Annotated in this window: 108 protein-coding genes (2 of these 108 cut by a window edge); 38 read left to right on the top strand and 70 right to left on the bottom strand. The window is 65.5% G+C overall.

Features of this window, described 5'->3' with window-relative positions:
* From AC5RVN_RS14665 to AC5RVN_RS14655, 3 genes are all read right to left on the bottom strand, one after another.
* On the bottom strand, positions 1-100 hold the beginning of the coding sequence (locus AC5RVN_RS14665) for a hypothetical protein (RefSeq protein ID WP_494138406.1). It extends 179 nt beyond the left edge of the window; the window shows 100 of its 279 coding nt (coding positions 1-100); it begins with the start codon at positions 98-100; its stop codon lies beyond the left edge, outside the window.
* Between the two features lie 9 nt (positions 101-109).
* Entirely contained in the window at positions 110-1,369 is a 1,260-nt protein-coding gene (locus AC5RVN_RS14660; RefSeq protein WP_494138442.1) for a glucarate dehydratase family protein, read from the bottom strand.
* 164 nt (positions 1,370-1,533) lie between these two features.
* Positions 1,534-2,346 carry an IclR family transcriptional regulator gene (locus AC5RVN_RS14655; RefSeq protein WP_494138405.1) on the bottom strand — a complete coding sequence of 271 codons (813 nt, stop codon included), beginning with the start codon at positions 2,344-2,346 and terminating at the stop codon, positions 1,534-1,536.
* Between the two features lie 217 nt (positions 2,347-2,563).
* Here AC5RVN_RS14655 and AC5RVN_RS14650 point away from each other — a divergent pair, with 217 nt between their 5' ends.
* From AC5RVN_RS14650 to AC5RVN_RS14605, 10 genes are all read left to right on the top strand, one after another.
* Entirely contained in the window at positions 2,564-3,565 is a 1,002-nt protein-coding gene (locus AC5RVN_RS14650; protein WP_494138404.1) for a tripartite tricarboxylate transporter substrate binding protein, read from the top strand.
* Positions 3,562-4,065, top strand: a complete 504-nt coding sequence (locus AC5RVN_RS14645; RefSeq protein WP_494138403.1) for a tripartite tricarboxylate transporter TctB family protein — start codon at positions 3,562-3,564, stop codon at positions 4,063-4,065. The genes AC5RVN_RS14650 and AC5RVN_RS14645 overlap by 4 nt, the downstream gene beginning before the upstream one ends.
* A gap of 15 nt (positions 4,066-4,080) precedes the next feature.
* The gene (locus AC5RVN_RS14640; protein ID WP_494138402.1) at positions 4,081-5,616 is read left to right on the top strand and encodes a tripartite tricarboxylate transporter permease; all 1,536 of its coding nucleotides are present in this window, start codon (positions 4,081-4,083) and stop codon (positions 5,614-5,616) included.
* A gap of 36 nt (positions 5,617-5,652) precedes the next feature.
* Positions 5,653-6,039: a universal stress protein gene (locus AC5RVN_RS14635; protein ID WP_494138401.1), complete on the top strand. Its 387-nt coding sequence runs from the start codon at positions 5,653-5,655 to the stop codon at positions 6,037-6,039.
* Between the two features lie 105 nt (positions 6,040-6,144).
* Entirely contained in the window at positions 6,145-7,047 is a 903-nt protein-coding gene (locus AC5RVN_RS14630) for a LysR family transcriptional regulator (protein ID WP_494138441.1), read from the top strand.
* Positions 7,048-7,178: 131 nt separating this feature from the next.
* Positions 7,179-8,093, top strand: a complete 915-nt coding sequence (kdgD, locus tag AC5RVN_RS14625) for a 5-dehydro-4-deoxyglucarate dehydratase (protein ID WP_494040444.1) — start codon at positions 7,179-7,181, stop codon at positions 8,091-8,093.
* 28 nt (positions 8,094-8,121) lie between these two features.
* Positions 8,122-9,738: an aldehyde dehydrogenase (NADP(+)) gene (locus AC5RVN_RS14620; RefSeq protein WP_494138400.1), complete on the top strand. Its 1,617-nt coding sequence runs from the start codon at positions 8,122-8,124 to the stop codon at positions 9,736-9,738.
* Positions 9,735-11,063, top strand: a complete 1,329-nt coding sequence (locus tag AC5RVN_RS14615; protein WP_494138399.1) for an enolase C-terminal domain-like protein — start codon at positions 9,735-9,737, stop codon at positions 11,061-11,063. The genes AC5RVN_RS14620 and AC5RVN_RS14615 overlap by 4 nt, the downstream gene beginning before the upstream one ends.
* Positions 11,064-11,336: 273 nt before the next feature.
* On the top strand, positions 11,337-12,044 hold the full coding sequence (locus tag AC5RVN_RS14610; RefSeq protein ID WP_494138398.1) for an MFS transporter: 708 nt from the start codon (positions 11,337-11,339) through the stop codon (positions 12,042-12,044).
* Positions 11,936-12,658 carry an MFS transporter gene (locus AC5RVN_RS14605; protein WP_494138397.1) on the top strand — a complete coding sequence of 241 codons (723 nt, stop codon included), beginning with the start codon at positions 11,936-11,938 and terminating at the stop codon, positions 12,656-12,658. The genes AC5RVN_RS14610 and AC5RVN_RS14605 overlap by 109 nt, the downstream gene beginning before the upstream one ends.
* A gap of 78 nt (positions 12,659-12,736) precedes the next feature.
* Here AC5RVN_RS14605 and AC5RVN_RS14600 read toward each other — a convergent pair whose 3' ends face one another.
* The 3 genes from AC5RVN_RS14600 to AC5RVN_RS14590 all read right to left on the bottom strand — a co-directional run bounded on the left by AC5RVN_RS14600 (position 12,737) and on the right by AC5RVN_RS14590 (position 16,882).
* Positions 12,737-13,981 carry a beta-ketoacyl-[acyl-carrier-protein] synthase family protein gene (locus AC5RVN_RS14600; RefSeq protein ID WP_494138396.1) on the bottom strand — a complete coding sequence of 415 codons (1,245 nt, stop codon included), beginning with the start codon at positions 13,979-13,981 and terminating at the stop codon, positions 12,737-12,739.
* A gap of 5 nt (positions 13,982-13,986) precedes the next feature.
* A complete protein-coding gene (locus AC5RVN_RS14595) occupies positions 13,987-15,600 on the bottom strand; it encodes a peptide chain release factor 3 (protein ID WP_494138395.1) in 1,614 nt (537 codons plus the stop codon).
* A 190-nt stretch (positions 15,601-15,790) separates the two neighbouring features.
* Entirely contained in the window at positions 15,791-16,882 is a 1,092-nt protein-coding gene (locus tag AC5RVN_RS14590; RefSeq protein ID WP_494138394.1) for an SDR family oxidoreductase, read from the bottom strand.
* Between the two features lie 393 nt (positions 16,883-17,275).
* Here AC5RVN_RS14590 and disA point away from each other — a divergent pair, with 393 nt between their 5' ends.
* Entirely contained in the window at positions 17,276-18,352 is a 1,077-nt protein-coding gene (gene disA, locus AC5RVN_RS14585; RefSeq protein WP_494040437.1) for a DNA integrity scanning diadenylate cyclase DisA, read from the top strand.
* Between the two features lie 33 nt (positions 18,353-18,385).
* Here the strand turns inward: disA and AC5RVN_RS14580 are convergent, their stop codons facing one another.
* The gene (locus AC5RVN_RS14580) at positions 18,386-19,081 is read right to left on the bottom strand and encodes a hypothetical protein (RefSeq protein WP_494040436.1); all 696 of its coding nucleotides are present in this window, start codon (positions 19,079-19,081) and stop codon (positions 18,386-18,388) included.
* 140 nt (positions 19,082-19,221) lie between these two features.
* Between AC5RVN_RS14580 and AC5RVN_RS14575 the strand changes: the two genes are divergently transcribed.
* Positions 19,222-20,178: an HhH-GPD family protein gene (locus AC5RVN_RS14575; RefSeq protein ID WP_494105748.1), complete on the top strand. Its 957-nt coding sequence runs from the start codon at positions 19,222-19,224 to the stop codon at positions 20,176-20,178.
* Between the two features lie 69 nt (positions 20,179-20,247).
* Entirely contained in the window at positions 20,248-20,739 is a 492-nt protein-coding gene (locus tag AC5RVN_RS14570; RefSeq protein WP_494040434.1) for a hypothetical protein, read from the top strand.
* Positions 20,740-20,742: 3 nt separating this feature from the next.
* On the opposite strand, the gene AC5RVN_RS14565 is transcribed toward AC5RVN_RS14570, so the two are convergent.
* From AC5RVN_RS14565 to AC5RVN_RS14495, 15 genes are all read right to left on the bottom strand, one after another.
* A complete protein-coding gene (locus tag AC5RVN_RS14565; RefSeq protein WP_494105747.1) occupies positions 20,743-20,919 on the bottom strand; it encodes a hypothetical protein in 177 nt (58 codons plus the stop codon).
* A gap of 81 nt (positions 20,920-21,000) precedes the next feature.
* Positions 21,001-21,693, bottom strand: coding sequence for a dihydroxyacetone kinase phosphoryl donor subunit DhaM (gene dhaM, locus AC5RVN_RS14560; protein ID WP_494105746.1), 693 nt, complete (start codon positions 21,691-21,693; stop codon positions 21,001-21,003).
* The gene (gene dhaL, locus AC5RVN_RS14555) at positions 21,690-22,322 is read right to left on the bottom strand and encodes a dihydroxyacetone kinase subunit DhaL (RefSeq protein WP_494105783.1); all 633 of its coding nucleotides are present in this window, start codon (positions 22,320-22,322) and stop codon (positions 21,690-21,692) included. The genes dhaM and dhaL overlap by 4 nt, the downstream gene beginning before the upstream one ends.
* Before the next feature lie 2 nt (positions 22,323-22,324).
* The gene (gene dhaK / locus AC5RVN_RS14550) at positions 22,325-23,326 is read right to left on the bottom strand and encodes a dihydroxyacetone kinase subunit DhaK (RefSeq protein ID WP_494105745.1); all 1,002 of its coding nucleotides are present in this window, start codon (positions 23,324-23,326) and stop codon (positions 22,325-22,327) included.
* A 225-nt stretch (positions 23,327-23,551) separates the two neighbouring features.
* Positions 23,552-24,061 (bottom strand): amino-acid N-acetyltransferase, encoded by a 510-nt coding sequence (locus AC5RVN_RS14545; protein ID WP_494105744.1) that lies wholly within the window; start codon positions 24,059-24,061, stop codon positions 23,552-23,554.
* Between the two features lie 191 nt (positions 24,062-24,252).
* Positions 24,253-26,376, bottom strand: a complete 2,124-nt coding sequence (locus tag AC5RVN_RS14540) for a S9 family peptidase (protein ID WP_494138393.1) — start codon at positions 26,374-26,376, stop codon at positions 24,253-24,255.
* 430 nt (positions 26,377-26,806) lie between these two features.
* Positions 26,807-29,299, bottom strand: coding sequence for an ATP-dependent Clp protease ATP-binding subunit (locus tag AC5RVN_RS14535; protein ID WP_494040428.1), 2,493 nt, complete (start codon positions 29,297-29,299; stop codon positions 26,807-26,809).
* Positions 29,300-29,695: 396 nt separating this feature from the next.
* Positions 29,696-30,034, bottom strand: coding sequence for a histone-like nucleoid-structuring protein Lsr2 (locus AC5RVN_RS14530; protein ID WP_494040427.1), 339 nt, complete (start codon positions 30,032-30,034; stop codon positions 29,696-29,698).
* A 131-nt stretch (positions 30,035-30,165) separates the two neighbouring features.
* Positions 30,166-30,345 (bottom strand): hypothetical protein, encoded by a 180-nt coding sequence (locus AC5RVN_RS14525; RefSeq protein ID WP_494040426.1) that lies wholly within the window; start codon positions 30,343-30,345, stop codon positions 30,166-30,168.
* A gap of 2 nt (positions 30,346-30,347) precedes the next feature.
* Entirely contained in the window at positions 30,348-31,886 is a 1,539-nt protein-coding gene (gene lysS, locus AC5RVN_RS14520) for a lysine--tRNA ligase (RefSeq protein ID WP_494138392.1), read from the bottom strand.
* 85 nt (positions 31,887-31,971) lie between these two features.
* Positions 31,972-33,840: an allophanate hydrolase gene (gene atzF / locus AC5RVN_RS14515; protein WP_494138391.1), complete on the bottom strand. Its 1,869-nt coding sequence runs from the start codon at positions 33,838-33,840 to the stop codon at positions 31,972-31,974.
* A complete protein-coding gene (gene uca / locus AC5RVN_RS14510; RefSeq protein ID WP_494138390.1) occupies positions 33,837-37,607 on the bottom strand; it encodes an urea carboxylase in 3,771 nt (1,256 codons plus the stop codon). Before uca ends, atzF begins: the two co-directional genes overlap by 4 nt.
* Positions 37,604-38,281 (bottom strand): urea amidolyase associated protein UAAP2, encoded by a 678-nt coding sequence (locus tag AC5RVN_RS14505; RefSeq protein ID WP_494138389.1) that lies wholly within the window; start codon positions 38,279-38,281, stop codon positions 37,604-37,606. Before AC5RVN_RS14505 ends, uca begins: the two co-directional genes overlap by 4 nt.
* Complete coding sequence (locus AC5RVN_RS14500; protein ID WP_494138388.1) at positions 38,278-39,162, bottom strand: urea amidolyase associated protein UAAP1; 885 nt, start codon at positions 39,160-39,162, stop codon at positions 38,278-38,280. Before AC5RVN_RS14500 ends, AC5RVN_RS14505 begins: the two co-directional genes overlap by 4 nt.
* Positions 39,163-39,223: 61 nt before the next feature.
* On the bottom strand, positions 39,224-40,726 hold the full coding sequence (locus AC5RVN_RS14495) for an amino acid permease (RefSeq protein WP_494138387.1): 1,503 nt from the start codon (positions 40,724-40,726) through the stop codon (positions 39,224-39,226).
* Between the two features lie 274 nt (positions 40,727-41,000).
* Here AC5RVN_RS14495 and AC5RVN_RS14490 point away from each other — a divergent pair, with 274 nt between their 5' ends.
* The gene (locus tag AC5RVN_RS14490; RefSeq protein ID WP_494138386.1) at positions 41,001-41,672 is read left to right on the top strand and encodes a TetR/AcrR family transcriptional regulator; all 672 of its coding nucleotides are present in this window, start codon (positions 41,001-41,003) and stop codon (positions 41,670-41,672) included.
* A 70-nt stretch (positions 41,673-41,742) separates the two neighbouring features.
* On the top strand, positions 41,743-42,579 hold the full coding sequence (locus tag AC5RVN_RS14485; RefSeq protein ID WP_494138385.1) for an alpha/beta fold hydrolase: 837 nt from the start codon (positions 41,743-41,745) through the stop codon (positions 42,577-42,579).
* 66 nt (positions 42,580-42,645) lie between these two features.
* Here the strand turns inward: AC5RVN_RS14485 and AC5RVN_RS14480 are convergent, their stop codons facing one another.
* Positions 42,646-44,124 carry a DHA2 family efflux MFS transporter permease subunit gene (locus AC5RVN_RS14480; protein ID WP_494138384.1) on the bottom strand — a complete coding sequence of 493 codons (1,479 nt, stop codon included), beginning with the start codon at positions 44,122-44,124 and terminating at the stop codon, positions 42,646-42,648.
* A gap of 166 nt (positions 44,125-44,290) precedes the next feature.
* A complete protein-coding gene (locus AC5RVN_RS14475; RefSeq protein WP_494138383.1) occupies positions 44,291-44,857 on the bottom strand; it encodes a type 1 glutamine amidotransferase domain-containing protein in 567 nt (188 codons plus the stop codon).
* Positions 44,858-45,088: 231 nt separating this feature from the next.
* Here AC5RVN_RS14475 and AC5RVN_RS14470 point away from each other — a divergent pair, with 231 nt between their 5' ends.
* On the top strand, positions 45,089-46,687 hold the full coding sequence (locus AC5RVN_RS14470; RefSeq protein WP_494138382.1) for an HNH endonuclease signature motif containing protein: 1,599 nt from the start codon (positions 45,089-45,091) through the stop codon (positions 46,685-46,687).
* A gap of 91 nt (positions 46,688-46,778) precedes the next feature.
* Here AC5RVN_RS14470 and AC5RVN_RS14465 read toward each other — a convergent pair whose 3' ends face one another.
* Positions 46,779-47,450, bottom strand: coding sequence for a TetR/AcrR family transcriptional regulator (locus tag AC5RVN_RS14465; protein WP_494040414.1), 672 nt, complete (start codon positions 47,448-47,450; stop codon positions 46,779-46,781).
* 131 nt (positions 47,451-47,581) lie between these two features.
* Here AC5RVN_RS14465 and AC5RVN_RS14460 point away from each other — a divergent pair, with 131 nt between their 5' ends.
* Positions 47,582-47,845, top strand: coding sequence for a hypothetical protein (locus AC5RVN_RS14460; protein WP_494040413.1), 264 nt, complete (start codon positions 47,582-47,584; stop codon positions 47,843-47,845).
* Between the two features lie 30 nt (positions 47,846-47,875).
* Here AC5RVN_RS14460 and panC read toward each other — a convergent pair whose 3' ends face one another.
* The 15 genes from panC to dacB all read right to left on the bottom strand — a co-directional run bounded on the left by panC (position 47,876) and on the right by dacB (position 62,569).
* The gene (gene panC, locus AC5RVN_RS14455; protein WP_494138381.1) at positions 47,876-48,793 is read right to left on the bottom strand and encodes a pantoate--beta-alanine ligase; all 918 of its coding nucleotides are present in this window, start codon (positions 48,791-48,793) and stop codon (positions 47,876-47,878) included.
* Between the two features lie 2 nt (positions 48,794-48,795).
* Positions 48,796-49,689, bottom strand: a complete 894-nt coding sequence (locus AC5RVN_RS14450) for a Rossmann-like and DUF2520 domain-containing protein (RefSeq protein ID WP_494040411.1) — start codon at positions 49,687-49,689, stop codon at positions 48,796-48,798.
* Positions 49,682-51,223 (bottom strand): PH domain-containing protein, encoded by a 1,542-nt coding sequence (locus AC5RVN_RS14445; protein ID WP_494138380.1) that lies wholly within the window; start codon positions 51,221-51,223, stop codon positions 49,682-49,684. Before AC5RVN_RS14445 ends, AC5RVN_RS14450 begins: the two co-directional genes overlap by 8 nt.
* On the bottom strand, positions 51,220-51,732 hold the full coding sequence (locus tag AC5RVN_RS14440) for a PH domain-containing protein (protein WP_494040409.1): 513 nt from the start codon (positions 51,730-51,732) through the stop codon (positions 51,220-51,222). The genes AC5RVN_RS14445 and AC5RVN_RS14440 overlap by 4 nt, the downstream gene beginning before the upstream one ends.
* Entirely contained in the window at positions 51,713-52,264 is a 552-nt protein-coding gene (locus AC5RVN_RS14435; RefSeq protein WP_494040408.1) for a DUF3180 domain-containing protein, read from the bottom strand. Before AC5RVN_RS14435 ends, AC5RVN_RS14440 begins: the two co-directional genes overlap by 20 nt.
* Positions 52,261-52,806 carry a 2-amino-4-hydroxy-6-hydroxymethyldihydropteridine diphosphokinase gene (gene folK, locus AC5RVN_RS14430; protein ID WP_494138379.1) on the bottom strand — a complete coding sequence of 182 codons (546 nt, stop codon included), beginning with the start codon at positions 52,804-52,806 and terminating at the stop codon, positions 52,261-52,263. The genes AC5RVN_RS14435 and folK overlap by 4 nt, the downstream gene beginning before the upstream one ends.
* Positions 52,803-53,195 (bottom strand): dihydroneopterin aldolase, encoded by a 393-nt coding sequence (gene folB / locus AC5RVN_RS14425; protein ID WP_494105728.1) that lies wholly within the window; start codon positions 53,193-53,195, stop codon positions 52,803-52,805. Before folB ends, folK begins: the two co-directional genes overlap by 4 nt.
* An 8-nt stretch (positions 53,196-53,203) precedes the next feature.
* Complete coding sequence (folP, locus tag AC5RVN_RS14420) at positions 53,204-54,124, bottom strand: dihydropteroate synthase (protein ID WP_494138378.1); 921 nt, start codon at positions 54,122-54,124, stop codon at positions 53,204-53,206.
* A gap of 8 nt (positions 54,125-54,132) precedes the next feature.
* Entirely contained in the window at positions 54,133-54,777 is a 645-nt protein-coding gene (gene folE, locus AC5RVN_RS14415; RefSeq protein ID WP_494040404.1) for a GTP cyclohydrolase I FolE, read from the bottom strand.
* Positions 54,778-54,786: 9 nt separating this feature from the next.
* Entirely contained in the window at positions 54,787-56,850 is a 2,064-nt protein-coding gene (ftsH, locus tag AC5RVN_RS14410) for an ATP-dependent zinc metalloprotease FtsH (RefSeq protein ID WP_494105726.1), read from the bottom strand.
* Between the two features lie 176 nt (positions 56,851-57,026).
* A complete protein-coding gene (locus AC5RVN_RS14405) occupies positions 57,027-58,067 on the bottom strand; it encodes a LacI family DNA-binding transcriptional regulator (protein ID WP_494040402.1) in 1,041 nt (346 codons plus the stop codon).
* A 15-nt stretch (positions 58,068-58,082) separates the two neighbouring features.
* On the bottom strand, positions 58,083-58,634 hold the full coding sequence (hpt, locus tag AC5RVN_RS14400; RefSeq protein WP_041651844.1) for a hypoxanthine phosphoribosyltransferase: 552 nt from the start codon (positions 58,632-58,634) through the stop codon (positions 58,083-58,085).
* A 30-nt stretch (positions 58,635-58,664) separates the two neighbouring features.
* Positions 58,665-59,723: a tRNA lysidine(34) synthetase TilS gene (tilS, locus tag AC5RVN_RS14395; protein WP_494138377.1), complete on the bottom strand. Its 1,059-nt coding sequence runs from the start codon at positions 59,721-59,723 to the stop codon at positions 58,665-58,667.
* Positions 59,724-59,806: 83 nt separating this feature from the next.
* Positions 59,807-60,940, bottom strand: a complete 1,134-nt coding sequence (locus AC5RVN_RS14390; RefSeq protein WP_494040400.1) for a zinc-dependent metalloprotease — start codon at positions 60,938-60,940, stop codon at positions 59,807-59,809.
* 108 nt (positions 60,941-61,048) lie between these two features.
* Positions 61,049-62,569: a D-alanyl-D-alanine carboxypeptidase/D-alanyl-D-alanine endopeptidase gene (gene dacB / locus AC5RVN_RS14385; RefSeq protein WP_494138376.1), complete on the bottom strand. Its 1,521-nt coding sequence runs from the start codon at positions 62,567-62,569 to the stop codon at positions 61,049-61,051.
* Between the two features lie 154 nt (positions 62,570-62,723).
* Here dacB and AC5RVN_RS14380 point away from each other — a divergent pair, with 154 nt between their 5' ends.
* On the top strand, positions 62,724-63,212 hold the full coding sequence (locus AC5RVN_RS14380) for an inorganic diphosphatase (protein WP_104044131.1): 489 nt from the start codon (positions 62,724-62,726) through the stop codon (positions 63,210-63,212).
* A gap of 232 nt (positions 63,213-63,444) precedes the next feature.
* Positions 63,445-64,839 carry a carboxylesterase family protein gene (locus AC5RVN_RS14375; RefSeq protein WP_494138375.1) on the top strand — a complete coding sequence of 465 codons (1,395 nt, stop codon included), beginning with the start codon at positions 63,445-63,447 and terminating at the stop codon, positions 64,837-64,839.
* A 43-nt stretch (positions 64,840-64,882) separates the two neighbouring features.
* Here the strand turns inward: AC5RVN_RS14375 and AC5RVN_RS14370 are convergent, their stop codons facing one another.
* On the bottom strand, positions 64,883-67,264 hold the full coding sequence (locus tag AC5RVN_RS14370) for a phosphoketolase family protein (RefSeq protein WP_494138374.1): 2,382 nt from the start codon (positions 67,262-67,264) through the stop codon (positions 64,883-64,885).
* A 120-nt stretch (positions 67,265-67,384) separates the two neighbouring features.
* On the opposite strand from AC5RVN_RS14370, the gene AC5RVN_RS14365 reads away from it, so the two are divergent.
* Positions 67,385-67,984 (top strand): hypothetical protein, encoded by a 600-nt coding sequence (locus AC5RVN_RS14365; RefSeq protein ID WP_494138373.1) that lies wholly within the window; start codon positions 67,385-67,387, stop codon positions 67,982-67,984.
* Positions 67,985-68,097: 113 nt separating this feature from the next.
* Here the strand turns inward: AC5RVN_RS14365 and AC5RVN_RS14360 are convergent, their stop codons facing one another.
* The 3 genes from AC5RVN_RS14360 to serS form a co-directional block, all read right to left on the bottom strand.
* Positions 68,098-68,682, bottom strand: coding sequence for a histidine phosphatase family protein (locus AC5RVN_RS14360; protein ID WP_494138372.1), 585 nt, complete (start codon positions 68,680-68,682; stop codon positions 68,098-68,100).
* Positions 68,683-68,758: 76 nt separating this feature from the next.
* Entirely contained in the window at positions 68,759-69,619 is an 861-nt protein-coding gene (locus AC5RVN_RS14355) for an HAD family hydrolase (RefSeq protein WP_494040394.1), read from the bottom strand.
* A gap of 150 nt (positions 69,620-69,769) precedes the next feature.
* Positions 69,770-71,050, bottom strand: a complete 1,281-nt coding sequence (serS, locus tag AC5RVN_RS14350) for a serine--tRNA ligase (protein ID WP_494138440.1) — start codon at positions 71,048-71,050, stop codon at positions 69,770-69,772.
* A 91-nt stretch (positions 71,051-71,141) separates the two neighbouring features.
* On the opposite strand from serS, the gene AC5RVN_RS14345 reads away from it, so the two are divergent.
* Positions 71,142-72,206 (top strand): diacylglycerol/lipid kinase family protein, encoded by a 1,065-nt coding sequence (locus AC5RVN_RS14345; protein WP_494138371.1) that lies wholly within the window; start codon positions 71,142-71,144, stop codon positions 72,204-72,206.
* Between the two features lie 10 nt (positions 72,207-72,216).
* Here AC5RVN_RS14345 and AC5RVN_RS14340 read toward each other — a convergent pair whose 3' ends face one another.
* The 3 genes from AC5RVN_RS14340 to AC5RVN_RS14330 form a co-directional block, all read right to left on the bottom strand.
* On the bottom strand, positions 72,217-72,423 hold the full coding sequence (locus AC5RVN_RS14340; RefSeq protein WP_494040392.1) for a hypothetical protein: 207 nt from the start codon (positions 72,421-72,423) through the stop codon (positions 72,217-72,219).
* A 95-nt stretch (positions 72,424-72,518) separates the two neighbouring features.
* A complete protein-coding gene (pheA, locus tag AC5RVN_RS14335; protein ID WP_494138370.1) occupies positions 72,519-73,496 on the bottom strand; it encodes a prephenate dehydratase in 978 nt (325 codons plus the stop codon).
* Between the two features lie 68 nt (positions 73,497-73,564).
* A complete protein-coding gene (locus AC5RVN_RS14330) occupies positions 73,565-73,891 on the bottom strand; it encodes a rhodanese-like domain-containing protein (RefSeq protein WP_387548349.1) in 327 nt (108 codons plus the stop codon).
* A 113-nt stretch (positions 73,892-74,004) separates the two neighbouring features.
* Between AC5RVN_RS14330 and AC5RVN_RS14325 the strand changes: the two genes are divergently transcribed.
* From AC5RVN_RS14325 to AC5RVN_RS14305, 5 genes are all read left to right on the top strand, one after another.
* On the top strand, positions 74,005-74,739 hold the full coding sequence (locus AC5RVN_RS14325) for a Type 1 glutamine amidotransferase-like domain-containing protein (RefSeq protein ID WP_494138369.1): 735 nt from the start codon (positions 74,005-74,007) through the stop codon (positions 74,737-74,739).
* Positions 74,732-76,153, top strand: a complete 1,422-nt coding sequence (locus tag AC5RVN_RS14320) for an amidase (protein ID WP_494138368.1) — start codon at positions 74,732-74,734, stop codon at positions 76,151-76,153. Before AC5RVN_RS14325 ends, AC5RVN_RS14320 begins: the two co-directional genes overlap by 8 nt.
* 132 nt (positions 76,154-76,285) lie before the next feature.
* Positions 76,286-76,513 carry a hypothetical protein gene (locus AC5RVN_RS14315; RefSeq protein WP_494040388.1) on the top strand — a complete coding sequence of 76 codons (228 nt, stop codon included), beginning with the start codon at positions 76,286-76,288 and terminating at the stop codon, positions 76,511-76,513.
* Positions 76,514-77,017: 504 nt separating this feature from the next.
* Entirely contained in the window at positions 77,018-77,470 is a 453-nt protein-coding gene (locus AC5RVN_RS14310; protein ID WP_494040387.1) for a LapA family protein, read from the top strand.
* Between the two features lie 111 nt (positions 77,471-77,581).
* Positions 77,582-78,253, top strand: a complete 672-nt coding sequence (locus tag AC5RVN_RS14305) for a hypothetical protein (RefSeq protein ID WP_494138367.1) — start codon at positions 77,582-77,584, stop codon at positions 78,251-78,253.
* Between the two features lie 58 nt (positions 78,254-78,311).
* On the opposite strand, the gene AC5RVN_RS14300 is transcribed toward AC5RVN_RS14305, so the two are convergent.
* On the bottom strand, positions 78,312-79,193 hold the full coding sequence (locus AC5RVN_RS14300; protein WP_494105716.1) for a nuclease-related domain-containing protein: 882 nt from the start codon (positions 79,191-79,193) through the stop codon (positions 78,312-78,314).
* Between the two features lie 225 nt (positions 79,194-79,418).
* Here AC5RVN_RS14300 and pgm point away from each other — a divergent pair, with 225 nt between their 5' ends.
* Complete coding sequence (gene pgm / locus AC5RVN_RS14295; protein ID WP_494138366.1) at positions 79,419-81,095, top strand: phosphoglucomutase (alpha-D-glucose-1,6-bisphosphate-dependent); 1,677 nt, start codon at positions 79,419-79,421, stop codon at positions 81,093-81,095.
* Here pgm and AC5RVN_RS14290 read toward each other — a convergent pair.
* Together AC5RVN_RS14290 and AC5RVN_RS14285 are read right to left on the bottom strand one after the other, a co-directional pair.
* Positions 81,092-81,595, bottom strand: coding sequence for a 2'-5' RNA ligase family protein (locus AC5RVN_RS14290; RefSeq protein ID WP_494040383.1), 504 nt, complete (start codon positions 81,593-81,595; stop codon positions 81,092-81,094). The two genes, pgm and AC5RVN_RS14290, sit on opposite strands and share 4 nt — an antisense overlap.
* A 138-nt stretch (positions 81,596-81,733) precedes the next feature.
* The gene (locus AC5RVN_RS14285; RefSeq protein ID WP_494040382.1) at positions 81,734-82,339 is read right to left on the bottom strand and encodes a malonic semialdehyde reductase; all 606 of its coding nucleotides are present in this window, start codon (positions 82,337-82,339) and stop codon (positions 81,734-81,736) included.
* 199 nt (positions 82,340-82,538) lie between these two features.
* On the opposite strand from AC5RVN_RS14285, the gene AC5RVN_RS14280 reads away from it, so the two are divergent.
* On the top strand, positions 82,539-83,891 hold the full coding sequence (locus tag AC5RVN_RS14280) for a uracil-xanthine permease family protein (protein WP_494040381.1): 1,353 nt from the start codon (positions 82,539-82,541) through the stop codon (positions 83,889-83,891).
* Between the two features lie 10 nt (positions 83,892-83,901).
* Here AC5RVN_RS14280 and AC5RVN_RS14275 read toward each other — a convergent pair whose 3' ends face one another.
* The 5 genes from AC5RVN_RS14275 to AC5RVN_RS14255 form a co-directional block, all read right to left on the bottom strand.
* A complete protein-coding gene (locus AC5RVN_RS14275) occupies positions 83,902-84,807 on the bottom strand; it encodes an SGNH/GDSL hydrolase family protein (protein ID WP_494040380.1) in 906 nt (301 codons plus the stop codon).
* Complete coding sequence (locus AC5RVN_RS14270) at positions 84,804-85,670, bottom strand: GAF and ANTAR domain-containing protein (RefSeq protein ID WP_494040379.1); 867 nt, start codon at positions 85,668-85,670, stop codon at positions 84,804-84,806. The genes AC5RVN_RS14275 and AC5RVN_RS14270 overlap by 4 nt, the downstream gene beginning before the upstream one ends.
* Positions 85,671-85,795: 125 nt before the next feature.
* Complete coding sequence (locus AC5RVN_RS14265; protein ID WP_494040378.1) at positions 85,796-86,668, bottom strand: glycosyltransferase family 2 protein; 873 nt, start codon at positions 86,666-86,668, stop codon at positions 85,796-85,798.
* Positions 86,669-86,844: 176 nt separating this feature from the next.
* On the bottom strand, positions 86,845-87,204 hold the full coding sequence (locus tag AC5RVN_RS14260) for a hypothetical protein (protein WP_494040377.1): 360 nt from the start codon (positions 87,202-87,204) through the stop codon (positions 86,845-86,847).
* Between the two features lie 46 nt (positions 87,205-87,250).
* Positions 87,251-88,150, bottom strand: a complete 900-nt coding sequence (locus tag AC5RVN_RS14255; protein ID WP_494040376.1) for an SDR family oxidoreductase — start codon at positions 88,148-88,150, stop codon at positions 87,251-87,253.
* Positions 88,151-88,358: 208 nt separating this feature from the next.
* On the opposite strand from AC5RVN_RS14255, the gene AC5RVN_RS14250 reads away from it, so the two are divergent.
* Positions 88,359-88,856 (top strand): DUF6328 family protein, encoded by a 498-nt coding sequence (locus tag AC5RVN_RS14250; protein WP_494040375.1) that lies wholly within the window; start codon positions 88,359-88,361, stop codon positions 88,854-88,856.
* Between the two features lie 141 nt (positions 88,857-88,997).
* Positions 88,998-89,309, top strand: coding sequence for a LuxR family transcriptional regulator (locus AC5RVN_RS14245; protein ID WP_494040374.1), 312 nt, complete (start codon positions 88,998-89,000; stop codon positions 89,307-89,309).
* Positions 89,310-89,339: 30 nt separating this feature from the next.
* Here AC5RVN_RS14245 and AC5RVN_RS14240 read toward each other — a convergent pair whose 3' ends face one another.
* From AC5RVN_RS14240 to AC5RVN_RS14220, 5 genes are all read right to left on the bottom strand, one after another.
* Positions 89,340-90,464, bottom strand: a complete 1,125-nt coding sequence (locus tag AC5RVN_RS14240; protein WP_494040373.1) for a glycerate kinase — start codon at positions 90,462-90,464, stop codon at positions 89,340-89,342.
* Positions 90,465-90,545: 81 nt separating this feature from the next.
* Positions 90,546-91,355, bottom strand: coding sequence for an SDR family oxidoreductase (locus AC5RVN_RS14235; RefSeq protein WP_494138365.1), 810 nt, complete (start codon positions 91,353-91,355; stop codon positions 90,546-90,548).
* Positions 91,356-91,373: 18 nt separating this feature from the next.
* Positions 91,374-91,793 carry a hypothetical protein gene (locus AC5RVN_RS14230; protein WP_494040371.1) on the bottom strand — a complete coding sequence of 140 codons (420 nt, stop codon included), beginning with the start codon at positions 91,791-91,793 and terminating at the stop codon, positions 91,374-91,376.
* Positions 91,794-91,886: 93 nt separating this feature from the next.
* Entirely contained in the window at positions 91,887-92,336 is a 450-nt protein-coding gene (locus tag AC5RVN_RS14225; protein WP_494040370.1) for a hypothetical protein, read from the bottom strand.
* Between the two features lie 130 nt (positions 92,337-92,466).
* On the bottom strand, positions 92,467-93,237 hold the full coding sequence (locus tag AC5RVN_RS14220; RefSeq protein ID WP_494105705.1) for a class I SAM-dependent methyltransferase: 771 nt from the start codon (positions 93,235-93,237) through the stop codon (positions 92,467-92,469).
* A 218-nt stretch (positions 93,238-93,455) separates the two neighbouring features.
* Here AC5RVN_RS14220 and AC5RVN_RS14215 point away from each other — a divergent pair, with 218 nt between their 5' ends.
* From AC5RVN_RS14215 to AC5RVN_RS14205, 3 genes are all read left to right on the top strand, one after another.
* A complete protein-coding gene (locus AC5RVN_RS14215; protein WP_494040369.1) occupies positions 93,456-95,105 on the top strand; it encodes a sensor histidine kinase in 1,650 nt (549 codons plus the stop codon).
* Positions 95,106-95,123: 18 nt separating this feature from the next.
* Positions 95,124-96,668, top strand: a complete 1,545-nt coding sequence (locus AC5RVN_RS14210) for a putative bifunctional diguanylate cyclase/phosphodiesterase (RefSeq protein WP_494105704.1) — start codon at positions 95,124-95,126, stop codon at positions 96,666-96,668.
* A 196-nt stretch (positions 96,669-96,864) separates the two neighbouring features.
* Positions 96,865-97,929: an EAL domain-containing protein gene (locus AC5RVN_RS14205; RefSeq protein WP_494105703.1), complete on the top strand. Its 1,065-nt coding sequence runs from the start codon at positions 96,865-96,867 to the stop codon at positions 97,927-97,929.
* A gap of 100 nt (positions 97,930-98,029) precedes the next feature.
* On the opposite strand, the gene AC5RVN_RS14200 is transcribed toward AC5RVN_RS14205, so the two are convergent.
* A complete protein-coding gene (locus tag AC5RVN_RS14200) occupies positions 98,030-98,272 on the bottom strand; it encodes a DUF6480 family protein (RefSeq protein WP_494138364.1) in 243 nt (80 codons plus the stop codon).
* 136 nt (positions 98,273-98,408) lie between these two features.
* On the opposite strand from AC5RVN_RS14200, the gene AC5RVN_RS14195 reads away from it, so the two are divergent.
* A complete protein-coding gene (locus AC5RVN_RS14195; protein WP_494105701.1) occupies positions 98,409-98,873 on the top strand; it encodes a hypothetical protein in 465 nt (154 codons plus the stop codon).
* Here AC5RVN_RS14195 and AC5RVN_RS14190 read toward each other — a convergent pair.
* The 5 genes from AC5RVN_RS14190 to AC5RVN_RS14170 form a co-directional block, all read right to left on the bottom strand.
* Positions 98,870-99,625, bottom strand: a complete 756-nt coding sequence (locus AC5RVN_RS14190; RefSeq protein WP_494138439.1) for a glycerophosphodiester phosphodiesterase family protein — start codon at positions 99,623-99,625, stop codon at positions 98,870-98,872. The two genes, AC5RVN_RS14195 and AC5RVN_RS14190, sit on opposite strands and share 4 nt — an antisense overlap.
* A gap of 109 nt (positions 99,626-99,734) precedes the next feature.
* A complete protein-coding gene (locus AC5RVN_RS14185) occupies positions 99,735-99,983 on the bottom strand; it encodes a hypothetical protein (RefSeq protein ID WP_494040364.1) in 249 nt (82 codons plus the stop codon).
* Positions 99,984-100,077: 94 nt separating this feature from the next.
* Positions 100,078-100,896, bottom strand: coding sequence for an HAD family hydrolase (locus AC5RVN_RS14180; protein ID WP_494040363.1), 819 nt, complete (start codon positions 100,894-100,896; stop codon positions 100,078-100,080).
* 9 nt (positions 100,897-100,905) lie between these two features.
* Positions 100,906-101,715 (bottom strand): IclR family transcriptional regulator, encoded by an 810-nt coding sequence (locus AC5RVN_RS14175; RefSeq protein WP_494040362.1) that lies wholly within the window; start codon positions 101,713-101,715, stop codon positions 100,906-100,908.
* Positions 101,716-101,789: 74 nt separating this feature from the next.
* The gene (locus AC5RVN_RS14170; RefSeq protein WP_494138363.1) at positions 101,790-103,043 is read right to left on the bottom strand and encodes an aminopeptidase P family protein; all 1,254 of its coding nucleotides are present in this window, start codon (positions 103,041-103,043) and stop codon (positions 101,790-101,792) included.
* Positions 103,044-103,525: 482 nt separating this feature from the next.
* Here AC5RVN_RS14170 and AC5RVN_RS14165 point away from each other — a divergent pair, with 482 nt between their 5' ends.
* The 3 genes from AC5RVN_RS14165 to AC5RVN_RS14155 are packed head-to-tail and all read left to right on the top strand — an operon-like array spanning position 103,526 to position 107,623.
* Entirely contained in the window at positions 103,526-104,626 is a 1,101-nt protein-coding gene (locus AC5RVN_RS14165; RefSeq protein WP_494138362.1) for an S-(hydroxymethyl)mycothiol dehydrogenase, read from the top strand.
* Positions 104,626-105,246, top strand: coding sequence for an MBL fold metallo-hydrolase (locus AC5RVN_RS14160; protein WP_494138361.1), 621 nt, complete (start codon positions 104,626-104,628; stop codon positions 105,244-105,246). The genes AC5RVN_RS14165 and AC5RVN_RS14160 overlap by 1 nt, the downstream gene beginning before the upstream one ends.
* 25 nt (positions 105,247-105,271) lie before the next feature.
* On the top strand, positions 105,272-107,623 hold the full coding sequence (locus AC5RVN_RS14155; RefSeq protein ID WP_494138360.1) for an FdhF/YdeP family oxidoreductase: 2,352 nt from the start codon (positions 105,272-105,274) through the stop codon (positions 107,621-107,623).
* A gap of 82 nt (positions 107,624-107,705) precedes the next feature.
* On the opposite strand, the gene AC5RVN_RS14150 is transcribed toward AC5RVN_RS14155, so the two are convergent.
* Together AC5RVN_RS14150 and AC5RVN_RS14145 are read right to left on the bottom strand one after the other, a co-directional pair.
* Complete coding sequence (locus AC5RVN_RS14150) at positions 107,706-107,924, bottom strand: hypothetical protein (protein ID WP_494138359.1); 219 nt, start codon at positions 107,922-107,924, stop codon at positions 107,706-107,708.
* A 194-nt stretch (positions 107,925-108,118) separates the two neighbouring features.
* Positions 108,119-108,493, bottom strand: a complete 375-nt coding sequence (locus tag AC5RVN_RS14145; RefSeq protein ID WP_494138358.1) for a GNAT family N-acetyltransferase — start codon at positions 108,491-108,493, stop codon at positions 108,119-108,121.
* A gap of 50 nt (positions 108,494-108,543) precedes the next feature.
* Here AC5RVN_RS14145 and AC5RVN_RS14140 point away from each other — a divergent pair, with 50 nt between their 5' ends.
* Positions 108,544-109,395 (top strand): class I SAM-dependent methyltransferase, encoded by an 852-nt coding sequence (locus tag AC5RVN_RS14140; RefSeq protein WP_494138357.1) that lies wholly within the window; start codon positions 108,544-108,546, stop codon positions 109,393-109,395.
* A 99-nt stretch (positions 109,396-109,494) separates the two neighbouring features.
* Here the strand turns inward: AC5RVN_RS14140 and AC5RVN_RS14135 are convergent, their stop codons facing one another.
* Both AC5RVN_RS14135 and purU read right to left on the bottom strand, forming a co-directional pair.
* Positions 109,495-112,002 carry a GcvT family protein gene (locus tag AC5RVN_RS14135; protein WP_494138356.1) on the bottom strand — a complete coding sequence of 836 codons (2,508 nt, stop codon included), beginning with the start codon at positions 112,000-112,002 and terminating at the stop codon, positions 109,495-109,497.
* Between the two features lie 39 nt (positions 112,003-112,041).
* Positions 112,042-112,145, bottom strand: partial view of a formyltetrahydrofolate deformylase gene (purU, locus tag AC5RVN_RS14130; RefSeq protein ID WP_494040353.1) — the 3' portion only. The gene runs 850 nt beyond the window's last position; the window shows 104 of its 954 coding nt (coding positions 851-954); its start codon lies off the right edge, out of view — the gene reads right to left on this strand; its stop codon occupies positions 112,042-112,044.

Raw genomic sequence — 112,145 nt, 5'->3', positions numbered from 1 at the left:
TACGCACCTCGACCTGGTCGTTCCTGCACAGTTTGGACCAGTCCGGGACCGGCGCGGGTGCCGGCAGTGAGATGAAGCGGAGCGAGTTGCGTTTGTACATGGCCTGCTGCTACCAGCGTGGGCTTTTGAGGACGTACTCAGGATTGATGCGCTGCATGTAGCCCGTATCGTCGCGTCCGGTAAGGCCGCATTCAAGGTATTGCCGGTGGAGCTTTTCGAGCCCGTCCTGGTCCAGCTCGATACCGAGGCCAGGGGCGGTCGGGACGGGGACCGCCCCGTCCACGAAGCGCAAGGCCCCCGGCCTGATGACGTCCTCGTCTTCGTCCTTCCAGGGCCAATGGGTGTCGCAGGCGTAGTCCAGGTTCGGCGTGGTCGCCGCCAGATGCACCATGGCGGCCAGGCTGATTCCCAGGTGGGAGTTCGAGTGCATTGAGAGGCCGAGCCCGAAGGTTTCCGTAATGCCTGCAAGGGACTGTGACCGGCGAAGCCCGCCCCAGAAGTGGTGGTCCGAAAGTATGACGTCCACGGCGCCGGCAGTTACGGATGCGGGAATATCGGAAAAGCTTACGACGCACATGTTGGTTGCCAGCGGCATCGGGACGCTGCGGCGCACTTCGGCCATGCCTTCTATACCGGGGGTCGGGTCCTCGAGGTACTCGAGGACCCCATCAAGGGCCTTGCCCACTTCGATGGACGTGGGCACCGACCAGGCAGCGTTGGGATCGAGACGGAGCGGCAAGTCGGGGAATTCGTCGCGTAAGGCCTGGATGGCCGCAACTTCCTGCTCAGGGTGGAACACGCCGCCCTTGAGCTTAAGGGCGGTGAAGCCGTATTCGCGCACCATGCGTGATGCCTGCTTCACCACTCCTTCCGGGTCCACGGCTGCGCCCCAGGAGTCGTCGTCCTGACCGGGGTGGCCCGCCCACTTGTAGAAGAGGTATCCGCTGAAAGGAATTGCTTCCCTGACGGCACCGCCAAGCAGGTCACTGACGGGCCGGCTGAGGATTTTCCCTTGGACGTCCAAGGCTGCGACGTCGAAGGGAGACAGCACGCGGTCTGCCGTCCTTGAGCCTGTCACCATTCCGCTCATACCGTGTCCGCCCTGGATGGTGTCCGCGGCGAGAGCTCGGGCAATTCTGCTTCCGAGCATGTTGATGTTGAAGACATCGGCGCCGATGATGGCGTCAGCTGCGAGGCGGAGCCGTGCGAGGTGGCCTGCGTCGCCGTAGGTTTCCCCCAGCCCTGTTATGCCGGCATCGGTGTGGAGCTGGATGATGGCGCGGAGCGCGTAAGGCTCGTGTACGCCTACGGCGTTGAGAAGCGGAGGGTCCTTGAATGCGACGGGCGTGATGGTGACACCCGTGACCATGACCTGGGCGAGGTTGTCTTGGGGAAGTTCGGTGTGTGGCACGGAATCACTTTCTACGGGGACAGCGGTGGTCGGGGACCTGAAGTGATCTTAGGCACTACTGCTGATACGCGTCCAAGTCCGTTTTGGACATGAAAAATACTTTCAAGGTATTGGAGTGCTGATTAGGCGAGGAGCCCGCCCAGGCCGCGGACGATCTGCAGGGTGATGTCCGCGGTAGCGCGGAGAGCGGCAACTATCTCTTTCTCATAGGCGGGATTGAGCCGTTCAACAGGCACCGAACAGCTGAGCGCATCAGCGACGTCGTTCCTGATGGGCAATGGGATCCCGAAGCAGCGCAGTCCCGGCGTGTTTTCCTCGTCGTCGATGGAGTATCCCCGCTTCCGGGTAGCTTCAAGGTCCTTGTGCAGGTCCTCCCGGGAGGTGATGGTCGCAGGTGTCAGGGCAGCCAGGGTGGGAGGCAGGTGCTGCTCGAGTTCCTCGTCGCTGAACTGCGCCAGGACGGCTTTGCCCAGGGAGGTCGAGTAGGCGGGCAGGCGGCGTCCCACCCGGTTCTGGACCCGGGCGTAGGAAGAGGACTGGTGCGTGGCCAGGTACACCATGTCCGTGTGGTCAAGGCGCCCGTAATGGACAGTCTCATTCAATTGCCGGCTGACCTGCTCCACGTGCGGCTGGACCACCCGCAGCAACGGATCCGTGTCCAGGTACGTCGTACCTGCCAACAGGGCACGGATGCCAATGCTGTACAGCGAACGCGTGGAATCACTGCGCACCCAGCCGAGGTCCGTCAAAGTACGAAGAAGTGCATAGGTACTGCTGCGGGGCGCCTCCAATGCGTCGCAGAGCTCCCGGACCGTAACAGGTTCATTGCCCCTTGCCGCCAGCAGTTCAAGAACCTCAACGGTGCGGGCGGCGGACTTCACTCCACGCACGCCACTACTGGTCATATCGGCTATTGCCGGTTGTTGCTGGTTCATGCAGATCTTCCTTGATCCGGCCCACGGCCTTGACAGAGACGTTCTTTCTAGTCAATTATGAGTTCCATCACGATCTTCTGTCTACATATATAGACAGGCGCTACGAAAATCGCTTCGCGGTTAGCGGGCAACCCCCTCCCGCAGGTAGCAACCCTTCCACACAACTGAACCGAAACGGCCTTCTTCCCGTCGGCCCCCAACAGAGGAAAGCTCAACGATGAACTCCCTGAAGCCCACGCTTACTGCCATCACCGGCCTTGGCATCCTGTCCCTCGTTCTCACCGGCTGCGGTGGGGTCCAGACCGGAACCGGAGGAGCCGGGGCGGGCGGTGAAAACTTCCCCACCAAATCCGTCAATCTCACGGCTCCCTCCAGTGCAGGCGGCAGCACCGACCTGATCTCCCGGGCATTGGCGTCCTCTTTGGAGGAACCCCTCGGCAAGTCCGTCGTGGTGGAGAACAAGCCCGGCGCCAACACCGCAGTCGGCACCAAAGAGGTTCTGAACTCCAAGGCAGACGGCTACAGCACCGTGCTGGCAGCCGAGTCCCTGTTCGCCATCACCCCGCTTTTTGTTGAAGATCCGGACGCCTTGACCATGGACAAGATGACCGTCGTCGCCCCCGTGTCCGAGGAAGAGTACGTTCTGGTGGTCAACAAAGACGCCGGCGTCAGCTCGCTGGCCGACCTCCTGGCAAAGGACAACATCAAATACGCCACCTCCGGTGCGGGAACCGGCGGCCAGTTCGGGCAGGCTGCGCTGTTCGCGCTGGCCGGCAAAAAGGCCACCGACGTCCCGTTCGACGGCGGTTCCGCTGCCGTCACGGCCGTCCTGGGCAATCACGCCGACGCCGTCGCCACCCAGCTCGCTGAGGTCAAGCCACAGATTGACGCCGGGAAGCTCGTCCCCCTGGCAGTCTTCTCCCCGGAACGCAGTGAGTACTTCCCCGATGTCCCCACCGCGAAAGAGTCAGGGTACGACATCTCAGTCGTGCAGCGCCGCTGGCTTGCCGTCCCCAAGGAAACACCCCAGGACGTTGTGAGCAAGCTGACCGAGTCTGTGGAAACCGCCAAGGACTCTGACAAGTTCCAGGAATTCCTGAAGACAAGCCTCATCGGTGAGTGGGACGGCCAGCCTGCCGACGTCAACACCACTGTAGAAGCTGATACCAAGACCTTCACTGACCTGGCCAAGGAGTTTGGCATCGGAGCCACTAAATGAGCACTTCCGCTGCTCACCGCGGGGAATCAGCAAGTGACTTTGAGGTAGAAGAGCAGGCTGAGCGCGGCGGAGTCATGACCGCCGCGCTCGGCGCGCTCGTCCCGCTTGCCCTTGGGGTATTTGGCCTGATTGTCGCCTTCGGCCTTGGCATCGGCTCCCTCAGCGCCCCCGGGGCCGGGCTTTGGCCACTGGTCATATCCCTGGTCATGATCACGGCCGCCGGAACCGCCCTGGTCCGCGCCAAGCATGACGAGGACGTCGAAGCGTTCGACGGCGGCATCCTCACCGTCGCTTTAAGCGTTGGCAGCCTGCTGGCATACGCCGCGTTGCTTCCGTTGGTCGGATTCGAAATTCCTACCGTCCTGCTTCTTTTCTTCTGGATCAAGATCCTGGGGAAGGAGGGCTGGCGCCCCGCAGTCACGGTGTCCATCGTTGCCACCGTTGTGGTCTACGTGCTCTTCATCCTTCTCCTGGCCGTTCCCATCCCCCACCTTTTCTAGGAAACGTCTCCCCACATGGATATCATCAACGACGCCATCGGCGGCTTCGACGTGGTGCTGCAGCCGGGCAACCTGCTGTTTTGCCTGGTCGGCGTCACCCTTGGCATGCTTATCGGTGTACTGCCCGGGCTGGGGCCGGCAGCAACCATCGCCATCCTGCTCCCGCTGACCTACACCATGGAACCGGCCAGTGCCATCATCCTGCTCGCGGGCATCTTCTACGGTGCCCAGTACGGCGGGACCATCACCTCGGTCCTCCTGCGCCTGCCCGGCGAAGCCTCAAGCGTTGTGACAGCCCTCGACGGCTACCAAATGGCCCGGCAGGGACGTGCCGGCGCTGCATTGGGAATCGCAGCAGTAGGGTCCTTCATCGGCGGCACCATAGCGATTGTCGGACTCACCTTCCTGGCCCCCCTGGTGGCCAGCTTCGCGCTGGACTTCGGTCCGGCCGAGTACAGCCTGCTCGCCATGCTCGGTATTTTGCTGGTCTCCTCCCTGGGCAACGGTTCAGCCCGGAAAGCAGCCGTCTCCGCCACCATCGGCCTCCTTCTGGCTACTGTGGGCCGGGACCCGGTCACGGGCGTCAGCCGGTTCACTTTCGGCTCGGACAACCTGGCAGACGGCATCGACTTCGTCATCATTGCCATGGGTCTGTTCGGCGTCGGCGAAATTCTGTACAACATGGCCACGCCCCCATCGGCATCATCGGTAACTCCCAAGTTCAAGCGGGCCCTGCCCACGGGCAGCGACCTGAAGCTGTCCTCAGGTGCCATCGCCCGTGGTTCCGTCTCCGGCTTCGCGCTGGGCATCCTGCCGGGCGGCGGAGCCACCATCGCCTCGCTGGTCGCCTACGCCACCGAAAAGAAGTTCTCCCGGAACCCAGAGCGCTTCGGGCGCGGGGCCATCCAGGGTGTTGCAGGGCCCGAGACTGCGAACAACGCGGCAGCAACCAGCTCCTTCATCCCGCTCCTGACCCTCGGCATTCCCGCCAACGGAACTATGGCCATCATGTTCGGCGCGCTCCTGTTGCAGGGCATCACGCCGGGACCGAGCCTGATCAACGATCACCCGGATATCTTCTGGGGCGTCATCGATTCCATGTACATCGGCAACGTCTTCCTGCTCCTGCTGTCGATCCCGCTGATTGGCATCTTCGTCAAGCTGTTGTCGGTAAAAGCAACCATCCTCAACCCGTTGACCGTCCTCATCACCATGATTGGCGTGTACACCGTGCGGAACAGCGTCTTTGACATGTTCCTGGTTATCATCTTCGGCGTTGTGGGCTACCTGATGAAGAAGCTGGGATTTCCCCCGGGCCCGCTCGTCCTCGCCTTCGTACTTGGAGGGCTGCTGGAAACGTCCTTCCGCCAGGCCATCCGGCTCTCCGAAGGCAGCCTCGGAATCTTCGTTTCAAGCCCCATTTCAATCACCTTGGCCGTTACTATCCTTATTGCCCTCGCTGCTGCCCCCGTAATGACCTGGATTTTGCGTCGCCAGCAAGCCAAAACTGAGGCCGTCCTGCACACGCATGGCCGAGGATTCGAAGACTGACCTGCCCGGAAAACCACAACTCGAACGGAAGTTGCTATGTCCATCGTTTTAGGATTTGTCCCCAATGAACGCGGTGAAGCTGCCTTTGCCAAGGCGTTGTCCCTGGCCTCACAGCTCAATGAGAAACTCGTCATCATCAACAGCAGCAGCCGCCATTCACACACCGACCCGAAGCTTGCCTCGGATCCGGACCTCGACGCACTTGTGGCCCGCGCGGCCCGTGCCGGTGTCGCCGCGCGGATCGAAAGGGATGCCCATGAAGACGGCCCGGATGCTCTCATCGAGGCTTCAACGGCTGAGGACACCGAAATGATCGTCATCGGTATCCGCAAGCGCTCCCAGGTCGGCAAGCTGCTTCTGGGAAGCGATGCCCAACGCATTCTCCTTGAAGCCAGTTGCCCGGTTCTTGCAGTGAAGGCCTGACCCGCCCAGCTCTGGAAAAGCGTCGAAAGGGCAGGCAATCAGGCAACCGGCGGTAGCATGCCTTTCACTTGGATTACTTACGCCAAAGAGACTGCGAAGGGCTACATGTTTACCTTTGATCAGCTGGCCGGCTTCATCGCCGTCGCTGAAGAACTGCACTTTGGCCGCGCCGCCGAACGCCTGGAAATGACCCAGCCCCCGTTGAGCCGGCTGATCCAGAAACTGGAAAAGATTGTGGGGACCAGTCTTTTCGAACGAACCAACAGAAACGTGCAACTGACTCCCGCAGGCATGGCCTTCCTGGACGAAGCCAGGCGCCTCATGGCCCTGGCGGAACGGGCGCCTACCGCTGCCCGAAGAATAGCTTCCGGCCGCTCCGGCTACCTGCGCATCGGCTTCACCGCCGCAAGCGCACTGAACGTTCTGGGGCCACTGCTGGGGGAGACCAGCCGCCTCCTGCCCGATGTCGACGTCGAACTCCTGGAGCTGGTCTCGGGCAAGCAAATCAGCGGCCTGCTGACCGGAGAGCTGGATATGGGCCTGGCCCGTCCGCCGTTCGATGAAGAAACTTTTGACTCCCGGCTGCTCTTCAGCGAGTCCATGCTGCTCGCTGTACCCTCGGGCCACCGGCTCACAGGCCTGGGCCGGGACCTCAGTCATGAGGACTTCAAAAATGAGCCGCTTATCATGCACTCACCAACAGAAGCGCGGTACTTCTACGACCTCGTGGTCCGGATGTTTCCGATCAGGCACGGGAACGTCGTCCATGTCGTCAGCCAGATTGTCACCATGGTCTCCCTCGTTGCTGCCAAGCGGGGCGTGGCGCTTGTTCCCGCGTCCGCCGCGCAATTGAACATCGAGGGCGTCAGGTACCTGCCACTCTCAAGCCAGGGTAATAACCCGGTGGAACTGCACGCCATCTGGATTAAGAGCGCGGAAAACCCGGCGCTGCGAAGGCTTCTGAAGGAGTTGGACTTCTTCGCTGAAAGCTCGAACCTCAGCAAATAACACCAAACACCAATAATGCTTTGCGGGCATCATTGGATACCAGAAAACTCTTGGACAGGCATCACACAGCCTGCCTACTCTAGACACAACACCATCACGCCCACAGCGGCATTACCCAGAGGACACAAACCGTGGCAAAGTACTCACCCCAGGAACTGGCGGACACTCTCAAGGAAGGCCTGCTGTCCTTCCCCGTGACCTCGTTCGATGCAGAGCTGCAGTTCGATGAAGAGAACTACCGCAAGCACCTGGCCTGGCAGGCAAGCTTCCCCGTTGCGGGCCTCTTCGCCGCCGGCGGCACCGGAGAGGGCTTCTCCCTGTCGGCAGCCGAGTCCGAGCGCGTCGTCCGCACCGCTGTGGAGGAAGTGGGCGGCCAGGTTCCCGTCCTCGCCTCTGCCGGCGGATCCACGGTCCAGGCCATTGAGAACGCCAAGGCTGCCGAGGCAGCGGGCGCCGAAGGCATCCTCCTGTTGCCCCCGTACCTCACAGAAGCCGACCAGGGAGGGCTTATCGAGCACGTCAGCGCTGTCTGCAGCGCCACTTCCCTCGGCGTGATCATCTACAACCGCGCCAACGCCATCTACAAGGACACCACGGTGGCCGCGCTTGCCGACCGGCACGAGAACCTCATCGGCTTCAAGGACGGCGTGGGTGACCTCGAGCACGATGCCCGCGTCTACGCCAAGCTCGGCGAGCGGCTCTTCTACCTCGGCGGCCTCCCCACTGCCGAGACCTTCGCCCTGCCGCTGCTGCAGCTGGGCATGAGCACCTACTCCAGCGCCATGTACAACTTCGTGCCGCAGTTCGCCCTGGATTTCTATCAGGACGTGCGGAACAACGACCGCGTAGCCGTCAACAAGAAGCTCAATGACTTCGTCATCCCGTACCTGGACATCCGCGACCGAGTCAAGGGCTACTCTGTCTCCATCGTCAAGGGCGGCCTTGACGCTGTCGGCCGCTCCGCCGGCCCAGTTCGCCCGCCGCTGCAGAACCTCGCCGAACAGGACCTCGCAGACCTCAAAGCCCTCATCGCCACCGTCTCCTGATCCACCACCTCTCATAGGAGGAACCATCGTGACCCTCACCGGACACTCCCTGATCGCCGGACAAACCGTTATCGGCGAAGGAAAAACAGCCTACGGCTACAACCCCGCCACCAACGGGCAGCTCGACCCCGCCTACTCGCTCCTGACCGAGGACCAGCTCAAGGCAGCCACCGCAGCGGCCGCAGCAGCGTACCCGTCCTTCTCGACCCTCGACCCGGAAACCCACGCCGGGTTCCTCGAGGCCATCGCGGACAACATCGAGGACATCGGCGAGGAACTGATCATCCGTGCAAGCCAGGAAACCGGCCTCCCGGCTGCCCGGCTCCAGGGCGAACGGGCGCGCACCACCGGCCAGCTGCGGCTCTTCGCAACAGTTGTCCGTACGGGTGACTTCCGCGGCGTTCGCATCGACCCCGCCATCCCGGACCGCACCCCGCTGCCCCGGGCAGACATCCGGCAGCGCCAGATCCCCCTCGGACCGGTGGCAGTGTTCGGTGCCAGCAACTTCCCGTTCGCCTTCTCCACCGCCGGTGGCGACACCGCGTCAGCCCTGGCTGCCGGTTGCCCGGTGGTTTTCAAGGCCCACAACGCCCACCCGGGCACCGGTGAACTCGTCGGCCAGGCCGTCGACAAGGCCGTCAAGGACTTTGGCCTGCACCCGGGAGTGTTTTCCCTGATCTACGGACCGGGCGCCAGCATCGGCCAGGCCCTCGTCGCCGACCCCGCCATCAAGGCCGTCGGCTTCACCGGCTCCCAGGCCGCGGGCATAGCACTCATGAAAACCGCCGCTGCCCGCCGCGAGCCCATTCCCGTCTATGCGGAAATGTCCTCGCTGAACCCGGTCTTCGTCTTCGAAGGTGCCCTGAACGGCTCCGCGGAACAGATTGAGGCCTTGGCCCAGCAGTACGTCACCGCCGTCACCGGCAGTTCCGGTCAGCTCTGCACCTCGCCGGGCCTGCTGTTCGCCCCCAAAGGTGAGGCAGGGGACAAACTCGCAGCCGCCGTCGCCCGTGCCGTGGCCGCCTGCGCCGGCCAGACAATGCTCACCGAAGGCATCGCCGGCTCCTGGAACGCAGGAACCGAAGCACTCGGCAACGCCGCAGGTGTGGACCTCATTGGCAAGGGCCTGGAGGGTGCAACGAAAAACGCGCCCGCTCCTGCCATCTTCGGCACGCAGGTCAAGGACTTCGTGACCAACCACGTCCTTCACGAGGAAATCTTCGGTGCTGCCAGCCTGGTCATCCGCTACGCCAGCTCGGAGGACCTGATCGAGGCCATCAGCGGACTCGAAGGCCAGCTGACAGCATCGCTGCATCTCACCGAAGAGGACTACCCGACGGCGGCACCCCTGATCCCGGCGTTGGAGCAGAAAGTAGGCCGCATCATCATCAACGGCTGGCCCACCGGCGTCGAGGTAGGCCACGCCATGGTTCACGGCGGCCCCTTCCCCGCCACCTCCGACAGCCGCACCACCTCCGTTGGAACCCTCGCCATCAACCGCTTCCTGCGCCCCGTCGCATACCAGAACATTCCCCAGGAACTCCTCCCTGCCCCGCTGCAGGACGAGAACCCCTGGAAGGTCAACCGCCTCATCGACGGCACCGTAGTCCTGGCAGCTGAAGAGAAAGCCGAGGTCGGCGCATGAGCAACCAGCCCATCATCACCGGCGTAGAGGTGGTCCCCGTTGCGGGCCACGACAGCATGCTGATGAACCTCAGCGGCGCTCACGGCCCGTTCTTCACCCGCAACATCGTCATCATCACCGACTCGGACGGACGTACCGGCCTCGGTGAAGTTCCCGGCGGCGAAAAGATCCGCACCACCATCGAAGAAGCCGGTGCCCTGATCAACGGCAAACCGGTGGCCCGCTATCGCTCACTCCTGCGGGAGGTCGCGGCCGAATTCGCAGACCGCGACGCCGGCGGGCGCGGCCTGCAGACCTTCGACCTGCGCACCACGGTCCATGCCGTTACCGCCGTCGAGTCAGCCCTGCTGGACCTGCACGGCCAGTTCCTCGGCGTCCCCGTGGCCGAACTGCTCGGTGATGGCCAGCAGCGCACGTCCGTGCCCATGTTGGGCTACCTTTTCTTCGTGGGCGATCACAAGCGGACGGACCTCCCCTACCTGGTGGAGGACGCCCCCGCTGACCGCTGGGAGGAGCTCCGGCGCCAGGAAGCCATGACTCCGGAGGCCGTCGTCGCGCTGGCGGAAGCTGCGCAGGAACGCTACGGCTTCAGCGATTTCAAGCTCAAGGGCGGCGTGCTGTCCGGCGATGAGGAGGTGGACGTGGTCACGGCCCTCGCCAAGCGTTTCCCGGACGCACGGGTCACGTTGGACCCGAACGGCGGCTGGCTCCTGGAGGAGGCCATCCGGCTGGGCAAGCGGATGCAGCGTGTGGTGGCATACGCCGAGGACCCCTGCGGCGCCGAAGGGCGTTTCTCCGGCCGCGAAGTGATGGCGGAATTCCGCCGCGCCACCGGGCTGAAGACGGCCACCAACATGATCGCCACGGACTGGCGCGAGATGTCCCACGCCATCCGCAGCAACGCCGTGGACATCCCGCTTGCCGATCCACACTTCTGGACCATGCACGGTTCAGTCCGGGTGGCCCAGATGTGCCACGAGTTCGGCCTCACCTGGGGCTCGCACTCAAACAACCACTTCGACATCTCGCTGGCCATGTTCACGCACACCGGCGCCGCGGCTCCGGGCGAGATCACGGCACTGGACACCCACTGGATCTGGCAGGACGGACAGGGGCTGACCAAAAACCCGCTGCAGATCAAGGACGGCGCCATCGAGGTCCCGGCAGCCCCGGGCCTGGGAATAGAGCTGGACCGCGAAGCCCTGGACAAGGCCCACAAGCTGTACCTGGAGCATGGCCTCGACGCCCGCGACGACAGCATTGGCATGCAGTACTACATCGACGGCTGGTCCTTCGACCCTAAGCGGCCCTGCCTGGTCCGGTAGCAGGGCGCAGCCTCAAGGCCTGACCGCGGCCCCTTCCGTCCTGCAACCGCAGGCTGGAAGGGGCCGCAGCCGTCTGCTGCCCCAGGGGCCAGCACCATGCCCAGAGGGCATGAAGCCAGGCGTAAAGCGTGTTGGACCTGCATCACAGCAACGACCTAAAGTAGGAGGGTCGCTGTGGCTGGCCCCACACTCTCCCCGCCCCGCAGCAGGCCCGGGATCTCTACCCCAAAGGAAATACAGTCAATGACGTCTGTTGACAGTGCTGTCTCGGATGTGGCCACAGCCACAAAGAAGTTCTTCAAACGCGTGCTGCCCATCATGCTGGTCATGCTGGTGTGCAACCAACTGAACCGGTCAAACATCGGCTACGCACAGGACCACCTCCAGGCTGACGTGGGCATCGGCGCCGCTGCGTACGGATTCGGAGCCGGGCTTTTCTTTATCGCCTACGCCATCTTCGAACTTCCCAGCAACGTGATGATGGAAAAGTACGGCGCCAAGGTGTGGCTGGCCCGGATCATGGTCAGCTGGGGCATCGTCTCCTTCCTGATGGCGTTCGTGCAGAACGAGACGATGTTCCATGTCCTGCGTTTCCTGCTGGGCGCAGCCGAAGCCGGGTTCTTCCCCGCCGTCATCTTCTACTTCGCCCGCTGGGTCCCCGCCAGCCAGCGGGGCAAAGCCACCGCAATCTTCATCGCCGGTTCCTCCATCGCTGCCGCGATCTCAGGCCCCATCGCCGGGATGCTGCTCAGCCTCCACGGCGCCCTTGGCCTGCGCGGCTGGCAGTGGCTCTTCGGCTTCGAGGGCGCCCTGTCCGTGGTTGTGGGCTTTACCGTGTTCTTCCTCCTGGACGCCAGAATCGCGGACGCCAAGTGGCTCAACAAGCTGAGAAGACCGCCCTGTCCCGCGCCATCGCCGATGAGGACGCCCAGCACACCGCAGCAGACGGTGGAAAGATCAACCGCTGGAAGATGCTCCTGAACCCGCAGATCCTGCTGCTGTGCGGCATCTACTTCTCCATCCAGCTGTCCATCTACGCCAACACGTTCTGGCTTCCCAGCATCATCAAGCAGATCCCGGGCACCACCGACCTCACCGTGGGCTTCCTGTCCTCCATCCCGTGGGTCTGCGCAGTGTTCGCCATGTACTTTGCCGCCAAGCTGCAGGACAAAGCCAAGTCCAAGCGCCCGCTGCTGGTGGTTGCACTCCTGGTAGCCGCCACAGGTACGTTCGCCGCCGCGGTCGCCTCACCGGTCATGGCCCTGGTCTTCCTGGCCATCGCCGCCATGGGCTTCAAGAGCGCCTCCCCGCTGTTCTGGACCATCCCGCAGTCCGGGCTGCATCCGATGGTCCTGGCTCCGGCCATCGCCATTATCAACTCCTTGGGAAACCTGGGCGGGTTCGTTGCCCCGTTCGGCTTCGGCATCATCAAGGAGCAGACCGGAAGCGTCATCCCCGGCCTGTTTGCGCTGGCAGCGGCCTCCACAGTCGCCGCAGGCCTGGTGTACTTCCTGAAGGAACGCCGCAGCGGAAACGGTGAAGCACTGGAGGCACAGGCAGTCCCAGTGGAGGCACCCGTTCCGAGCCGGGCATAACGCCTTCAAGGACGGGCAGGAATCCTGCCGGCCAACGGATGAAGCCCGGAGCCAGGGAACTGGCTCCGGGCTTTTGCGTTATTTTCCCGTGATTACCAAGGCAACACTGTGCCCGCCAAACCCAAAGGCGTTCACCAAGCCCGCCGGGGCGTTGCCTGGCTGGAGCTGGCGGACGTCTTCGGTGACGACGTTGAGCTCTACCTCGGGGTCCAGTTCCTGGACGTTCAAGGTTCCCGGAAGCATCCCGGTCCGCAGTGCCTCAACCACCACAACGGCCGCGAGCGCACCGGCACCGCCCAGCAGATGGCCGGTATGGCCCTTGGTGGAAGTGACAGGGATATCCGGACCGAAGATTGCGTTGATGGCCTGGCCTTCCAAACGGTCCCCCACCGGCGTGGACGTGGCGTGGGCATGCACAAACCCGATGTCTTCGGCAGCAAGGCCCGCGGAATCAAGCGCCTTCTGCATAACCCGCCGCTGCATGGCAGGATCAGCCGCCACAATGTCATTTGCGTCCGATGTCACAGCGCCGCCTGCCACAGCACCCAACACGGCTGCGCCGCGGGCGCGGGCGTGCTCTTCGCTCTCCAGCACCACCACACCGGCGCCCTCCGCGAGGACAAAGCCGTCCCGGCCGCCATCGAACGGGCGCGAGGCCTGCTGCGGGTCCCCGGAACGGGTGGACAAGGCGCGGATCTGGGAAAAGCCGGTGATCACCAGGTCATTAACCGAAGCGTCAACGCCGCCGGCAATCACGACGTCGGCAGCACCGGAGCGGATCATCTCGGCTGCCTGGACAATCGCCTCCGCCCCGGAGGCGCAGGCGCTGACCGGCGTCCGTGCGCCGCCGCGGGCACCGAGTTCGATCGAGACCCAAGCCGCCGGGCCGTTCACCATAAGGCGGGTGAGCGTGTGCGGTGAAACCTTGCGCGGGCCGGATTCGGCAAGGGTGCGGTCCTGCTCCAGGGTGGACCCGAGCCCGCCGTACGCCGAGCCGATCACCACCGCGAAACGCTCAGGATCCACGTCCGGCGCGCCGGCCTGCTTCCAGGCTTCCCGGGCAGCGATAAGCGCGAGCTGCCCGCAGCGGTCCATGCGCTTCATTTCGCGCGTGCTGAGGTGGCCGGAAAGGTCGGTGGTCACCTGTCCCGCAATTTTCACGGGCAGCTGTTCAGCCCAGGCTTCCCCGAGCGGTCCAATGCCCGACTTGCCGGCCACCATCCCGGACCAGGTTTCGGCCACCGAGGAGCCGAGCGGGTTGATGGTCCCGGCGCCGGTGATCAATGCGCGGGGTTGGACTGCGCTGGGTTGCACTGCGTTCACGGTTCCTACTTTGCGGGGTTGTGGGTGCCGATGGGCACGAGGGTCAGGTCCGGGTGGTTTTTTTCGATCCTGCGAAGGGCCCAGACGTCGTTGAACAGGGCGAGGTACTCGCCGTCGGACCGCAGGAGCACCTCGGCGCCCGGTACGTTGGCGAGCGCGGGCATGGCGTCCGCCGTCGTGATCCTGGCCAAAGAGTAGGGCAGGCGTTCCAGCCGCATGGGGGCACTGAAGTCGTGCGCCATCCGGTCCTCCACCACTTCGAACTGCATGGGTCCGACGGCGGCAAGCACCGGCGCCTGGTCCCCCCGGACGTCGGAGCGGAGCAGCTGGATAACGCCCTCGTGCTCGAGCTGTTCGATGCCGCGGCGGAACTGCTTGAACTTGCTGGGGTCCTTGGACCGGGCCACCTGGAAATGCTCGGGGGCGAACAACGGGATGGCCGGGTATTCCACGGCGTCCTCAAGGTAGAGGCTGTCCCCCACGCGCAGCGAGGAGGCGTTGACCAGGCCCACGACGTCGCCAGGGTAGGCCTCGTCGATCACTTCGCGCTCCCGGCCGAAGACCTGCTGGGCGTATTTGGTGGCGAACGATTTTCCGGTGCGGGTCTGGGTGACCACCATGCCGCGCTCGAAGACGCCGGAGCAGACGCGGATGAAGGCCACGTGGTCGCGGTGGGCTTTGTTCATGCCGGCCTGGACCTTGAAGACGAAGCCGGAGAACGGGGAGGCCACCGGACGCGGCGTGCCGTACACGTCTGGCCGCGGTGCTGCCGGCGGGGCGAAGTCCACCAGCGCGTCCAGCAGTTCCTTGACGCCGAAGTTGAGCGCGGCGGAGCTGAACAGGATGGGGGTGGCCTTGCCGGCGTGGAAGCTTTCGACGTCGAACTCCAGGTTCGATTCGATGACCAGGCCGGCTTCGTCCACAGCGTCGGACCAGTTGCTGCCCTGGCTTTCCGCCGCCTCCTGCGGGGTGAAGTACTCGGTGATGGCGATCTGTGCGCCGGCGTTGTTGCGCTGGAAACGGGCGAAGCGGTCATTGCGGAGATCCCAAACGCCGCGGAAGTCGCCGGATATGCCTACTGCCCAGGTCAGCGGCATGGGCTGCAGCCCGGTTCGCTCGGTGATCTCATCCATCAAAGCAAGAGCGTCCAGGCCGGGGCGGTCCCACTTGTTGATGACGGTGATGATGGGCAGGTTCCGCTGTTTGCAGACCTCGAACAGCTTCATGGTCTGGGTTTCCAGGCCCTTCGCGGCGTCCACGAGCATCACGGCGCAGTCGACGGCGGCGAGCACCCGGTAGGTGTCCTCCGAGAAGTCGGCGTGGCCGGGGGTGTCCAGGAGGTTGATGACGGTGTCCCGGTAGGAGAACTGGAGCGCCGCGGAGCTGATGGAAATACCGCGGTCCTTTTCCATCTGCATCCAGTCCGAGACTGTTTCCTTGCGGTTTGCCTTGCCGCTGGACGCGCCGGCGGTGCCGATCACCTTGGCATGCAGGGCCAGTGCCTCGGTGAGCGTGGACTTGCCCGCGTCAGGGTGGGAAATGACAGCAAAGGTCCGACGCCGGCCCGCCTCTTGGTGAATCTCCGAGATCCGGGCGGGGGTGAGGACATCTTGGGACACGGTGCTACTTTCGGTGCGGTTTTGGGCAAACCCCGTTCACTGCCTCATCAGGCGCGGCTGGGGGCCGGGGAAACGGACTGGCGAACAGCCAAGTTCAAGTTTATCGCAGGGCTGCAAACCGGCGGGGGCGGCGTTCGTACCTTCCATCGCCGCACCCGCCAGTCACCCGGCTCCCGGCCGGCCCACCCGATCAGGGAATGAGGTTCTCAGCCCGGTAGCGGTCAAACAGGGCAGTGAATGCCTCCAGCGTCCGCCGGTACCCGGTGAACCCGGCATCCCGGCTTTTGCCCATGTCCGTGACTACTTCAATATTGCGTCCCAGGTCGCTGTCCGTGTGCCACCAGGACGCGACGCGGTCCAGGTCCGGCTCGATCAGGTTATGGCGCCCGGCAAGTTCCCTCCACTGGTCCCCGCGCCCTGCCATGGTTTGTTCGAGGGGGCGTGGTTCCCGTTCGAACCCTTCCCAGGCCACGCCGAAGTAGGCCGCGAGCTTCGGCCACATCCAGCGCCAGCGGAAGACATCCCCGTTCACGATATTGAACGCCTCGTTGGCTGCTTTCGGCGTGGTGGCGGCCCAGACCATGTGCTCCGCAAGCACGCCCGCCTCCGTCATGTCAGTCAGTCCGTTCCACTGCGTCTCGGATCCCGGGAAAACGAACGGCTCGCCGTTTTCCCCGCAAAGTGCCGCCTGCGCCGCAAGCGTGAGGCCCATATTCATGGCGTTGCCCACCGCGTGCCCGATCACGGTGTGGGCGCGGTGGACGGACCAGGTGAAACCTTGCGCAGCAGCGGCGGCCCAGAGCTCATCCTCCTGCGCATAATAGAAGTTGGCCACCGGCAGGCGTGGCTCCTCCTCGTGGAAGGGCGTATCCGCCATTTCTCCGGCCGCATAGGCCTCAAAAGGTCCCAGGTAGTGCTTGAGTCCGGTCATCAGGGCAACGTGGGCTACGTCCTTGCCTCGGAGTGCCGCGAGGAGATCGCGCACCATACCGGCGTTGACGGTGATGTTTTCCTCTTCGGTGTCACGCCGCGACCATGCTGTGAAGAAGACATGCGAGGGGTTCTCGGGCCCCAGTGCAGCGGCCAATGACGCCGCCGAGGTGAGGTCAGCGGAGAGCCAGCGGACACCGGGGCGCTCTGCTCCGGGTTTCCGGGACAAGGCCAGGACAGCCCACCCCTCCCCTGCCAAATTGTCCACAAGAGCTGATCCGGCGATGCCGGTGGCCCCCACTACCAGCGCCGTCCGCTCCGTGCGGGCTGTTGTTCCTGAGGCTAAATCCATGGTGCTCCTATTGGTCGGTGCTGCCCATGCGGCAAACGAATCCGGTGGGCCGGGCGCCGGTGTGTCGCTGCCCTGCGGGCACGGCCGCTGCCGGGCCGTTGTCGGTCTCTTAGGGACAAGCCACCTGGCCGGGCAGATATTCCTGCAGCTGCTGAGGGTAGTGAACGGAGCGGAAGCCAAAGTACCCACCCGGCCGGCCGCCGTCGGGCGCGTTAATGTACGCTTCCACGGACCCTTCAGTGGGGCACTTTAGGGCATCACCGTGCGGAAGTTGGGTTTTCTTACCCCTATCATTGAGCTTGCGGGAAAATGAGTACTTTTGTTCCTGCCGGCCAAGCGTGAAAGCCGGCATTTCTGCGGGCTGCAACCCGCACCTTTGAAGGGAAACACCTGATGGCGCGGAGCCCCGAAGAATCTTTGAGGGCAACTCTTGCCAGGGTGGCACCCGGGACCCCGCTGCGCGATGGCCTTGAGCGCATCCTCCGCGGCCGGACCGGCGCACTGATCGTACTGGGCTCGGACCGAACCATCGACTCCATTTGCTCGGGCGGCTTCGACATCGGCATTGATTTCTCCCCCACCCGCCTGCGCGAGCTCGCCAAGATGGACGGCGCTATTATCTGCGACAAGGACGCCGGCAACATCCTCCGCGCCGCCGTCCAGCTTGTGCCGGACTCCAGCATCGAAACCCAGGAATCCGGCACCCGCCACCGCACCGCCGAGCGCGTCGCCATCCAAACCGGCGTTCCCGTCATCTCCGTCAGCCAGTCGATGCAGATCATTGCCCTCTACGTGAACGGCCTGCGCCACGTCCTGGAGGGCTCGGAGAAAGTCCTGGCGCGCGCCAACCAGGCCCTCGCCACCCTTGAGCGGTACCGGTCGCGCCTGGACCAGGTCACAAGCTCCCTTTCTGCGTTGGAAATCGAAGCGATGGTGACGGTCCGGGACGTGGCCGTCACCCTGCAGCGGCAGGAAATGGTCCGCCGCATTTCGGAGGAAATCTCCCAGTACGTCCTTGAACTCGGCGAGGACGGCCGTCTCCTTTCACTTCAGCTCGATGAGCTCACCGTGGGCCGCGGCCCCGGAAGCGACGTCATTATCCGCGACTACGCCTCGCCCAACGCCTCCCCCGAGGACATCGAAAAAGCCGTCAGCGCCCTCGTGAACCTCGGGCCTACGGAGCTGATCGACCTCGGCCGGATCTCGGGAATCGTCGGCTTCGCGGGGGGCGAGGCGAACCTTGACGCCGTGGTGCAGCCCCGCGGATACAGGCTTCTTTCGGGGTTGAAGGCAGTTCCAAAGGCCGTGGCGGACCGCCTCGTGGACCACTTCGGCGGGCTGCAATTCCTGATGGCAGCCACGATTGATGACCTGATGACAGTGGACGGCATCGGCGACCAGCGCGCCAGGACCGTACGGGAAGGCCTCAGCCGGATGGCCGAAGCAAGCCTGCTGGACCGCTTCCTCTAAAACCTTCGCGTAACAAGCCCTTTGGAGAACCCGTCAGTTCAGCTGGAAAACCGCCTTGGGGCTGGCTTTGGATCCGAGCTTCGCAGTGAAAATGTAGTACGCCCCGCCGTCTCCTGGTTTGGCTTCCACGGGCTGGCAGCCTTCAACGCTGCGGTTCCGGGACCACGGGAAGTTGGCGGTCTCGCTGGCGCCGGGTGCGATGATTTTCACCAGGTCCTCGCTCTTTGCCTGGCAATCGCGGGACGAGAAGATGCGGTCCGGCCCACTCGTCACCAAATACTCCATCTGAGAGGTCCCGATGTTGACCTCGCAGGGCATGGTGCCGCCATTGGTCACCTTGAGGGTGAGCATCGGGTTTTCCCCGGGCCCGTAGGAGGCCTTGTCCGTGGACGCGGAGACCGTGACCAGGTTCTGGTTGCAGGTGGGTGTGGCTGATGGCGTCGGGGTGGGCGTCGGTTCCGAAGCCGAGCGCGACAGCGACGGTTCCGCTGAGGGGTCAGCTGAAGCCGTCGCGCCGGCGGTTGGGTCCGCTGAGGACGCCTGCTCAGACTTGCCGCCTAAGGCACCGGCCAGGGTGAACCCTCCGGCTACCAGAGCGATCACCATCAGCAGCGCCGCACCGAGGAACAGCCGGCGGCGGCGGTACACGGCCGGGCTCGCCTTATGTACGCTGCTGGAACCGGATGCCGTCGCCCTGCCCTGTGATGCTGAATCGCCTTGCCTGCCCATCCTTCTAGGCTAGAGAACCGGCGCGGATCTGCCTGCCCACCACGCCGCCGCCCTGCCGATGCTCTGGTCACATCCCGTTTCAACGGTGGAGCAGGATCAATTACAGTGTTGGGATCGACACTCCAGCCCCCGCCACAGCAATGCCCGCACTCTTTCCGGCGGGGACGGAACTGCACAGCCTGCACGGCGTGATTAACAACTGGTTCGCGGAAATTGCCCGGGACCTTCCCTGGCGGAAACAGGAATGCTCGCCCTGGGGTGTGCTTGTCAGCGAAATCATGCTGCAGCAGACCCCGGTGGTCCGGGTGCTGCCCGTTTGGAATGAATGGTTGCGGCGGTGGCCCACTCCCGCCGGCCTGGCCGGGGAACCGGCCGGCGAGGCAGTCCGCTCCTGGGGCCGGCTCGGCTACCCTCGGCGCGCGCTGCGGCTGCATGCGGCAGCAGTGGCGATCGTGCAGGACCATGGGGGCCGGGTTCCGGACAACTACGCTGAGCTGCTGGCGCTGCCCGGGGTGGGCAGCTACACGGCGGCTGCGGTAGCTGCTTTCGCCTACGGCCGCCGCGAAACGGTGGTGGACACGAATATCAGGCGGGTCCATGCCCGGCTTGTTTCCGGTGTTGCGCTCCCCGCCCCGGCGCTGACCGCAGCAGAAATGCGGCTCGCCGCCCAGCTCCTGCCGCACGACGACGGCACGTCCGTGCGCTGGAACGCTGCGGTGATGGAACTGGGGGCGCTCGTCTGCACAGCCCGGGCACCCAAATGCGGCGACTGCCCGGTCCGGAATTCCTGTGCGTGGCGGGCGGCAGGGGAGCCGCCGCCGTCGTACATTCCGAAGGGCCAGGCATGGCACGGCACGGACCGCCAGGTGCGCGGCGCCGTGCTGGCCGTACTGCGCGAGGCCGAGGCGCCCGTGCCGCCGGAGATGTTCCAGCGGGAGCCCGCGGACCTTGGTTTTGCGCCCGAGGGAATCGGCGTGCCGCTGGGCGCCCTGCACAGGCTGAATTCCGCTCCGGAGCAGCTGGACCGGGCTTTGGCGGGACTGCTCGCGGATGGCTTGGCGGAACTTCACGGCGGCGGATACCGGCTCCCCGCGTAAGGATAACGATGTTTGTACCACTTAGTCGGGGGCGGCAGAGGTCTTTCCCGCCCGGCCGTACCCTGAAGTATGGGCAAGCGCGTGCTGCTTTTGGCTCTGATGACGACGGCGGGACTTGCCTCTGCTTGCGGCCCCGGTCCCGGCGCCGTCCCCTGCCCGGCCATCGCACAAGCCACTGCCGTCTCGGTGCGTGTTTCGGCCGACTACGCCCCGCGGGTGGCAACGCTGCATCTGCAGGCCTGCCAGGACGGCACCTGCACCGAAGATGACGTGCAGCTCCACCCGGGCAGTGCCTCCATCGACCAGGGCTGCACCCCGGAGGGTGTCTGCTCTGCCACCGCTTCCCCGGATGGCACGAAGTTCGCCACGCTGTTCCTGCAAACCCTCACCGAGGCGCCAATGTCGGTAACGGCAGCACCAGCTGCCCCTGACGGATTACCCCTACCCGTGAAGACCCTGGACTTCCGCCCCCGCGGCGACTACCCCTTCGGAAAGCAGTGCGGCAGGTTCATCACCGCATCCCTGCTGCTCGACGCAGAGGGGCTGCACGAGCAGGCCTGACGGTCAGAACAGCGCCGCTTGGCTGAAGCTTTCTTCGGTACCAGCCTGGTCCGGGCATCCCCCAACCCCTGATTCCGGCAGCCACTCGAAACCCAGCTCAACAAGGAGTTCTTCAACGGACGTCTGCCCCTCCAGCACTTCAATATCCGGGGAATTGTCTTCGAGGTACAGCCGTTCCATGGCATCGAGCATATTCGCAGGAGCGCTTTGCGGTGCCGCTAACACACCGCCCGGGCATCATCCAGGTTGGACCGTGCCGTCCTACGGTTCCCCGAAGCCGGCCTGCACCAGCCCGCCGACGTAGTTGACTGCACGTTCCGCGTCCGTTCCCCACGCTTGGACGTGCAGCACTGAACCCTTGCCGGCGGCCAGCGTCATGAGGGCTGTCATGGACGCGCCGTCAACGCCATTGACCTGGACTTCCGCGTCGAGCGATGAAAGCCCGCCGGCGATTTTCGCGGCTGGGCGCGCATGCATGCCGGCCTGGTTCACCAGCTCAAAATCTCCGGTGTAATCGGGGGCGGGACCGGTGGCAGAACCCTTCCTGCCAAGCAATGCCGGTGTTTCGGAGTACAGGGCAGGGCCGCGGACGGCTTCAGCCGCCCTCTTAACCGTTTGGAGGTCGCCGCCACCCTGGGCGGCGACTGCAGCTGCCACCAGCCCCTCCACCAGGGGCGCGTCCGCCAACACCATCTTTGAGGCGTCTTCCGCAAATTCCAACGCAGACTCGGCTGTCATCACGGCCGAGCCCAGGTCGGTCATGATGACCGCACCATCACCCCCGGCCACCTTGTCCAGCGCGGCAAGAACCTTTTCCAGGCTGGTGCCGATCCTGCCGTCCATGGTGCCGCCCGCTGCCAGCAGCACGACGTCAGGCGCCATCTGCGCGGCAAGCTCCACAGCGCCGTCGGCGATCTTTCCGCTATGGGAGACCACCACAATGCTGACGGTCACGCGGCCGCCTGCACGGCGGCACGGAGGATCAGGGCACTGGAAGCGGCCCCGGGGTCGCGGTGCCCGGTGCTCCGCTCCCCGAGGTAGCTGGCGCGTCCCTTGCGGGCAACCAGTGGATCGGTAGCCACGGCTCCGGCTTCAGCGGCCTCCGCCGCGGCCACCAGGACGGTCAGTGCATCCGGGCTGCTGCCGGCGGCTGCCTGGCTTGCTGCCTCCGCCGCAGGAGTCCAGGCATCCACCATGGTCTTGTCCCCCGGCTCCGCCTTTCCCCGTGCCACTATCCCGTCGCGCGCAGCGGTGAGGGCGCCGGCCCAGGCGGCAGGAGCAATTTCCGCCGCGTCCCCCAGGGAAGTGGCCGCGCGAAGGAACGCCGTCCCATACAGCGGGCCGGCCGCGCCGCCCACCTTTGACATCAGGGTCATGGCGGTCAGCTTCAGCGCGGCTCCCGGGGTTTCCGGGGGGGAGTCGGACAGTTTATCCAAAACAGCCTGGAACCCGCGGTCCATGTTTTCGCCGTGATCAGAATCCCCAATGGCACGGTCCAGCTCGATCAGCTCCACCCTGTGCTCCGCCATTGCCTGCGCGCACAGGGTCAGCCATTTGACCGTCCACACCACATCCAGGACCACAGTCACACGCCCCAGCGCAGGGCCGCCGTGTGCACCGGCGCGTCCCACAGTTCGGTGAGTTCGTCGTCCAGCCGCAGTACCGAGATGGAGCAGCCCTGCATCTCCAGGGCGGTGATGTAATTACCTACGAGGGAGCGTTCGACGGCGGCTCCCCTGTCTTCGAGCACCTGCGCAGCCCTGCGGTAGACGATGTAAAGCTCGCTCAGGGGTGTGCCGCCCATTCCGTTCACGAACAGCAGCACCTTGTCCCCCGGCGCGATTCCCAGGTCGGTCAGTACAGGTTCGAGCAGCCGGTCCGTGATGCCGTCTGCGTTTTCCATCGGGATTCGGTGCCTGCCCGGCTCGCCGTGGATCCCAATGCCGATCTCAATTTCATCCTCGGCCAGGTCGAAGCTGGGCGAACCCGCGTGAGGTACGGTGCACGCGGTCAGCGCGACACCCATGGTGCGGACGTTGCTGTTGACCCGTTCACCTATGGCGGCAACAGCGTCCAGTGCGTCACCGCGCTCGGCAGCAGCTCCGGCGATCTTTTCCACAAGCACTGTCCCGCCCACTCCCCGACGGCCTGCCGTGTAGAGCGAGTCCTCAACGGCGACGTCATCATTGACCAGGACGGTACGGACGTTAACGCCTTCAGCTTCGGCAAGTTCTGCTGCGGTCTCGAAGTTCAAGACATCGCCGGTGTAGTTCTTGACGATGTGCACGACGCCGGCGCCCGAGTTGACCGCGAGGGTCGCAGGGAGGATTTGGTCTGGTGTGGGCGAGGTGAACACCGCGCCGGGCACTGCGGCGTCCAGCATGCCGCGCCCCACAAAGCCGGCATGGAGCGGCTCATGGCCGCTGCCGCCGCCCGACACGAGGCCTACTTTCCCACGAACCGGCGCGTCCTTGCGCGTGATGTAGGTGGGATCGGCACTTACGGTGACGAGATCTGAATGCGCCAGGCCGAAGCCCTGCACGGATTCGTCAACTACCGATTTTGGATCGTTGATGAGCTTTTTCACGGGTGTGCTCCTGGTCTGCTCCTGGAGGATGACATTCCCGACCCTACTACCGGCGTATGGGGAGGCGGTAGGGTTCCCGTCCTGTCGAACGGAGAAAAGGGACAGCCCCCAATGACTGTCCCTTTCCTTGGGCCCCCGCCCTGCCCTCAACAGTTTATCCATTGATTCGAGTAAAAGAAAGCGCAGGTCAGGGCTATTTGTTAGGCATTGGGAAGAAACGGGCGGTTACAGGAATTTGATCATGCGGGTATTTCCCAAGGTATTTGGCTTGACCCTGGCCAAGTCGAGGAATTCCGCCACGCCTTCGTCATGGGACCGGAGCAATTCCGAATACACCATTGGATCCACTGCCGATTGGTCGGCCATTACTTCGAAGCCGTGGCGCTTGAAGAATTCCACCTCGAAGGTAAGGCAAAAAACGCGGGCGACCCCCAGGGCGCGCGCCTCCTCAAGCAGGCTCTCCACCAGGACATGCCCTATGCCTTTTCCCCGCCAGTCCGCCGAAGCGGCAAGGGTCCGCACCTCTGCAAGGTCCTCCCACATTACGTGGAGCGCGCCGCAGCCAATGACTTCGCCGTCCGAGGACTCGGCAATCCGGAACTCCTGCAGGCTCTCGTAGTAGGCCACCGTCTCCTTGGCCATCAGGATCCGCTGCTCGGCCAGCGGCGCCACAAGTTTCTTGATAGCGGAAACATCACCGGTGCGTGCAGGGCGGATATGGAAGGAGTCAGTCACAGAGCAATCCTACGAGGCGAGGGCTTCCGGCTTGGGGACTGCGACATTTACCGCGTGCTCGCTCGTTCCTCGCTTAGATGCACGCTACGTAAATGCCCCAGCCCCTTCGCCTCGTGCTTAGCCTCCTGAATGGACCTGTGCACCCATTGGTGCGCAGGGAATGTCCCAGCCTCCGAGCCGAAGGTGAGGTGCTACAACCCCAGCTCAGGAGGCACCGAAAGGTCCTGGTCCAAGACATTCCGGGCCAGGAAGCTCTCCACGACGGCGTACCAGACCTTTGCGTGCTGCGGCTGAAGCACCCAGTGGTTCTCGTCCGGGAAGTACAGGAACCGATGCGGGGTCCGGCCGTCCTGGTCCGCCGCGAGTTGTGACTTGGACAGCAGCTCGTACCAAAGGCGCAGGCCTTCCCCGATGGGTACGCGGTAGTCCTTGTCCCCATGGATCACCAGCATCGGTGTGCTGATCTTTTCGACGTGAAGGTGCGGGGAGTTCTCCAGCGCCATCTCCTCAGTCATTTCCTTCAACCAGTACTGTGACGCGTCCGTGGTGGGGCCAAACTGGTCCAGCGCCCAGAGGCTCGCATGGGTGACGATGGCTTTGAATCGGTCGGTTTGCCCGGCAACCCAGTTGGCCATGTAGCCACCAAACGAGCCGCCCATTGCCGCAGTGCGCTCGGCGTCGATGTCAGGGCGTTCGACGGCGGCATCGGTCACTGTCATAAGGTCGGTATACGGGCTCTTACCCCATTCGCCCCAGCCCCGCTGGATGTAGTGCTGGCCGTACCCGGTGGAGAGAGCGGGATCGGGCAACAGTACGGCATACCCTTTCGCCGTGAGCAGCCACGGGTTCCAGCGCCAGGTCCAGGCGTTCCAGGATCCCAGCGGTCCGCCGTGGATCCAGAGGAGCAGCGGCGCCGGGGATTCAGCGTACGCGCCATCCGGCAGCGCGAGGTATGCCGGGACGCGTGAGCCGTCCGCCGCCGTCGCCGCAATCCGTTCCAGCTGCCCAGGATGGGAAGGCCGCTCCGCCGGTGCCGGCAACCTGGTGGTCTCCCCGGTTTGCAGGTCGATGCGCACAGCCTCCGGCGGGAACTCATAGGAACTGCGGAGGGCATAAGCACTGCGCCCCTCCGGTGAAACCACGACGTCGGTGTACGCCGCCGCGTCCTGCGTCACCCGGGTGACGCTCACTTCAGCCGCAGACGCCGGGACGCTGATCCGGAAGACGGGCGACGCGCCGTCGTCGTCCGCGGTGACCAGGAGGGCGGACCCGTCCGGCAGCCAGGCTGCCGGCTTGGCCCACCGGTCCCAGTCGTGCGCCAGGGGTGTCAGGAGCTTCACTCCGTCCGCGGCGTTATCGCTGACATCCAAAAGGTGCAGTTTCACCTGGGGCGCCTCGTGCGGGGTGGTGTCACTCTCGCTCAGCACCACCAAGGTCCGGCCGTCCGGACTGACCGGGCCGGGGAAGTAGCTCATGCCCTCGCGGTCCAGGAGCACCCTGGTATTGCCGGAGGCTGTGTCAATGGCCAGCAGGACGGAGCGGCTGTCCGCCTTGGCCAGCGGCTTGGTGTAGCTGGCATAAATGGTCCGGCCATCGGGGCTGACGACTGTTTCCGCCTCGCGCAGCCTGGCACCTGCATCAGGGGTGAGGTTCCGGAGAACCAGCGGAGCCGTGGCGTCCAGGGTGGCGGGTTTACCGGGATCCTTCTCTTTTCCCGGCTCGACAGCGAAGATCCTCGGCTGGCCGGGCCCAAGGTCCGCATCCCAGAACCGGACCGGATATCCGCTGTGCAGTATGGCGGAGACTTTGTTGTCCTTGCGAACCTTCCGCCGCTCGGCGTCGTCGTCTTCATCGGCGGATCCCGCCAGGACCTCCGCTACGACAAAGGTGGCGTCCGCGGCTTTGGCTGTCATCACGGCAGCGACGCCGCCGGGCCGGTTCAGGACCACCCTTGCCTCGCCCCCATCGGCGGGAAGGAGCCAGAGGGCGTTGACGGGGTCACCCTCGGGGCTGTCCGGATCGGGCCGGGCGGAGGTGAAGTACACGTCGCCGTTGGCAGCAAACGCCGCTCCAGCCTCACCCTTGGCGCTGCGCGTTATGCGGCGGGCATGCTTCTGCCCTGCCGGGTCCAGCTCCCACAGGGCCGTGCCGAATTCGGTTCCCTTGGCGTTCAGGGTGGCCACGGTGGTAACCAGCCGGCGGCCGTCGGGGCTCATCGCCAAACCACTCACCCGCGGGATGGACAGGTAATGGTCAAGATCATGAAAAGGGGTCAAAGGTTGCTCGTCCGAAATCGCCGGATTCTCAGTAGCCATGCCCCGATTCAACCCCACTGTGCCCCACATCACAAAAGACCCAACGGCGACGCTCACCATGCCCCTCAACGATGCCAAGCGCAAACGCTGCTGCGGGGCACTGGGCGGCCGCGGCTGGGGCGCTCCGGCCCCGGCGCCATTTGCCGCTTGCTGCTCCTTCGTCGCTTTGACGCAAGCTACACAAATGACCCCGGCACCCTCGCTTCGCTTAAGGCGGCAAATGCACGAGGTGCCGGGCATCAGGGATTTATGTAGGCGCCGTCAAAGCGAGGAACGAGCAGGCGCCGGGAAATCTCTGATGGCCGGCACCGGACCGAAACACTGCAGCCTCGTAAGCAAAGGTAACCGCCGGACGCCAACGCTTTGACGGGACGGGGGCAAGCGAAAGCCCCGCCTGCTCGGGGAGCGGGCGGGGCCTTTGCTTTGGTGTTTAGACGCTCGGGGCGATTTCCGGGATGCGCGGCTTGGCATTGCCGGCGAACGTGAACTTGGCGTCGTCGCCGTCGCCTTCCACATCCACTACGACGATGTCGCCGGCGTGGATTTCGCCGAACAGGATCTTCTCGGAGAGCTGATCCTCGATCTCGCGCTGGATGGTGCGGCGCAGCGGCCGTGCACCCATGGCGGGATCGTAGCCGCGGGTTGCCAGGAGAACCTTGGCCTTGGGCGTGAGCTCGATGCCCATGTCCTTGTCCTTGAGGCGCTTCTCCAGGCGGGTGACGAACATGTCCACGATCTCGATGATCTCGTCCTGGGTGAGCTGCGGGAACACCACAACGTCATCCACACGGTTCAGGAACTCCGGGCGGAAGTGCTGCTTGAGCTCCTCGGTGACACGAGCACGCATGCGATTGTAGCCGGTCTGCGTGTCGGTGCCGGACTGGAAGCCGGTGGCAACGCTCTTGGAGATGTCCCGGGTACCCAGGTTGGTGGTCATGATGATCACGGTGTTCTTGAAGTCCACCACGCGGCCCTGGGAGTCGGTCAGGCGGCCGTCTTCCAGGATCTGCAGCAGCGAGTTGAAGAGGTCTGCGTGGGCCTTTTCCACTTCGTCGAACAGGACTACGGAGAACGGTCGACGCCGGACCTTTTCGGTCAGCTGGCCGCCTTCCTCGTAGCCGACGTAGCCCGGAGGTGCACCGAAGAGCCGGGAGACGGTGTGCTTCTCGGAGTACTCGGACATGTCCAGGGTGATGAGGGCGTCCTCTTCACCGAACAGGAACTCCGCAAGTGCCTTGGCCAGTTCGGTCTTGCCGACGCCGGTGGGGCCGGCGAAGATGAACGAACCGCCCGGACGCTTGGGATCCTTGAGCCCCGCACGGGTACGGCGGATTGCCTGGGACAGTGCCTTGATTGCCTCGTTCTGGCCCACGACCCGCTTGTGCAGTTCCTCTTCCATCTTCAGCAGGCGCGAGGACTCTTCCTCGGTCAGCTTGAACACGGGGATGCCCGTGGAGTTGGCCAGCACCTCGGCGATGAGATCCTCATCCACCTCAGAGATGTCGTCCATGCCGCCGGACTTCCAGTGGCGTTCCTTTTCGGAGCGCTCGGTGATCATCTTCTGCTCTTTGTCACGGAGCGCGGCTGCACCTTCGAAGTCCTGCGCGTCAATTGCGGACTCCTTTTCCATCTTCAGCTTGGCGATGCGCTCGTCCATGGCCTTGAGCTCCGGCGGAGCGGTCATGCGGCGGATGCGCAGCCGTGCGCCGGCTTCGTCGATCAGGTCGATCGCCTTGTCCGGCAGGAAGCGGTCAGAGATGTAGCGCTCGGCGAGGCTTGCAGCCGAGGCGAGGGCGCCGTCGGTGATGGTTACGCGGTGGTGCGCCTCGTAGCGGTCACGCAGGCCCTTCAGGATCTCAATCGCATGCGCAACTGAAGGCTCCTTGACCTGGATCGGCTGGAAGCGGCGCTCCAGCGCGGCGTCCTTTTCGATGTGCTTGCGGTACTCGTCAAGCGTGGTGGCACCGATGGTCTGCAGTTCCCCTCGGGCCAGCATGGGCTTCAGGATGGACGCAGCATCGATTGCACCTTCGGCGGCACCGGCACCCACAAGGGTATGGATCTCGTCGATGAAGAGGATGATGTCGCCGCGAGTGCGGATTTCCTTGAGGACCTTCTTCAGTCGCTCTTCGAAGTCACCACGGTAGCGGGAACCGGCCACCAGGGACCCGAGGTCCAGGGTGTAGAGCTGCTTGTCCCGGATGGTCTCCGGAACATCGCCGCGGACAATCGCCTGGGCAAGGCCTTCGACGACGGCGGTCTTGCCGACGCCGGGCTCACCGATCAGCACCGGGTTGTTCTTGGTGCGGCGGGAGAGGACCTGCATAACGCGTTCCATCTCCTGCTCGCGCCCGATCACCGGGTCCAGCTTGTTCTCGCGGGCAGCCTGGGTCAGGTTGCGCCCGAACTGGTCCAGTACAACTGATCCTGCCGGCGTGCCTTCAGGCTGGCCCGAGCCGACGCCTGCGCCGGTGGTTTCCTTGCCCTGGTAGCCCGACAGGAGCTGGATGACCTGCTGACGGACCCGGTTGAGGTCGGCGCCGAGCTTGACCAGCACCTGGGCGGCAACACCCTCACCCTCGCGGATGAGTCCCAGCAGGATGTGCTCCGTGCCGATGTAGTTGTGGCCCAGCTGGAGGGCCTCGCGCAGCGAGAGCTCCAGCACCTTCTTGGCACGGGGGGTGAAGGGGATGTGGCCGGACGGCGCCTGCTGGCCCTGCCCAATAATCTCCTGCACCTGCTCGCGAACGCCGTCGAGCGAAATGCTCAAGGACTCAAGAGCTTTGGCGGCAACGCCCTCACCCTCATGGATAAGACCCAAGAGGATGTGTTCGGTACCGATGTAATTGTGGTTCAGCATGCGTGCCTCTTCTTGGGCAAGCACAACTACGCGACGGGCACGGTCCGTAAATCGCTCAAACATTTCGCCACACTCCTAGCTACGACGTACTTTGATGCTACGTGGCCCGCCCATACTTGTGGAGCGTGTTCGCCACGGGGGAAACCGGGGTGGACCGGGAATACCGGCAGCCGGTCCCGCCAGGCACCGCCGGCAGCCGGGGGGAACCCGAAAAAGTACGGTGAAACAAGCCTTATTCCGGGCCCGATGCGGCGACCCACTCCGGGCCTTTGGACACCGGTGCCTCCCAGCGCGGGTTCGCCTCCTGCAACGTCCTGCGCCCTATATGCAGCCCTGCACGCCGATGCCGCCGGCCTGTGGGAGTAAATGCGGCGTGACGGGCTCTTTCGGCGCGGGAAACCAAAGAAGCCCTGCCTCCCAAAGCGGGAAGCAGGGCTTCTAGGCCGGCTCTGGCTGAAACTAGGAATTGGCCTTTTGGTAGGCTTCCTGGATTTCGGCCTGAATTCGGCCGCGGCTGTTAACGGTGTAGCCGTTTTCCCTCGCCCATTGGCGAATCTGCGCTGAATCGTGGCTGCGGCCGCCACTCGGTGCTTTGCTGCGGGCAGTCCGGCCGCTGCTGCCGCCGGAAGCCTTGCGTGAAGCGTTGATAAAACGTTCCAGTGAGGAACGGAGTTCAGCGGCATTGGCTGCCGAAAGGTCAATCTCGTAGTTGACCCCGTCAAGGCCAAACTTAACATTCTCGTCTGCGGATCCCCCATCCAAATCATCAACGAGGATGATGTTTACTTTCTGTGCCATTTAAAGTCTTCCTTTGGAAAGGGTTCGGTTTTCAGAAAAGCAGGATGTTTCACTGAAAGTATGACTCTTTTTATGGCAACGCGTCAAAGCGTAAATTGGTTCCTGGGGATATAAGCGGAAAGTCGAGCGGTTTATCTATTCGATTCCGGACCAGGGCTGCCGGCAGGCCCGGCAGCCTGCTCCTCTGCTTCAGCCTGGGCCTGTGCCTCCGCCTGGCGTTCGGATTTGTCCGCATTAAAGATCGCCTTCATGGCGAACCAGAAGAGGAGGCCCACTACCAGCGAAGGCAGGAGTACAGCTACATACTCCATGCTCAGTGCCCTTCCGGCTTCAGCAGCGGGAAGAGGATGGTTTCGCGGATTCCGGCACCGGTGAACAGCATTACCAGCCGGTCTATGCCAAGCCCGATACCGCCCATTGGCGGCGCCCCGTATTCGAGTGCGCGCAGGAAATCCTCATCCAGCTGCATGGCCTCGTCATCACCGGCGGCTGCGTGCCGGGACTGCTCGGTAAGCCGTTCACGCTGGATAACGGGGTCGATGAGTTCGGAGAAGGCCGTCCCGCGCTCCATGCCGCCGATAATGAGGTCCCAGGCCTCGATCAGCCGGCCGTCTTCGCGGTGCGGGCGGGCGAGCGGCTGGGCAGAGGGCGGGTAGTCGTAGACGAAGGTGGGGTTCAGCAGGGTGGGCTCCACGATTTCGCCGAAGAGCTCCACTGCCAGCTTCTCGGCGTCCCACTTGGGATCGACCTTGACCTCGTGCTTGTCGGCGATTGCGCGCAGCACCTCCAGCGGCGTCTCCGGGGTGACTTCCTGGCCAACGGCGTCGGACAATCCGGGGTAGACGGAAACCCAGGCCCATTCGCCGTCGAGGTTGATCTCCCCCGCTTCGGTCTGCAGGACGCGGCCGGCACCCACGGCGTCCGCGGCATCGAGGATCATTTCCTTGATGCGCTGCGCCATAACGAACTGGTCCGCCCATGCCTCATAGCACTCCAGGGTGGTGAACTCCGGGCTGTGGGTTGAGTCCACGCCCTCGTTGCGGAATACGCGCCCCATGTCGTAGACGCGGTCGATGCCGCCCACCACGGCCCGCTTGAGGTAGAGCTCCGTGGCGATGCGCAGGGTCATCTTCTGGTCGAAGGCGTTCATGTGGGTCTCAAACGGGCGTGCGAGCGCGCCGCCGTGGACCAGCTGGAGAATGGGGGTTTCGACTTCCACATAGTTGTGGCGGAAAAGCGTCTCACGGATGGAGCGCGTAATGGCGGCGCGGGTATAGACCATTTCGCGGGCTTCGTCGCGGACCATCAAATCCACGTAGCGCTGGCGGACGCGGGTCTCCTCGTTCAGCTCGGCGTGGAGTACCGGCAACGGACGAAGCGCCTTGGAGGCCATGGACCAGGACTCGGCCATAACGGACAGCTCACCGCGGCGGGAGGAGATGACCTCACCCCGGATGAACACGTGGTCACCGAGGTCCACAAGCGCCTTCCAGTCGGCCAGCGCTTCCTCACCCACGTTGGCGAGGCTGAGCATGGCCTGCAGGCGTGTTCCCTTGCCGTCGGTGCCGCCCTCCTGGAGGGTGGCGAAGCACAGCTTTCCGGTGTTTCGCACGAACACTACGCGGCCGGTGACGCCTACAACGTCGCCGGTGGTGTCGTCCGCCTCAAGGTGGGCATACTTTTCGCGGACCTCCGCGAGAGAATGCGTCCGTTCCACACCCACCGGGTACGCCTCAACGCCGCGCTCAATCAGCTTCGCGCGCTTTTCCATGCGGATGCGCATCTGCTCACTGGCATCAAGCGGCTCTGGGGCGTTTTGGGGCGAGGGGGTGTTTTGGGAAGTCACAATCATCAAGTTTACCGGGAGTTGGGCCCGCCCCGCTTCGCACCGGCGGACGGCACCACGGCCCTCGGGGCCGCGGCACCGCCCGCCGGAGTCACCGCCGCTCGCCGCGGCTGAACCCGGCGAGGGCAGCCTCACCCAGGTTTTGCCACACGTTGCGGGTCTCGTGCTGCTCACGGCGGTCCGCGGGCTCATTCCGGTCCGCCAGCCAGTCGCCGTAGTGCGTGATGTCTTCTCCCTGCGCAGCTGCGACAGCATCACAGGCGAATCCGACTGCCTTCAAACCGTCCGCCAGTTCCACCGCTCCGAGCAACATGGGTTCGGGGAGCGCGGCCAGGAATGCTCCCAGCCCCGCTTGAGACACCAGCCACCGTTCACCCGCAAGCTCTGCGCCGCCGTCGTCTGAGCGGTACACCCCGGGTTTCGGCGGCACGGTGTCGAGGGACACCATCCGGTAGCGGGCCGCGGTCCGGACAGGGCCGTCCCAAGCGGCTCCGAGTTCTTCCAGTTGCGGCGCGAGCGGTTGGCCCTTGCGGTGCGCGCCCACCACCACCAGCGGTACGGCTACGGCACCCGCGGCCACCGGCCAGGGAACGGACGACGACGTCTGGCCGGAAAAATGTCCAGCTGCGGGGGCCACGCCGCCGGCAAAGAGGGCCGGAGGATCCGGGGTAACCTCCAGGGCGCGTGCAATATCGGCAGCAACAGCGTCATCGAAGGTGCGGCCCACTACCGTCAGGCCGAATTGTGCGCCGTCCACCTCGCCGGCCGGGACGGCAACAGCGCATAGGTCGAACAGGTTGCAGAAGTTTGTATAGGTGCCCAGCAGGGAGTTGACGCCTACCGGGTCCGCCGCAACATCGGCCAGCGCGGGGTGGAAGGGTGCGGTGGGAATCAGCAGGGCGTCGAAGCTCTCAAAGCGAGACATTGCCCGGCGCTTGAGATCTTGGAGTTTTGCTGTGTCCGTGACGTAGCGGTGGGCCGGCACCTGACCGGCGGCCTGGATGATGCGTTTTACAGTGGGGTCGATGCCCGCCTGCGTCTGCGCATGGCCGTCGGCAGCGTCGAGGTAATTCCCGACGGCGGCGTAACGCTCCGCGACCAGGGCGCCGTCGTACAACAACCTGGCAGCGTCGAGGAACACATCGAATTCGAGAGGTTCGGCTTCCACGCCCAGCGCCTGCAGCCGGTCAATGTGCCGGTGGAATTCGGCAACCCAGGCTTCGGACAGCGCCGGCAGGGTGGCAGGGTAGGCGACGCGCGGCTTTTCCGGAGCGGCCAGCCGGATGTCCGCCGGCCAGGCCCTTGCCCCACCAGCCATTACGCCCATGGCGAGCTCGGCGGTGGACAGGTGGCGGGCAAAAATGGTCACGGCATCCCAGGACTTGCAGGCCGGAACCACTCCTTCGGTGGACACCACGTGCAGGGTCGGCTTGATGCCTACGATGCCCTGGAGCCCTGCGGGAACCCTGCCGGAACCGGCCGTGTCCGTCCCGATGGCGAGGTCCGCGAGGCCCAGTGCCACCGCGACCGCGGAACCGGAGCTTGAGCCACCGGAAATGAAGTCCGGACGGCGGGAATCGCGGACCGCCCCATGCGGGCTTCGGGTGCCTACAAGGCCTGTCGCGAACTGGTCAAGGTTGGTGGCCCCGAGTACCAAGGCTCCGGCGGAACGCAGCCGTGCCACGGCTGCGGCGTCCTTTTCCGGGAGGTAAGCGAACCCGGGACACGCCGCCGTCGTCGGGATTCCTGCCACGTCCACGTTGTTCTTGACGGCGAGCAGGAGCCCGGCCAGCGGCAGATCCGCACCACCGGCAACGGCCGTATCAATGGCAGCGGCCTCGGCCAACAGCTCGTCCGCTCCGCGCAGGGTGATCCAGATTTCCGGGCGGTCGATGGTTTCCAGGGCGGCGAGGGCAGCCCTGACCCGCCTGGTGGCCGCCCCTTCGGTTCCGTTGCTCATACTGCCAACTCCTCCAGGTCCTGCGCTTCCAGTCCGCCACCCGGAGCTGTGGTTTCCAGGTCCACGTCCGGGCCGCCCAGCACTACCACTGCTTCGCCCGCCACAACCTGCGAACCGGCGACGGGCAGGACCCGCAGCACCACGCCGTCGCAGGGAGCTTCCAGCACGGTTTCCATCTTCATTGCCTCCAGGGATACCAGCGGCTGGCCCTGGACCACCCGGTCGCCTGCCTTGACATCAACCTTCCAGACGCTGGCCGCGAACGGCGCGGCGACCAGGGAGCCGCCGTCCGGCACCGCCACCTCGTCCGCAACCGGGGAGACCACAGCGGCCAGCGCGTCCGCGCGGTCAAACTCTCCGGCGTCCGCCCAGGCCTGGCGCTCCACCGAGAACGCCGCGCCCTGCTTCTCGCGGAACGCCGCGATGGACCCGCGGTTTTCCTCGAGGAACACCTCGTGCTCGGCGAGCGAGAACGTGCCGTCCTCGATTTCCACGCCGCGGCCCCTGCCGGCCGCCATATCCGCGCGGAGATCCAGGAGTTCCTCCGGGCTGACCGGGTACCAGGAGATCCGGTCAAAGAACCGGAGCAGCCACGGCGAACCGGCCTCGAACGGGGCGGAATCCGCGTACCGGGACCAGACCTGCGTGGTGCGGCCAACGAACTGGTAGCCGCCCGGTCCTTCCATGCCGTAGATGCACATGTACGCCCCGCCGATGCCCACCGCGTTCTCCGGCGTCCAGGTGCGGGCCGGGTTGTACTTGGTGGTGACCAGCCGGTGGCGCGGATCCAGCGGCGTTGCCACCGGAGCACCAAGGTAAACGTCGCCCAGTCCCAAGACCAGGTATTCGGCGTTGAACACTGTATCGAATACGTCGTTCACCGACTCCAGCCCGTTGATCCGGCGGATGAACTCGATGTTCCAGGGGCACCACGGGGCGTCGTCACGGACACCGGCCATGTAGCGTTCGATCGCTTCACGGGTGGCGGGGTCGTCCCAGGACAACGGCAGCCGGACGGTGCGGCTGGGAACCACCAGCTCCGAACTTGCCGGGAGCGCGGCCTCGATCTCCTGGACCACATCCAGCAGGCGCCTGGTGGACAGAACGGAGGGATCCACCTTGATCTGAAGGGAACGGATCCCCGGGGTGAGGTCCACGATTCCCGGTACGCGGAGCTGCCCGAGGTGCTGGTGCAGGGCGTGGACCCTGGCACGGAGTCCCAGGTCCAGCACCATCTCGCCATACTCCACCAGGAGATTGTCATCGCCCGACCGGCGATAGGTGACCGCGGGCCTTCCGGCGCCCTGCGGCACCCGGCCCAGCACACCGTCGTCGCCATCCCCCCGTGCGGTGCGGACAGCAGAGGACAACCCGGCTGCAACCGAAGGGATGCCGCCGGACCACCCGGCGTCTCCGGGCAGCACCAGCTGGCGGCCCGGTCCAAGATCCCTGGCCGACGGCGACTGGCTGACAGGGATGGGAACGAACCGGACCTTGTCCCCCGGCCGAAGCTGGCCGAGCTTCCAGCGGTCCGCCGTCACCACCGTGACCGGGCAGACGAAGCCGCCCAGGCTGGGCCCGTCGGGACCGAGCAGGATGGGGGTGTCACCGGTAAAGTCCAGGGCACCAACAGAGTAGGCGGTGTCATGGATGTTCGAGGGGTGCAGCCCTGCCTCACCGCCGTCGGTCCGTGCCCAGCGCGGCTTGGGACCAATGAGCCGGACACCGGTGCGGGCAGAGTTGAAGTGGACCTCATACTCGGAGGCGTAGAGCTCCTCGATGTCCTCACGCTGGAAGAATTCCGGAGCACCGTGCGGCCCTTCCACAACGCTTAGTTCCCACGTTGAGGTCAGGGCGGGCCGGCTGTCCAACGGCACTGCCGCCGTCATCGCTTTCCTGCTTGAACCTTCCGCGGCGTCGGGGGCTTCCGCAGCCGGCTGCACTGCCCGCAGCACATCCCCTGCGCGAAGGACCCGCCCCGCGTGGCCGCCGAACTGGCCGAGGGTAAAGGTCGAGGCGCTGCCCAGGTACGGCGGTATGTCCAGGCCGCCCTGGAACAGGATGTAGCCGCGGAGCCCGTTTCCGCCGGCAGTGCCGACGTCGAGGGTTCCTCCCGCAGGGACAGTGACCGGCGCCCAGGCCGGCACGGTAGTGCCGTCGACTGTGACTGTTACCTCGGCCCCGGTGACACAGAGGGTAGTGGGGTGGGTGAAGGTCAGGCTGGGGCCGGTCATGGTGAATTCCAGGCCGGGGGCGCCTTCGGGATTGCCAAGGGCGGTGTTTCCGAGCCGGAAGGAGAGGTCGTCCATGGGTCCGCTGGGCGGTACCCCGATCTGCCACAGGCCGGTCCGGCCGGGCCAGTCCTGCACGGTTGTCTGCAGGCCCGGGCGGCCCACTGTGATGCGCGGCTCCGGATCGCCCACGCTGTCCAGGGTGCTGGTGGAGTGCTGGACCGAGCGGACTTCCGTGAGCCCGGTGGCGGCGCGGAGCATTCCGAGGTTGGTCTCGATGCCGTCGATCCGGGTGCCGGCGAGCGCCGCGGCCAGGCGGTCAAGGGCTTCGGTACGGTCCGCGCCGGAGGTGATGATTTTGCCCAGGAGGGGATCGTAGTTGGTGGAAACTTCAGTTCCCGTTTCGGCCCAGGCGTCCACACGGACATCTGCGGGGTATACGGCGTTGGTCACGGTACCGGCGCTGGGCTGGAACCCACGGGCGGGGTCCTCGGCGTAGACGCGCGCCTCCACCGCGTGGCCGGTGACCGGCAGGCTGTCAGGAATCCCGGCAAGGACCGTTCCGGCGTCCGTTCCGCCCTGAGCCAGTCGGAGCATCCACTCCACCAGGTCCACGCCGGTGACCGCCTCGGTGACAGGGTGCTCCACCTGGAGCCGGGCGTTGACTTCGAGGAAGGAGGCTTCGCGGCGGGCGGAGTCGTAGACGAACTCAACGGTCCCGGCGGAGCGGTAGTTCAGGGAGGCGCAGAGTGCGCGGGAGCTGCGGTGCAATTCTTCGCGCAGGTCCTCCGGCAGGTCCGGTGCGGGTGCCTCTTCGAGGACCTTCTGGTGGCGGCGCTGGAGGGAGCAGTCCCGGTCGCCGAGGCTGACTACCCGGCCTTCGCCGTCCCCGAAGATTTGGACCTCGACGTGGCGCGCGTTCTCGACGTACCGTTCAGCGAAAACACCGGCGGTGCCGAAGCTGGCGCCGGCCAGGCGGGCGACGCGGGGGAAGCTTTCTACAAGCTCTGCCTCGGTGCGGCAGACTGTCATGCCAATGCCGCCGCCGCCGCCGGTGGCTTTGAGCATCAGGGGGAAACCAATTCCGGCGCCTGCAGCGACGGCGGCGTCTACGTCCTCAAGCAGCCCGGACCCTGCGATCATTGGCACCCCGGCTGCCCGGGCGGCGTCGCGCGCTGTGTGCTTGGTACCGAAGATGCGCAACTGCTCCGCAGTGGGGCCTACAAAAACAAGCCCCGCTGCCTCCACGGCCTCGGCGAAGCCCGCGTCCTCGGAGAGGAACCCGTAGCCGGGGTGGATGGCTCCCGCGCCGGTGGACTTGGCCGCTTGCAGGAGTGCGTCCACCCGGAGGTAGGACTCCTTGGCCGGAGCCGGTCCAAGGAGTACTGCTGCATCTGCCAGGCGGACGTGCTTGGCGCCCCGGTCCGCTTCGGAGAACACGGCCACGGTGCGCAGGCCGAGCTTTTTGGCGGACTCGATGATGCGGCAGGCGATCTCGCCGCGGTTGGCAATCAGGAGAGTGTCGAAAGTGTTCACTGGTCAGCCTCCGGCCGGGTGACGATCATACGGACGGGGGTGGGGTTGAAGCCGTTGCACGGGTTGTTGATCTGCGGGCAGTTGGAGACGAGCACCAGGGTGTCTACCTCTGCCTTGAGTGCCACGCGCTTCCCGGGGGCGGACAGGCCGTCCACAATCCCGAGTGCCCCGTCCGGGTCCACGGGCACGTTCATGAACCAGTTGATGTTGGACACCAGGTCCCGCTTTCCGAGGTCCCAGCGTGAGCCCTCGATCAGGAAGTTCTCCACGCAGGCATGCTGTTCCCGGGTGTGCTGCCCGTAGCGGAGGGTGTTGGCCTCCTGCGAGCAGGCGCCGCCAATGGTGTCGTGCACACCTACTTCGTCTGCCACCACTGTCATGAGGGCGGCTCCTGTCTCTGCCCGCAGGACGGAACCGGCAGTGAGGATGATTGACTGCTGCCGGGCGATCGTGACGGCGGCGGAGTAGCGCACGGCGGCATCGCCGGCGGCATACAGCAGGCAGTCCACGGCCTGGTTGCCTTCGAGGTCCACGATGGTCAGCACGTCCCCGGCAGCCACAACGGCGGACCAGGGGCCGCGGGCCTCGACGAACTGGTCAAGGACAACTTCGCCGGGTGCCAGCGCGATGTCGCGGGGGTCTGTGATGGGATCGATGTAGGTGGCGGTGTTCATCGGGCGTTCCTTGCGGTGAGGTCGTGTTCGGTGTTGTGCAGCGCCTGCAGGTGTTCGGGGGCCAGGGTGCCGGCGAGGGCGCCCGTTTCCAGTGCCGCCAGGTCCTGCGGCGCGTACCAGGCAGCAATGTCTACGGCGGTTCCCGCGAAGACCGCACGGGAGTCCAGCGGGTGGGCGGTGTTGGCGAGGACCAGCACCGCGTCCATTTGGAGGAGAAGTTCGACGGCGGCTCCCGGACCGGCGCTTCCGGTGAAGGTGATGCTGCCGGCTGGGTCTACGTTGATTCCCTTGAACAGGGACAGCGAGGGCGCCACGTCACGCGGCCCCAGCCCGCTTTTCAGGGCTCCGAGCGTGAGGAGTTCGCGGGCGGCGGGCGACGCACTGTGGGCGGTACCGGCGCCGTAGCGGGCAGTGTTGCCCTCCAGCGTGGTGGCCCCGTTCAGGGCGTCGTGGCGGAAGGAGGTATCAACCACGATCGTGGCCATCAGGCGGCCGGCATCGGAAAGGAGCGGGTGGCCTGCGCCGGGATACGCCTGCCAGGGGACCTTGACGGTGTCCGCAATGTTGAGCCGCTCGTGCAGGGCCCCGGCACGGTAGAGGAGGGTGTGGACACAGGCGTCCCCGGCGGTGTCCGTGAGCCTGATCCTGGTGCCGCGGGCCAGGTTCAGGGTGGTGTAGTGGCCGAAAGCCAGGGATTCGGCCCAGGCAAGGTTCGCGATGGCTTCTTCCGTCAGGCCGGCGGTGAGCCGGGCGGGGGCGGACGCGGCGGGCACGAACCGCATGGTGTCCGCGGTCCGGCCGTGCTGCTCCCTGGCGTGGGCTCGGGCGCCCGCCGTGGTGGCAGTGCCGGCTGTTGCTGGACTTTCCGTTACTTGTGTCATATCGATCCTGTGTTGGTTCGTTCGGTTGATACCGGGAAATGCTGTGGAGGTTGTGAGCTGCTCAGGCATTGGCTGCCAGGTTGCGGCGCCGGACCCAGAGGCCCAGGAGCAGGACCAGGGTGACCATGAGCGGCGCGGAGTAGAGGAGCAGCCCGTTTTCGCCCGAGGGGTCGTAGACCTCGGGCCGGGGCCAGGCAAGGTTGACCACCATCAGGGCCCCGTACAGGACGGCCAGGATGTTGACGGGCAGGCCCCAGCGTCCGAGTGAGAAGAGTCCTGCCGGAAGGGTCTGCCCAACGCGGTTCCAGTCGCCCCGGAGCCGGTTGATCAGCTGCGGCACGGTGACCAGCAGGTAGGCGAGGTAGACCATCACAATGCACACGCTGCAGAGGGTGGTGAAGAGGGCTGCGTTGCCGACGTTGATGGCCAGCACGCCAACTGCCAGGGCACCGATAACAATCGACGGCCACATGGGCGTCCCGCGGATGGGGTGCACCGAGGACAGCAGCGCCGAGGCGGGAAGTTTCCCGTCCCGTGCCATCGAGAACACCAGGCGTGAGCCGGCCGTCTGGATGGCCAGGGTGCAAACGAAGATGGCGATGGCGACATCCACCAGCAGTACCTTGCCCCAGAAAGTGCCCAGGACTGCGGTGAGGACGTAGGGCAGGCCTTCGGTGGCGAGCCGGCCGTCGTCGAGGCTGGGTGCGGCCATCAGGGCGGTAATGATCATCAGTGCGCCCCCGACGCCGGAGATGAGCAGCGCGGAAAGGATGGTCCGCGGCGCGGTCCTGCGCGGGTCCTTGGTTTCTTCCGAAAGCTCGCCGGCGGAGTTGAAGCCCACCATGACGTAAGCGGCCATGAGACCCGAGACCAGGAAGGCGCCCACCGCGCCGAGGTCCGAATTCTGCAGCACGGTGGTGTCGGCCACGACTTCCGGCCCGCGCTGGGCGGCGCTGAGAAGTGCAAGGATCACGGCCACAACGCCCACGATCTCGCAGGTGACTCCCACGGAGTTCACGTGCGACATCAGCTTGACGCCGAGTGAGTTGATGATGGTGGTGGCCACCAGAAGCACGGTTCCCAGGATCACGGCGTTCGCGGCACCGGTGACAGTGTTGAGTGCCGGGTCACCGCCCACCACCTGGAAGCCGTCCCACAGCTGGGGCAGCACCACCTGCAGGGCGATGGCGGCGGCTGCAGCGGTGACCACCTGGGCGATCGCCATGAACCATCCGGCGAACCAGCCCACGCCCTCTCCCCCAACCCGCCGCGCCCACTGGTAGACCGCTCCTGACAACGGGTAGCGGGCAGCGAGTTCCGCGAAGTTCAGTGCAACGAGCAGTTGGCCCACCAGCACTACCGGCCAGGTCCAGAAGAAAGCCGGGCCCGCGAAGGAGTATCCGAAGGCGAACAGCTGGAAAATGGTGGTGAGGATGGACACAAAGGAAAAGCCGGCCGCGAAGGAAGCGTAGCGGCCGAGTTTCCGGTGCAGGGTGGGCTCATAGCCAAGGGACGTCAGGTCCGCATCGTCCGCATGGACGGTGGGAAGAACGGTTGAAGTCATCGGATTCTCCAGGGGCTGGAACGGCGTTGGGGTGGAGCCTGCCGGCGGTGCAGCACTCGGCCGAAGGCTGCGGAATACCGGTCAATTGATAGTTTTCCAGCGGCATGTCCCCAAACCGTTTCACCTCTGTAAAAGGCACATAGACATCTTGTTTCGGCCTTATTTCCGTCCCCTCACCGGCGGAACTGCGGTGCGGACGGACCTACCGGCCGGGGCGGGCGGCCGGGCGGGCGGCCGAGGGCGCGGCCGGGAAAGAGGGTGCAAGAATGATGCCGTGACTTCAGCCGGACCCGGGAGACCCCGCAGCCAACAGCCCTCCAGGCCCGGGGCCACCGCCCGTGAGGAAATCCTGGATGCTGCGGCCGAGCTTTTCACCACCCAGGGCTTTGCCAACACTTCCACCCGATCCATTGCCGACGCGGTGGGAATCAGGCAGTCCTCGCTCTATCACCACTTCAAAACCAAGGACGACATCCTTGAGGACCTGCTGGAGGGCACGGTATTGAGCGGACTGAAGTTCGCGCGCGCTGTGGCGGCCGTGCCGCCAACTGAAGGCCCGGACGGAAGCCGGCTGCACGCCGTCGCGCTTTATGACGGTACGCAACTGTGCAGTGCCCGGTGGAACCTCGGAGTCCTTTACCACCTGCCCGAGGCCCGCACCGCACGCTTCGGGCGCTTCCTCGCGGACCGGCAGGAGCTGCGCAACCTGTACGGGGAACTCGGAGCGGCACTTTCCCCGGCAGGCCCGGCAGCAACTTCAGGAGCCAGTCCAGGCGATCTGGCCTTCCGCCTCGTCGAATCCCTGATCAATCTCCGGGCAGACAAAATGGCCACTTCAGACTCACCGCTGCAGGCGGCAGACGCCGGACTCATCCTCTGCGGGCTTGGCAGCGGACTGCCCGCCATCCGCGAGCACAGCGCAGCGCTTATCAAACGCCTCGGCTGACAGCCGGCACGTGCTTGGGCCGCTGGCGGTCGAGGTGCCTGCGTCCAGGTTGCTCGGCTAGGCTCGGCATATGACGCGTGAGAACATCAGGACCCCCGACGGCGGCACACTGGAACTCTTCTCCACGGGCGCGGAACATGCTTCCGCAGGCTCTGGCGTAGTAGTTGTGGTCCCTTCCATGGTGACAGCTGCGGATTACACGAAGTTTGCGCAGAAGCTCAGCGCTGCCCTGGGCCGCCCCGTCCACACGTTCAACCGGCGGGGCCGTGGATCCTCCTCGCCCCAGCCGGAGGATTACACCCTTGACGTGGACATCCGCGATCTGGATACGGTGATGAAACACACGTCCAGCACGGATGTGTTCGGGCACAGCTTCGGCGGCGCCGTTGCCCTCCATGCGGCCAGGACGCTGCCGGTGGAGCGGCTCGCCGTCTACGATCCCGCCGTCTCCGTGAACCACAGCGTCAAGGCCGACTGGACCACCGAGTACGAACGTGCCGCCGCTGCCGGGGATGATGACCGCGCTCTGGCAGTCCTCCAGCGCGGCCTCGAAGCAGGCGGCGCTTTCTCGTCCCGCATGCCGCTCTCCATGCTGACCCTGGCCAACAAACTCACCGCCGGCACGTCAGAGGGCAAGCAGCAGCGCGAGCTGATGAGGACCGGTGTCCGGGAAATCAAGGCCATCATCGCCGCGGACATGCCGGCGGAGCCATTCCTGGAACTGCCTTTGGAAACGCTGATCGTGGTGGGCGAAAAGAGCCCGGCCTACTTCGGGGTGGCCTGCGGCCAGATCCACGATGTCCTTTCAGGCTCCAGCTACACCATCCTGCCGGGCTACGGCCACGACGGCGTCATCAAGGCCCCGGACAAGCTCATCAGGGAGCTCGCTGACTTTTACGCCGGCTGACCCAACCAGGTAGCGCGAAGTGCCGTTTTGAACGTTCGAGACGGCACTTCGCGCTGCCTGCGCCGGTTAATGTGCGGGACCGTGGCCCGCGCCGGCACCGTCGGTCTTGCGCATCATCGCTGAAAGCACGACGGCGGCGAAGGCGATGACAGTTGCCGTCAGGAAGGCGGCGCTCATCCCTGCAACCAGGCCCGACGTCGCGGAAACGACCGCGAAGATGGACACCAGCAGTGCGGTGCCCGCGGCGCCGGCCACCTGCTGCGTGGTGCTCATGATCGCGGAACCGTGCGAGTACAGGTGGGGCGGAAGCGGGTTCAGGCCGGTGGTGAACGCCGGGGTGAAGAGCAGCGCCAGTCCGAAACTCAGCCCGACGTGCAGGGTGACGATCCACGCGATGGAGGTGCCGGCGTCGAGCATTGAGAACTGCCAGAGGGCCGCCACCATCAGGATGGAACCGGTGACGGTGAGCGGCAGCGGGCCCACCTTGTCGAAAAGCCGGCCGATGACGGGCCCCAGTAGACCCATCGCCAGGCCGCCCGGAAGCAGTGCCAGGCCGGTCTCGAGGGAGCCCAGGCCGCGGATCTCCTGCAGGTAGAGGGGCAGCAGGATGACGCCGCCGAACAGCGCCATCATGGCCACCACCATCAGCAGGACAGAGACGGTGAACATGCGGAAGTTGAAGGCGCGCAGGTCCAGCAGCGGGGCTTCGGCCTTCTGCAGCTGCAGCTGGCGAAGGACAAAGGCCGTGAGGCCGGCAACGCCGACCACCAGCGCGGTGATGGCGGTGGCACCCGGTCCTGCCTGGCCGCCGTGGCCGCCGCCGATCTGGCTCAGGCCGTAGACCAGGCCGCCGAATGCCGGGACGGTGAGGACCACCGAGAGCACGTCAAGCTTTGTCTTTTCCGCCTCACCGATGTTGGTGAGGTACTTGGCGCCGATGGCGAGTGCTGCAAGGGCCACCGGGAGGACGAACACAAACATAAAGCGCCACGTGAAGTGCTCCAGGATGAGTCCGGACACTGTGGGGCCCATGGCGGGAGCTACGGAAATGGCGATGCTGACGTTGCCCATCACGGCGCCGCGCTTGGCCAGCGGGACCAGCGTAAGGATGGTGGTCATCAGCAGGGGAAGCATGATGGCGGTGCCGCCGGCCTGGATGATGCGGGCCAGCAGCAGGATCTCGAATCCGGGGGCCACGGCGGCCAGTGCGGTGCCGCCGGCGAAAAGCCCCATGGCCAGCATAAACACGGCGCGGGTGGACAGGCTCTGCAGGATGAACCCTGTGGTGGGGATGACCACGGCCATGGTGAGCATGAATCCGGTGGAGAGCCACTGGACGGTGGGCGCGTCCACCTGAAGTTCCACCATGAGCCGCTGCAGGGCAACGTTCATGATGGTCTCGTTGAGGATCACCACAAACGTCGCCACCAGCAGCGTGCTGATAACAGTCACCGATTCGCGGGACATCTTCTCCGGTGCGGCGGGCTTGGTTCCGGGAGCTTGAACGGACTGGCCGCTGGCGTTCGGAGAGACTTCGGTAGACATGCGTGTTCCCTCAGGGAGTTGTGTAAGTGAAAGGTGCGCGGTCAATGCCGCTGCAGATTCCAACACTCTACCGCCTGGAGTAATTCCTCCACGCGGGACTTTTCTTTAACCCTGAGGGAACAGTGGGGGTCGGAAAGGGGTGGGCCGGGCGGCCGCTCCAGTCCGCTTAGGCCGTTTGGCCGGCGTGCTGGCCCTCCGAAATTTCCTCCACCAGCTTGCTGTTGAAGGCCGGAAGGTCATCGGGGTTGCGGCTGGTGACCAGGCCCTGGTCCACCACCACTTCCTCATCGGTCCAGTTGGCGCCGGCATTCTTCAAATCCGTCTGGAGCGTGTGGTAGGACGTGAGGTTCCGTCCGCGCACCACGCCTGCTTCGATGAGCAGCCACGGTCCGTGGCAGATGGAGGCCACCGGCTTGTGCTGTTCGAAGAAGCTTCTGGTGAAGCTCTGGGCGTCCTTGTCCACGCGGAGGTGGTCTGCGTTGATAACGCCGCCCGGGAGCACCAGCGCGTCGAAGTCCGAGGCGTTTGCCTCTGCGACCGTCAGGTCGACGTCGAAAGTGTCGCCTTTCTCGGTGCCTTCGAACCCCTGCAGCTTGCCGCTTTTCAAGGCAACCAGCGTGGGCTCACCCCCGGCGTTCTTCACTGCATTCCACGGACTGGTGAGCTCAACCTGCTCGACGCCGTCAGTCAAAAGAAAGGCGACCTTCTTGCCGGCGATGCTGTGTTCTGACATTCGTCCTCCTCACTTGAGGCGGGCCACCGGCGCCTGTATGAGGCCGTGGATGTGCCGCCTTGAGAGTTGCTTGCCTGACAGCTTCCAGCCTAGGAAAGCGAAAAGTAATAAGCAAGCTGAGTATTTTTCATGGCGGGCGGAAACCGGACGATAGCCATCGACCGCTCATGCACGGTCGCCATACTGTGCATCCCGCCTGGAATTGTCGGTGCCTCGATGGATGATGTCGGTATGAAAAACGGCGCGGGGACAGCGGCAGCGATGAAGGGTGTTCATGCCTCCGTGGCCGTCCTGGACGCGCTGTTTCGTAAGGATGCCGCCCTCACCGCTGGCGCCGCCGGTGCCTCTGCCGGCAGCCGTGTTGGCGGCGGAATCGATGTGTTGCAGCGCGCCTACGAGCTCCGGCTGGACCGGCTGGGGCTGCTGTCGAAACTCGAAGCACAAATAGCCGGGCTGAAAGCCCGCGACGCCGCCGAGGCCCTCGACCTCCAACACGCGATGACCCCGCCGGAAGCACCCGTGCACGAACGGACCTACGCCGAAATGTCCGCGATCGAGGAAATCGCCGGCATCCTGACCATCAGCTCCCCCGCAGCCGCAGCGCTCATCACCCAGTCCCGTCAGCTCTGCACCCTGCCGCTGGCCATGGACGCCCTGTCCTCCGGCACCATCTCGTGGCAACACGCCCGGATCATCGCCGACGAAACCGAGACCCTGGGCCCCGCCGGCGGAACCGCCCTGACCGCGCACTTCCTGGACCCGGACGCACCCAACCCCGCCCGCGGAGCGGCCGCCGGGGACCTGATCCCCTCCCGGTTCCGGGCCAAAGTACGGACCTGGCGCGAACGCCACCACCCCGAATCCCTCGAAAAACGCCACAACAAAAGCGCCGCCGACCGGCGGATCGAATACAGCCCGGACCGGGACGGCATGGCCTGGATCTCCGCCTACCTCCCCGCGGACAAAGCCTCTGCACTGTGGAACAACATCACAGCCACCGCCCGTAGCCTGCAAGGACCCAACGAACCCCGCACCCTGGCCCAACTCCGCCCCGACATCCTCTGCAACCGGATACTCCGCACCCGCGAACCCGGCACACAGGAACCCGGCACGCAGGTACCCGGCGCCCGGGTCCTTCCAACCGGACCCGTTCCCGCCGGGAACGCGGCACCAACCGTTGGCGGCGGGTCAGGGCAGCCAAGCGCTGAAGTGCCCACCCCCCGGACCGAGGTGCTGGTCACCGTCCCGGTGTTCGCGCTCCTAGGCCTCACCGACGAACCCGCCATGCTCGACGGCCACGGCCCCATCCCGGCATCCATGGCACGCCAACTGGTCGCGGACGGGGCACACTCCTTCTACCGGGTCCTGGTCGACCCAAGGGATGGGGCGCCCCTGGAGATCGGCCGCAAAAGCTACCGGCTCCCCGAAACGGTGAAGCGCTGGCTGCGGATGCGGGACGGTAAGTGCACCTTCCCCTGCTGCAACAACCACACCCTCGACAACGAAACAGACCACCTGCTCGCCTGGCACCACGGCGGAACCACCGGAATCAACAACCTGGCCCAGCTCTGCCCCAAACACCACCGCCTCAAACACAACACCCCATGGGCACCCACACCAGCAACCCGAAACGAACCACCCGGCTGGACCTCACCCACCGGCCGCCACTACAAAAGCGAACAACCCGACCAGGAACCACCACACTGGCCCGACGGGTGGCATCCCACCGGACCAGACGGCTACCTTTGTGCCGGGATGACCGGCTCTGCCCCGGTGAAGCCGCCCCAGCCCCTGCATCCTCCCAGCGCCCAAGTTCCTGCCTACCGATAGGAGCCTTTTCGAAGACACTCTTGCGGGCCACTTAACCGGGTGAGGTGCTGAGCTGCGTGGGCAGAATGTGTTTGCAGGCAGTTTTGTCTGGCTAACCCCGGTGGTGCTCAATCAGCCAGCCGGCCATCTGCCGGGCGCGCCCGGCGGCCTGCACGTCCCCCTCTATGGCCTGAAGAATGGAGCCTTTCATGAGGATCAGGAGCGAACTGGCAAACTCCCCGGTGCGCACCAGCCCCGCCTCTTCGCCTGCGCCCTGGATGTGACCATGAATTTTCGCGAGGTACTCGATGCTGGCCCGCCCCAGGGGATGGGCCGGTCCCATCTCGAGCAGAACTTTCGCGAAGGAACAACCCTCGAAGTCCTCCCGCCTGAACCAGTCCGAGAACACGTCAAAAATGGCCAGCAGCTGCTCCTCGGGATTGCGGCCCCGGCGAAGGGCCTCAGAGAGTATTGCATCCACGGTCCACTGTTTGTCCCGCTGTTCAAGGAAGGCCAGGACCAGGGAGTCCTTGGACGGGAAGTGGCGGTAGAAAGTGGCCTTGGCCACGCCGGATCGTTCAATCAGCTCATTGACGCCGACGTCACGGACGCCGCGCTGGGAGAAAAGCTCGTAGGCCACCGACATGATCCTGGCAACGGACGTGCTGGCAGCGGTTTCAGGTGCGGGTGCGGCAGTGACCAGGGGTGAAGGAGCCACCGCGGAAGGCGTGGCCGAAGGTTCCAAACCCACCGCAGCCGGTGGAAGTTCCGCTTCTGGGTTCATTGCAATTCCAGCTTACCGCCGCCAGGGAAGACAGACCGGTCTTACCCGCTGTAATGTTGCTTCCAGCGCAGTGCTTGAGACGCCGCGGAGGCACCGGAAGGGCCGCTTCGGATTGGTGCAAGGAGGCCCCTATGTCAGCGGAGCGGATATTCCAAAGCGTGCCGTCGGATCCGGACCCCTGGATGTCCAACGATACGCCCGCCGAAATTCGTCGGCTCGCCCTTGAATCGCTTCGATGGCAGGCGCAGGAAATCATTGACGAAGTTCTCCACAGCAAGGCACCCGATGGAGAACTGGCCAGGGCCAGGATGCGGCGCTGCGTCGCCCGGCACCCGGGCGAACCGGAGCAGGCGTTGCTGGAGCAGCTGGCATGCAACCCGGATCTGCCGGTTTAGGGAAACTTTCTGGGCCAGAAGAGCTGGCAGCTACGAGCTCAAGGGCATATTGTCGATCAACCGCACCGGCCCCACCTTGGCGGCAATCAACGCCAGCGCTTCACCGCGGAAAGGGGTCTCGCGGCAGTTTTCGGCCAGCGGCTCCAGCGTGTCCGGATCCACCACCTCCAAGTAGTCCAACGCCACGAGCGGCTGGGACTCCACCATCGCCTGCGCCGATTCCAAATCCAGGGGTTCGCGGGATCTCGCCCTCTCCTTGAGTAACCGCAGTGCGCGGGACAGCACCAGCGCGGCTTCGCGTTCGTCCTCGTCGAGGAAGCGGTTGCGGCTGGAGAGCGCCAGCCCGTCCACGGCGCGCACGGTGGGCACGGCCACGATTTCCACCGGGAAGTTCAGGTCGGCCACCATCCGCCGGACCAGCGCAAGCTGCTGGGCGTCCTTCTGGCCGAAGTAGGCGCGGTACGCCGGCAGGCCACCCTGCACCTGCCCGGAATCCTGCAGGCCCGACCCAGGTATGCCATAGTGCAGCAGCTTGGCCACCACCGTCAGGGCGCCGTCGAAGTGACCCGGCCGTGAGGCACCCTCCCACTTTTCACCAAGAACCCCGGATGTGACGCGCACCAGCGGCTCGCCGCCCGGGTACACCTCGTCCACGGAGGGCGCAAAAACCAGGTCCACGCCCTGTTCTTCCAGGAGGGCAGCATCGGCGTCCAGGGTCCGGGGGTAGCGGTCAAGATCTGCCGCGTCGCCGAACTGCAGCGGGTTGACGAAGATGGTGGCCACCACAACGTCATTCTGTTCGACGGCGGTGCGGGCCAGGGCAGCATGCCCCTCATGCAGTGCCCCCATGGTGGGCACGAGTCCCTGGGACGTGCCGCCTCTGAGCGTCAGCAGGCGGCCGCTCTCCGCGTGCAGGTCGGCAACGGTGGTAACGATCTTGATGGGCATTCTCAGTCTTCCTCAGGTTCCAGGGCCTTGCGCAGTTCATCCAGCTGGCTTGGTTTCAGCAGCCCGCGGCCCTCGGCGCGGAGGCCCGTGGCGCGCGCCATCGCGAGGTAAGCTGCCAGCACATCGCCCTGCCCGCCGCCGTCGAACTCCCGCAGTGCCTCCGCATGGGCTTTCACCGTTCCGACGTCTCCCCGGGCAACGGGCCCGGTAAGGGCGGACTCCCCGGAGGCCAGCGCGTTCTCGAGGGTTGCCCTCAACAGGGGGCCGAGCATGCGTTCCGGCGCCTCCACCCCGACCGCACTGAGCAGCTCGGAAGCCTGCGCAACGAGGGTTACGAGGTGGTTGGAACCGTGGGCCAGGGCTGCGTGGTACAGCGTCCGGTCCGCCTCGGCGATGACGACGGGTTCGGCCCCCATCTCCACCACGAGCGCCTGCGCGATCGGCAGCATGGCAGCATCAGCGGTCACGCCGAAAGTGCAGTCCAGCAGGCGCGTCAGGTCCAGGCTCATGCCGGTGAACGTCATAGCGGGATGCAGGGCCAGCGGAACCGACCCCGCGGCGCGAACAGGATGCAGCACCCCCACCCCGAACCGGCCTGATGTGTGCGCAACCAGCTGGCCCGGCTGCCAGGCGCCCAGTTTTGCCAGTCCTTCAACCAGGCCCGGCAGGGCGTCGTCGGGCACTGCCAGGAGCACCAGCTCTGAGCGCTCCACGATCTCCTGGACTTCCAGGATGGGCACGCCGGGGAGCAGTGTCCCGGCCCGTTCACGGCTTGCTTCGGAAACGGCCGAGACGCCGACGACGGCGTGTTCAGCTGCGCGCAGGGCGGCACCGAGCACGGCACCCACCTTTCCGGCACCGATGATTCCGACGCCCAGGCGTCCGGGTTTAGCCATGCTGCTGGCCTTCCTGTTGTTCAGGCTCAACCGCCGGGGCGACCTGCGCCAGCCACTGTTCAGTAGTTTGCCGCTTCCGCGCCAGCCGGGCGCGGGCGGACTGTTCGTCAAAGAGTGTCCGCGCCTGCTCAACGCCTGCCTGCCGCAGCCGCGGCACAACCGGCCCGGCGGTGGTATGCAGGACCAGGTCAGTCACCCCGAACCGGCGCGCCACGGGGCCCTGGTGCAACGCCATCGACTGGGTCCGCTGGTGGGGCACCACCACGAGATCGCGCCACCAGCGGCCTGAGCGGATCAGCAGGGCGGTGCCGGTGGCGGTAAATCCGTTCCGCCGCCATCCCAGTGGCGCCAGGAGACGCGCCCTGCGCGGCGTGGTGACAAAACCGCCGTCGGAATCCATCCCGTGCAGCCCGGCACCGAAAACATCGCCCGGCTGCGGAGTCCCGGGGTCCGGAAGCACCAGCGCGAGAATCGACATCACATCCTCGAGCCTGCCCACTGGCAGGAGCGTTGTACGACCGGAGCCCTCGCCGGCTCCCTCAACGGCGCCGTATCCTGCGATGTTCACCTGGATCCGGTACCAGCCCAGCGCCCGCCACATCGGCGGCTGGGCTACTTTCAACGCCTGGATCCGGCCGGGCGGAAGTGTTTGGGCCTGCGTATCAAGCAGTCCGTACCGCAGCCGGATGCCATCAGGAGAAATGGCCGCAGTAAAGTTGTACCCCTTGTTGAACAGGCCCCAGTAACTGGCTGCGAGGCCAAGGGCGGCAGGGATCAGGTAGAAGTAGAACGCCGCGTTGCCGGTGATGGTGGAAAGGACCACTGAGCCCACCGCGCCCACCACCACAAAAATGCTCTGCTCGCTGAGCAGCAGGGAACCGATAAGGCGCGACGGCGGCACGGAGAGTACCGGAAATTCCGGCGCCTCAGGTGCCGGCTCCTCAGGGCGGGATGGATCCAGCGTCACTCCGGCTGCCCGGGCGAGGATGGTGGCCCGGAGCTGCCGGGCCTCGTCCATCTTCAGGTAAGCCAGCCGGACAGCGGACTCTCCGGCATCTGCAACCTCGAACTTGAGCTCGGCCAGGCCGAAGATCCGGGCCAGGAGGGGCTGCACGATGTCGATGGCCTGCACACGGTCCAGCCGGGCCTGGCGCTGCTGCCGGAAGACGAAACCGGTGTTGACCCGGACATAGCCTCCCGAGACCTGGTACTTGGTGAAATACCAGGTGAGGATGAAGCCCAGCACCGCGATGAGCAGCACCACGCCGCCTCCGGCCAGCAGCATGGGCGCCCGGCCGGCGAACTCATCTTCCAGGATGGGCCTGCCCTGCAACGCCCGCTCGAAAACGTCCCGGCCGAAAAAGAAACCAATGGCGGCCAGGGCTACCCAGCCACGGACAAAAGGCGACGCAGGGTGCACCCGCAGCCATTCGCCGTCGCCCGCGGCGCCCTGTGTGGACCGCGACGCGGGATTTTCGGAAGCGGGGACAGCAACGGGGTCCCCCAGTTCCGGACGCGGCCCCTCCGCCGTCACAGTCCTGCCAGCCTGGCTTCGCCCCGGGCAGCGAGCTGCTCACGCAGCCGTGCACCTTCGGCCGCGGGTAGGCCGGGGATCTGGGCGTTGGTGCCGGGTGAGGCCGTGTGCAGCTTAAGCGTGCACAGGCCCAGCCCGCGTTCCACGGGCCCCACTGCGATGTCCACGTACTGCATGCGGCCGTACGGAACAGCCATGGCGCGCTGGAAGAAAATACCCGTCCTGATCAGGAGATCGTCGTCACGCTCGGCGTATCCGATGGCCCGCACCTGGCGCGGAATCAGCACCAGCCGCCAGACAGCGAGCACCAACGCCGCCGCAGGCACGGAGGCGGCCAGCCACAGCGGCGGCCAGGCCCAGACATCCAAAAGGACAAACAGCAGGGGCAGGGACAGGACAAGCACCGTTATAAGGTTCCCCAGCGCCCACTGCACCAGCCGGACAGTGACGTACTTCGGTGATACCCGCTGCCAGACAATTCCCGGCGGATCAATCGCCTCGGTATGCATATTCGCCTTCTCCTGCGGCAGCTTCTCCGCGTACCGCGCGGCCGGGCTTGCCGTCTACGCCGTTCGTATCGCCGTCCTCCGGCGGAATCCGGCAGAACCGTTCAACCAGCAGGCCCACCACGATCATGACCAGCCCGCCGGCGGCCATGGCGAGGGCCAGCCATGTGATGCCCTGGTTGCTGCGCAGGCTCCAGATCCGCAACTGGTCCAGGAAGATTCCCACGTGCCAGCCGAGCAGGACCGTCCCGGCGTAGGCGCAGGCCTGGGCCAGCACCAGTGTGCGCGCTGCGAGGAGGGGATCTAGCATCCTCTTCTTTTGCGTGCTGTTGGGCTTGTTGCTGTTGCGCCACCGCAGGACCCTGACGCCGAGGACCAAAGTGATGACGACGATGACTGCCATGGTGGCGAGCGCCGTCAGCGGCAGGACCGGAGTGCCCATGCCATAACGGCTGGTCACCACGGTGGCGGACCAGCCCGCCACGGCCAGGATGAATCCAATCAGCAGGAGGCGCAGCGGGTTAAGGGGTTTCATCGCTTCTCCACCGCCCCCGCGGTGGGCAGTCCGTCGAAGTCGCCGAAGCCGTCGAAGGGGGCAATCCCGGCGAAATCCTCCGCCCGCGCGGCCAGGGTGCTGACGCGTTCGCCGTTCAACGTGGCTGCCGGCTCGATGAGCGACCAGGGATAAAGCACGAAGGCCCGGGAAGCTGCGCGGGGGTGGGGAAGGGTGAGGTCAGGATTATCGCTGCGCAGCTCGCCATAGGTGATGATGTCGACGTCGAGCGTGCGCGGCCCCCAGCGAACTTCCCGCACGCGGTGGTGCTTGTTTTCCACGGCCTGGCAGTGTTCGAGCAGTTCCTGCGGAGGAAGGTTGGTTTCGACCGTGATAACCATGTTCAGGAAGTCGGGCTGGCCCGGCGGCCCGCCCACCGGCTTCGTCTGCACTATCGGCGACACGGCGAGGAGGCGGATTTCGGGCGGGTCGACGAGGTCTGCAACCGCCTCGGTCAGCGTCTCGTTGCGCTCGCCCACGTTGCTGCCCAGAGACAGCACCACCTTGGAATAACCCGGATTCATTGTCCCTCCCCCTGGACTGGTCTCTCCCCGTTGTTCCGTGCACGGTGGACGCTGACGGACACGTCACCGAAAGGCACCTCGATGGGGGCCTGCGGTTTGTGCACCGTGACGTCCACGGCCTGGAGCCTGAATTCACTGAGCAGGCTCTCCGCTATCCGGACCGCCAGCGCCTCAATTAGGTTCAGCGGCTCCCCCGAGATCCATTGAGTAATACGCTGAGCCACCTCGCCGTAGTGGGCGGTGTCCCGGACATCGTCGGATTCCGCCGCCTGGGCGAAATCCAGATAGAGCACCGCGTCCACAACAAAAGGCTGGCCCTCGCGGCGCTCAAAATCAAACACACCGTGATGGCCGACGGCGGTGACGCCGGTCAGCGTAATCCTGTCCATGGCTGGTCCTACTGGGTGGTTCTTGGGGCGGCCATGCGGGCGGCCACCTTGACGGCGTCGAGGCTGGAGCCGACGTCGTGCACGCGGACGGCCCAGGCACCCCGGGACGCGCTGATGGCGGTAACCGCAGCGGTGGCGGCGTCCCGCTCCTGGGGCGCGGCGGACTTACCGGCCACGGTCAGCAGCGTCCCAAGGAACCGCTTGCGGGAGGCGCCCACGAGAATCCTGTGGCCCAGGCTTTCCAGCTGGTCCAGGTTTTGCAGGAGCTCCCAGTTCTGGGCGTCGTTCTTGGCAAACCCCAGCCCCGGATCGATGATGATCTGGTCCTGGGCAACACCCGCGGCATAAAGCTTGTCCCGTACTCCGGCCAGTTCGGCCACTACCTCCCCGGCAACATCCGTGTACTCCGCGAGGGAGTTCATGGTGCGGGCGTCGCCGCGGCGGTGCGTGAGGATGTAGGGGGCTTTGGAGGCGGCTGCGAGTTCAGCCATCTCCGGTTCCATGGAGAGGCCTGAGACGTCGTTGATGATGGCGGCTCCCGCTGCGAGGGCGGCAGCGGCAGTGGAAGCGTGGATGGTATCGATGCTGACCAGGGCACCGGCCTTCACCAGCGCCTCGATCACGGGAATCACGCGCTGCTGCTCTTCTTCCGGGCTGACGTCCTCAGCACCGGGACGGGTGGACTCTCCCCCGACATCGATGATGTCCGCTCCCGCGTAGAACATGCGCAGTCCGGAGGCGATGGCAGTGTCCGCCGTCGCGTTCTGGCCGCCGTCACTGAAGGAGTCCGGGGTGACATTGACGATGCCCATGACCAGGGTGCGGTCCGTGGGCAGGTCTTCGAACCGCGCCAGCGGACGTGGTTTCCGGAGGACCGGCAGCGGAGAGGTCGCCGGGCCGGTTCCCGGCGCTGCAGCAAGTGAATCCATGGTGATGGTTACCTTCCGAGGATGAGGCTCATGGCTTCGGCGCGGGTGGCCGGGTCATGAAGCTGCCCGCGGACCGCACTGGTGACGGTCTTCGCTCCGGGCTTGCGGATACCGCGCATTGACATGCACATGTGCTCGCATTCAACTACGACGATCGCGCCACGGGGTTTGAGGTGGGCGACCAGCGCTTCGACGATTTCCGTGGTGAGGCGCTCCTGCACCTGCGGACGGCGGGCGTATATGTCCACGAGCCTGGCGAGCTTGCTCAGCCCCGTGACCTTGCCTTCGTGTGAGGGGATGTAGCCCACGTGGGCCACCCCGTGGAACGGCACCAGGTGGTGCTCGCAGGTGGAATAGAAGGGAATGTCCTTGACCAGGACCAGTTCCTCATGGTCCAGGTCAAACGTGGTGGACAGGACGTCTGCGGGGTCGTGGTGCAGCCCGGCAAACATCTCGGCGTAGGCTTTGGCCACCCGCTTAGGGGTGTCCACCAGGCCGCCGCGGTCCGGATCCTCCCCGATGGCCAGGAGGATCTCACGGACAGCGGCCTCGATCCGGGGCCGGTCCACCTTCAGGTGTTTGGAGTGGTGGGCGCCGCCCTCCGCCGGGTATCCGGCGGAGGCGGGAACGTCGTCATCGTCGAAGTGGGTCACGTAAGAAGCTTAGCCGCGAAGGACGTCAGGCCCCGAGTCGGGGATTCCTCCCTGGAACGGGGCGTCTTCGGGAACCCCCTGCGGATGCGGCGGCTGGGCGTCCAGCGGCTCATCCAGCCGCGCCCGCTTGGCTTCCTCCTGGGCCTCGCGCTCTGCCTTTTCCAGGCGGGATTCCACCGGTCCGGCCTTCTGGACCGGACGGGTTTCCTTGGAAAGCCACACCTCGCGGAAGTCGCGCTTGCGGATGTCGCGGAAGATGTCGGAAATCTCGTTCTGGTTCAGTGTTTCGCGTTCCAGCAGCTCGAGGGCCAGCCGGTCCAGGACTTCCCGGTTTTCGGTGAGGATGGCGTAAGCCTCGTCGTGGGCCTGGTCAATCAGCCGGCGTACTTCCTCATCCACCACGTAGGCGATCTGGTCCGAGTAGTTGCGCTCGTGCCCGGCGTCGCGTCCCAGGAACGGTTCGCCGCCGCCCTGGCCCAGCCGGACAGCGCCGACACGCTCGCTCATGCCGTATTCGGTGACCATCTTACGGGCGGTTCCGGTGGCCTTCTCGATGTCGTTCGATGCGCCGGTAGACGGATCGTGGAAGACGATCTCTTCTGCGACGCGCCCGCCCATGGCGTAAGCCATCTGGTCCAGCAGCTCGTTGCGGGTCACGGAGTACTTGTCGTTTTCCGGAACCACCATGGTGTAGCCCAGTGCCCGGCCGCGGGGAAGGATGGTGATTTTGGTGACCGGAGCGGAATTCCGGAGCGCGGCTGCCACCAGGGCGTGGCCGCCCTCGTGGTACGCGGTGATCTTGCGTTCGTGTTCCTTCATGACCCGGCTGCGCTTCTGCGGGCCTGCCATCACACGGTCAATGGCCTCGTCCAGTGCACGGTCATCGATCAGGTTCGCATTGGAGCGGGCGGTCAGGAGGGCGGCCTCGTTCAGCACGTTGGCCAGGTCGGCGCCGGTGTAGCCGGGGGTCTTCTTGGCGACCGCCTTGAGGTCAACGCCGGGCGCCATGGGCTTGCCCTTGGCGTGAACCTGCAGGATCTGGTCGCGGCCAATCAGGTCCGGCGCGTCTACGCCGATCTGCCGGTCGAAGCGGCCCGGGCGCAGCAGTGCGGGGTCCAGCACGTCCGGACGGTTGGTGGCGGCGATCAGGATGACGTTGGTTTTGACGTCGAAGCCGTCCATCTCCACCAGCAGCTGGTTGAGGGTCTGCTCGCGTTCGTCATTGCCGCCGCCGATGCCGGCGCCGCGGTGGCGGCCTACGGCGTCGATTTCATCCACGAAGATGATGGCCGGCGAGTTGGCCTTTGCCTGTTCGAAGAGGTCGCGGACGCGGGAGGCGCCGACGCCGACGAACATCTCAACGAAGTCCGAGCCGGAGATGGAGAAGAAGGGAACACCGGCTTCGCCGGCAACAGCGCGGGCCAGGAGGGTCTTGCCGGTGCCTGGAGGGCCGTACAGCAGCACACCCTTGGGGATCTTGGCGCCTACGGCCTGGAACTTGGCCGGTTCCTGCAGGAATTCCTTGATTTCCTGGAGTTCCTCCACGGCCTCGTCCGAGCCGGCCACGTCAGCGAATGTCACCTGAGGCATGTCCTTGCTGACCATCTTGGCCTTGGACTTGCCGAACTGCATGATCTTGGAGCCGCCGCCCTGCATGCGGGTCATCAGGAACCAGAAAAGGGCGCCCAGCAGGATGACCGGGATCAGGAGGGAGAGCAGGCCGGAGAACCAGTTGCTTTCAATCGGCTGGTCCGTGTAGCCGCCGGTGGGGGCAGAAGCGGTAACAGCCCGGACAACGTCCTGGGCACGGGCGTCAACAAAGTAGAACTGGACGCTTTTGCCCTTGTCCTGCCCGTCCTGCTGGTAGTTCTCCTTCAGCACCAGGTCAACGCGGTTTTCGCCATCAAAAATCTTGGCCTGCTCGACGTTGTCGCCGGCGAGCAGTTCCAGGCCCTTGTCAGTGTCAATCCGTGCGGCGCCGCCAGGAGCCAGGGTTGCAAAGGCCACCAGGAGCATGCCGATCACGACAACGATCCAGATGCCCGGGCCCTTGAAGAAGTTCTTAGCTTTCATCTGTTCGGGGGCTGGCCCCGTCCCTCCTGGTAGTGCTGCACGGCGAGTAGTCTGCGCGCGTGATGGTGCTGCGTCAGCTTCTAGCTATACACCGTCCGGAGTAGATCACGCATGGTACGGGGCAAAAGTTCCCTCTGGGCGTACTGGAGCCGCCCAGGGCAGGACCCTTCGCTGCCCTAGGTCCGGGGTCCTGCCACGGACCCGCGCGGCACCAGCGGGCAGTCCAGGAGGACCGGTTCGGTGACTGCCTCGTCAGCTGCGGAGTCCTCTTCCACTGTTTCCACCAGCCGTTCCGCGGCCCAAGCGCCCATCTCGTAGTGGGGCAGGGCCACGGTGGTCAGCCCCGGGTGCAGGTTGGCGGCAATCAGTTGCAGGTCCTCGAAGCCAACAACGGAAAGGTCGGCAGGAATGGACAGTCCCAGCTCGGCGGCAGCCCGGTAGGCGCCCATCGCCATTTCGTCGTTGTAGCAAAACAGGGCCGACGGCGGGTTGCCGGATTCGAGGATCCTCCGGACCGCCTCGTAACCTCCCTTTGCGTCGGCCGGAGCTGCCTCCACAGCCGCCGAGCCGCCGTCGAGCCCGGCGGTGATGAGGGCGCCGCGGTAACCACGCAGCCGCTCCCGCGCAGAGAGAACCTCCGCTGCGTTGTTGATAAAGCCGATGCGGGTATGCCCGGCAGCAAGCAGGGTTTCGACGGCGGTTCGCGCGCCGCCGCATTCGTCCGGAACCACCGAGGGGAAGCCAGCGCCGGCGCCGACGGCGTTCACGAGGACAGCCGGCACCTTGGCGAGACTAGCCGGGGCCTCTCCGGCCAGGTTGCACGCGGAGGCGTAAAGGACACCGTCCACCTGCCGCCCCAGCAGTTCCTCCACGTCCGCTTCCCGGGACTCCCGACTGTCAGATGGGGAGCTGCTGACCACCATCAGGGTGTACCCGCGGGACCGGGCAGCACGGTCTGCTCCCAGGATGATCCGTCCGGAATGCGGGGTGGTGGACGTACCCCCGCTGACCAGCCCCAGTATCCCGGTGCGCCTGCTGCGGAGCGCCTGCGCCAGACGGTTCGGCCCGTAGCCCAGTTGCAGGGCGGCGGCCCGCACCTTGTTCCGCGTCGCGGGGCTGATCCGCGCGTGGGCGGCATCGTTCAGGACGTGGGAAACGGTGGTAACGGACACCCCCGCGGCCAGGGCCACATCCCTAATGCCAATGTTCCCGGGCAAAGTCCGCGGCGCAGCCTACTCGTAAACGTGCGGTGCCAGGGTTCCCACGAAGTCAAGGTTGCGGTACTTCTCGGCGTAGTCCAGGCCGTAGCCCACGACGAATTCGTTGGGGATGTCGTAGCCAACGTACTTGACGTCGATTTCCACCTTCGCGGCCGTGGGCTTGCGGAAGGCGGTGCAGATCTCAACTGAGGCGGTACCACGGGACTCCAGGTTGGTCTTCAACCAGGACAGCGTCAGGCCGGAGTCGATGATGTCCTCGACGATCAGTACGTCCTTGCCCATCAGGTCAGTGTCCAGGTCCTTGAGGATACGGACAACGCCGGACGACTGGGTGCCCGAACCGTAGGAAGAAACAGCCATCCAGTCCATGGAGATGTGGCTGTGGAGTGCCCGCGCAAGATCGGCCATGACCATGACGGCGCCTTTGAGGACGCCCACGATCAGGATTTCGCGGCCCTCGTAGTCCTTGTCGATCTGGGCAGCAAGTTCGGTGATCCGCTGCTGGATTTGCTCCTTGGTGTAGAGAACGTGCTTGAGGTCTGCCTGGACGTCGTTTGAATCCACCAATGGCTCCTGTGTAGATGCGGGGTGCGACTATTTTGCGGGCGGTTTTTGAGGCCGGAATACTAGCTTCCCACAGCGTGCGCCTCCGCGGGGACCGGGTGAGTCCGGATCGGCGGCGGCAGGGCGGTCCGCGGCAGGTACGTCCTCAAGCTGCGCCAGCGACAACCTGTACACTCCCACTCCCCCGGGCAACTCAACCGGGCCGGCCGAGCCCTGCCGCCGCAGCAGCGCTTCCGCCGCCAGAAGCCGCTGGTAACTGGGCTGCTGCCCGCCGACGCCGGCCGCTGCCTTGGCGATCACCCGGAACCGGATGGCGGGGGCAAGAGCGCGCAACGCCTCCTCGGGAAGGCTTAATCCCGAGCCGTTCCGCTCCACCAGTGACGTGAAGGTGGCTTCTGCCACATCCTCCAGGTAGTCGGCGTCCAGCTGAAGGATGGACGCGGTGCGGGCCAAGGATTCGGCGACGCCGGGACCCAGCTTTTCCTCGAGGTGCGGCAGCACTTCCACCCGGGTGCGTGACCGGGCGAAGGCCGGGTCAGAGTTGCTGGGATCGTGCCACGGACGCAGGTCTTCAACTGCACAAATTTCCTCGGTGTCCGCCCGGCGGAGTCCCAGGAACGGCCTCAGCAGCTTCCCCCGCGACGGCCTCATCCCTGCCAGCGAACGGGTGCCGGAACCACGGGCCAGGCCCAGCAGCACCTGCTCGGCCTGGTCATCCAGGGTGTGGCCCAGCAGGACTGCGTCCGCTCCCTGGGCGCCTGCGGCCGCTTCGAGCGCTGCGTGCCGGGCTTGACGCGCCGCGGCTTCCGGCCCGAGCCCTTCTCCGGCTACCGTCACCCGCCTGACTTCCACGGGGGCAAGGCCGAGTTCCGCCAGGACCTCCGCTGTTTCCGCCGCGACCGCTGCAGAACCCTCCTGCAGTTGGTGATCCACCACCACCGCGCCCACCGAGATGGGGTGGCCGTCAACGTGTCCGCGACGGGCGAAGTAGGCGGCCACCGATGCCAAGGCGAGCGAATCCGGGCCGCCGCTGCACGCCACCAGTACGTGCCGCGGATAACCGGCCCGGGCCAGAGCGTCCTGAAGCATCTTCCGCGCCGTCCCGACCACGGGCGCGAGCCGTCCGGGCCGCAGACGGCCGCTGCGCTGGGCGGGTTGGGGCGCGGTATTGATCAGATTCCCATCCGCTCGAGCCACAGCTTGGCGTCGTGGATTTCCGGCTCGGTGGGCAGGTGGTCCACGGACTCCCAGACCCGGTTGAAGCCGTCCATTCCGGCGGCGTCCACCACGGCACGGACAAAACGGGCGCCGTCGGAGTACTGGCGCATCTTCGCGTCCAGGCCCAGCAGGCTGCGGATGAACTTTTCCACCACGCCGCGGTCCTTGCCGCGGTCGTTGAACCGCTGGCGGATGGTCTTCACGGACGGCACGATGCTGGCATCCACGGCGTCCATCACCACGTTGGCGTGGCCTTCGAGCAGGCTCATCACGGCGGTGAGGTGCGAAATGGCGGCCTTCTCCTCCGGATCCTGCAGGAGGTCCAAAATGGCGCCCCGTCCAGGCGTGTTTCCATTGCCCGTACGGTCCTTCAGGGAACGGGCAGCGGCGGTGGCCCGCTCCATCAGCGTGTCAACGTTACCCAGCAGATGCCCGCTGAGTTCGTCGATCTGCTCCAGCATGTGGTGCCGCAGCCAGGGAGCGGCCGCGAACTGGACCCTGTGCGTCTGTTCGTGGAGGCAGACCCAAAGGCGGAAGTCCTCGGGAGTGACGTTCAGTTCGCGCTCCACGGCCACGATGTTGGGGGCGACGAGGAGCAGTCGCCCGCCCGACGGCGCCGTGGAACCTTCGGCAAGGGCGGCAAAGGGATCGTACTGGCCCAAAACCTTGCTGGAGAGGAAGGCGAGGACCGCACCGAGCTGGCTGCCGGTGATGGCGCCGCTGACACTGGCCGCGGCGGGACTCACCGTGCCGCGCCGGTTCTCGAGCATCTTTTCCATGGCGGGCTTGAGCATTACGGCGAAGCTTTGGGTGTTGGCTTTCGCCCATGAGGCGCGGTCCACAACCAGCACTGTGGAATCGCGGAGGTCCCGCGCCGCTTCCAGGCCGGTAATCTCATGGACGTGCTCCACCGAGGCATCCGCAAGGCGGCGAAGGCTGTCCACGGCGTCACCTATTTCCGCCTGGTTCAGGACCGGGCCGGCAGGAACCAGCCGCGCCGCGGTGGAGGCGGCGAGGTCCCAGTTGATCAGGGACGATGCCTGGCTGGACAAGGTTTGGGCTGACGACTCACTTGCAGTGGACTCCATAGCTCCCATCAGACCACAGCAGCCCCGGGATAGTCCTTAAGTTCGCTGACCGGCGAACCCCGGCACGTCCGCGAAGTGGGCGCGGTGTCCTGACGGCCTTGTCCGGCGTCACCGGCAGCCGCAGGCCGCCAGCGCCGTCGCGGCCTGGTCCAGCGCCGCCCTGTTGCCGGCGGCGCCCGGCGTAAGCCCGTTGCCTATGAAGGAGAAGACCAGGAGGCGGCCGTCGGCGTCCACCACGTAGCCGCTGAGCGCCAGCACTGTGTTCAGCGTGCCGGTTTTGGCCCGGACCAACCCTGCACCCCGGGCTGTTGAGTCGTCACGGTAACGGGTGTTCAGGGTTCCGGTGAGGCCGGCCACCGGGAACCCGTCCAGGGCGGCCCGCAGCCTTTCGTCCGTGCCTGTGGTTATCACCCGGACCACTTCGGCGAGCTGCCGGGCCGAGACCTGGTTTCCCATGGCCAGGCCGCACACGTCAACCAGCGTCACCGCATCAGCGGGGATTCCGGCTTCGGCGAGCTGCGCGCGGACGGCGGCAGTGGCCCCGTCATTACTGCCTGGCTGGCCTGCCGCTGCCGCTGCCATCCGTCCGAGGACCTCCGCAAGGTAATTGTCCGATTCGCGGAGCATGAGGTCCACCTGCTCGGCCACGGTGGCGGACTCCACTTCGGCCAGCGCTGCCCCGCCTGCTTCTCCGGCTGGCCCGCCCGCTGCCTGCCCAGTGCCGGGGGAACGTTCGACGGGGGCCGCCACGGTCAGTCCCGCGGCCGCGCCTGCCGCCCGGAGCCGGGCCGCGAACTCCTCGCCTGCCGTGATGGCCGAGTCCTGCGGGCGGGGCCCGGTAGTGACGGCGGGGTCGTAGCGTGCCGAGTTCAATGCCAGAGGGTAAATTGGCGCCACTTCACCGGCCGCCACATCGCCGCTTCCCCAGGCGGGATTCAGCGCCGGGCCGGTGAAGAGGGAATCATCCACGAGGACCTTGATCTCTCCGGTTGTCCCCGCTGCAGAAAGCGCCTGGACCGCCGCGGCAGCAAGCGTGGCAAGGCCCGCGTGGCCCATCACCTGGTTCCCGTTGGAATCCCCGGGCGCCAGGAGGACGTCACCACCCCCAACAAGCACCACCTGCCCGGCAGCGGGACCTGCAACAACAGTGGTGGTGAACCGGTGTGCGGGGCCAAGGGAGCGCAGGGCCGCCACTGCGGTGAGCAGCTTCAGGTTGGAAGCGGGGACCCGGCTCTCGGAACCGCCCCGGTCAAAGAGGACCTGACCGGTGAGGGCATCCTGCACCAGCCCTGTGAAGTTGCCGCCGCCGTCGGCCTTCAACAGGGGCTCCAGTTGGGCTGTGACGCTGGAGGCCAGCGGGACGGCCGCATTGTCATCCAGCGGCTCGAGTCCCTGCTCCGGACTTAGCGTGGCGGGGGGCTGCTGCCACGCAGGTGCCGGCGGAACGGGCGCGGGGGGCTCGGGCCCCAGGAAACCAGGGGCAACCAGCAGGGCTGCGGGGACCTGAAGGGCAACAAGGAGGGCTGTCAGCAAGAGCACAGGCCAGGACCTCCCGGGGCCGCCAACGCCGCCTGGCACACTGCGGCGGATACGGCCCGGCGGCGGCTCCCCGGCAGTTGGTTTGGTCATGCTGGTGCTGGTCCTCAAGTCCTGAAATATCCCCACAAGTTCCTGATTCCAGGGCCTCTCGCTATATCCTCAATAATAGTCGGCGGCACGGACACTCCTTTTGGTAGGCCGTCCAGTGTGCCGCGAACCCCCTGCAATTGCCGAGGAGCATTCCATGAAGCATGACGTGACCATCGAGATTCCCAAGGGATCGCGCGTCAAGTACGAAGTTGACCACGAGACCGGCCGCGTCCGCCTGGACCGCGTCCTCTTCACCTCCATGCAGTACCCCACGCACTACGGGTTCTTCGAAAACACCCTGGGCGAAGACGGCGACCCGCTGGACGCACTGGTGCTCCTGCAGGACTTCGACCTCCACCCCGGCGTCATTGTTGAATCGCGCCCCATCGGCGTTTTCAACATGACCGACGACGGCGGCGGAGACGCCAAGGTCCTGTGCGTGCCGGTTGACGCCCGTTTCGACCACATCCAGGAAGTCAGCGACGTCAGCGACTTCCTGATCAAGGAAATCGAGCACTTCTTCACCCGCTACAAGGACCTGGAACCGGGCAAGTGGGTCAAGGCCGAGGGCTGGGGCGACCGCGCCGCCGCCGAAGCCGAGCTGGAAGCCTCCATCAAGCGTTACGTGCCCACGGGCCACTAATCCCCACTGTCCCCCTCACCTCGCTGCGCTCGGCCAGGGAACCCTGACAGCGTGGGCCCATCCACTGTCCCCCTCACCTCGCTGCGCTCGGCCAGGGAACCCAGACAGCGAGGGCCCATCCACTGTCCCCCTCACCGGAGCAGTACAACGGCGGGTGCCTGACTTGCGAAAGCCAGGCACCCGCCGTCGTTGTCTGTCAGTACCTCCAAGCAGGATATGAAACTCTTGGTGCGTGAACTCCGCACCAACTTTCAGCCCGCCCTGCGGCCCGGTCACCGGCTGGCGGGACGGCGACGTCATCCGGGCCACCGGCATTCCCTACGCCACCGCCGGGCGTTTCCAGGCTCCCGTCCCTGCCCCTGACTGGACCGAGCCGTACGTTGCAACCTCCCTGGCTCCCGCCTGTCCGCAAGGGCCGGTGCCGTTCCTCGACGACGTCCTGGGCACCCGCTACGGCGAGCTTCCGGGCAGCGAGGACTGCCAGAACCTCTCCATCACCATGCCCGCAGACCTTGCCCCGGGCGAGAGCCTGCCCGTAATGGTCTGGATCCACGGCGGCTCCTACACCACCGGTTCAGGCGACCTGGCCATCTTCGACCCGGCGGTCCTCGCGGCTGAAAACCGGGTGGTGGCGGTCTCGGTGACCTACCGCCTGGGGCTGTTCGGATTCCTGGCAACCCGCAATGGCCGGCCCGGCAACCTGGGCCTGCTCGACCAGCTTGAGGCATTCCGCTGGGTGCAGCGGAACATCGCTGCCTTCGGCGGTGACGCCGGCCGGGTGACCGCCTTCGGCCAGTCCGCCGGCGGGGACGCAATCGCCCATCTCATGGCAACCCCTGAGGCACCGTCGCTGTTTCAGCGGGCAATCATCCAGAGTGCGCCCTTGGGCATCTCGCGCGGGCGGGCAAAAATGAACCACGCGATGGGCATCGCCGCGGAAGCGGTCACGGAGGAAACCCCGGCGATGGACGTGGTGGAACGGGAGGACCACGTAGCGCAGGTGGCCCGAAAATTCGGAATGCTGGCCGCCATGCCTTTCGGGACCCAATACGGCCATGCACCCCTGCCCGGGGAAGCGGACATCGAGGCTGCCTGGAACCGCGCAGCCCCCGGCATCGAAGTGCTGATCGGACACACGTCCGAGGAGGCACGGCTCTTCCTGACGCGCAGCCCGTACCTTCACGGGCTGGCAGGCGTGCCTGTGGTCGGCAACGCCGCCGTCAAGGCCATCGACTGGGTGGTCACCGAAACGGTCTATGGCCGGGCGAGCCGGAAATTCGCCCGCCGCCATGCCCGGGCCGGCGGAAAGGCCCACCGCTACGTGCTGGATTGGCATGCCCCCCGCAACATTTTCGGCGCTGCCCACACCATCGATCTCCCGCTGCTCCTCGGCAACCGGACCACGTGGGACGGCGTGGGGCTGATCGCGGGAGCCCGCTGGGAGGACGTGGATGCCGTCGGCCGGCAAATGCGCAGCCTTTGGGCAGCCTTCGCCCGGGGCGAGGACCTCGAGGACAAAGGTGGAATACCCGGGGCGCTGCAGCTCACATCAGAACGGCCCGCGGCACGGTCCGGCCTGCCGGCAACGGCGTTGCGGACTGCTTCCACCATGTTCCGGCGCCGGTAGCAGTCATGGCCGGCGTACTTGCGACCCCCGCGAAGCATCCCGGCTAGGCACCCAGCTTCCAGTTCGTGATCTCCTCCGGGTCCTCCCCGTGGGTGCGGGTGTGCTCACGGGCACGGATCCTGCTGTCCTGGAGCTCCTGCCGCAGCAGCGAATGCTTTTCCGCCAGGCCGGGCACGCGGTCGATGGCGTCGATGGCCAGCTGGAACCGGTCGATGCCGTTCAGCATCGCCATGTCGAAAGGCGTGGTGGTGGTTCCCTCCTCCTTGTAGCCGCGCACGTGCAGGCCCTCCTGGTTGCTGCGCCGGTAGGTCAGCCGATGGATGAGCGCGGGATAGCCGTGGTAAGCGAAGATGACGGGCTTGTCCGGGGTGAAGATCCCGTCGAAATCGCGTGCCGGGAGGCCATGCGGATGTTCGCTTTCGTCCTGCAGCCGCATCAGGTCAACCACGTTCACTACGCGGACCTTTAGTCCGGGCACCCCGGCGCGGAGCAGCCCGGCCGCGGCCACCGTCTCGACAGTGGGCACGTCCCCGGCACAGGCCAGGACGACGTCGGGCTCCTCGCCGGGCACCTCGGACCCGGCGAACTCCCAGATGCCCAGTCCCCGCTGGCAGTGGGTGGCGGCGTCGGCGGGCCCGAGCCACGTCGGTGACGGCTGCTTTCCGCTGACCACAATGTTTACGTAGTCCGTGGACGCCAGGCAGTGCTCCATCACGGACAGCAGCGTATTGGCGTCCGGTGGCAGGTAGACGCGGATAACCTCTGCTTTCTTGTTCACGGCATGGTCTATGAAGCCCGGGTCCTGGTGGGAAAAGCCGTTGTGGTCCTGCTGCCACACGTGCGAGGACAGCAGGTAGTTCAGCGACGCCACAGGCTGGCGCCACGGCAGCTTGCGGTGCACCTTCAGCCACTTGGCGTGCTGGTTGAACATCGAGTCGACGATATGGATGAAGGCCTCGTAACAACTGAAAACACCGTGCCGGCCGGTCAGCAGGTAGCCCTCCAGCCAGCCCTGGCACAAGTGCTCGCTCAGCACCTCCATAACCCGGCCGGAGCGCGCAAGGTGCTCGTCGGCGTCGTCAATCCGGTACTGCCACACCTTGTCCGTGACCTCATACACGTTTTGGAGCCGGTTGGACGCAGTTTCGTCCGGGCCGAACAGCCGGAACGTTTCCATGTTCAGCTCGATGACGTCCCGCATCCACGAGCCCAGGGTGATCATGGGGCTGACGCGATCCGTCCCCGCGGCGGCAACCTCGACCGCGTGGTCCCGGTAGTCGGGCAGCTTCAAAGGGCGGCGCAGCAGGCCGCCGTTGGCGTGGGGCGTAGCGCTCATCCGGTAGTCCCCGGTGGGTGCACCCCGGGCGACCTCGGGCCGGAGCCTGCCGTCGCCGTCGAACAGTTCCTCAGGACGGTAGGACTGCAGCCATTCCTCGAGCAGCCGCAGGTGGTCCTCGTTGGTGTGGACGGCCGAGAGGGGCACCTGATGGCTCCGCCAGGTCCCTTCAACCTGGAGGCCGTCAACCTCACGTGGTCCCGTCCAGCCCTTCGGCGAGCGCAGCACAATCATGGGCCACCGGGGCGCCCCGCTGTCACTTTCCTCCGCTCCTTCCTGTGCCCGCCGGGACTCCTGGATGGCGCGGATGCCGTCCATGCAGATTTCCAGTGCCGCGGCGAAGTCCCGGTGCGCCTGCGCGGTGTCGTCCGGGTCCTTCACGGTGACGAAACAGGGCTCGTGGCCGTAACCGCGCAGGAGCTGTTCCAGCTGGGCTTCGGGCATCCGCGCCAGGATGGTGGGGTTGGCGATTTTGTAGCCGTTGAGGTGCAGGATGGGCAGCACGGCGCCGTCTGTCGCCGGGTCCAGGAAGTTGTGCGAGTGCCAGCTGGCCGCCAGCGGCCCGGTTTCGGCCTCGCCGTCGCCAATCACGACGGCGGTTACCAGCTGGGGATTGTCGAGCACTGAACCGTAGGCGTGTGCCAGGGAGTAACCGAGTTCGCCGCCCTCGCTGATGGAGCCGGGGCTTTCCGGAGCGGCGTGGCTGGGAATGCCGCCCGGGTAGGAGAACTGGCGGAACAGCTCGGCCATGCCGTCAGCGTCGTTGCCTACGTGGCCGTAGATTTCGGAATATGTTCCTTCCAGCCAGGCGTTGGCCACCACGGCCGGGCCGCCGTGGCCGGGACCTGCCACAAAGAGCATCTCGGCGGAGTCGCGGCGGATCACCCGGTTCAAGTGCGCGTAAACGAAGTTAAGCCCGGGTGTGGTTCCCCAGTGCCCCAGCAGGCGGGACTTGGTGTGCCCGGCCTTCAGCGGTTCGCGCAGCAGGGGGTTGGAGCGGAGGTATATCTGGCCCACGGATAGGTAGTTGGCAGCACGCCACCAGCGGTCTACGAGTTCGAGTTCGTCCTGCCCCATGCTGCCGGCCATAACCATCCTCACGTCGGGTTCGCCGCCAAAGGCGGCCGTCGGTCCATCGCATCAGATGGCTCCGGGCGAGGCAACCCCGCTTGCCCCCACTCTGCTACCTGCGGGTAGTCTTTGGTTCAAATGTTCACCTTGACCATCAACCAGACCGACAGCCGGCGTGACGGCGACCGGGTGCCGCAGTTACTTAAGGACCTGCGGCACATTCCTGCGCGCCTGGATTTTGACCGGTCCGTGGAGGACGAGGTCCAGGGCATCGTGGACTGCCCGCACCAGGCCGTGGAAGCCGCGCTGATCGCACTGCGCTGCGGCTCCTGGTACGTGGGAATCGGCGTTGGGCCGGTCAACAAGCCGCTGCCCAACCAGATCAAGGACGTCTCCGGTCACGGACTGGTGTACGCCCGGCGTGCAGTGGACCGGCTGCGGAACAGCAAGGAGCGGGTTCCGGTGGCGGTAGAGGGACCCCTGGCCGATGTCGCCCATGACGCTGAAGCGGTGCTCCGGTTGCTGGGCCATATCGTCCGGGACCGTTCCAGCGCTGAGTGGCGGGTCCTTGACCTGCTCACCCCGGGCGTCCGCGGCCAGCAGAAGGCTGTGGCCCAGGAACTGGGCATCACCACCCAGGCGGTCAGCAAAGCAGTGGCCCGCGCGCAATGGAACGAGGAACACGCTGCCCGGCCGGCCGCAGCAAGGCTGCTCGCACTGATCCTCGAGGTGCGGTAGCGGCGCTGTTGGCGTGCTTGCTGCAGTTCAGTCGACGGCGGTGATCACCTCCGTGCTGTCCGTCCCGTTGCTGCTTGGAGCCGCCCTGCTGCTCGGCTGACCTGGGGTGCGGGTCAGCCCTGGCTGGCGGCCAGCACCGGTTCGCCGTTGAAGTACTCAAGCTGCCAGCCGTCGATCGCGTGGTGGTGTGCGAGGTTCAGTACGGCGTTGTCAATGCTCTTGAGGGTGCTGCCAACGGCGCGGCTGAGGGTCACCCGAAGCAGCGTTCCGTGGGCGACGACGAGAAGCCGGCGGCCGCGGAATTCCTCAGCCAGAGCCTCCAGGGCTGCGAGTCCGCGGTCCGCTGCCTCGTCCTCGCTTTCGGCGCCCCGGAAACCACCGGGAATGCGCATCGCATCGAGTTCCGGCCCGGCTTGCATGCCTTCCGCGGGCCCGAAGCAGCGCTCGACCAGTTCGGGGACGCGCCGGACATCGCTGAGGCCAAGCCCCGCGGCGATGACATCGGCGGTCTCAGCTGCGCGGCCCAGGGGTGAGGACACGATGGCGTCCCATTCGTAGGCCGCGAGGACAGCGACTGCATCCCGCGCCTGGGCCCGGCCCACCTCGTTCAGCGGGATGTCTGTGGATCCCTGCAGCCGGCGCTGCGCATTCCAGTCGGTCTGGCCATGGCGGATGAGGGCGAACGTCGTAAGGGTCATGCTTTCCATTCTGCCCGACGACGGGCGTCCGCTTGGCCAGGGCCCGTGCGTATCGGCGTGCGCTCCGCCGGCAGCTTTAGAGGAGGCTTCGCAGCACGTGGGCAGCGCCGTCGTCGAACACGGAGTGAGTCACTTCGTCCGCGGCGGCGATGACTTCCTCGGGGGCCTGGCCCATCGCCACGCCCCGTCCGGCCCAATTCAGCATCTCGATGTCATTGCGGCCGTCGCCGACAGCCACCGTGAGGTGCTGTTCGATCCCGAGGCGGCCACGCAGGCTTTCCAGGGCGCTGGCCTTGGTGACGCCGGCAGCGGCGATGTCCAGCCACGCGGTCCAGCCCACCGAGTAGGTGACGCCGGCAAGGCCGATGTGCTCGATCGCCTCAGTGAATTCTTCGGGTGTGTTTTCGGTGCTGAACACCACCACACGCACTGCCGTGGCCTCGAGCATGGTGTGAAAATCCACGCCAACGGCCTCGACGCCGAAGCTGGCATCCTGGAAGCGTTCGGTGGAAAGGAAGTTGCCGTCCTCGTCCTCCAGCGCGTACTTCGCCGACGGAAGCCGCTCGCGCAGTGCACGGAGCGCAGGAGCGGGATCGAAGGTGGCCTTGTGGATGACCTCGTACCCGTTTTCAAGATCCGGGTGAAGCCGCAGCGTCACGCCGCCGTTGCAGCACACCGCATAGCCGCGCTCGATGCCGATTTTCTCAAGGATGGGGAGCATGGCGTTGAGGGAGCGCCCGGTGGCGATCATTACCTCGTGCCCGGCTGCCACTACTGCCTGTGCCGCTTCGCGGACGGCCGGCGTCATGTGGCCGTCGTGGTCCACCAGCGTGCCGTCCACATCCAGGGCGATCATCAGCTTTTGGGCTGCGTTCTTGTTTTCGTTCTCTCGCCGGTCATCGTTGCCGGCGACTGAGGTTTCAGTCAGCGTAGTCATCCATCAAGTAGAGCAGATGCCGCCAAAATCCTGCTAGGACGCGCGCCACAGTGTTATTGAACAGTTGGTAAATGCCTCTGGCGGGCCCGGCACCGGCGAAGTGCAGGTGCAGAGTCCGCCAGAGGGGGCGAAGCCCAGGACCAGCCGAACCTACAGGACCGGGAGGACCTCCAGCCCGCCGAGGTACTTCTGCAGTGCCTTGGGCACGTTGACCGAGCCGTCCGCATTCTGGTGGTGCTCCAGCAGTGCCACGATCCAGCGGGTGGTGGCCAGCGTTCCGTTCAGGGTGGCAACAGCCCGGGTGCCCTTGGCCACGCCCTCGGAATTGAGCGCGCGTTCGCGGATGTTCAGGCGGCGGGCCTGGAAGGTGGTGCAGTTGGACGTCGAGGTCAGCTCGCGGTACGCCGCCTGGGTGGGGACCCACGCTTCGCAGTCGTACTTACGGGCGGCGGACATGCCAAGATCGCCGGCAGCGGTGTCAATGACCCGGTACGGCAGCTCGCACTTGGCCAGCATCTCCTCTTCCCAGGCCAGCAGGCGCTGGTGCTCGGCGGCCGCTTCCTCAACTGTGGTGTAGATGAACATCTCCACCTTGTTGAACTGATGCACGCGGATGATGCCGCGGGTGTCCTTGCCGTGGGATCCGGCTTCCCGGCGGTAGCAGGAGCTCTGGCCGGCGTAGCGGATGGGGCCCTTGGAAAAGTCCAGGATTTCGTCCGCGTGGTAGCCGGCCAGCGCAACCTCGGAGGTGCCCACAAGGTAAAGGTCGTCTTCGGCGAGACGGTAGATCTCGGCGTCGTGCTTTACGTCAAAGCCCGTTCCCTGCATCGTCTCCGGGCGCACTAGAGTGGGCGTGATCATCGGGACAAAGCCGGCCTCGATGGCCTGGTCCATGGCCATCTGCAGCAGTGCCATCTCCAGCCGGGCACCTACACCGCGGAGGAAATAGAACCGCGCGCCGGAGACCTTCGCGCCGCGTTCCATGTCGATCGCGCCGATCAGCTCACCGATTTCCAGGTGGTCCCTGGGCTGGAAGTCCGGGAACTCCCGCGGGGTGCCAACGGTCTTGACCACAACGTAGTCGTCCTCGCCACCCTCGGGGACGCCGTCCTCGACGAGGTTGGGAATGGTGCGCAGCAGTTCTTCCTGCTTCAACTGCGCGGCGTCTGCCTCAGCGGAGGCGGTTTTGACCGAGTTGGCCAGCTCCTTTACCTCGGCCAGCAGGGCCTTCTTCTCGTCGCCCTTGGCCTGGGCCACCTTTTTGCCGAATACATTTTGCTCGGCGCGGAGGTTTTCGAAGCGGATCAGTGCCGCCCGGCGTGCAGAGTCCGCGGAGATGATCGCGTCCACCACTGATTCGTCTGCGCCGCGGGCGCGCTGGCTGGCTCGGAACTTATCCGGGTTTTCGCTGAGGTCTTTTACGTCGATCACCTCATTAGGGTATCCAATCCGCAGGAGTACGACGGCGGCGGGCCGGGGTACGGGACCGGCGCACCTGACGCCGGGATACTGTTGAACCACCATGAGCGACCTGATTCTCTACCTGCTGATTGCGGTGGCTCTTGCCTTCGCTGTCTCCAGCTGGTGGGGAGTCCGCAGGCTCAAGGCGCTGCACGTGCGTAGTGCCGTAGGCGGGGATGCGCACGAACCAGGGCTTACCCAGCAGCGGGTCGCCGTCGTCCTCAACCCGGTCAAGGCCCGGTCGGAAGAAGCCAGGGCAACCATCCAGCGCGCATGCCTGACTGCCGGCTGGGACGAGCCGGTGATCTACGAAACCACGGCGGAGGACCCCGGCTTTTCGCAGGTGCAGGCGGCGCTGCGGCACAAGCCCGACGTCATTGTGGTGGGCGGCGGTGACGGCACCGTACGGGTGGTGGCTGAGTCCCTTGCCCGCACCGGAGTAGCGATGGGCCTTATTCCGCTGGGTACCGGCAACCTGCTGGCCCGCAATGTGAACCTGGATGTCAACGACCTCCACGGCAGTGTGCAGACGGCGCTCTTCGGCCACCAGCGCTTCATCGACACCGCCCGGATGGGCATCGAGAACTCCCGCACCGGCCAGTCCTCCGAGCACGCCTTCCTGGTGATCGCCGGCATCGGCATGGATGCCGAAGTTCTGGCGGACACCAACGCCGGCCTCAAAAAGACGTTCGGCTGGCTTGCCTACACCGAGGCCGGTATGCGCCACCTGCCCGGCCGGCGGAAAAAAGTCTCGATCTCGCTGGACGGCAGCCCGGACCAGGTCCGGAACATCCGCAGCATCCTTTTCGCCAACTGCGGCCTGGTTCCCGGCGGCATTGATTTCATCCCGCAGGCCATGATCGACGACGGCATGCTGGACGTGGTGGTGATGAGCCCCCGCAGCGCCATCGGCTGGCTGCTGATGTACGTAAAGATCATGTTCAAGCACAGCGGGAAGCTGCCCATCATGACCGTTTACAGGTCAGGCAGGATCGTCATCAAGTGCCTGGAACCGATGCCCACGCAGATCGACGGCGACACGGCAGGAGAAGCCACCAGGGTTACCGTCCAGGTGGAGCCGCGTTCGCTGTTGGTCAGGGTCAAAGGGCAGGATTTGCTGGTCTGAGGAACGAAGGTCAGGCGTGGGCTTCCTTGTGTGCCTCGGCGGCTGCTTTCGCGGCGGCGCGGGCCTCGGACTGCTCACGGATCATGGCCTGTTCCTCTTCGAAGCGCAGGCGGTCAGCCCGGTCTGCCTCGTCGCCGTCCCAGTCCTGGTTGTCGGCGGTGGGGCGGGGATTGATGATCATTCCCTGGCCATCGTTGTCAGAGCTGTTGGTACTCATGACCCGCTCCCTTCGTTAGGGGCCATCCCCCAATGTGGATCAAGTAAGCATACGCATTGTCCACAGCCCGCGGAAGTGGTAGGAAGTGCAATTACCTACGCTGTGGGCGAAGGGCCGGAACCGGTTTCCGGCCGGCCCGCGGGAGGCTGCAACCCGTCCACCCACTGCCGTGCCGCTTTGAAGGCATTGTCGGAGGTATGCGGCTCCACCCGCGTCTCCTGGCCATCGGCCCGGGGGTAGGAGCCAAGGAAACGGGTGGCCGGACTGATGCGGTGCAGCCCCGCCAGGGCATCGGTTACGCGAGCGTCATTGAGGTGGCCGTCCGCATCGATGCTGAAGAAGTAGTGCCCGAGGTACTGTCCGGTGGGCCTGGATTCGATCCGGCTGAGGTTCACGCCCCTGCTGGCAAACTGGTCCAGGATCTCCATGAGCGCGCCGGGCCGGTCCTCGGGCAGGGGCACTACAACCGTGGTCTTGTCCGCCCCGGTTCGTTCGGGCAGGATGCCGGGGCGGCTGACCAGGATGAAGCGGGTAACAGCGCCGGGGTTATCGCCGATGTCCTCGGCGAGTGCGGAAAGCCCCGGCTGTTCCCGGGCAACAAGCGGCGCGCAGATGGCGGCGTCGTAGTGGCAGTCCGCGTCCAGCAGTCCCACGGCTGCTGCGGCAGTTGACGATCCCGGCACGTATTCTGCTCCCGGCAGGTTTGCCTCCATCCATAGCCTGCACTGTGCCCAGGCGTGGCCGTGGGTTGAGACCCGCCGGATGTCCTGTAGCGCTACGCCGGGCCGGGCCACCAGGACAAAACTGATGGGTACCAGGACTTCGCGGATGATCCGCAGTTCAGGACCGGTGGCAATGGCGTCGAGGGTGGCCGTTACACCGCCTTCCACTGAGTTCTCGATGGGAACCATCGCCGCACTGACTGCTCCCTCTCGCACCTTGTCCAGCGCGGCGTTGACGTTTGACGCCGGGACGCGGTGGGCCTCGGCAGCGCCGGGCACCTTCAGAAGGGCTGCTTCGGTGAAAGTGCCCCCAGGCCCAAGGAAGGCATAGGTGGCAGCGGGCGCAGGCATAGGTATTCCTTTAAAGACATGGAAGCGCCCGTGGCCGGGCGCCGAAAGTAGCGAAGCTCGCGGGGGCCCTACAAAACCAGCGGCTTGAGCCCGTTGTCGGAGACCAGGGGCTTTCCGGCCTCCAGCCACTGGTCCATGCCGCCGGAGACATTGATCGCGGTGTAGCCCTGGCCCGTCAGCCACTGCGCTGCGCGGAAGGAACGGCCGCCGGTGCGGCAAATGACGTACAGATCCTGGTCCGGATCGAGTTCGTCCAGCCGCGCGGGAAGCTGGTCGAGGGGGATGTGGAGGGCGCCGTCAGCATGCCCGGCAACCCATTCGTAATCCTCGCGGACATCCAGGATGGCGGCATCGGCGGGGAGGTCGTTGACGCGGACGGTATCAAAATCGCTCATGGCAAGTCCTGTCTGGCAGATCGGGTTCAGGGTTAAGCCTAGTGCCCGCGCCGTGCCCGCAAGTTCGGCAAGTTCGGCAAGTTAGGCTTCTGGATAAAACTTTAGGAGGCCCTTTGCCTGCAGAGCAGCCCACCATCCTTGCCACTTCCGGCGGCATCAGGCCCGGTATGCGCACCCGCCTGGAGTTCGGCCCTTTGCTGCACCACGCCGTCGAACTTTCCGGCGTCAGCGGCCGGGCGCCGAAGGTGACCCATATAGGCACCGCCGCAGGGGACCAGCGGGCGTTCCATGCAGAACTGGACGAAGCGGCACGGCTGGCGGACTTCGACTTCAGCCACCTGAACCTCTTCACCATGCCCAATCATGCCGACCCCGAGGCGCATCTGTTGGAGCAGGACGTTGTGTGGGTCAACGGGGGCTCGGTGGTGAACCTGCTGGCAGTGTGGCGGGCCCACGGCCTCGAACATATCCTTCGCCGGGCATGGCAGAGCGGAGTGGTCCTGGCCGGTGTGTCCGCCGGGTCGCTCTGCTGGTTCAAGGGCGGAACCACGGATTCCTTCGGGCCCGAACTGCGGGCAGTAACGAATGGCCTGGCCTTCCTCCCTTACGCCAACGGGGTGCATTACGACTCGGAGGAGCGAAGGCGGCCGCTGGTTCACCGGCTGGTGGCGGACGGGACGCTGGGCGAGACGCACTGCACGGACGACGGCGTCGGGCTGGTTTACCGGGGCACCTCACTGGTGGAGGCCGTAGCCGAAGTCCCCGGAAAGGGCGCCTACGTCGTCACGGCTTCCCGGAACGGAGATGGCGTGGAGGAGGAACGCCTGGAACCGAGGTACCTTGCCTGAACTACACGACCTTTCCGCCGTCGCCCTTCGGGACAACCTCCGGAAAGGCGAGGTCTCCTCAGCGGAAGCGGCAGCGCACTTCCTGGGCCGGATTGACCAGCACAATCCCCTGCTCGGGGCGTTTGTCACGGTGACGGCTGAACAGGCCACGGACCATGCCCGGGCGGCCGACAGGCTTCGAAACCGGATTCCTGTCGAGGAGCTCCCGCTCCTGCACGGCATGCCCCTGGCGTTCAAGGACCTCACTGACGTGGCCGGGGTGGTGACCACGCACGGCAGTGCTGCGCTTGACCACAAACCTGCCGTGAACGACGGGCCATTGGTGGCGCTCCTGAAAGATGCCGGCGGCGTGTCCCTGGGAAAGACCCAGGTGCCCGAATTCGGGCTGACCGCCTACAGCGAAAACCGCGTGGCACCGCCGTCACGGAATCCGTACGCTCCCAGCAGGAGTTCCGGGGGTTCCTCGGGTGGAAGCGCCGCAGCGGTGGCCGCCGGATTTCTTCCGTTCGCGCCCGGCTCGGACGGCGGCGGGTCCATCCGCATCCCGGCCGCCGCCTGCGGATTGGTGGGGCTCAAGCCGGGCCGCGGGCTGGTGCCGGCCGGGGAAAGCCTGGGAGACCCGGCCCGGCTGGTGGTGTCCGGCCCGCTGGCCAGGAGCGCCGCCGACGCCGCCCTGATGATGGATGCCCTCACACCTTCCGGGTCCGCCCGGGATCGCGGCTACCTCGCCCGGCTGGAACAGGAGCCGCCCCGGCTAAGGATCGGCGTCACCTTGGACAGCCCCTGGTCCGGCACCTTTCCTTTTACTCCGGACCAGGAGGCATTGGACGCACTCCGGGCGGGGGAGAAACTTCTGGAGCACGCGGGGCATTCGCTCAGCGAAGCGAACATCCGCTATGACAACCGCTACCCTGATGCTTTCACCACCGCCTGGACGGCGCCGGTGGGCACGGCCAGGATCAGTCCGCACCGGGAAGCGCTGCTGGCGCCGCTCACGCGGACATTCCGCCGCCGGGCCCAGCAGCGCAGCCATGCGAAGGTGAACGAAGCGGTTGCTTTCCTGCGGCAGTTTGAGCGCGACACCGTAGCGCAGTACGCGCAGTGGGACCTGCTCCTGATGCCGGCGCTCGCCCAGACGCCGCGCCCGGTGGGCTGGTTCACCGGCACAGCGCACGGCGGCGACCGCTGGCCGGCGGCACAATGGGCAGGCGACGCCGACGGCGACTACCGGAAACAGTGCGAATTCGCGCCATGGTCCGCCATGGTCAATGTGTGCGGCCTGCCCGCCGTCACCCTTCCGGTCCACTGGACCGGCGACGCCCCCGGCCTCGGGCTGCCGATGGGTATCCAGCTCGTAGGTTCCTCGGGTTCCGAGAAACTCCTGCTGCAGGTGGCGCATCAATTGGGTTATTGAAGCCTCGGATGGGGGCTTGTTGACCTGGTTCTAACGCGGGTTTAATACTGCCGTAACCGTGATGCATAAGACTGGCAGCACCGCACCGGTTCCGTTCCTGCAAAGGCCAATACTCAACGAGGAGTTACTCTCATGGGCGCTGAACATTCCACCACCGCCAGCGAAACCTCCCGTCCCACGTATCAGGGCAGGCGGGACCTCAGCAACGCCAACGTCAGGGAGGACCTGGCCAGAACCGGCCGCTGCGCGTTGGTCCACTTGCCCACCGGCCGGATCTGCCTGCTTCCACTCAGGCATCACGGGCCGTGCGAGTTCCACCGGCCGCAGGACGCCGAGGACCTCATCTCCGGCGTCGCGTAAGCTGCACCTCCTCCTTGCAGGGCATGCTACGGATCCCTCGACTCCGTGGGCGAACAGGAGGACGATTAAAGGGCAGTCACCATAAGGAGGCCTGTGATGTGTTATTCCTACAGCAACAAAGACTTCGGGCGGAGCACCAGAAAAGAAGCTGACCGCCAACCCGAAGCGAAGCAGGAAAGCCCGGTAGAAACACCGGAAAAGCCGGTGAAGGCACAGAACTATACGTTCTGGGCATTCCCGAACTGGCGCAGGACGCCGGCACCGCGCACCCCTTCAGCCGAACGGAGCGAGGAAAGGGTCTGACGCCGGCATGGTCAATGACAACGGAAGGGACTCCAATGGAGGCCCTTCCGCTGTGTCGGGACGGCTCCAGGCCACCCCCATCCCGCCACGTGGTGATTTTCCAGGACTCAGCTCCTCCCCCGCGTTGTGCTGCAGGAAGACCTCCGACTAGGGTGGGACCATAAGCATGCTTAGTATTCACGTCCGCAGGAAGGGAACAGCATGAGCACGGAGAACTACCCGTCCCCCGCGCCGGACCGGCAGCCGGAGCCCGGCACCGGGAACTACACCGCGGCCCCATCTTCAGCCGGAACGTCTTCCCCCGCCGACTCCCCAGCCCCCGGGACCGGAGTAAGCCAAAGCCCGCGGGCAGCAGAGAGCACCCCGGCAAACGGACCCCTGCCTGCCGCTGACCAGCCACGGGTGACCCGTGCCGGGGTGGTGTGGGCCGCCGTCGTGGCCGCCCTGATCCTGCTGATCCTCCTGATCATCTTCATCCTGCAGAACCAGGACCAGGTGGCCGTCCGCTACTTCGGGCTGGAAGGATTTGTCCCGCTGGGGATGGCACTGTTCATCGCCAGCGTGACCGGTGGCGTCCTGGTGGCAGTGGCCGGTGGTGCCCGCATCCTGCAGCTTCGCCGGAACGCGCACCGCGCGCGCTCTCCGCAGCGGTAATAGCGCACCGCGCTCCGGCACCTGGCGGACCAGACAAGGCCAGGGTGCTTCCTTACATACCCGCCACCTGATGAATAAGCTGGGGCTGTACCTGGAATACAGGAGGGCTATATGCGCGGTGATAAAGATGCCTCCGCAGAGCGCCGTCTGCGGCCCACATTGACGGCAAGGACCCGGCGCCCGCTGCCCCGCCGGATGCTGGCAATCCTTGTCCTGGCCATGGCGGGTTGTGCATCTGGTGGCGACCCCAAGCCTGCCGAACGCACCCTTTTGCCCGGAAGCACCGTCAGCACCGCATCCCTTCCGGCAGGGACCTCGGACTGGGCCCTTTACGAAAGCCCACTGGTTCCACTCGAGGACAGCTCCGCCGACTTGGCCATGCCGGTGGTGTCCGCGAAGGGAGGAATGCGCGGAACAGCCTACTTTGACCTCGTGACCGTTACTGAGTACCGGCCGGATGGAACTGAGATTCGGGAGGTCTCACACGATGACCTCACCAGCAAGAGCATCATGAAGTGGTACGAGTGGAGCAGCGGCACCGGGAACCCGCCGCCCACGTTCTCGCGGGAAACCACCGGCTACCAGGACGATGGAAGCCTTTCGATCTCCAACGCCGAGGGAGCAGATGCGATTACGGGCTGGAGCAATGACGAGCACCTGTTCAAGGTGGTGCCGGGCAACCAATACCGGATCCGCGGCTACATGCGGGGACAGGATATCGAGCTGACCGGCGCCGGAACGGACATCGGCTTCCATCTGGACTTTTACGCGGTGGAGGAATAACAGAAGGCGCCGGCCCCTCAGGCTGCCGCCAGGACACGCCCGGGCCGCCGTCGCAGGTCTACTGCCCCAAATAGGGCAGCACGTAGACGGCGAAAATGACGAACGCCGCCAGGAGCGCGAGGGCTCCTGCTCCCGACGCGCCGTGCCGTCGAGTGTCCGGATTCCGCCCGCCGGCCGCCGTTCCGCGCACATTTCCCTGGCCCCTGGTACGTGGAGGCACAACACGGGCAGCCGGCACGGGCCGGGGCTCGCCTCCAGGATCCGAGGGCGCCGGGCGTGCACCGGCCGGTTTCACCACCGTGCCGGAACGCACGTTGCGGAACGCCGTGATTCCGGGTTCCTGTTCGTGCGTGAGCTGCTGGCCAAGGTGCGCATAGAGCCCCGCCACGGTCTGCTGGTCCAGCACCGGCGGCAAAGCTTCAATGGCTCCCACAACGCGCTGCGAACCAGCCACGGGCACGTCAGCGTTCGTCACGCCGAACAGATCAGGTTGGGCCGCCATACAAATCAGGGGACGCACCAGCCGGCGGTGGGGCGGCGCCATCACGGAGGCGACGGCGGCGCATTGGGCAAGCGCCCCTTCCACGGCCTGGGTGCGGGCGTACCGGCCCTGCCACAGCACACCGGAGGAGACGCGCACTTCGCCCGTCCAGTTCTTGGCGTCCACCACCACCACACCGCCCGGGCCCACCAGGACATGATCCAGGCTGGCTTTTGGCCGACCCGGCCAATAGACGTCATGCAGCACGTACCAGCCGCGCGGCACGAGCTCGCTGAGCTTCTCCGCCACCACGCGCTCACCTGCTGCTCCGGCATCCCATGCCTTGGTGGAGTGCTCGGCCTGGTCGAGCCGGCGTTTGAGTCTCGCGACCCTTTCGGCGGCCAGCCTGGAGTGCTCCGCTGCCCCGTCCCCTGCCCCCATGGCCGTCCCTGCTTTCATTGGAATTTCGACGGCGGAAGGCCGTCGTCGCCCTTTGCTTACGGACTCTCCGCCCGGTTTTTCCGAAAGTAACAGGAGGCGGTGGCGGCGGTATATAAGTACTTTTCCGGACCGGTACTCAGGCGGGCTACTCGGCTGATGACGCGGTTCCGTCACAGGCGGGACACACGACCGGATTCTGGACGGGTCGTTTTGACTCCGGCCCGGGTCTGGCATGCTGTAGCCATGGCTAGCCGCGCGGGTACAGTTGCCCAACCCCAGGACCTTGTTGACATCACTGCGCTCCTTGACGCGTATTACGACATCACGCCGGATCTGGGTGATCCCGGCCAGCGTGTGGCGTTCGGAACCTCCGGGCACCGCGGCTCGAGCCTTAAAGCGTCATTCAACGAGCAGCACATCGTTGCCATCACGCAGGCGATCGTGGAGTACCGGGCAGGGCAGGGCATCACCGGCCCGCTGTTCCTGGCCAAGGACACCCACGCCCTCAGCGAGCCGGCGCAGAACTCCGCGCTCGAGGTCCTGGCTGCCAACGGCGTCCAGGTCCTTATCGACGCCCGCCACGGCTACACGCCCACCCCGGCACTGAGCCACGCCATCCTCACCTACAACCGGAACGCCGGCGCCGGCGCTCCCCAGGCGGACGGCATTGTGGTCACCCCCAGCCACAACCCCCCGGCCGACGGCGGCTTCAAGTACAACCCCCCGCACGGCGGCCCTGCCGACTCCGATGCCACCGGCTGGATTGCCAACCGCGCCAATGAGCTCCTCGAAAACGGCCTGAGGGGCGTGAAGCGCGTACCGCTGGCCGACGCACTCGCTGCCGACACCACCGGCAAGTTCGACTTCCTGAGCAGCTACGTGGATGACCTGCCTTCGGTCCTGAACCTGGACGCCATCCGCGAGGCCGGCGTGCGCATTGGTGCTGATCCCATGGGCGGCGCGGCAGTGGACTACTGGAGTGAGATTGGCGAGCGCCACCACCTGAACCTCACAGTGGTCAACCCCACGGTAGATCCGCAGTGGGCGTTCATGACACTGGACTGGGATGAGAAGATCCGGATGGACTGCTCCTCCCCCGCGGCCATGGCTTCACTGATCCGGCGCATGGCTGATGCGTCGTCCTCCGGCCGGCCGGCCTTCGATATTGCCACCGGCAACGACGCCGACGCTGACCGCCACGGCATCGTCACACCTGTTGTTGATGGGGTGGGCGGGCTGATGAACCCCAACCACTACCTCGCTGTCGCCATCGACTACCTCTACCGCAACCGCAGCGGCTGGAACCCGAATTCCGTGGTGGGCAAGACCTTGGTGTCCTCCTCGATCATTGACCGGGTGGCAGAGAGCCTCGGCCGGAAGCTGGTGGAGGTTCCGGTGGGCTTCAAGTGGTTCGTTCCCGGGCTGCTCTCCGGCGAGGGTGCGTTCGGCGGTGAGGAATCAGCCGGCGCCTCCTTCAACAAGAAGGACGGCAGCGTTTGGACCACGGACAAGGACGGCATCCTGCTGGCCCTTCTCGCTTCGGAAATCACGGCGGTCACGGGCAAGTCCCCGTCCCAGCTCTACAAGGGCCTGACCGACCAGTTCGGCGCCCCGGTCTACGCGCGCATTGACGCCGCCGCTACCCGCGAGCAGAAATCTGCACTCGGCAAGCTCTCGCCGACGGACGTGACGGCAACGGAGCTGGCCGGCGAGCCGATCCTTTCCAAGCTCACGGAAGCGCCGGGGAACGGCGCGTCCATCGGCGGGCTAAAGGTGGTTACAGAGAACGCCTGGTTCGCCGCCCGCCCGTCCGGCACGGAAGACGTTTACAAGATCTACGCCGAGTCCTTCAAGGGCGAGGAGCACCTCAAGCAGGTGCAGGCCGAAGCCAAAGCCCTGGTGGACGGCGTCATCGCCTAAACGGTTGCTGCGGGCCCCTGGCCCCACAGCCGCAGGATGCGCCGGACGGTGCGGTCACCGTCCGGCGCCATGTCCACCAGGGCAATCCGGTCCAGCACCACCTCCTCACCCGGGTTCAGCCGCCTGCCGCCGTGGTGCGAAACGTGGGGCCGGTAGCCGGAGAGGGTATGGCCGGGCGTCAGGACCTTGCCGCCGAGGTTCCCAACGGCCGCCACCAGCTCTTCGTGCAGGGCCTGGAGGTCCGGCTGCGGTTCGATGAGGCTGACGGGCACGGAACCGTTCCGGCCAAACCCTGCGTCCTCCCCTGCGGTGAGGCGGGCGCCGAGTGCCCTGCGGGCAGGGCCGTCGGCAAGTGCGGCAGCGCCGACGGCAGGGTCGGAACCGTCCGGGCTGTCGACGTCGAACCTCACCAGGGTGATGTGCAGCGGCCAGTCAGTGCGCAGGAAAATTGCGTTGTCGGCCACGGCTTCGACGAACACGACGAAGATGAGATTCCGCATCTGCCCAGTCTCCCACCACCCCCCTGCGACGCTCTCTCACTTAATGCAGGTTAAGCACAAACGCTCTTTCATGGGGTGAAAGAGCGTTTGTGCAAAAGGCGCATTAAGTGAGAGAGCGTCCGGGTGGGGCGGGCGCAATCAGACGGTGCGGACGACGTCCTCGTAGGCGAACTTGGGCTTGGCTTCGCCGAAAGCGTCCTCGGCGGGCTGGCCGATGTTAACCACAAGGAAGCTCTTCTGGTCCCCGTTGGGGAAGAACGCAGCGTCAATCGCACCGAAGTCTGCGCCCGTCATGGGACCTGCGGCGAACCCGAGGGAGCGCACGGCCAGGATGAAATAGCCGGCCTGCAGGTGGGCGTTGTTGTTGCCTGTGGCGGCTGCGAGCTCCGGGTTGGCGTCATACATGGCCTTGGGGGCGTTGTAACCGGGAAGGAAGCTGTCCCACCGCCCGGCCCAGTCGGTGTCGAAGCTGAGGATGGCCACCAGCGGAGCAGAGGCGGTCTTGGCACGGTTGCCCGGCATCAGGGCGTCAACCAGTGCGGCCCGGGCCTCATCCGAGCGGACGTAGGTTACGCGCAGCGGCTGTGAGTTGAAGGCTGTTGGGCCGAACTTGGTCAGCTCGTAGATAGCCTGCGCCTGCTCCTCAGTCACCTCTCCCGTGAAGGAGTTGGCGGTCCGGGCCTGGGCAAAAATGGCGTCGACGGCAGCCGGATCGATGACTGCTTCTTCGTGGGCAATGGTCATGGGCTTACCTTTCGCTGCGCCTCCCCGCTGCTTGGGGCGGCCTCGTTGCTTTCCATACTTGCAACTTCAACCACTGCGGTCCTCTTCCCGTGACGGCCCGTGACATCCGACACAGCGGACCGGCACCTGGGGCTGGCGGTATTCTGGAGCAAACTGATCTTCGCCCTCCGCGGCACCCCCCTTTTGAAAGGCTCCCGCCATGAGCATGCTCGGAACCAAGTGGAAGCTGCACGGCACCGGCAAGTCCATCCGCCCAGGCCACGTTGTGGCCCCTGACGAGCGGCTCGCCTGGCCGCTGACCATCGGCGTGGGCATGCAGCACGTGGTGGCCATGTTCGGCGCCACCTTCCTGGTGCCCATCATCACCGGCATGCCGCCCGCCACCACCCTGTTCTTCTCGGGCATCGGCACGCTGCTTTTCCTGGTGATCACCAAAGGCCGGGTGCCCAGCTACCTCGGGTCGAGTTTCGCGTTCATCGCGCCCATCATGGCGTCCCAGCAGCAGTTCGGCGTGCCCGGGGCCCTGGGCGGCGTGGTCCTGGCCGGGGCAACCCTTGCCTTGGTGGGCGCCATTGTGCAGAAGTTCGGGGCAGGCTGGATCAACCGGCTCATGCCGCCCATCGTCACCGGGGCCATCGTCGCACTGATCGGGCTCAACCTTGCCCCGGCAGCAAAGAACAATTTCGACGCCGCCCCCGTCACTGCCGTTATCACCCTTGCCACGATCATCCTGGTCAGCGTCCTCTTCCGCGGCATCCTGGGCCGGCTCAGCATCCTGGTGGGTGTGGTGGTGGGCTACCTCGTAGCCATGCTGCGCGGCGAGGTGAGCTACGAAAAAATGGACGCCGCCGCCTGGGTGGGCCTCCCGCAGTTCCAGACCCCCGAATTCCACGTGGGCGTCCTGGGCCTGTTTGTCCCCGTGGTGCTGGTGCTGGTGGCCGAAAACATCGGCCACGTGAAATCAGTGGCCGCCATGACGGGCCAAAACCTCGACGGCGTCTCCGGCCGCGCGCTTATGGCTGACGGTGCGGCCACCGTCCTGGCCGGCTTCGGCGGCGGGTCCGGAACCACCACCTACGCCGAAAACATCGGTGTCATGGCCGCTACCAAGGTCTATTCGACGGCGGCCTACTGGGTGGCAGGCATCTTCGCCATCCTGCTGAGCTTCTCCCCCAAGTTCGGCGAGCTCATCGCCACTGTTCCGCCAGGCGTTCTGGGCGGTGCCGCCACCATGCTGTACGGCATGATCGGCATCCTCGGGGTGAAGATCTGGGTGCAGAACAAGGTGAACTTCTCCAATCCGGTGAACCTCACCACCGCGGCAGTGGCCCTGATCATCGGCATCGCCGACTACACCTGGACCATCGGCGACCTCAAGTTCACCGGTATCGCGCTCGGTTCCGCCGCTGCCCTGGTGATCTACCACGGCATGAAGTCCATCGCGAAGGCCCGCGGGACCGTGGCCGAGCCCGAAACCGAACAGGCCGGTTTGCCGCCTGCAGACAAGGCAGCCATGAACGCAGCAGCAAAGCGCACGCCCAAGAAACGCTAGCGCCGCCCTGCTAGGCCACTTCGCCAACTTCCCCGGTGTCCTCGAGCGCGCCCGAAGACACGGTTCCAGCGGGGTGGCCGGGCGGGAACGGACCAGGGCGCCCAAGTCCGAAGACCGGTCCTGGCTGGGGACGTTTCGCCGCCAGGGACTCCACCGTGTGGGGCCGGAGCCGGCTCAGCACCCAGGGGAACAGGTACTGCCGCGCCCATACCAGGTCATCGGCCCTTGCCTGCTTCCAGCCGGAGGTAGGAACAGGGCGGGGCTGCAGGGCCTTCAGGGAATGCGGGACTCCCAGTGCGTCAAGGGTAGCGGCAGCCACAGCGTGGTGGCCCAACGGTGAAAGATGCAGCCGGTCTTTGTCCCAGGTCCGGGGGTCGTGGAGCGCCGGCAGGCACCACAGGTCCACCATCACTGCGTGATGGCGCATGCCAATGCGGTGGAGGTGCTCGTTGTATATGGCCAGCCTTCCCCGGGTCTGGCCCAGCATCGGCGTGTTGCCCCAGTCCGGCCCGGCAAACAGCAGGACGGTTCCGCCCGTCCCGGCCAGCAGGCCCACCGCCTGGTCCATCTTTTCCGCCAGCTTATCCGGGTCTCCCCGGTGGAAAACCACATCGTTTCCGCCACCGGACATCGCCGTCAGGTCTGGCTTAAGGGCAAGTGCCGGTTCGAGTTGACGGTCCAGGATCTCCTGGAGCACCAGTCCCCGCACGGCCAGGTTGGCATAGGCGAAGTCGCTTTGGCCGCTGCTGAGTTCCTCGGCGGCACGGTCCGCCCAGCCACGGAACCCGCCGATGCTGCGTGGCTCCGGGTCGCCGATTCCTTCCGTGTAGGAGTCGCCGAGGGCGACGAAGCGGTGCCACGGATGCCGTTGCGCCGGGGGCCTCCCGGAGTGCGCTTCCTGCTCTTCGATGGTCATGCCGGCCGTCCTTTCGCCGTCGTCGTCGTCGTGGAAGGGAAGGCTTCGGGGGCAACCGCCTCCGATGGCTGGTCCAGCTCCGCCGGGGCCATCATGCGGAAGTCTTCCAGGTCATCCGCCGGATCCCGCCGCGGCATGGAAGGATCCCGGCCGGGGCCAGGGGCAACAACATTCAGGGCCGCATCCCGCAGGCCCAGCTCGTGGTGCATTGCCTCCCTCTGCAGGAACCGCAGGGCCCCTTCCCGGGTGAGGCCGTACTCGACTGTGAGGCTGCGCACTGCCAGGTCAACCAGGACCAGCGAGCTCTGGGCCACGGCAAGGCCAGCCGTAGCCTCTGCGCGTTCGGCCACCCGGACCACTACGCGCAGCGCGCGGGCAACCTGCTGCACATAGCTGCGGCTTCGCAGGAGGTCATCGCTGGTGAATGTGTGGGGCGATGATGCGTAGAGATTGATGGCTGCGCTTGTCACGCCCTCGGACACGATGGGCACTGACAGGAGGGCCTGGACGCCGTGGCCGGCAGCCGCGCTCGCATACCCTGGCCAGCGCCGGTCCCTGCTGACGTCGGAAAGCAGCACGAACTCACCGCTGCGGAGGGCCTCAATGACTGGACCGTCAGCGAAGGAACATTGTTCCTGGTCCGCCTCGCGCGCCTGATCATTGCTTGCGGCCAGGGTGCGAGCCTTCCCCAGGCGGAAGAGGGTGGCGGCCCAGCCGATGCCGCGGGCTTCACCCTTGATGTCCGCCATGAACTCACGGGTAACTTCCCAGAGGTAGGTTTCGACATCCTTGCTGTCGAAAACCGGCTCCGGGGGCAGTGGAAAGGGTCCCCAGCCAACCGGTTCCGTGGGTTCAGCGGCCATGTTGCACGCCTTGGTTGAAGCGCTCGCGGCCCACTGCAAAACCTGGTTCTAAGGATACGTCCCGCGGCCTGCCCGCGGGAGGGGGCAGCAGGGTACAGGCCCGGCTGCTGCACCCTGCATTCCTGCTACGCCTGCGCGTCTGCGGTCAGGACGACGTCGTAGGCCTCCACGCGCCGGTCCGTCACCGTGGTGGGGGACTCTAGATGGACAGCGCCCGAGGGAAGGATCCCGGCGGCGCCGTACCTTTCCATGACCTGCCATTGGGCCACCACGTCCTCGCCGGCGTGCTCTACGGGAAGGGTCGTCCAAAAGGCGAAGCCGCCGGCGGCATTCAAGGCTTCCCGCCGGTAAAGCACGCAGCCCCCCAGCCACGCCACCCGGTAGGGCAGCCACTCCCCCGGCGCCAGGGAAAGATCAGCGCTAAGGTGGCTGAGATTGGCGGCGTTATGAAGCGGCCAGCGGTCAAAGCCGGGGACGCCCGGCCGGATGCGCTCAGGAGTCACTGGACCGTCCCACGCTTCAAAGCCGGCTGTCTGCTCCGGCCGCTTGTCATCAAGGTAGGACAGGCCCTGCGGAGCCATCCCCACGAAGCCGCAATCCAGCTCGTCAAGAGCCCTGCTAAGCCGTTCCAGCGCTCCCGGTTCCAGCCAGATGTCGTCATCAAGGAAGAGGCACTGGCCGGCTGCCGATTGATCCAACAGGAACTGGCGGTGCTCCGCGAGCCCGCGCCGCGGGAGGTGCCGGAGCAGCGTGACCGGGCGCCCCTGGGCCTCCAGGACGCGGACCATCGCTGCAGCAGCAGGATGTTCCCAGCCGGGGGCGTCCGTGGACTGGTCGCTGACCACCACGCGAAAGGCGGGGCCCTCCTGCCCGGCCAAACCTGCCAGCGTCACGGCCAGTTCTGCCGGCCGGTTGCACGTGGGTATCAGCACATCCACTGCCACGCTGTCAGGCACCTCAACCCGCCGTGCCCACTGTTCGGACGATCTCCTGCTCAAAGCCAACCTCCTGGCGCCGCCTTGGCATTGATGGTGGGGTTCGTCTGGTTCTGTACCCAGATCAGGGTGGATGTATGCCCGGCACGGCGAAGGCCTCCCCCTACAGCCAGTGCAGGCAGTAGAGAGAGGCCTTCAGCGGTAAGAATGCCAGGTGCGCCGGGAGCGGCACCAGCCTGTTACCCGGCGTCGAAGCTCTCGCCGTCGTCGTCGTTCGGTGATTTTTCCTTGGGCAGGTCGTTGCCGCTGCCGTCCGGAATCCCAGCGGCTTCCTGGCCGGACTCCGAGGACACGGGTGCCGACCCCTGGGAGTCATCATTCGTCTCATCCAGCTCAGCTTCGCCGGAGGGAAGGTCCACGTCCCGGGGCACCGGATCACCCGTCCCGGACTGAGGCTCGTTCGTGTCCACGCCGGCCGCACCACCCGTCGCCGAACTGTCCACGGAGCCCTGAATTCCTCCCATCTCCTGTTCCGCGGTGGGAGTGCCGTAGCCGCCGGGATCCGCTTCCGGCTGGGCGTTCTGGTTTTCCTGCGTCATGTTTCCTCCTGTTATGCGTTGGATGAAAGCTGGTAGCGGGCGCTGCTTAGAGCCCCTTGCCGCCCGTGACCGGCAGCACGGCCCCGGAAATGTAGGACCCGTCCTCCGAGGCCAGCAGGACGTAGGCCGCCGCAAGCTCGGCGGGCTGGCCGGCGCGTTCCAGCGGAGTGTCCTGGCCAAACTTCGGAAGCTTTTCGGGCCATTCCGTCGCCGGAATCAGCGGGGTCCAGATGGGTCCCGGAGCCACGGCGTTGACCCGGATGCCCTTGGGGCCAAGCTCCTGGGCCAGGGCCTTGGTGAAGGCCACCTGCGCCGCCTTGGTCATCGCGTAGTCGATCAGGCCCGGCGACGGGTTGAACGCCTGAATGGATGCCGTGGTGATGATCGAGGCACCCGGCGTCAGGTGGGGCACCGCCGCGCGCGCCGACCACAACAGCGAGTACAGATTGGTCTTAAAGACCCGGTCAAACTCTTCGGTAGGCAGGGACTCCAGGCTTTCGCGGTTCTTCTGGTAAGCCGCGTTCAGCACCACTACGTCAAGACGTCCGAACTCCGCCGCCGTTTCATTCACGATCCGGGTGCTGAACTCCTCTTCGCGGCCGTCACCGGCAAACAGCAGGGCCTTTTGACCAGCCTTGCGGATCCAGTCCGCGGTGTCCTGGGCGTCCTCCTCCTCCTCAGGAAGGTAGGAGATGGCAACGTCGGCGCCCTCGCGGGCGAAAGCGATGGCGGCTGCCTTGCCGATGCCGGAGTCGCCGCCGGTGATGAGGGCTGCCTTGCCTTGCAGTTTCCCGTGCCCCTCATAGCTGAGTTCCCCGTGGTCCGGCTTGGGCTCCATGGGCGCCGTCAGTCCGGGCTGCTTCTGCTCCTGCTCCGGGAACCCGTCCGCGTGATAGCCGCCCCGGGGGTCCTTTGGCTGGTCTGTCTGCTTTTCCGTGTCGCTCATAGTCCGCCTGCTCACTGTGTCGGTTTCAGAGGGCCCCACGTGCACGGGCCCTTTGAAGCTATCCCGGCCGGAGGAGCGAAGTCCACCGTTCCGCGCGAATAATCAGTAAACTTATCAAATGTGGGGCGCGGCGCAACGTCGTCCCGGTTTCTGGGTACCTAAAGAGTAGAAAGGTTGCAGGAGCTGGACGGCGCAGAAAGGAGCGGCAATGTCGGATGTGGAGGACTACACCGGCCGGACAGGCAGGAATGAGACCCGGGAGGAGCAGCTGGACCGCAACTGGGCGGAACTGCTGCAGGAGATGCGGGTGCTGCAAATGGGCGTACAGATCCTGGCCGGCTTCCTCCTGACCCTGCCTTTCCAGGAAAGGTTTGAAGACCTCGATGACTTCCAGATTGCCCTCTACCTGACCAACGTGGTGATCGCGGCACTGACCACGGCGCTCATTCTCTTGCCGGTCAGTGTCCACCGGCGGCTCTTCCGGAAGAGGCTCAAGGAAACCCTGGTCTCCAGCGGGGACACCATCGCGAAGATCACCCTCGCCGGTATCGCGCTGCTGAGTGCCGGCACAGCAGCTTTGGTGTTCGACGTCACGGCAGGACGCACAGCCGGCCTTTCCGCCGGAGGAGCGTTGATGGCCGTGATGGTCATCCTGTTGGTTTTCGTCCCCATCCAACTGCACAGGCGGGCTGAGGCCAACAGGTAATCGCCACTTCGCCGCCCTGATGCGCAGCGGGCCTGCAAACCGGCCGGAGCCCTCAAGCACGCTTTCGTTCCGCTGAACCCCTTTTTCCCAATACCGCCGCGCGGCCGGACATCCGGCCGCGGACAACGACAGGAGAACCCTATGAAGACACTTTTGAAGACGGCCCTGGTAGCCCTGCTGCTGCTTGCCGCGCCGGCAGTTTCACTCGGCGCCGCCCATGCCTCCCCGGTGGCAGACAAAGCCCCAACCACCGTTGCGCTTTCTGCTGCTTCCCCCACGCCTTCCCCCGGGGACACCGCCTCCACCGGCCCAGTTAATCCGGGCACCGGCGAATCAGCTGAAAATGAGTCGACCCGGTTGGATTACACGCCTTGGGTGATCGGTGCGGTGGTGGTGGTGACCCTGATCGCTGTCCTGCTCTGGCAGCGGCGCCGCAACAAAACCATCGTCTAGCAGGCGCCGGCTGACCGGCGGTGACCTCGACTAGGCGCCTTCAAGTACCTGGCTTGTTGCCCAGGCCAGGTACTTGGCTGCGTTGGCCACCGCGTCTTCCGGACTGGCCGCCACGTCCAGCAATTGGGCAGCGGCAACCACTCCGTGCCCGGCGAGGTCTTCGGGGGTTACCAGGATCCTGCCGGCCACCACAATCACGGGGATACCTCGTTCCCGGGCAGCGTCGGCGAGGGCGATGGGCGCCTTGCCGGTCAGCGACTGGTGGTCCATGGACCCCTCGCCGGTGATGACCAGATCGCTTTGAGCCAACTGGCCTTCCAGCCCTGTCAGGCCCGCCACGAGCGCGAATCCGCCTTCCAGGGCTGCATCAGTAAAGGCAAGGAACGACGCCGGGAAGCCGCCGGCGGCGCCGGCCCCCTCGACGTTGACGTCCCGGCCGGTGGCTTCCCGCAGCAGGGACGCCCAGTTGCGAAGCCCGGCATCGAGCAGTTCCACAGTTTCCTGGTCGGCGCCCTTCTGCGGGGAGAAAACGTGCGCCGCTCCCAGCGTTCCATAGAGCGGGTTCCGCACGTCCACGGCGATGCGGAAGGTGGCGGCAGTGAGCCGGGGATCCAGCCCGGAGGAGTCCAGCGCCACGATGTCCGCGAGCGGGCCGCCGCCCAGTGGCACCACATTCCCGGCCGCATCCAGCGGCTTCAGGCCCAGTGCGCGCAGTGCCCCGCTGCCGCCGTCGGTCATTGCCGATCCGCCAAGCCCCAGCACAATCTCGGTGGCGCCGGCGTCCAGCGCAGCCGCAATCAGCTGGCCGCAGCCGTAGCTGTGGGCCCGGAGCGCGTTCGCGGGAGTGGGCTCCATTTCTGCCAGGCCGGAGGCCTGCGCGGTTTCAATGACTGCGGTGACCTTGCCGCCGCCGGCCTTCCGGATGGCCCAGGCGGCTCCGACTGGGGCGAGGATGGGCCCAACCACCGCGTTGATCCGCTCCTCGTAACCGGCAGCGACCGCGGCTTCAAGGGTGCCCTCGCCGCCGTCGGCAATGGGGAACTGGGTGGCGACGGCATCCGGATAGACGCGCAGGGCACCCTCGGCAATGGCGGCTGCTGCTTCAGCAGCAGTGAGGGAACCCTTGAATTTATCCGGAGCAATAAGAATGCGCATGGGCTCCATCATGCCAGCACCAAATCGGAAAGCGCTTGCCCGCCTCGTAATGCTGATCCGTCAGGGACGCTGCGGGGGCTTTTACCCCTGGCGCCATCCATGGCCGGTGATGTGCGAGCCGCCCTGCGGACCCATTTGGAGCATTCCGCCGTCAACGGCCCAGGAAGCGCCTGTGACGTAGCTCGAAGCGGGAGAGGCAAGGAAAGCGATCACGGCAGCGACCTCCCTGGCGTCCCCCGGCCTGCCCAGGGGCACCCCTGGCCGCTCCGTCGTTGTCGGGTCCTCATCCTCCTGGCCCGTCATCGGAGTGGCTATTTCTCCGGGGGCAACGCTGTTGGCCGTGATGCCGCGTTCTCCAAGTTCGAGGGCCAGCGTCTTCATTAGGCCGCCCAGGCCATGCTTGGACGCATCGTAAGCCGAGGATCCCACCCGCGGCTGGAACTCGTGCACACTGGTGACGGCAATCAGCCGCCCTCCCCTGCCCGCCCGGACCATGCGGCGGGCAGCTGCCTGCAGGCAGACAAAGGCTCCGTTGAGGTTGGTGTCCAGGGTTTCCATCCAGGTGTCGACGTCCAGGTCCAGGAATTTGGTCCCGTCCCCGGTACCGGCGTTGTTGACGAACACGTCCACTCCGCCCAATTCGTCGGCCAGCTCCTCGATGACGCCGCCGGCGGCCCGGAGGTCAGTGGTATCAAGCCGGCGCACCACGGCCGTGCGTCCCAGGCTGCGGATTTCTTCGGCAGTCGCTTCGGCGCCTGCCTCGTCCGTATGCCACGTCACCCCTACGTCCATGCCTGCTTGGGCCAGCGCAACGGCGGTGGCCTTGCCGATTCCGGAGTCTGACGCGGTGACGATGGCCGTGGCGGGGCTGAATCCTGTGGTGTCCTGCATGGTGGCTCCTTTTGGTGATCAGGCGGGGCGGCGCAGTTCCGGCGGCGAGGGGTAGCCGTCATCGCTCGAAGCGGCAGGGTCGTCCCGCACGGTCAGGAGCGGGACAGCAAAAGTCACCACGGGACGTGCCTGGGCATCGTCCGCCGACCTGACGGTCAGGCTCCTGGTTCCCGGCGGCACCGAGGGAGCGAAGACCTGCAGGTTCCGGGACCCCAGGACAGCGGATTCGCGCAGCGAGTATTCCGTCCCGAAATGGTCCTGGAGGATGATGTTGGGCTCAGGTCCGTCGTCGGAGGCCAACTGGATGTTGACCACCAGGCCGGTGGCCCAGATCTCGACGGACAGAACGGTGAATGCGGTGTTGTCCGTGACGTGGCGGCCGTAAGTAGGCGGCAGCAGCATCCCGCGGAGGGAACCGGAAGGGATAAGTTCGCGCATGGTTGTTCCTGTTGGTTTTTGCGCCTGCCGACGACGGGACGGCACCGGCAGTGGTCCGGCGCTGGTCCTGCGGGTGCGGCTGGCGAAAGCGGCTTAGGCGTCTTCCCGGCCTGGGTTTTCAAGCCGGAAGAAGTTGGACTGCTGGCCGTCGCTGCGCTGTTCCTGATAAATGAAGTTCAGCTGGCGGGAGTCGAAGGTTTCGAACCACTCTTCCCAGCTGACGTGGCGGAGCTTGTCGTTTTCGCCGCCGAAGTCGATCCGGAGTACGCCAAGGTGGTCACCGTGCTCGGTGCCGTCCACCGTGGCGGGAACGCCGTCGCGCTCCTCCGCCCACTGCCTGATGACCTCGTGGTGTGTTGTGACCAGGCTCCTGCCCTCGCGCTCCGGTTCGTCATCAGTGGAGGTGACCTCCTGTGAATACTTCAGTGATTTGGATGATTCCGGTCCCGTACGGACCTTCCCTCCATCCGGGCCGGCGCCCAGGTCCTCTTCGTCCTGGTCCGTTTCAGCCTCGCGGGTTTTGTTGCCTTTGTCCTGTGCCATGGTGGCCATCCTTTCCCCTGCAGCTAACTAGTAAGTCTACTTACTATCTAGCCTCCCGCTCCGCCTCCCTGTCAAGGGCGCAGGGCCATCGGAGCGGATGGCGATTGTACCTCTGCCCCGCCTGGTGCGGCTAGGACCTGGGACGTGCCACCGCGTAGTAGCCGGGAACGAGGCTTTGCGCCGCTATGTCTGTCATAGGATTCGTTTCGATTGCGGTTGTGCCGTCTTCCAAAACTTCCCAGGTTTCGTCAGGAAGGACTTGCGCCCGTTCAGCAGGACCAAATTTGCCGGGCATGGGGAGTTCGCGAATGGCCCGCTCCAGTGGTGCCGGGATGCCCCTGGTGGTTGCGCCAAGGTGGGAGACGTAGTCCACGGGGTTGCCCTGGAAGTTGGTTTCGGCAAGGAATAGCGTTCCGCGCGTGCCGGCCAGCAGCCGCAGGTTTTCAACCAGCGCCATCTGGTCGTCCGTGTTCAGCACGTGCAGCACACCGCGGATGAAGATGTTGGCCCCCGACGCACCGGCCAGGCCGGCTGCAGCGCCGGGCCCGGTCATGTCCCGTACTTCGTAGCGGAGGCGATCGGTACTGCCCGCCGCAGCGGACTCTGCCCGGGCGCGGCCAATGGCATGGGCCGAGACATCCACACCTACTACGTCGGGAAAGACGGCGGCGAGCGCACGCGTGAAGCTGCCGTGCCCGCATCCCACATCAATGACCGGAAGCTCCGGGTCCAGGTGGCGAACCAGCACGTCCTTGTACCCAAGGAATTCACTGTCCCTGCCGGAGTCCCAAAGCACTTCACCACCGGCACCGGTGGCGTTGATGCCGGACCAGTACCGGTCCCACGCCACCGGCCGGTCCTTGTGCGCGGACCGGGACAGGCGGATGAGCTTGGGAATCATCAGATACTTCTGCAAGGCAGAGCGCATGGATTTCGCTGGGGAGGACACCGACCAAATATATGATGCAGACCACTGGACAGGAGCCAACGGCCCAACTTGCGGTGCGGCGTCACCCGCCGCAGGGCTTTTCGTCACTCTTGCCGGATGTTCAAACTCTTGCGGGTTCATCCGGGGCGCGTCGCCCTACAATGTACTCAACTGGGATCGAAGGGGGCGTTGTGACGGCTGACATGCCGTGGGACTCAGCTGTGCCTTGCACCGCTGTCCTGGCGGACCCCGACGGCGGCAGGCTGGCAGCGATCGCACAGGCACTCCGTGACGCAGGCTACGACGTGCGGACTGCCGCGACCGCGGGCGGGCTGACTGCCCTGCTGGAGGCAAGTGATCCTGCAGTGGTTGTGGTTGACACGTCCCTGTCTGCTGTGGAGACGGAAGTTCCCGTCCTGGTGATGGTGGACCTGGACAGCCCCGCTGAACTGGCAGCGATGCAGCCTCCCGGCATCCACGACTGCATCGCTAAGCCCGTGCCGCCCAAGGAACTGGTCCACCGTGCCACCGCGCTCATCAGGCAGGTGTCCCGGCGGGCCGCCGCGCGCCAGGAAGCCGAAGGGCTGCGCGAGCAGCTGCGGCTGGTGTCCGCTGCCGTGCGCGGCACCAACGAGCCGCAGGAAATTGCCCACCTTGTAGTTGAGGGTTTCGGCAGGACGTTCAGGGCTGACCATGTCCGGCTCACCACTTTTGCGGACGAGCGTGTGCCGCCGATCACCGCCGCGTGGACCAAGGCCGGGCTCGAGGAGCTGCCCGTGGAAGCGCTTCCGGATGAGGATTCAGCCCGGCACACGGCGGACAGGCTCTGGGCGGCAGCCGAAACGTTTTCCTTTGACGGGACCGACGAGGATTCACGGGCCGGTGAAGCGGCCAGCGCCCTTCGCCTTGCCCCTGCGGCGTCGTTACTGGCGGTGCCAATGGGCGAGGGAAGTTCCTCGCTGGGCATTATCTGGATCGTGACGCTGGACCAGCCGCGGCAATGGTCGCGCGCGGAGCTGGGACTGATCCAGCACGTGGCGGGCAACGCGGCTTACGGGCTGATTCAGAGCCACCTGATCAGCAGCCAGCAGCAGGTGGTCAAGCAGCTCCAACAACTGGACAAGGCGAAAACCGACTTCCTCGCCACGGTCAACCACGAGTTGAGGACGCCGCTGACCTCCATCATGGCGTACCTGGACATGATCCAGGAGAGCACTGAGCAGCCGGTCTCCCCCGAAGTCCACCAGATGCTGGACATTGTGGTCCGCAACACGGAGCGATTGCGGATGTTGATCGAGGACATGCTCAGCGTTTCCCGCAACGGGCACGACGACAACCTGATGCATCTCACCCCCGTGCGCCTGGGACAAACCCTGGACCTTGTGGCCGGCGCACTGCGGCCCCTGGCCCAGCTGCAGAACGTCACCATCGCCGTCGACCCCCTCCCGGAGGATCCGGAAATCCTGGCGGACGAGGTACAGCTGCAGCAGGTTTTCACCAACCTGGTGTCCAACGCCATCAAGTTCACTCCCAGCGGTGGCCGGATCGAGGTGGGCAGCGAGTCCCATGCTGCTGCTGACGGCACCCGGTGGGCCACCGTCAGTGTCGCGGACACCGGCATTGGGATCTCCAGCGAGGAAATCGACCACGTTTTCACCCGGTTCTACCGCGCCTCCAACGCCATGTCCGGGGCCATCCCCGGTACAGGGCTGGGCCTGGCCATCACCAAGGACATCGTGGCCCGGCACGGTGGCCGCATCGACGTAGCCTCCACCCTGGGGACGGGCACAACCGTCACCGTAAGCCTTCCCCTTGATCCTTGCCGAACCCGGGCCAATTGAACGCGGGAAGGAGGACCGATGTTTGCTGAGAACGACCCCCGGCTCTCCCAGCTGCTTGAGGGCATCGTCCGGCTGGCGTCGGGAGACCTTAGTTCGCGGATCGAGGTCTCCGAATCCCGCGATGAGCTTGACGCCATCATCATGGGCACCAACCTTCTCGCCGAGGACCTTCAGATCATTTACGAGGAACTCGAACAGCGCGTGCAGGTGCGCACCCAACTGCTGCATGAGGCCCACCTCGAAATGCAAAAGATGGCTATGCAGGACCCGCTGACCGGTCTGGCAAACCGCTCGGCCCTGCTTGAAGCTTTGCGCGCCGCGCTTGATGACGACGCCCATGACGGGCCGGTCATCCTGTTGCTTGACCTCGATGCGTTCAAATCCATCAACGACAGCCTGGGCCATACCGCCGGCGACCAGGTCCTGATCACCGTCGGGGAACGTATCCGCGGTGCGGTACGCGCCACCGACGTCGTGGCACGCCTTGGCGGGGACGAGTTCGCGATCGTCATGCCGGCAGTTTCGGCCGATCAGGCCGCCATCGTGGGACACCGCATCCTCGCTGCACTGAACGAGCCTATTGAGCTGCCGGGCCGAAGCGTGCGCTGCGGCGCGAGCATCGGACTGAGCGTGGGTGGCGCCGGGCAGACCCCTGAGGACATGCTGATGGAGGCCGATGTGGCCATGTACGCCTCCAAGGCTGAAGGCCAAAACAGGCTCCACCGGTTCGAACCCGGCCTGCTGCTGGTGCGCAGGCTCCGCAGCCAGCTGGTGGAGGACCTTCGGGCTGCTATCAGGAGCGACGGACTGACACTGCATTACCAGCCCGTGGTGGAGCTCGGTTCGGGCCGGATCGAGGGCGTGGAGGCCCTGGTCCGTTGGAACCATCCGACGCGCGGGCTCATCATGCCGGATGAGTTCATTCCACTGGCGGAGGACGCCGGACTGATCTCCGAGCTTGGTTTGTGGGTGCTTCGCACCGCGGTTCACCAGCTGCGGCAATGGATTGACGGCTCTCTCGTAAACAGCCATTTTTCCGTCCGGATCAATATCTCCGCCACCGACCTGCAAAGCCTGCAGTTCATCGAGGACGTGCGCAACGTCCTGAAGGAAACCGGGGTCCGGCCGGAACAGGTGGTCCTGGAACTGACGGAAGTGGCCATCGTCAAAGGCAACGAATTGGACCGCTACTCGCTGGGCGGGCTGCGGGGGCTCGGTGTGGGAATTGAAATTGATGACTTTGGAACCGGTTACTCATCCATCAGCTACCTGCGCCGGCTGCCGGTGGACCGGGTGAAAGTGGACCGTTCCCTCATTACCGGCCTCGGCACCGATCCCACTCAGCCAGCTCTGGTGGCTGCTGTCCTGCAGCTCGTGCGTGCATGCGGCCTGGAGGCTGTCTGGGAAGGCGTGGAGACGGCGGAGCAGGCCGAGATACTCCGCGGCCTGGGCTGCCTCAGCGCCCAGGGCTACTACTTCAGCCGGCCGGTTCCGCCGGAGCAGGTTCCCAGACTGCTCGCCGCCCAGCCGGAAACCGCCCAGCCGGAAAGCGCGAAGCCGTAAAGCCGTAAAGCCGTAAAGCCGTAAAGCGAAAACTACTGCACTTTTGTTCGCCCCGATATACGATCATCGTGCTGGGTCTGATTTTCATCGCCGCGGGTACCGTGGCCTACCAGCAGCATGGGACTTTTAGAAGCGGTTGGAAATTGAACAATAAAGGGCCACTGGGTCATTACTTCGTCAACTGGGGGCGTAGCTAATGTCGGTTCGTGTACAGGCGTGGGGAATCATCGCCGGGGTTTTGGCAGATCAGGATCCGTCCGGGGCCGCTGTCCGTCAGCGCCTTAGCAACAGCCTCGATGAGAATCCCGGCGTGCCCGAACGGGCTCTTTTGGAGTACCTTCTGGAGACGCGGCGCAGCGACGCCAACACCGTTGAAACGCTGGACAGCGCCCGGAGAATGCGCCTGGAACCAGCGGCAATCCCGCCGAAACTAGCTGAACAGATCGATGCGATCCGCAGCATGTCACGCATCAGTGCGCTGCTGGAGAGCCGGATGCTGATGACGGCGTTCCAGCCCATCTACGGACTTGCCAAAGAATCCGTAGTGGGAGTCGAGGCACTGTCACGCTTCGTCAGCGACGACGGTGCAGCCGCCGAACTGTGGTTTGCCGAGGCGGCTGCCGTGGGCCTGGGCGCGAACCTCGAGTTTTCGGCCCTTGGATCCGCCGCTGCAGCAGCCAAGGATCTTCCTGAGGACCTGTACGTCTCGCTTAACATCACGCCTACGTCGTGCCTTGACCCGCGCCTGCCGGAACTGTTTGAGCATATTGACCTCCCCATCAACCGCGTAGTGCTCGAACTGACGGAAACCATCAGTGACGAGGAATACCCGCAGTTCATCTCGGCCGTCAGCCCCTTGCGCGAACGCGGCCTGCGCATCGCCGTGGATGACACCCACTCGGGGGCCGGCGCCTTGAGCAGGATGGTGCACCTGCGGCCGGACTTCCTGAAGGTGGGCCGGAACGTCATCGGCGGCGTGGACAACGACGGTATCCAGCGGGCCATGATTGCCTGCATGGTGGACTTTGCCGGGCAGATTGGCACCACCCTTGTGGCAGAGGGCATCGAGACAGCCGGTGAACTGAAAGTCCTGACAGAGCTCGGTATCAGCGCCGGCCAGGGGTACCTGCTGGGCAGGCCGTCGGTCCGGCCCCTTGACTGGGCCAGCTGGAATACCAGCGCCGATCTGGACGGGCTGAAGCGTCAGCTCGTCGGCCCTGAGAAGTCCACGCCAATTTTTCCCGGCACCGAGCCCCGCTGAGCACCGAGCCCCGCTGAGCACCGACCCGGCTCCGCTGACGTACCTACAGGTCACCGGCGGCCGGACGTCCTCCTTCTGCTGGTGAAGTCCGAGGGATGGATTATTCGTCGTGGCCCTGGTCTGCGCTCATCTGGTCCTCGGCCGGCGGAGTTTCCCCGGGCGGCACTCCGCCGCCCGGTTCCAGCCCCGTAACGTTGCCTTCCGCGGGGTCCGGATTCGCGGAGCCGCCGGTGTCCCGTCCGCCCTGCTGCCCGCCGGGCTTGATGGCCCCTGCATCAGTTGCGCCTGGCTTGCCCGGCTGATCCGGGTTCGCGGGGTCGTTTTCCGGATGGTAGCTGCTCACAGTGCTCGTCCTTCCTGCCGGCCGTGGTTGGTACCCCAGCTCTGGACTAATTGTAAGCATGCTGATAATTCTGGAAGGGTAATGGTCCGGAAGCCCACTGGGGGCGCCGGCCCGCGATGTGAAAAGGAGCAGTCACATGGGTATCGGCGACAGCATCGGCAAGGCAGCAGAGAACGCCATGGAAGACCTGGCTGGAACAAGCAAGCCCACTGAAAAACTGAACGTACCGGACCCCACGGATCCCAATGATGACGTAGAGGTCCATTCCTCCCTCAGTGAGGGATCCAACGCCATGGAGGCCGAGAAGCAAAAGGCTCCCGGGCTGAAGGCCGGAGCTGCACCGGACCCGGTCTCCGAAGCTCCCCTGGGTGGGGACGCTGAGGACGGGGAAGACACCACGGCATCACGGACCGGCCTCGGTGGCGGCGGCACGGATTCAAGCGGGCTTGCCGGCAATGCCACTGCGCCCGGCGGCGGCACGGACGGGATTCCGCGTGACGTGCCGGGGTCAGCAGGTTTGCCGGAGGGTGATCCTGATGAGCTGCGCGCAGATCCTTCCGAAGGGGACCAGGACCCGTCCACCAGCACGGGCCGGGGCTAGGCGTCCTCAGGATCCGGCCACTCGCCGCGCTCCAGCAGCACGTCCCGGAGAAGGTCGGCCCGGTCGGTCACGATGCCGTCAACGCCGAGTTCGAGCAGGCGGCGCATCTCTGCGGCATCGTTGACCGTCCATACGTGGACTACCAGCCCCAGGGCGTGCGCGCGGCGGACAAATCCGGGCGTGACCACTTCGATCGCCCCGTACCGCACCGGGACCTGAAGCGCGTGGACGTCCTGCAGGATCCGGCGCAGGACAACCCGGAAGACTGGTCCCGGGAGCACCCGGCCGAGGACGGTGAACAGGCCCACGGGAACAACCCCAGCCGATGACGCCACCGGGCGGCTCAGCAGCTTCAGGACCGCCCGCCGTCGCCGGTCTGAGAAGCTGGTGACCAGGATGCGCGAATGTGCCTGATGGCGTTCGATGGCGTTAGCGAGGCTTGGGACGGAGTTCCAGTCCTTGACGTCCACGTTCAGGCGGACCCCGGGCAGCCCCGTCACCAGGTCATCGAAGGTGGGGATTGGCTCACGGCCGGCGATGCGGGCGCGGGCCACGTCAGCAGCAGTGAGGTCGGAGAGCCGCCCGGTTCCGTCCGTCACCCGGTCCAGGGTGTCGTCGTGGAAGACGTGGACCACGCCGTCCGCAGTGGTGTGCACGTCGGTTTCCAGGTACCGGTAGCCGAGTTCGACGGCGGCGCGGAACGCGGCCATCGAATTTTCGAGCCCCTGACTTGAAAAGCCCCGGTGGGCCATGGCGACGGGCGGCTGCGGACCAGCAGAGCCAGGGCTGCTAAAGAACGGCAAACTCACCTTGCGAGCGTACCGGAGTGCCCGGCCTTGCCGGGCCGGAGGCTGCAGGGCCTCAGTCCTCTTCGGGAAGTATCTCCACGCCGTCACTGCAATGCAGCATGGTGCGGCCGCGGCCGCCGTCGAGGTTAATCCAGACAGCGGTGTGGTCCGCGGTGATGGTGTCCACCAGGCCGCCTGCCTCGAAACCGGGCGAGAAAACCACGCGGACGCGGTGGCCCTGGCGCAGCTGCTTCCAATGCGGCGCGGGAGTTGCCCTGCGCAGCGGCACATCTACAGCGTCGTGCCTTACGTTTTTTGCCATCATTACCCCTTGAGCCGGAAAGGGAGGTCGGCTCCCTCGCCTAACCGTATAGAGCAGAGGTGAACGCAAGGTGAGCGTCAGCTGGAAATTGGGCCTAAGGAAGTTTGACGCCCAGCGACGCCAACCGGGCCTCCAGAACCTGGGCCACGCCGTCGTCGTCAAAATGGGGCGCCTGTTGCCCGGCGGCGAGGATGGCATCCGGATGGCCGCTGGCCATTGCGTAGCCGTGGCCGGCCCAGCGGAGCATCTCGATGTCGTTAGGCATGTCCCCGAACGCAACAACATCGGCGGCGTCGATGCCCAGGGCGGCAGCATATTTGGCGAGCGTCACGGCCTTGTTGACGCCGGGAAGGCACAACTCAAGCATGGACATGCCCGGTGAGGAATGCGTGGTGGCAGCCAGATGTTCGACGGCGGGCCGAACCTCTGCCAGGAAGTCGTCCGGAGTGCCCTCCCGGACGATCGCCAGGAACTTCACGACGGCGTCATCGGCGGCGAGCGTTTCCGCCAGCGGCGCCGGGGTGAACTCACTGAGCAGCTCGCTGGATCCGTTTTCGATGAAGCCTGGCTCAAGGTGGAAGCCGGTGAGGGTTTCCGCGGCGAACAGGGCGCCTGGCCGGAGCTCCTTGATGATGCGGCGGATCTCCAGCACGGACTCGATGGGCAGGGTATGTGCCGATACCAGCCGTTCGGCTTCGAGGTCCCACACCACGGCGCCGTTGGAGCAGATGACAGTACCCGCGTGGCCCAGCCGGTCCTGCAGGGGGTGGAGCCAGCGCGGCGGCCGGCCAGTGACAAAGACGAGTTCAACGCCGGCATCCCGGCAGGCGTGGAAGGCGCGGACGGTACGGTCACTGATCTTTCCATCGTGCCCAAGGATCGTTCCGTCAATGTCACTTGCTACCAACCGCATCCTGCCAGTCTACGTGGCGGCCCCGTGCACCCGTCCGCCCAGGCGGGCGGTTACCTTCCCGGCAGCGGCGGCACAGGCTTCACCGAGCGCCTGAAGGCGGTCCTGCGAAACGCGGAACCGGGGCGCCGGGATCAGGACGGCTGCCACCACCTCGCCGCGGTGGTCATGAACGGGTGCTGCCAGGCCCACTTCGTCGATGGACGTTTCCCCGTAGTTGATGGCCCAGCCGCGGTGGAGGTCATCCTTTAACCGCACGAGGTAGGCGTCCAGGCTGGATTCATCCAGTCCCGGGTAGGTGATGGCGCCGCTGTTGAGGAGGGAACGGACGCGGGGTTCGGATTCCCGGGCGAGGAACACCTGCACGGAGGCGCTGAGGGCGTCCTTGTACCGGGCACCGAGCGGGGTGGTGTGCTTGATCTGGTGGTGGCTGGCAATTTGCTCCACGCAGATGGACTCGCCACCGCTCCAGACCATGAGGGCACTGGTTTCGCCGGTCTGCTCCGACAGTTCGCGGAGCACGGGGTAGGCGACGCGGCGCTCTTCCAGTTCAGCCAGCAGGGGTCCGGCCACGGCAATCAATCCGAGTCCCAGCCGGAACCGCCGGGTCTCGGCGTCGCGTTCCACCAGGCGTTCCTGCTCAAAGGTGGCCAGGATCCTGGAGACGGTGCTTTTGTGCAGCCCCACGCGGTTCGCGATCTCGGTGACCCCCAGGAGCGGCTCGTCCGCCGTGAAGGTGCGGAGGACCGCGACGGCATTCACGATGACGGAGGCGCCTTTGCTGTCGCCGTTGCCTGTGGTTTCGGGTTCTGTTGCGCTCATGGTGGTACCCATCATTCCCTAAAGGCGGCCGGAAGCGGCGCGATGGTGGTGGCGCCGCTTCCGGTGGCTGAGGATTAAGCGCCGATGATGTTGTGCTCGGGCCCGAACGGGAACTTGGTGATGTTCTCCGCTCCGTCTTCGCCCACCACCAGGATGTCGTGCTCGCGGTAGCCGCCGGCGCCTGGTTGGCCGTCCAGGACCGTGATCATCGGTTCCATGGAGACCACCATGCCCGGTTCGAGCACCGTATCGATGTCCTCCCGGAGCTCCAGCCCGGCTTCCCTGCCGTAGTAGTGGCTGAGGACGCCGAACGAGTGTCCGTAGCCGAAGGTGCGGTTGGCCAGCAGGCCATAGCCGACGTAGATCTCGTTAAGCTCGGCGGCGATGTCCTTGCAGACCGCACCGGGCTTGATGAGTTCGAGCCCGCGCTTGTGGACTTCGACGTTGATGTTCCACAGTTCCAGGGAGCGGGCGTCCGGTTCGCCGTAGAACAGGGTCCGTTCCAGGGCGGTGTAGTAGCCGGAGGTCATGGGAAAGCAGTTCAAGGACAGGATGTCGTGTTCCTGGATCTTGCGGGTGGTGGCCCAGTTGTGTGCGCCGTCGGTGTTGATGCCGGACTGGAACCATACCCAGGTGTCGCGGATCTCGGAGTTGGGGAAGGTCCGGGCAATCTCGTGCACCATCGCCTCGGTGCCGATCAGGGCGACCTCGTACTCTGTGATCCCGGCGGTGATCGCGTTGCGGATGGCCTCGCCGCCGAGGTCGCCGATCCGTGCCCCGTGTTTGATGACCTCAATCTCCTCGGCCGATTTGATCATGCGCTGGCGCATGGCTGCCTGGGCCACGTCCACCAGGGCTGCGGACGGGAATGCGGCCTGAATCTTATTGCGGTTGTCCAGCGGCAGGGAGTCATCCTCGACGCCGAGGCGCCGCGGGTTGATGCCGCGGGTGCGCAGGACTTCCTGGATGGCGAAGATGTAGTTGTCGCGGCGCCAGTCCGTGTAGACGATGTTGTCGCCGTAGCTCCGGCGCCAGGGCATTCCGGCGTCGATGTTGGCGGTGACAGTGACTGCGTCATCCTTGGTGACCACCATGCCGTAGGGCCGGCCGAAGGTGGTGAACAGGAAGTCGGAGTAGTACTTGATGGAGTGGTAGCTGGTGAGGACGACGGCGTCGAGGTCCTTTTCTGCCATGATGCGGCGGAGTCCGGCAAGCCTGCGCTCGAACTCGGCGTCCGAGAAGGTGAGGCTGACTTTTTCGCCGTTCTTGAGGACCGTCGTGCGCTCCAGTTCGGCGACGTTGGTGGCGTTCTCGGTGGTGATGGTCATGGTGGTGTTGCCTTTCTAACAGTGGTGTCTTTAGCGAAAGCGAAGCAGTTGCATCAAGCGCAACGCTGTTGCACCAGACTAGAGGTGGTAGCTGACGCAGTCAATGGCCCTGCAGGCGCCTTTATTGCGGTACCAACGCAAGCAGGTCCCGGCAGCGAACATGTCGGCGCCAGGGCGATATCCAGCCCTGTTGTTGCGCCAAAGGAGTTGGGGTTGCATATACGGGGGCAAGAAACGTGGGAAGATGTCCTTGGGCGTACGTAGTACTAGGCCCTTCTATTGACACTTGCTGTGACGGCTGACATATTTCGTGTACGCGCTATGTGCATCTTGTTGTGCATTACGCAATGAGATCCTTGATAGCTGGAGCAGCATTTTGGATTTCGAAGCGGCAGCAATGAGATGGTTGGTGCCCGGCCGGCTGACCTGCCCGCGGATACGGCGGCCAGGAGTCCCGGGACTTAGGAGAGGAACACCAGTTCGTGGTTCACAAAGTCAAGGCAGTCATTGCCAAGGAAAAAAACGCCCCGGTTACGCTTGAGACCATCCTGGTTCCGGATCCGGGACCGGGTGAGGCGCTGGTGGACATCCTCACCTGCGGGGTCTGCCACACCGACCTGCACTACAAGCAGGGCGGTATCGGCGATGAGTTCCCCTACCTGTTGGGCCATGAAGCCACCGGCGTGGTGTCCGCGGTGGGCGAGGGCGTGACCGAAGTGGCTGCTGGTGACCGCGTGATCCTGAACTGGCGTGCGGTGTGCGGCGAGTGCCGGGCCTGCGCCAAGGGCCAGCCGCAGTACTGCTTCAACACCCATAACGCCACCCAAAAAATGACCCTCGAGGACGGCACCGAGCTCTCCCCGGCGCTGGGTATCGGCGCGTTCGCCGAGAAGACCCTCGTCGCCGCCGGGCAGTGCACCAAGGTCGACCCCGAGGCGGATGCTGCCGCCGTCGGGCTGCTGGGCTGCGGCGTGATGGCCGGCATCGGTGCCGCCATCAACACCGGTGAGGTCAAGCGTGGCGAGTCCGTGGCCGTTATCGGTTGCGGCGGCGTCGGCATTGCAGCGATCGCCGGGGCCAAACTGGCCGGCGCCACCACGATCATCGCCGTGGACATCGACGCCAACAAAGTGGAAATGGCCAAGTCACTCGGCGCCACGCACGGCGTGGACTCCAGCAAGGAAGACCCCATCGAGGCCATCCGCGCCCTCACCGGAGGCAACGGCGCCGATGTGGTAATTGACGCCGTCGGCCGCCCTGAAACGTACAAGCAGGCGTTCTACGCCCGCGACCTCGCCGGACGTGTGGTGCTGGTGGGCGTCCCGACGCCAGAGATGAAGCTGGAGCTGCCGCTGCTGGATGTCTTTGGCCGGGGCGGGTCGCTGAAGTCCTCCTGGTACGGCGACTGCCTGCCCTCCCGTGATTTCCCGATGCTCGTGGCGCACTACAAGCAGGGCAACCTGGACCTGGACGCCTTCGTCTCCGAGCGGATCACCATTGACCAGGTGGAGGAAGCCTTCGCCAGGATGCACGAAGGAAAAGTGCTGCGGTCGGTTGTTGAAATCGAGCAGGCGGCTTCCTGATGGGCGTCCGGATCGAAAACCTGGTCACCTCGGGCACGTTTTCGCTCGACGGCGGCACATGGGACGTTGACAACAACGTCTGGATCGTGGGCAACGATGAGGAATGCGTGATCATCGACTCGCCGCACGATGCCGCCGCGATCATCAGCCAGGTGCGGGGCCGGAAAGTGCTGGCCATCCTGCTCACGCATGCCCACAACGACCACATCGGCGCCGCACGCGAGGTGGCCGACGCCGTAGGAGCGCCGATCTACCTCAACCCGGAGGACCACGTCCTCTGGGAGCAGGTCTACCCTGACTCAAAGCCGGACCATTCCCTGGCGGACGGTGACGTGTTCAAGGTGGGTGGCACGACGCTTCAGGCAATCCACACTCCCGGCCACTCCCCCGGCTCCACCTGCTTCTACCTCGAAAGCGAAGGCACGGTGTTCACCGGGGACACCCTTTTCAACGGCGGGCCGGGAGCCACCGGGCGTTCCTACAGCGACTACCCCACCATCCTCACCTCCATCCGCGAACGGCTGCTGACGCTGCCGCCCGGAACCGCGGTCCGCACCGGGCACGGAGATGACACAACAATTGAGGCCGAGCGGGAAACACTGGCCAAGGTTTCGCAGTAGGCAGTGAACTAAGGAAGTTGGAACGATGAAGTTCGGCAAGCAGCCCGCCCCCGTGGCGGACATCGATGAGGACAACCTCGAAGTCCACAAGCCCAAAACAGAAGCCGCCGGGGTTAAGGCCGTGATGGTGGCGCTGGAGCGTGCCGTGGCGCAGGCCGGGGTGACGCGGACGACCCAGTCACTGCTGCGGTTGAACCAGCGGGGCGGGTTCGACTGCCCGGGCTGCGCTTGGCCGGAGTCGGACAAGAAGCGTAAAGCGGCGGAGTTCTGCGAGAACGGCGCCAAGGCCGTGGCCGAAGAGAACACCCTGCGCACGGTCGGGGCGGAGTTCTGGGCGAAGCACTCCATCGCCGAACTTTCCACCAAGACGGAGTATTGGCTGGGCAATCAGGGCCGCCTGAGCGAGCCGGTGGTGATCCGGCCCGGCGACACCCACTACTCGCCCATTTCCTGGGCTGATGCGTTCGAGCTGATCGGTGAACACGTCCGGGCCACCACCGCTGACCGGTGCGTTTTCTACACCTCCGGCCGCACCGCGAACGAGACCGCTTTTATGTACCAGCTGTACGCGCGGGCCCTGGGCACGAACAACCTGCCGGACTGTTCAAACATGTGCCACGAGTCCTCGGGCTCGGCGCTGAACCCGACCATCGGCATCGGCAAGGGCACCGTGTCCCTGGATGATATCCACGATTCCGAACTGATCTTCGTCGTCGGCCAGAACCCCGGCACCAACCACCCGCGCATGCTCTCGGCGCTGAAGGAATGCAAGGACAAGGGCGGCAAGGTCGTGGCAGTGAACCCGCTGCCCGAGGCCGGGCTGTTCAACTTCAAGGACCCCCAGACCGTCTCCGGCGTCGTCGGCGGCGGCACACCGCTGGCCGATGAATACCTGCAGATCAAGGTCGGCGGGGACCTGGCCCTGTTCCAGGCCCTCGGCCACCTGCTCCTGGCCGAAGAGGAGCGTAACCCGGGCACTGTCGTCGACCACTCCTTCATTGCCGCGCAGACGGACGGGTTCACCGCCTACCGTGAAGCCCGCAAGGAGCTGGACTGGGCCGAAACGGAGAAGGCCACCGGCCTGTCCCGGACCCAGATCGAAACCGTGGCCGGGATGCTGATCCGGTCCAAGGCCACCATCTTCTGCTGGGCGCTGGGCGTCACGCAGCAGCCCCACTCCGTGGACACCATCAAAGAAATGGTCAACGTCCTGCTCCTGCAGGGCAACTTCGGCAAGCCTGGAGCGGGCGCCTGCCCGGTCCGCGGCCACTCCAACGTCCAGGGCGACCGGACCATGGGCATCTGGGAAAAACCCAAGGAAGGGCTCCTGGAAGCACTCGATACCGAGTTTGGCATCCAGTCCCCACGGCACCACGGCCACGACGCTGTCGAGGCAATGGAAGCCTTCGAACGCGACGAGGTGGACGTCTTCGTGTCCATGGGCGGGAACTTCTCGCTCGCCTGCTCCGACACCGAAATGCTCGAAGCCGGGATGCAGCGGATCGGGCTGACCGTGCACATCTCCACCAAGCCCAACCGCTCCCACATCGTCCACGGCCGCACCTCACTGATCCTGCCCACCCTGGGCCGGACCGACAAAGACGACAAGCACCCCAAAGGCGCCCAGTTCCTCTCCGTGGAGGACTCCATGTCCGTGGTCCACTCCACCCAGGGCCGGCTCACCCCGGTCTCCGAGCACCTGCTCGCCGAACCGGTCATCGTGGCCAGGATGGCCGAAGCGACCTTCGGCCCGGACCACCCGGTGGACTGGAAAGCCATGGCCGAGGACTACGACGTCATCCGCGACCACATCGAACGGGTCCTGCCCGGCTTCGAGGACTTCAACACCCGCGTGAGGACCAAAAACGGGTTCGTGCTGCCCAACCCGCCCCGCGACACCCGCTCCTTCGCCACCGACATCGGCCGCGGCCGGTTCACCGTCAGCCCGCTCGAATACCTCACCCCGCCCAAGGGGCACCTGGTCCTCCAAACCATCCGCAGCCACGACCAGTACAACACCACCTACTACGGCCTGGACGACCGCTACCGCGGCATCTCCGGAGGACGCCGCGTGATCCTGATCCACCCCGAAGACCTCGCCGAACTCGGGTACCAGGACCGCGACCTCGTGGACGTCATCAGCACCTTCCGCGGTGTCGACCGCAACGCCGAAAAATTCCGGCTCGTGGCCTACCCCACCGCCAAAGGCTGCGCCGCCGCCTACTTCCCCGAAGCCAACGCCCTGGTCCACAAGGAAAACGTCGCACGCGAATCCAACACCCCAGGCTTCAAAGCCATGTTCGTCCGCTTCGTCCCACACCCCGCGGTGAGCAGCGACGTAGAAGCTGCAGGGGAGCTCGAGCCGGCCGCGGTCTAGTTCCTGGCGTATGCAAACAGCGACGGCGACATTCCGGCATGTGCCGGGTGTCGCCGTCGTTGTTCAAGTGTTGGGGCTCCGTCTACACCGGGTTATTTCCGTCGGGCTGGGCTTCCGGATCAAGGTCCTTGCCGTAGCCGGCTGCCGAACCAAGCCCTCCCACCTGTTGTCCGGCGTTTGTCTGCCCCGGCGTAGAACCGCTGTCAGGAGCGTCCTGGGCTGATCCGGCGGAGTCTGGCGCGACATCCTGCCTCAGGTGCTCGTCGTCGGGAATGTTCTTGGAAACGTCTTCATCAGCCATCCCACCAGCCAAGCACCAGTGGCAGGTGCGGGCAAGGGACCCGGATGATTTATCGGCCTTCCAGGAACCCGGCCAGGACTTCTATCCATTCGTTGACGGCGTCAAGATGTGCATCATGCGACCCTCCGGGTAGGTCTAAAGCGCGGGACATAGTTGCCCGCCCCTGATCGACGACGCAGCTGATCCCGACATCATCAGGGGCCTTCATAGGCCTTGTTCGCTCCATTCCAGCTGTCGTCCAAGTGCTGGAACATAAGGTGGTCCTGCCATCTGCCGGCGATTTTCAAGTACTTCGGGGCAAGTCCGTATTGCTGGAACCCTGTCCTTCTGAGGACGGCCTGGGAGGCGACATTGGCAACCAACGTTTCGGCCTGCACTCGGTGAAGTTTCAGCTCCGAATAGGCGAAGGCGACTGCTGCCCGGACAGCCTCCGTCGCCAGGCCCTTGCCCGTCTGGTCCTCAGACAGCCAGTACCCCATGCTGCACGATTGGAAGGCGCCGCGGGTGATGCCACTGAGCGTCAACCGCCCGGCGACCGTGCAGTCGTCATCCAGGACGACCCACGGCATTGCGTTAGCCAGGCCTTCCGGCGGCGGGATCGGCCTTGTAGTGTGATGGCGTGATCGTCCCCGACATCTCCCAAAACGCCGTGGCAGTCGCGGATCACTACGACGAGCTCGATCCCATTTATCGTCGGGTGTGGGGTGAGCATGTGCATCACGGGCTGTGGACAACCGGCCGCGAGACGCCGGCCGAGGCCGTCGGGGCGCTAGTCGACACGGTCGGCGACCGGCTGCGGCTTACTCCCGGCGAGGCGTGCGTCGACATCGGCTGCGGCTATGGCTCAACGGCAAGGCAGCTCGCGGTGACTCGCGGGGTGCGGGTTGCAGGCTTCACGCTTTCCACCGAGCAGGCCCGGTACGCCGCCGCGCATGCGGTACCGGACGTTGACGTCCAACTCCGCGACTGGCTTCACAACGGGCTGGCCGATGACTCGGCAAACGCCGCATGGGCCATTGAATCAAGCGAGCACATGGTCGATAAGCCCCTGTTCTTCGCCGAGGCGCACCGCGTGCTGGCCCCCGCCGGCCGCTTCGTCGTCTGCGCGTGGCTCGCCGAAACTGACGTCAGCAGGTGGAAGGTTCGCCACCTGCTGGAGCCGATTTGCCGCGAAGGGCGCCTGCCCTCGATGGGCACGCGTGAGGAGTATGAGGCGATGGCCAGGGCGGCGGGGTTTACGGTCGATGGCTATGAGGACGTCAGCGCCCGCGTGGCACGCACATGGCGGATCTGCGCCCGGCGGCTTGTGGAGGCCTTGCTCGTCGATCGCGAGACCCGCCGCCTCGCCCTTGGCGCACGCAACCGCGTCTTCGTTCTGAGCATCCCCCGGCTGATGCTGGCCTATCGCACCGGTGCGATGCGCTATGGGATATTCACGCTGTCGAAGCCGAGGGCTGAGCCGTACCGCTAACCGCTCAGAGGCACGCGAAAGGCCCGCCGGTCCTGGGACTTCCCAGGACCGGCGGGCCTTCGTGTGGTTGGGTGCCCGCTGGCTCAGCGGACCACCTGCTTAGCCGCGGAGCCGCTCCATACCGGGGTCGAAGAGCGGTTCGGGTGAGACGGTCGCAGCGATGCGCTTGCCGAAGTATTCGACCTCCACGGCGTCGCCCTCGGTAACCGAAGCCGGCAGCCAGGCGTAGGCAATCGGCTTCCGGACCGAGTAGCCGTAAGCGGCGCTCGTAACGTACCCGGCAGCGGCGCCGTTCACGTACACAGGTTCCTTGCCCAGCACCAGGGACGTGCCGTCGTCGATCGTCAGGCACCGCAGCGCACGCGTGGCCGGCTGCTCCTTGCGTTCCGCAAGGGCTTCTGCGCCCACGAAGCCCGTCTTGTCCTTGGCCACGGAGAAGCCCAGGCCGGACTCGTACGGGTGGTGCTCGGACGTCATGTCCGTGCCCCACAGCCGGTAGCCCTTTTCGAGGCGCATGCTGTTGAAAGCGCCACGGCCGGCGGCGATGATGCCGTGCTCCTGGCCCGCCTCGAACAGCAGGTCCCAAAGCTTTAACCCGTACTCGGCGGTGGTGTACAGCTCCCAGCCGAGTTCACCCACGTAGGAAAGCCTCATGGCGGTGACCGGGATGCCGCCAACAGAAATTTCCTTGGTCCGGAAGTACTTCAGGCCCTCGTTGGTGAGGTCATCAGCGCTGACCTTGCCGATGACTTCGCGTGCCAGCGGGCCCCACAGGCCGATGCAGCAGGTGCTGCCGGTGATGTCCGTGACGTGCGCCCACTGGGCAGGATCGGCAGCAGACTGCTTGCGGGCCTCCACCCGGAGGTAGTCGAAGTCCACATTGCTGTTCACGCCCAGCTGGAATTCTTCCTCCGCCAGCCGTGCGATGGTCACGTCACTGCGGATGCCGCCGTCGTGCTCCAGCAGCAGGCAGTACGTCACGGCACCCGGCTTCTTGGCGATGTTGCCCGTGCTGAGCCGGTGAAGCAACGCCTGGGCGCCCGGGCCAACAACGGACAGCCGCTTCAGCGGCGTCATGTCGAAAAGTCCGACGGCGGTACGCGTCTTCCATGCCTCGGCTGCGGAGATGGGGGAAGAGAACAAGGCAGACCAGGGGTCCCGCTCCGGCGTCTGCCATTCGGCAGGGAGCTCCTCCAGCAGGCCGCGGTTGGCCTCGAACCAGTGGGGCCGCTCCCAGCCGGCGGACTCCAGGAAGAAGGCTCCAAGTTCCTTCTGCCGGACGTTGAACGGGCTCACGCGCAGGTCCCGCGGGAATTCCCTGGGCTGCAGCGGGTGCATCACGTCGTAGATCTCCACGAAGTTCTGCTGCGACGTCTCGCTGACGTACGCGTCGGAGGTCTGGACCTTTTCGAAGCGGGTGAGCTCGCAGCCGTGCAGGTCCGTGCGGGACCGGCCTTCCACCAGCAGCTCCGCCATTGCCTTGGCTACGCCGGCCGAGTGCGTTACCCAGACGGCTTCGGCCACGAACAGGCCTTCGAGGTCGGGCGCCTCGCCCATGAGCGGGCCGCCGTCGGGGGTGAAGGAGAAGATGCCGTTGAAGCCATCCTCGATCTCAGCGTTGCGCAGCGCAGGCAGCAGGTCCCGGCTGTCCTCCCAGGCGGGCAGGAAGTCATTCAGGGTGAAGTCCAGGCGGGATGGCATGCGGTGGTCCGACATTTCCTCCGCGGAAACCTTCGGCAGGGCGGACATGTCCACTGGCATGGGGCGGTGGGCGTAGCTGCCGATGCCGATGCGGTTGCCCCATTCGCGGTAGTACAGGTCCTTGTCCTGGTAGCGCAGGATGGGCTTGCTGGCACCCTTGGGAAGCTCGTTGACGCCCTCAAGTTCGGGCAGCGGGGTGGTGACGGCGTACTGGTGGCCCAGCGGCAGCAGCGGGACTTCGAGGCCCACCATCTTGCCGAGTTCCCGGCCCCAGAAACCAGCACAGGACACCACGATGTCAGCCGGAATCAGCCCGTTGTCGGTTTCGACGCCGGTCACCTTGCCGCCCTCCTGGGCGATGCCGGTCACCGTAGTGGAGCCGAGGAAGGTCACGCCTCGCTCGCCGGAGCGCTCGATCAGCAGTTGCACCGCACGGGCTGCCAGGGCCAGGCCGTCGGTGGGGATGAGCAGGCCGCCCAGGACTTCGCGGCCGCCGGTGAGCTTGCCGGTGTTCAGGAGGGGGTAGATCTTCTCGCATTCGTCGGCGTCGACGATCCGGCTTTCGACGCCCCAGGAGGTCATCACGCCCATCTTGCGCTTGAGGTCGGCCAGGCGCTCGGGGGTGGTTGCCAGCTCCAGGCCGCCCACCTGGTTGAAGCAGGACTCGCCGTCCTTGCTCAGGGCCAGCAGCTTGTTCACCGTGTAGGTGGCGAATTCGGTCATGGTGCGCGACTGGTTGTTCTGGAACACCAGGCCCGGGGCATGCGACGTGGAGCCGCCGGCAAGTTCCAGCGGGCCCTGTTCCACCACCGTGATGTTGGTCCAGCCGCGGGTGGAGAGTTCGTCGGCAAGGTTGGTTCCGACAATGCCGGCTCCGATAATGACAACGCGTGGTGATGCGCTCATGGGTGTGTTTCTCCTGTTTTTGCTTAAGAGGCGTTGGCGTTAGCGGAAGACGACGGTGCGGGTGTTGTTGAGCAGGACCCGGTGCTGGCAGTGCCATTTCACGGCCCGGGCAAGCGCCTGTGTTTCGGCGTCCCGGCCCACGG

Source organism: Arthrobacter sp. sptzw32, assembly GCF_059089735.1.
The sequence above is the reverse complement of the archived record's forward strand: the minus strand, read 5'-3'. Positions and strand labels throughout refer to the sequence as shown.

What these genes read in the sequence shown, in the direction of transcription:
- AC5RVN_RS14660 (WP_494138442.1), bottom strand. Translation starts at nt 1,369, where the DNA reads ATGGTCACGGGTGTCACCATCACGCCCGTCGCATTCAAGGACCCTCCG.
- AC5RVN_RS14655 (WP_494138405.1), bottom strand. Translation starts at nt 2,346, where the DNA reads ATGAACCAGCAACAACCGGCAATAGCCGATATGACCAGTAGTGGCGTG.
- AC5RVN_RS14650 (WP_494138404.1), top strand. Translation starts at nt 2,564, where the DNA reads ATGAACTCCCTGAAGCCCACGCTTACTGCCATCACCGGCCTTGGCATC.
- AC5RVN_RS14645 (WP_494138403.1), top strand. Translation starts at nt 3,562, where the DNA reads ATGAGCACTTCCGCTGCTCACCGCGGGGAATCAGCAAGTGACTTTGAG.
- AC5RVN_RS14640 (WP_494138402.1), top strand. Translation starts at nt 4,081, where the DNA reads ATGGATATCATCAACGACGCCATCGGCGGCTTCGACGTGGTGCTGCAG.
- AC5RVN_RS14635 (WP_494138401.1), top strand. Translation starts at nt 5,653, where the DNA reads ATGTCCATCGTTTTAGGATTTGTCCCCAATGAACGCGGTGAAGCTGCC.
- AC5RVN_RS14630 (WP_494138441.1), top strand. Translation starts at nt 6,145, where the DNA reads ATGTTTACCTTTGATCAGCTGGCCGGCTTCATCGCCGTCGCTGAAGAA.
- AC5RVN_RS14615 (WP_494138399.1), top strand. Translation starts at nt 9,735, where the DNA reads ATGAGCAACCAGCCCATCATCACCGGCGTAGAGGTGGTCCCCGTTGCG.
- AC5RVN_RS14590 (WP_494138394.1), bottom strand. Translation starts at nt 16,882, where the DNA reads ATGGATTTAGCCTCAGGAACAACAGCCCGCACGGAGCGGACGGCGCTG.
- disA (WP_494040437.1), top strand. Translation starts at nt 17,276, where the DNA reads ATGGCGCGGAGCCCCGAAGAATCTTTGAGGGCAACTCTTGCCAGGGTG.
- AC5RVN_RS14580 (WP_494040436.1), bottom strand. Translation starts at nt 19,081, where the DNA reads ATGGGCAGGCAAGGCGATTCAGCATCACAGGGCAGGGCGACGGCATCC.
- AC5RVN_RS14575 (WP_494105748.1), top strand. Translation starts at nt 19,222, where the DNA reads ATGCCCGCACTCTTTCCGGCGGGGACGGAACTGCACAGCCTGCACGGC.
- AC5RVN_RS14570 (WP_494040434.1), top strand. Translation starts at nt 20,248, where the DNA reads ATGGGCAAGCGCGTGCTGCTTTTGGCTCTGATGACGACGGCGGGACTT.
- AC5RVN_RS14565 (WP_494105747.1), bottom strand. Translation starts at nt 20,919, where the DNA reads ATGGAACGGCTGTACCTCGAAGACAATTCCCCGGATATTGAAGTGCTG.
- AC5RVN_RS14540 (WP_494138393.1), bottom strand. Translation starts at nt 26,376, where the DNA reads ATGGCTACTGAGAATCCGGCGATTTCGGACGAGCAACCTTTGACCCCT.
- AC5RVN_RS14535 (WP_494040428.1), bottom strand. Translation starts at nt 29,299, where the DNA reads ATGTTTGAGCGATTTACGGACCGTGCCCGTCGCGTAGTTGTGCTTGCC.
- AC5RVN_RS14530 (WP_494040427.1), bottom strand. Translation starts at nt 30,034, where the DNA reads ATGGCACAGAAAGTAAACATCATCCTCGTTGATGATTTGGATGGGGGA.
- AC5RVN_RS14525 (WP_494040426.1), bottom strand. Translation starts at nt 30,345, where the DNA reads ATGGAGTATGTAGCTGTACTCCTGCCTTCGCTGGTAGTGGGCCTCCTC.
- lysS (WP_494138392.1), bottom strand. Translation starts at nt 31,886, where the DNA reads ATGATTGTGACTTCCCAAAACACCCCCTCGCCCCAAAACGCCCCAGAG.
- atzF (WP_494138391.1), bottom strand. Translation starts at nt 33,840, where the DNA reads ATGAGCAACGGAACCGAAGGGGCGGCCACCAGGCGGGTCAGGGCTGCC.
- AC5RVN_RS14505 (WP_494138389.1), bottom strand. Translation starts at nt 38,281, where the DNA reads ATGAACACCGCCACCTACATCGATCCCATCACAGACCCCCGCGACATC.
- AC5RVN_RS14500 (WP_494138388.1), bottom strand. Translation starts at nt 39,162, where the DNA reads ATGACACAAGTAACGGAAAGTCCAGCAACAGCCGGCACTGCCACCACG.
- AC5RVN_RS14495 (WP_494138387.1), bottom strand. Translation starts at nt 40,726, where the DNA reads ATGACTTCAACCGTTCTTCCCACCGTCCATGCGGACGATGCGGACCTG.
- AC5RVN_RS14485 (WP_494138385.1), top strand. Translation starts at nt 41,743, where the DNA reads ATGACGCGTGAGAACATCAGGACCCCCGACGGCGGCACACTGGAACTC.
- AC5RVN_RS14480 (WP_494138384.1), bottom strand. Translation starts at nt 44,124, where the DNA reads ATGTCTACCGAAGTCTCTCCGAACGCCAGCGGCCAGTCCGTTCAAGCT.
- AC5RVN_RS14475 (WP_494138383.1), bottom strand. Translation starts at nt 44,857, where the DNA reads ATGTCAGAACACAGCATCGCCGGCAAGAAGGTCGCCTTTCTTTTGACT.
- AC5RVN_RS14470 (WP_494138382.1), top strand. Translation starts at nt 45,089, where the DNA reads ATGAAAAACGGCGCGGGGACAGCGGCAGCGATGAAGGGTGTTCATGCC.
- AC5RVN_RS14465 (WP_494040414.1), bottom strand. Translation starts at nt 47,450, where the DNA reads ATGAACCCAGAAGCGGAACTTCCACCGGCTGCGGTGGGTTTGGAACCT.
- AC5RVN_RS14460 (WP_494040413.1), top strand. Translation starts at nt 47,582, where the DNA reads ATGTCAGCGGAGCGGATATTCCAAAGCGTGCCGTCGGATCCGGACCCC.
- panC (WP_494138381.1), bottom strand. Translation starts at nt 48,793, where the DNA reads ATGCCCATCAAGATCGTTACCACCGTTGCCGACCTGCACGCGGAGAGC.
- AC5RVN_RS14450 (WP_494040411.1), bottom strand. Translation starts at nt 49,689, where the DNA reads ATGGCTAAACCCGGACGCCTGGGCGTCGGAATCATCGGTGCCGGAAAG.
- AC5RVN_RS14440 (WP_494040409.1), bottom strand. Translation starts at nt 51,732, where the DNA reads ATGCATACCGAGGCGATTGATCCGCCGGGAATTGTCTGGCAGCGGGTA.
- AC5RVN_RS14435 (WP_494040408.1), bottom strand. Translation starts at nt 52,264, where the DNA reads ATGAAACCCCTTAACCCGCTGCGCCTCCTGCTGATTGGATTCATCCTG.
- folK (WP_494138379.1), bottom strand. Translation starts at nt 52,806, where the DNA reads ATGAATCCGGGTTATTCCAAGGTGGTGCTGTCTCTGGGCAGCAACGTG.
- folB (WP_494105728.1), bottom strand. Translation starts at nt 53,195, where the DNA reads ATGGACAGGATTACGCTGACCGGCGTCACCGCCGTCGGCCATCACGGT.
- folP (WP_494138378.1), bottom strand. Translation starts at nt 54,124, where the DNA reads ATGGATTCACTTGCTGCAGCGCCGGGAACCGGCCCGGCGACCTCTCCG.
- ftsH (WP_494105726.1), bottom strand. Translation starts at nt 56,850, where the DNA reads ATGAAAGCTAAGAACTTCTTCAAGGGCCCGGGCATCTGGATCGTTGTC.
- tilS (WP_494138377.1), bottom strand. Translation starts at nt 59,723, where the DNA reads ATGCTTCAGGACGCTCTGGCCCGGGCCGGTTATCCGCGGCACGTACTG.
- AC5RVN_RS14390 (WP_494040400.1), bottom strand. Translation starts at nt 60,940, where the DNA reads ATGGAGTCCACTGCAAGTGAGTCGTCAGCCCAAACCTTGTCCAGCCAG.
- dacB (WP_494138376.1), bottom strand. Translation starts at nt 62,569, where the DNA reads ATGACCAAACCAACTGCCGGGGAGCCGCCGCCGGGCCGTATCCGCCGC.
- AC5RVN_RS14380 (WP_104044131.1), top strand. Translation starts at nt 62,724, where the DNA reads ATGAAGCATGACGTGACCATCGAGATTCCCAAGGGATCGCGCGTCAAG.
- AC5RVN_RS14370 (WP_494138374.1), bottom strand. Translation starts at nt 67,264, where the DNA reads ATGGCCGGCAGCATGGGGCAGGACGAACTCGAACTCGTAGACCGCTGG.
- AC5RVN_RS14365 (WP_494138373.1), top strand. Translation starts at nt 67,385, where the DNA reads ATGTTCACCTTGACCATCAACCAGACCGACAGCCGGCGTGACGGCGAC.
- AC5RVN_RS14360 (WP_494138372.1), bottom strand. Translation starts at nt 68,682, where the DNA reads ATGACCCTTACGACGTTCGCCCTCATCCGCCATGGCCAGACCGACTGG.
- AC5RVN_RS14355 (WP_494040394.1), bottom strand. Translation starts at nt 69,619, where the DNA reads ATGACTACGCTGACTGAAACCTCAGTCGCCGGCAACGATGACCGGCGA.
- AC5RVN_RS14345 (WP_494138371.1), top strand. Translation starts at nt 71,142, where the DNA reads ATGAGCGACCTGATTCTCTACCTGCTGATTGCGGTGGCTCTTGCCTTC.
- AC5RVN_RS14340 (WP_494040392.1), bottom strand. Translation starts at nt 72,423, where the DNA reads ATGAGTACCAACAGCTCTGACAACGATGGCCAGGGAATGATCATCAAT.
- pheA (WP_494138370.1), bottom strand. Translation starts at nt 73,496, where the DNA reads ATGCCTGCGCCCGCTGCCACCTATGCCTTCCTTGGGCCTGGGGGCACT.
- AC5RVN_RS14330 (WP_387548349.1), bottom strand. Translation starts at nt 73,891, where the DNA reads ATGAGCGATTTTGATACCGTCCGCGTCAACGACCTCCCCGCCGATGCC.
- AC5RVN_RS14315 (WP_494040388.1), top strand. Translation starts at nt 76,286, where the DNA reads ATGGGCGCTGAACATTCCACCACCGCCAGCGAAACCTCCCGTCCCACG.
- AC5RVN_RS14310 (WP_494040387.1), top strand. Translation starts at nt 77,018, where the DNA reads ATGAGCACGGAGAACTACCCGTCCCCCGCGCCGGACCGGCAGCCGGAG.
- AC5RVN_RS14305 (WP_494138367.1), top strand. Translation starts at nt 77,582, where the DNA reads ATGCGCGGTGATAAAGATGCCTCCGCAGAGCGCCGTCTGCGGCCCACA.
- AC5RVN_RS14300 (WP_494105716.1), bottom strand. Translation starts at nt 79,193, where the DNA reads ATGAAAGCAGGGACGGCCATGGGGGCAGGGGACGGGGCAGCGGAGCAC.
- pgm (WP_494138366.1), top strand. Translation starts at nt 79,419, where the DNA reads ATGGCTAGCCGCGCGGGTACAGTTGCCCAACCCCAGGACCTTGTTGAC.
- AC5RVN_RS14290 (WP_494040383.1), bottom strand. Translation starts at nt 81,595, where the DNA reads ATGCGGAATCTCATCTTCGTCGTGTTCGTCGAAGCCGTGGCCGACAAC.
- AC5RVN_RS14285 (WP_494040382.1), bottom strand. Translation starts at nt 82,339, where the DNA reads ATGACCATTGCCCACGAAGAAGCAGTCATCGATCCGGCTGCCGTCGAC.
- AC5RVN_RS14280 (WP_494040381.1), top strand. Translation starts at nt 82,539, where the DNA reads ATGAGCATGCTCGGAACCAAGTGGAAGCTGCACGGCACCGGCAAGTCC.
- AC5RVN_RS14275 (WP_494040380.1), bottom strand. Translation starts at nt 84,807, where the DNA reads ATGACCATCGAAGAGCAGGAAGCGCACTCCGGGAGGCCCCCGGCGCAA.
- AC5RVN_RS14270 (WP_494040379.1), bottom strand. Translation starts at nt 85,670, where the DNA reads ATGGCCGCTGAACCCACGGAACCGGTTGGCTGGGGACCCTTTCCACTG.
- AC5RVN_RS14260 (WP_494040377.1), bottom strand. Translation starts at nt 87,204, where the DNA reads ATGACGCAGGAAAACCAGAACGCCCAGCCGGAAGCGGATCCCGGCGGC.
- AC5RVN_RS14255 (WP_494040376.1), bottom strand. Translation starts at nt 88,150, where the DNA reads ATGAGCGACACGGAAAAGCAGACAGACCAGCCAAAGGACCCCCGGGGC.
- AC5RVN_RS14250 (WP_494040375.1), top strand. Translation starts at nt 88,359, where the DNA reads ATGTCGGATGTGGAGGACTACACCGGCCGGACAGGCAGGAATGAGACC.
- AC5RVN_RS14245 (WP_494040374.1), top strand. Translation starts at nt 88,998, where the DNA reads ATGAAGACACTTTTGAAGACGGCCCTGGTAGCCCTGCTGCTGCTTGCC.
- AC5RVN_RS14240 (WP_494040373.1), bottom strand. Translation starts at nt 90,464, where the DNA reads ATGCGCATTCTTATTGCTCCGGATAAATTCAAGGGTTCCCTCACTGCT.
- AC5RVN_RS14235 (WP_494138365.1), bottom strand. Translation starts at nt 91,355, where the DNA reads ATGCAGGACACCACAGGATTCAGCCCCGCCACGGCCATCGTCACCGCG.
- AC5RVN_RS14230 (WP_494040371.1), bottom strand. Translation starts at nt 91,793, where the DNA reads ATGCGCGAACTTATCCCTTCCGGTTCCCTCCGCGGGATGCTGCTGCCG.
- AC5RVN_RS14225 (WP_494040370.1), bottom strand. Translation starts at nt 92,336, where the DNA reads ATGGCACAGGACAAAGGCAACAAAACCCGCGAGGCTGAAACGGACCAG.
- AC5RVN_RS14220 (WP_494105705.1), bottom strand. Translation starts at nt 93,237, where the DNA reads ATGATTCCCAAGCTCATCCGCCTGTCCCGGTCCGCGCACAAGGACCGG.
- AC5RVN_RS14210 (WP_494105704.1), top strand. Translation starts at nt 95,124, where the DNA reads ATGTTTGCTGAGAACGACCCCCGGCTCTCCCAGCTGCTTGAGGGCATC.
- AC5RVN_RS14205 (WP_494105703.1), top strand. Translation starts at nt 96,865, where the DNA reads ATGTCGGTTCGTGTACAGGCGTGGGGAATCATCGCCGGGGTTTTGGCA.
- AC5RVN_RS14195 (WP_494105701.1), top strand. Translation starts at nt 98,409, where the DNA reads ATGGGTATCGGCGACAGCATCGGCAAGGCAGCAGAGAACGCCATGGAA.
- AC5RVN_RS14190 (WP_494138439.1), bottom strand. Translation starts at nt 99,625, where the DNA reads ATGGCCCACCGGGGCTTTTCAAGTCAGGGGCTCGAAAATTCGATGGCC.
- AC5RVN_RS14185 (WP_494040364.1), bottom strand. Translation starts at nt 99,983, where the DNA reads ATGGCAAAAAACGTAAGGCACGACGCTGTAGATGTGCCGCTGCGCAGG.
- AC5RVN_RS14180 (WP_494040363.1), bottom strand. Translation starts at nt 100,896, where the DNA reads ATGCGGTTGGTAGCAAGTGACATTGACGGAACGATCCTTGGGCACGAT.
- AC5RVN_RS14175 (WP_494040362.1), bottom strand. Translation starts at nt 101,715, where the DNA reads ATGAGCGCAACAGAACCCGAAACCACAGGCAACGGCGACAGCAAAGGC.
- AC5RVN_RS14170 (WP_494138363.1), bottom strand. Translation starts at nt 103,043, where the DNA reads ATGACCATCACCACCGAGAACGCCACCAACGTCGCCGAACTGGAGCGC.
- AC5RVN_RS14160 (WP_494138361.1), top strand. Translation starts at nt 104,626, where the DNA reads ATGGGCGTCCGGATCGAAAACCTGGTCACCTCGGGCACGTTTTCGCTC.
- AC5RVN_RS14155 (WP_494138360.1), top strand. Translation starts at nt 105,272, where the DNA reads ATGAAGTTCGGCAAGCAGCCCGCCCCCGTGGCGGACATCGATGAGGAC.
- AC5RVN_RS14150 (WP_494138359.1), bottom strand. Translation starts at nt 107,924, where the DNA reads ATGGCTGATGAAGACGTTTCCAAGAACATTCCCGACGACGAGCACCTG.
- AC5RVN_RS14145 (WP_494138358.1), bottom strand. Translation starts at nt 108,493, where the DNA reads ATGCCGTGGGTCGTCCTGGATGACGACTGCACGGTCGCCGGGCGGTTG.
- AC5RVN_RS14135 (WP_494138356.1), bottom strand. Translation starts at nt 112,002, where the DNA reads ATGAGCGCATCACCACGCGTTGTCATTATCGGAGCCGGCATTGTCGGA.